Raw genomic sequence first — 111,605 nt, forward strand, 5'->3', positions numbered from 1 at the left:
GCAACGATATGCTGCACGACCCAACTCGGATCGATCTCCTCTTTACGATGTCAGAAAACACGCAAACTGCTGTCTATCCAGACTAGCAGGATGCGAAGTGATGTTTCGCGGACGACGGTCAAGATCTCGGTGATCAAACCATCTGGTGGAGCCAGACGGGATCGAACCGACGACCTCATGCTTGCAAAGCACGCGCTCTCCCAGCTGAGCTATGGCCCCGTAACCAGAAGACGAATGCTCACTCGATGAAAGTGGTGGGCCTGGGAAGACTTGAACTTCCGACCTCACGCTTATCAAGCGCGCGCTCTAACCAACTGAGCTACAAGCCCCTAACGCACATCCCGTTAAGGACCCTGGATCCTGCCGTTGCAGGCCCAGCGCGTGTTCGTCCGCGAAGAAAGAGAAACGAAGACGGCGAAATCCCGCCAATGCAGCTCAACGATCTGGCGATCTGTTGGCCACTGATGTTTCTAAAACGATCCGATAGTGAGCGTGAGCTCGCTGAAGGATCATCCTTAGAAAGGAGGTGATCCAGCCGCAGGTTCCCCTACGGCTACCTTGTTACGACTTCACCCCAGTCGCTGACCCTACCGTGGCCGGCTGCCTCCCTTGCGGGTTAGCGCACCGTCTTCAGGTAAAACCAACTCCCATGGTGTGACGGGCGGTGTGTACAAGGCCCGGGAACGTATTCACCGTGGCGTGCTGATCCACGATTACTAGCGATTCCAACTTCATGGGCTCGAGTTGCAGAGCCCAATCCGAACTGAGACGGCTTTTTGAGATTTGCGAAGGGTCGCCCCTTAGCATCCCATTGTCACCGCCATTGTAGCACGTGTGTAGCCCAGCCCGTAAGGGCCATGAGGACTTGACGTCATCCCCACCTTCCTCGCGGCTTATCACCGGCAGTCTCCTTAGAGTGCTCAACTAAATGGTAGCAACTAAGGACGGGGGTTGCGCTCGTTGCGGGACTTAACCCAACATCTCACGACACGAGCTGACGACAGCCATGCAGCACCTGTGCTCCAGGCTCCGAAGAGAGGGTCACATCTCTGCGACCGGTCCTGGACATGTCAAGGGCTGGTAAGGTTCTGCGCGTTGCGTCGAATTAAACCACATGCTCCACCGCTTGTGCGGGCCCCCGTCAATTCCTTTGAGTTTTAATCTTGCGACCGTACTCCCCAGGCGGAATGCTTAAAGCGTTAGCTGCGCCACTAGTGAGTAAACCCACTAACGGCTGGCATTCATCGTTTACGGCGTGGACTACCAGGGTATCTAATCCTGTTTGCTCCCCACGCTTTCGTGCCTCAGCGTCAGTACCGGGCCAGTGAGCCGCCTTCGCCACTGGTGTTCTTGCGAATATCTACGAATTTCACCTCTACACTCGCAGTTCCACTCACCTCTCCCGGACTCAAGATCTTCAGTATCAAAGGCAGTTCTGGAGTTGAGCTCCAGGATTTCACCCCTGACTTAAAGACCCGCCTACGCACCCTTTACGCCCAGTGATTCCGAGCAACGCTAGCCCCCTTCGTATTACCGCGGCTGCTGGCACGAAGTTAGCCGGGGCTTATTCTTGCGGTACCGTCATTATCTTCCCGCACAAAAGAGCTTTACAACCCTAGGGCCTTCATCACTCACGCGGCATGGCTGGATCAGGCTTGCGCCCATTGTCCAATATTCCCCACTGCTGCCTCCCGTAGGAGTTTGGGCCGTGTCTCAGTCCCAATGTGGCTGATCATCCTCTCAGACCAGCTACTGATCGTCGCCTTGGTAGGCCATTACCCTACCAACTAGCTAATCAGACGCGGGCCGATCTTTCGGCGATAAATCTTTCCCCGTAAGGGCTTATCCGGTATTAGCCCAAGTTTCCCTGGGTTGTTCCGAACCAAAAGGTACGTTCCCACGCGTTACTCACCCGTCTGCCGCTGACGTATTGCTACGCCCGCTCGACTTGCATGTGTTAAGCCTGCCGCCAGCGTTCGCTCTGAGCCAGGATCAAACTCTCAAGTTGGACTTGAACTTTGAACCGGCTGATCACAACGTTTGACGAGGTCCCACCATTTTTCATCGGCCGAAGCCGAAGAGCTGCCTGCGATTCACATCGCTGGCAACGATGGTGTTTCCTTTAAACGTGTACCGCCGAAGTCTTTCGTCCGGTCTCGATCAGAAAAGCCGAGGCTTTTCAGAAGCGAGACCCGCAAGGACTCCGCCGTCCACGTTTCTCTTTCTTCATCTTCACTTGTCAAACAGCCCGGAACCGGAGAGGTCCCAACCTTCCGAGGAGGAAGGGTTCCGACACCCTTACCGACGATGAATGACTCCAACCGACTTGACGTCGATTGTTGTGTCACTCAACAAGGTGAGGAGCATCAGCGGCGCGTTCGCTCGCCTCGGTCAGTGACCCGGCGGCGCCGCGCTCAGTGGTTGGGGTTATAGGCCCCACCTTCCGGGCTGTCAACGCCAATCGTCAACAAATCGTCGCACAGTGGATCATCGAAAAAATTCCAGCGATTCCAGTCGATTAGAGCGTCAACGGGCGCACGGACGGTGACCGCGCCGCAAAAAATCTCAAAAAAAATTTGCGCCCTAGGGAGCTCCGGAGGGGCTCCAGGGGGTCTCCGGAAGCGGCTCTGGGCGCCCCCCCCGGGCAGCCTCCGGCGCCCCCCGTTTCAGGAAACTTTTTCCATATTTGGCGCCGTACTTGAGCCACAATCCCGCGGCGTTCTGGTAAGAGACAAGCTTGAATCGCTGGGATGCCTGTGGGGGCTGCCGGCGATTTTCATGGGGTCAGAGGAAGGCGATCTTGCAGATGACGCAACCTTCTTCGGACATTCGAGAGACATCGAGAGACCTTTTTCCGTTTAGCTGTTCGTAATTTCGGCCGGCCCGTCATCGGGGCCTTCTGACCGCGAACGCCTATGCGGCTTGCCGTTTTCCCGCGATACGCCTCGAAGAGGGCGACCGGGAAGAGGCTCGAGACAGGGGGCTTTTGGGTCGTTGAATCGGGGGACTTGGGTTGAACCACAGGACGTCACGCGGCGCTTACGGGCGTGAGACCGGGATCATCGATCTCGGCCACGAGCCGCCGCTGTCCGTCGATGGTTCTGAAGCCGCCGTGATCGACCGCCGCCGCGTCTCGGTGCAATGGTTCAGCGGGACAATCTTGACCGGACTCTGCGGCGCGGCCCTGATCGGCGGCGCCGTTTTCGCGTCGCTCGACGGCGAAATGACCTTCGCCAAGGTGCCGGAGCGGGTCGAAGGCGCGCTGCGGGGTGCATTCGGCGCCGCCGATCGCGCCGCCACGCTGCACAAGAGCGACCGCCTGCCGCCGCCGAGCGAATCCACGGCTTCGCGCAACGTCATGCGGGTTTCGACGGTCGCCCGCGTCGGCAACCGTGACGTGATGCGCGTGCGTCCCTTCGTCCGGATCGCAGGCAACCTGTCGATGACGACGAGCGACCTGTCGGCGAAGATCCCGCCGTTCAACGCCCAGCGCCTGCTCACCGATGTCGGTTCCGATCCGAAGACGGCCTCCGACGATCCCAACAATCCGGAAGCCGTCGAGCCCGACGCGGAAGTGTCCTTCGTGACCAAGGACCTGTCGCCGGTGCTGCCGAAGGCCAAGATTTCCGCGGTGGTGGCGCTCGACGACATCCTGATGCGGGTGCGCGATGCCGCCAACTGGCGCGGCAATGGCGGGGTGCGCTACGCCTCGCTCGCCAATGCCACAGCCGACGTCTCCGGTGCGACCGGTCCCTCCGACATCAAGATGGCCTACGCCACCGAGGTGTCGCCGTCCGACCCCTATGCGGGCTTCGAGACGCGCGTGGTGCCGGAAAACGTCACGCTGCTGCCGAAGACCAAGGAGCAGATCACCGGCGGCAATCCCAACGGCGAACGCGTCCACATCGTCAAGAAGGGCGACAGCGTCGCCTCCGTGCTGCGCGATCTCGGCGCCAATGCCGACGAGATCAAGGCGATCACCGCAACGCTCGGACCGCGCGGCCGCGACGGCGGCCTCAAGGAAGGCGAGAAGCTCCGCATTCTGATGGCGCCCGCAAGCCCGGGCGCCCGCTTGCAGCCCTATCGCGTCGTGGTTGCAAACGACACCATGGTGGAAGCGATCGCGGCACTGTCCGATCTCGGCAAATACGTCGCGGTCGACGTCTCCAGCATGAACACCGTCGCCGATACTGCGGCGAGCGCCAGCAGCGACGACGAGGACGATGACGACGGCTCCGGCGTGCGGCTCTACCAGAGCATCTACGAGACCGCGATGCGCAACAAGGTCCCGATGCCCGTCATCGAGGACATGATCAAGATCTATTCCTACGACGTCGATTTCCAGCGCAAGGTGCAGCCGGGCGATTCCTTCGACGTTTTCTACGCCGGTGAAGACGAGGGCGTGACCGCGACCGAAAAGAACGACGTGCTGTTCGCTTCCCTCACGGTCGGCGGTGAGACCAAGAAATACTACCGCTATCAGAGCCCCGACGACGGCGTCGTCGACTACTATGACGAGACCGGCAAGAGCGCGAAGAAGTTCCTGGTCAGGAAGCCCGTCAACAACGCCATCATGCGCTCCGGCTTTGGCGGCCGCCGCCATCCGATTCTGGGTTATGTGAAGATGCACACCGGCGTCGACTGGGCCACCGCCTACGGCACGCCGATCTTCGCCTCCGGCAACGGCGTGATCGAGAAGGCCGGCACCGAGGGCGGCTACGGCAAATATATCCGCATCAAGCACAACAACGGCTACGAGACCGCCTACGGCCATATGTCGGCCTTCGCCAAGGGCATGGAAGCCGGCAAGAAGGTCCGGCAGGGCCAGGTGATCGGCTTCGTCGGCTCGTCCGGCCTGTCGACCGGTCCACACGTCCATTACGAGATCCTGGTCAACGGCCGCTTCGTCGACCCGATGCGCGTGAAGCTGCCGCGCGGCCGTTCGCTGGAAGGCCCGATGCTGGCAAGCTTCGAGAAGGAGCGCGACCGGCTCGACGGCATGATGAGCGGCCGGAGCGGCGCCATCGCCCGGATGTCGGACGCGACCGGCGGGCCGTTGCAGGTCACCAACCGGTAAATCGGTCGAGGCCGGCCTCGTGGCCGGGCTGGCCGCGCTTCCCATCATTCAATTTGGCTGGAACCGCAGGGAACACGCTGGGGAATGGCCCAGTTGTTGTGTTGCATGAGGGGGCCGAGCTCACGGAGGAATGTCATGGAGAACTGGACGAACGCAAAATGGTGCGACGTCGCGAACCTGATCCTCGGCGCATTCCTGTTCGTCTCGCCCTGGATTTTCGGTTTCGATGCCGGACCGGCCTCTCAGAACGCGTATGTCGCGGGCATCGTGATTGCGATCCTGGCCGTCGCAGCGCTCGCAGCCTTCGCGGTGTGGGAGGAGTGGCTCAACCTGATCGTCGGCCTTTGGACGCTCATTGCGCCCTGGGTGCTCGGGTTCCAGGGTGCCAAGACGGCAATGACCGTTCACGTCGTGGTCGGCATTCTGGTCGCCGTTCTTGCTGCGGTCGAGATCTGGATGATGTCCCAGAACCCGCCGCGGCTGACGACGAGCCGATAACAGTCAACGCCCATCCGCCCCACTCCGTGGGCGGGTGGGGCATCAGCTCGACCGCGATCTGCGCGCTGGCGTCAGGAAAGCACCGACGCCCGCACGATCACGAAGACGATTCCAATCGCTGTCGGCCCAAATGAGACGGCGGCCAGCGGCAACAGGACGTCGATCGCGGCGTGCGAACCGTGAAGCTTCGCGCCCCAGACCCTGAATTCGCCGGCTTCCCAATCATGCAGCGACGTCGGCCCCAAATGCCGTTCGTACGGCATTTGATATCGCCTCCAGACACGCGAAATGATCCATGGCAGCAGGATCGCGACCACGAACAGCAGCGTGACCAAGGCGAGGGAAAGGCTGACATCACTGCGACGGTCAAACAGTGCCCACGCCATGAGCGCGAACCATGCGACGAGGCCGACTGCCGCCCCGTAGATCTTGGGATGAAGTTCGTCGAAGATGGGATGATTGGTGGCGACGAGATCTCGTTTCATGACGATATCCTGCGCTGGCTGCGAAGCAGGCTTCGGCGGCGAGCGGCACCGACGGCTCTCGTTAAAGCCCGGACGGAGCTGCTGTGAGCATCAGGTAAAGCCGGCAATCAGCGAACATTTTCAGAGGTGCGATGGCATGAGACGCCGTAGGGCCGCACCGCCTTGCCGCACTACAACGTGAAGTTTCGTTTGCCAAAGCCGCGTGACGGGCGAATACTTTCCCGAAAATGGGAGGTCACGCCATGAAAACCAGGCTCGCCTGCGCAGCCGTCGCCGCTGCGCTTTTCGCCGCCACGAGTGCATCGGCCGACAGCTGGGAGGTCACCCGGCTCGTTGCCGGCTCGGCGTTCCACGGCGTGCACGGGCTCGGAATCGACAAAGCCGGCCATCTGTTCGCCGGCAGCGTCGCGGGCGCAGCGCTCTACGAGGTCGACATTGCGGGCGGCACCGCCAAGGTTGCAATCCCAGCTCCAGTCGGAATGGCCGACGACATCGCGTTCGCGCCTGATGGCACCATGGCCTGGACCGGCTTCCTCGCGGGAGATCTCTATGCGCGCAAGGGCGACGGACCGATCAAGAAGCTTGCGAGCGGCCTTCCCGGCATCAACTCGCTCGCCTTCCGCAAGGACGGCAGGCTCTACGCCACCACCGTCTTCCTCGGCGATGCGCTCTACGAGATCGACGTCGAGGGCGTCAAACCGCCCCGCCAGATCATGGAGAAGATGGGCGGCCTCAACGGCTTCGAGTTCGGTGCCGACGACAAGCTCTACGGTCCGCTCTGGTTCAAGGGACAGGTCGCCAAGGTCGACGTCGACAAGGCCGAGCTGACCGTCGTCGCCGACGGCTTCAAGGTCCCGGCGGCGGTGAACTTCGATTCCAAGGGCAACCTCTTCGTGGTCGACACCGCGCTCGGCCAGCTGGTCCGGGTCGACCCCAAATCGGGTGCCAAGACCATGGTCGCGCAGCTGAAGCCGTCCCTGGACAATCTGGCCATCGACGACAAGGACCGCATCTACGTCTCCAACATGGCCGACAACGGAATCCAGGAGGTCGACCCGGCGACCGGCCAGGCCAAGCAGATCATCATCGGCAAGCTCGCCCTGCCCGGCGGCATCGGCGTCACATCAGATAACGGCAAGGATACCATCCATGTCGCCGACGTGTTCGCCTATCGCACCGTGGACGGGGCGACCGGCGAGGTCACCGAGAAGGCGCGCATGCACGCTGCCGGCGTCGCGCTCGAGTATCCGATGAGCGCGACGGCGAACGGCAACGACGTCGTCCTGTCGAGCTGGTTCACCGGCACGGTGCAGGTGATCGACGGCAAGACCGGCGCCACGCGCGAGATGCTGCACGACTTCAAGGCGCCGCATGACGCGGTCGTGCTCGCGGACGGCAGCATTCTGGTGGCCGAGCTCGGCACCAAGTCACTGGTCAAGGTGAGCGGCGAGCACGGCAAGGATCGCAGCACGCTGATCGGCGCGCTCGAAGGTCCGGTCGGCCTCGTTCGCGGGGCGACTGACGAGGTCTACGTTACCGAAGCCTTTGCCGGCCTCGTCTCCAGGATCGACAGCAATGGCGAAAAGACCGTGGTCGCCAAGGAGCTGAAAATGCCTGAAGGCATCGCGCGCACCGGCGACGGCAAGCTGATCGTGGCGGAGGTCGGCGCCAAGCGGCTGATCGAGATCGCACCGGACAGCGGCAAGATCACCGAGATCGCCGCCAATCTTCCGATCGGCCTGACCGGTGCCCCCGGCGGCTTGCCGACGCATATCCCCACCGGTGTCGCTGTCGGCGCGACGGGCGCGATCTACTTCAGCTCGGATATCGAGAACGCGATCTACAAGGTGGTGAAAAAATAGCATCCGCCGGACCAGACCCTGACCGCGGAACCCGCGCTCGGGTTCCCCGTTAGATGCTGACGGAAGCCGACCAGCAGGAGGATCGCCCCATGACGCGCCTCTCACGCGACGATGTCGTCAAGGCCGTGGATCGGGCCGACGACGTCACCATTGCCCAGATCATCGGGACCGGCGCGACCGTCGAGGAACTCGCCGAAGCCCAGGCTTGGCTCGCCAACGACGAGCCGATGATCAACGATTTGCGCCCACTGGCGCAGGGCCGGGTCCGCGAGCTGGTGGATATTTTGTCGGAGCTTGAGGAGGAGGAGGAGGACGGCATCGAGCCGGGGCCGGCCGCTACAGGCGGGTGATAGCAGGCAAGCTGGAGAAGTTCTCCAGGATCAGGTGCCTCTCGGGGCCGAGCAACGAAGTCATTATCGACGAAGCCTTTCCCGGCGCCGCGTCCAGGATCGACCTAATTCTGCGCACCACTTACAGCGCCATGATGCACTGCCAGATCGAGGGGATCACCGCTGCACAATCGCCGCCTAAACTAGACGATCAATTTCACGAACTCGCCTTCCAGCTGTTGGCAACTGAGCAATCGCGGATAAAGTTGCGCGGGCCGTGCCGCTGAGGAAAAGTCCGAAAGACTTAAACCAAAGCACCGTCCCGGATCACCAGCGACACATGCGGCAACCTTGTGTTGTTGCTGTTAGGAAATCTATCTCCGAGATGTTCTTTAATACTGTCAATCAACGCAGTTACGCGCGCCCAGCTGTCGGAAAATAGCAGATTGGTACCCGCACTGATCACATTCGAAGTCAAGTTTATACAACCAGTGCTCATTAGATAACCGGCTGCGCAGTGAATGAGAATTCCAGACCGGGAACCGGTCTCCTCAACTCCAATGCAAGGCCACGGTCTCATCCTAATATTCGCAGGCCTTGCGTAACCAATCGTCTTGTACTTGTTCGTAGCCCCGCTTGCGTGCGTGAAGAGCGGATAAATTCCGGCTGCTATGCGGCGATGTCTAGCGACTCCCGTCGATCCATTATCATCTGGTCCTTGCCGTTCCACCGCCATCCCAAAAACGTCCGCGATCGGGGCACGATTGAAATAAGCCTGATAGCGCGAAACCGTTCGGTCGAAGCCCATGCCCGGTCTTCGCTCGGTCCTGATGCGATCGAGACAAAGCACGTAGCCATCGAGATCGGGAGCGTTTGGAACGACGGTCGGCGGAGGCTCAACGAGCGCCGGAGCTTTGGGTGGCGAAATCCTGATTGTGAAAAGATTGCCGGCTTCCGGGATTACCGTAAAGGTCGAGCCGCTTCCCTTGAAAACGGCCACCTCCTCATCAACTGCGGCTTGGCTCAATCCAGTAAGCTCGAATGGAGCGCTGTTATCGGCAACGGCCGACGTCGCGCCCGGAATGATCATTCCTTCTGGATATGTAGCTCGTACAGTGAACAAACCACCCGACTCTCTAATGATTTCAATCGTTGGGCTGTCGATGCCAAGATCAATTGCGCGTTGGTCAGCTTCGGCCTTGGTGAGCCCAGGAATTTCGACCACCGGCAACATCGTCAATCTCCTTCGTTCAATGATGATGCTTCGATCAAACGCCAAATCAGTCGGGAATGCCGTCGTAATTCTTGTCCGGTATGCTCTGGAATAACAATGCCTCGCATGCACGGCGACGCGTCAGTCCGGGCAGCTCCTTGCCCTTCGCTTTATTCCAACGCTTGAATTCTTGCGCTGCGCCCGCGTAATCCTTGGCATTCAACTTCTTCAATAGGGTTGAGCCTTTCAGGCTCGGTGCTCCCACATTGAATGCGAATGAAACCAGGGCATCAAACTGATCCTGATTGATCGGTACCGTAACCATACTGTTTACGGCTCGAACGAATACCTGCATGTCGTTCTGGAATTCTGCGTCGCACTCCTGCTGGGTCCAAATGTCACCTACTTTAAAAGTGCGGCCGTTATCGTTCGTGTGCCCCCAGCCGATGGTCAAGACCTGAACCGGATCGAAGTAAGCCTGGAAGCCTGTAGGTACGGCACGCATGCAACTCTCGAACGCCTTGATGAGTGCTATCCCCTTTTCTCCGAGTTGTTTTGTCTTCCTATTCTTGGGAGCTGGCGGCGGCGGAGCGACATGCTCCCCCGGTGGCCTAGGTTCTTCGTCGGGCATTGCGCTCGGAATGTGTACATCATCTGGATAGGTGGCGCGGACGGTAAATGTCCCGTCACCCGGCTCGATGATTTCAACCGGAACGCTGTCGATCATAAAATCTTCTGCGCGTTGCTCGGCTTCAACCCGCGTTGTCAATCCCGGAACTTCAACGACCTGCGACATTGCCACCCCCGCTATTGAATGAACTTCGCCAGCGACCCGTCGGCACAGGGACTCCCTGAGGAACGAGAGACGATGCACGCAGAAATTCTTCGACGTAGTCCCGAGAATTCGGGCCGAGTCACAATCACGCCGATTGCGATTTTGTCGCTGCCAAGCAGTCTTCCGATATACGCCTTCAGCTCTGGATCAATCGTCTTCGCCCCGTTGGGGAATAGCAACGAGCGCAAATCAATGTAGCTCGCATCGCTTGCCGGTTTGGTGATCCGCACGGTCGCCGCCGTACTGACTGTACGGGCATCAACCATTGGATGAGCAGCAGCCTGCTCGAGCGCAACCGTCCCACCTCTTTCAAACAGCTTGACGGTCGTATTAATTTGCGTCTCGATCGTCATAGGCATGCAGAGGCGCAGATATTGCCGCAGCGCGTAAATCGCGGCAGGTCTATTGTCGATCACTACTGGAAGCGTTTCGCGATACTTTTGTTGCCGCGTGAGAACGACCGATTGCACAGTTGATTTTTCGACTTCGAAGATGAAGCGGCTGTTGAAATTTGTGAACGCATGGGAAGCCAGGCCGAAGGCTGCGCCCACGACGGCAATGGCCTTGGTCGGATCAGCGGCCGTAGCTCCGAGGATTAGGAGAGTTGCCGCTTCCGTGTCCAAGATCTGCTGATGAATTGGTCCAACCCAACGGCGTTTATTGTCTAGCCAGGTGAGATACGCGTCGCAGCGGCGATCGATGTCATTCATGCCAGCCTGAACGAAGATCTGCCAATTCCTGCTGACGGGCGGCTCACGACAGAAAAGAATTTCCCCCCTCTCCTCGTATGAAAGTCCTGCCTGTTGGCAGATATATCCGACATATATTTCCTGAAGACGCGCCTGATTCACAGTTTCCGGTGCATAGAGCTCAGTTCCGACCCCCTCGTTCGTATAGCGCCAATCAAGGGTATCGCAGCCGCCCAAAAACAGCGCCAGCGCAACGCAACTCGCAACGATACCCGTACGCATCGCACGCCCCCAAAAAATTCCTTTCGGGTTATGGCGAGCCGCCCTGTGTCCAAGAAGCACGCTCTCACGCGAACAATGTCCCGCGCAGGCCGTGCTTCGCCACAACCCCTCAAATATTGGATAGGGAGTGTGCCGAGCCTCGATCAAATTGTTCAAGCAGATTCATGCACGCTCAGAGAGAAAGCGCAATGCGTGTTCTATTTATAACACACTGCTCCAGCATGCGCTGTAGTGACGCACCCGGTGGTTGTGCTATTTGTCGTGCATAGAGTGCAGCACCGGACCGCCTCGTCGCCTGAAGCACAACGCTCGCCTCATGATATGAAAAAACCTCCCCGCATAGCGGGGAGGTTTGGACAGGTTCGCTGCCACGTTAGGCGTGCTCAGTTCAACTTCCGCTTCGGCACCGGCGCCTCGAACTGCGTGATCTCCGCGGTCTGCGGTGCCTTGCCGTTGAAGGTCAGCACGTTGCCTTCGGAGGAGATCGCGACCGTGTCGCCATCCCTGACGTCGCCGGCGAGGATCATCTCGGCGAGCGGGTCCTGGAGGTAGCGCTGGATCACCCGCTTCAAGGGCCGTGCGCCGTAAGCGGGGTCCCAGCCCTTGGCGGCGAGCCAGTCGCGGCCAGGGGCATCGAGCGTCAGCACGATCTTGCGATCGGTCAAGAGCTTCTGCAGCCGCGCGAACTGGATCTCGACGATCCGGCCCATCTCGCTCTTCTGCAAGCGGTGGAACAGGATGATCTCGTCGACGCGGTTGAGGAATTCGGGGCGGAAATGCGCCCGCACCATTCCCATCACCTGCTCGCGCACCGCCGAGGTATCCTCGCCCTCCGGCTGGTTCACCAGGAATTCCGAACCGAGATTCGAGGTCATGATGATCAGCGTGTTGCGGAAGTCGACGGTGCGGCCCTGGCCGTCGGTCAGACGGCCATCGTCGAGCACCTGCAGCAGGACGTTGAAGACGTCAGGGTGCGCCTTCTCGATCTCATCGAACAGCACCACCTGGTAAGGCCGGCGCCGCACCGCCTCGGTGAGCGCACCGCCCTCGTCATAGCCGACATAACCCGGAGGCGCGCCGATCAGCCGCGAGACCGAGTGCTTCTCCATGTATTCGGACATGTCGAGCCGGACCATCGCGGTCTCGTCGTTGAACAGATACTCCGCGAGAGCCTTGGTCAGCTCGGTCTTGCCGACGCCGGTCGGCCCCAAGAACATGAACGAGCCGGTGGGGCGGTTCGGGTCCTGCAGGCCTGCGCGCGAGCGGCGCACGGCGGTTGCGACCGCACGCACGGCCTCGGCCTGGCCGACGACCCGCTTGCCGAGCTGCTCCTCCATCTTCAGGAGCTTCTCCTTCTCGCCTTCCAGCATCTTGTCGACGGGCACGCCGGTCCAGCGCGAGACCACCTGCGCGATGTGGTTGGCGGTGACCGCCTCCTCCATCATCTCGCCGGCGTTCTCCTTGGCCTCGATTTCCGACAGCTTCTTCTCGAGCTCCGGGATCCGCCCATAAGCCAGCTCGCCGGCCTTCTGGAATTCGCCGCGCCGCTGAGCGTTGGCAAGCTCGACACGCAGGCCGTCGAGCTCGGCCTTCAGCTTCTGGGCGTTGGAGAGCTTGTCCTTTTCCGCGCTCCAGCGCGCCGTCAGCGCCGCCGACTTTTCTTCCAGCTCGGCCAGCTCCTTCTCGAGTGCTTCGAGCCGGGTCTTGGAACCGGGATCGCTTTCCTTCTTCAGCGCCTCTTGCTCGATCTTGAGCCGGATGATCTCACGATCCAGCGAATCCAGCTCTTCCGGCTTGGAATCGACCTGCATCTTCAGCCGCGCCGCGGCCTCGTCCATCAGGTCGATCGCCTTGTCGGGGAGGAAGCGGTCGGTGATGTAGCGGTTGGACAGCGTCGCGGACGCCACCAGCGCGGAATCTGCGATCCGCACGCCATGGTGCTGCTCATACTTGTCCTTGAGGCCGCGCAGGATCGAGATGGTGTCCTCGACCGAGGGCTCGCTGACGAAGATCGGCTGGAAACGCCGCGCCAGCGCCGCGTCCTTCTCGACGTGCTTCTGGTATTCGTCGAGCGTGGTCGCGCCGATGCAGTGCAGCTCGCCGCGGGCAAGCGCCGGCTTGAGCAGGTTGGAGGCGTCCATCGCGCCATCGCCCTTGCCGGCACCGATCAGCGTGTGCATCTCGTCAATGAAGAGAATGAAGGTGCCCTCGCTCCCGGTCACCTCCTGGAGCACCGCCTTCAGCCGCTCCTCGAACTCGCCGCGGTATTTTGCACCGGCGATCAGCGCACCGAGGTCGAGCGCCAGCAGCTTCTTGTCCTTCAGGCTCTCCGGCACGTCGCCATTGACGATGCGCAGCGCGAGGCCTTCTGCGATGGCAGTCTTGCCGACGCCGGGCTCGCCGATCAGGACGGGATTGTTCTTGGTCCTTCGCGACAGCACCTGGATGGTGCGGCGGATCTCCTCGTCGCGGCCGATGACCGGATCGAGCTTGCCGTCGCGCGCGGCCTGGGTCAGGTCGCGGGCATATTTCTTCAGGGCATCATAGGCGTTCTCGGCGGTCGCGGAATCCGCAGTCCGGCCCTTGCGCAGCGCCTCGATCGCGGCATTGAGGTTTTGCGGGGTGACGCCGCCCTTGGCGAGGATGGTGCCGGCCTCGCTGGTCTTCTCCAGCGTCAGCCCGAGCAGCAGCCGCTCGACGGTGACGAAGCTGTCGCCGGCCTTCTCGCCGGCCTTTTCGGCGGCATCGAAGGTGCGGGCGAGCTCGGGCGCCAGATAGATCTGCCCGGCGCCGGCGCCGGAAACCTTCGGCACCTTCTTAAGGGCGTCCTCGGTCGCCTTCAGAATGGCACGGGAATTACCCCCAGCGCGGTCGATCAGACCGGCCGCGAGGCCCTCATTGTCGTCCAGGAGGACTTTCAGGACGTGCAGGGTGGAAAACTGCTGATGCCCCTCGCGCATCGCCAGCGACTGCGCCGACTGGATGAAGCCCCTGGAGCGTTCGGTATACTTCTCGATATTCATCTTTTCTGTCCCTCGGCCTGCCCTTGGGGCCCTCTCAGGCACCCCAATACGGCATCTTCATTGGGTTTCCGCTTACCGCATTGAGGTTTCTCAAGCAGCAAACGGCCGTCTCTTGCCGGCGTTGCCGCCGGCCTGACGCAGATGTGGGAAGCGGCTTGCGGATGCGAAAGAGGCGGCTTCACAATTTCGTGCGCACGTGGGCGGGCTTGGCGGTGGCGGGCCGAATCCCTTAAGTAGCAGCATGACAGCCAGCCATACTGCCGAGATCACCGGCCTCTATCGCTACCCGATCAAGGGCCTGACCCCGGAACGCCTGTCGCGCGCCCCGCTGCGGGTCGGCCAGACCCTGCCGGCCGACCGCCGCTACGCCATCGAAAACGGCCCGAGCGGGTTCGACCCTGACGCTCCCGAATGGAAGCCGAAAATCCAGTTCCTGATGCTGGCGCGCAATGAGCGGCTGGCCGAGCTCGACAGCCGGTTCGACGACGCCACCAATGTGTTGACCATCCGCAAGGACGGCCAAATCGTCGCCAGCGGCGATCTCGAGACCACCACCGGACGCGCCGCCATCGAGGCTTATTTTACTGAGAACTTCCAGCCCGAGTTGAAGGGCCCGCCCAAGGTTCTGTCCGGCCGCGACCACAGCTTCTCTGACGTCGCCCGCAAGGTCGTCTCCATCATCAATCTCGGCAGCGTTCGCGCGATCGAGACCATGCTCGGCGGCGCCGCCGTGCATCCCCTGCGCTTCCGCGCCAATCTCTACGTCAAGGGCTGGCCGGCCTGGTCAGAGCTCGATCTCGTCGGCCAGACGCTTGCGATCGGGCAGGCCCGGCTGAAGGTGATCAAGCGCATCGTCCGCTGCCCGGCCACCAATGTCGATCCTGAGACCGCCAAGCGCGATCTCGAAATTCCGCCCACGCTCTCGCGCCATCTCGGCCACATGGACTGCGGCATCTACGCCGAGGTGATCGCAGACGGTGACGTCGGCGTCGGTGACGCCGTCCAGGTGGAAGAGCCGAAGCTGCTGTGAGCCAACGCTGTCTTCACGCACTCCGTCATTGCGAGGAGCGAAGCACGAAGCAAATCCAGAGTATTTCCGCGGAGGGATTCTGGATTGCTTCGCTTCGCTCGCAATGAGGGTGACGAGCCTCAATTCGGCATCACATACGCGTAAATCCGGCCGCGCGAGACCGGCGCTTCGCGGACGCGGTTGCCGTTGTTGCCGGAGATCATGATCGGATTGCCCTGCGCGTCGATGCCGGTGATGATGCCGACATGGCCGCCGCGGCGGCCGCGCGACATCACCGCGATGGCGCCGACCTGCGGGCCTGAGACGCGCGTGCCGTAACGAGCGAACGAGCTCGCCATATCGGAGCCGGTGCCCTTATGTCCGGTATGCTCCAGCACCATGTTCATGAAGCGCGCGCACCAGAGACTGCCGCGCCCGGTCGGATTGCCGCCGAGATAGCGGCGCGCCTCGGACACGAGGCCCGATCCGCCGGCCAAGCCGCCGCTCGCAGCCATGCTGTCATTGCCCGTGCCGCCGCCGTTGGCATTCGGATTGTAGCTGGCCTGCGTGTCGGCGAAGCCGCCCGCCTGCAACTGCGCGGCGCTGCGCTCGAAGCGCGAGCCGCGTGCATGATGGCGGTGGTGATGATGCCTGGCGTGGTGCACGTAAGCGTGCCGCTCTGCGCTATGACGATGATGTGGCCGGGCCGAGGCCGGAGAAACGAACGCGGCAACCGCCGCGAAGAAAAACGCCAGCGCGACAACACACCGCGACAGGCGGAACGCAAACAACTCGACCATACGTCATCCTTCGTTACACCCCACTTCCCGTCGGCCCGTGCGGTGGCCGACATCCGGCGGGCCGTAAAGCTTCCGGATGTGGCGAGAAAAAGACGCCACGCCCGGGCGAATGGCTGCGATGATTGTGTATCGGGACTGGCCTGATGCTGCCGCATTGCGGACAACTGCGTTAACTGCGATCCTGCAAACGCGGCTTGAAGAGAGGGAAACAGTTAATGCCCCACGCCACGACCAGGGACGACGTTCGCATCTATTTCGAAGAGGCGGGTCAGGGAACGCCGATACTTTTTCTGCACGAGTTCGCGGCCGACTACACCAATTGGGAGCCGCAGATGCGCTACTTCTCGCGCGGCCACCGCTGCATCACCTATTCGGCGCGCGGCTACACGCCGTCGGACGTGCCCGACGGCGAGGTCTACACCTACACGCATTTCTACACCGATGCGCTTGCGGTGCTCGATCACCTCGGCATCGAACGCGCACATCTGGTCGGGCTGTCGATGGGTGCCTACTCATCGCTGCAGATCGGATTGAACACGCCGCAACGCGCGCTGTCGATGACGCTGGCCGGGGTCGGCTCCGGCTCGGAGCTCGAGAACCTGGAAGCCTGGCGCAAGCAGTGCCGCGCCAATGCCGAGCAGTTCGAGACGCTGGGCTCCGCCGAGGTCGCGAAAGTCACGCGCGAGGCGCCGAGCCGGATTCCGTTCCTGGTGAAGGACCCGCGCGGCCACGCGGATTTCTATGCCGCCCTGGCGCGGCACGATGCCAAGGGATCGGCGCGCACCATGCGGGGCTTCCAGGGCGGCCGCCCCTCGATCTACACGATGACGGATGCGATCGCGAAGGTGTCGACGCCCGCGCTGATCATCTGCGGCGACGAGGACGATCCCTGCATCGGGCCGAGCCTGTTCCTGAAGAAGCACCTGCCCGCAGCGGGCCTCGCGATGTTTCCGAAATCCGGCCACGTGCTCAATCTCGAGGAGCCGGCGTTGTTCAACAAGAGCGTCGAGCGGTTCGTCACGCTGGTTGAGGCGGGCCGCTGGCCGGTGCGGGACCCGAGGTCGCTGGCCGCGCATTGAGGCAGTGGCTCACCACACGCGTCGCAATGACGGAGGATAGATCTCGACTCCTCAACTCATGGAGCGCGGATGGACAGCTACTTCCCTCCACCCCGGCTCAGCAGAAACACGCCTTGCTCGCCGAACATGTTCCACACCCACCAGGGCAGGTTCAGCGGCACGGGGCGGCCGTGGAGATCGAGCGCGATCGAGCGCTCCATCTTGACGTTGATCTCGTCGCAGAGCTGCACGAAATCCTTGATTGTGCAGAAATGGATGTTGGCGGTGTCGTACCAGGTCGCCGGCAGATTCTCCGTGCGCGGCATGTGGCCGCCGATCAGGAGCTGGAGCCGCATCTTCCAGAAGCCGAAATTCGGGAACGACACGATGGCGCGGCGGCCGATGCGCAACAGGTTCTCCAGCACGACCTTCGGCTGCCGCGTCGCTTGCAGCGTCTGCGACAGAATCACATAGTCGAAAGCGTCGTCGGGATAGTTGACGAGGTCGGTGTCGGCATCGCCCTGCACCACCGCAAGCCCCTTGGCGACGCAGCGATTGACGCCCTCACGCGACAGCTCGATGCCGCGGCCGTCGATGCCGCGGGTTTCCAGCAGCTGGAGCAGATCACCGTCGCCGCAGCCGACGTCGAGCACTTTGGAGCCCGGCTTGACCATCTCGGCGACCAGCAGGTGGTCGGCACGAAACTGGCCGGACGGCGCGGTCGCAACGCGGTTCAGAGGCAGCACTTGCTGGACGGACATTGCTAGCGGTCCTTGAGGCTGACCCCGCGGGCCTTGCCTGCCGATTGCAGGAAGGCGCGGGAGATGTCGAAAAATTCGGGCACGTCGAGCAGGAAGGCATCATGGCCGCGATCGGTCTCGATCTCGGCGAACGACACCCGCGCGCTCGAAGCGTTCAACGCATGCACCAGCGCGCGCGATTCCGAGGTCGGGAACAGCCAGTCGCTGGTGAAGGAGACCACGCAGAAGCGGGTCTTGATGTCGGCGAAGGCCTTGGCCAGCACGCCGCCGTGATCGGCGGCGATGTCGAAATAGTCCATCGCGCGCGTCAAATAGAGATAGGAGTTGGCATCGAAGCGCTCGACGAAGGACGAGCCCTGGTAGCGCAGATAGCTTTCGACCTGGAAGTCGGCGTCGAACGAGAAGGTCGGCAGCTCGCGGTCCTGCATGCGCCGGCCGAACTTGCGGTGCAGCGCCGCATCCGAAAGATAGGTGATGTGCGCCGCCATCCGCGCCACCGCGAGCCCGCGATGCGGATGGATGCCGCGGTCGGCATAGCCGCCACCGTGCCAGTCGGGGTCGGCCATCACGGCCTGGCGGCCGAGTTCGTGGAAGGCGATGTTCTGCGCAGAGTGCCGCGTCGCGCAGGCAATCGCCAACGCGGAGAACACGCGAGCAGGATATGCCGCGGTCCATTGCAGCACCTGCATGCCGCCCATCGAGCCGCCGACGACGGCAAACAGCGTGTCGATGCCGAGCCGGTCGATCAGCATCGCCTGCGCCCGCACCATGTCGGGGATGGTGATGACAGGGAAATCCAGGCCCCAGACCTTGCCGGTCGCGGGATTGATCGACGCCGGCCCGGTCGAGCCCATGCAGCCGCCGATCACGTTGGAGCAGATGATGAAGTAGTGCTTGGGATCGATGGGTCGGCCGGGGCCGACCAGCGTCTCCCACCAGCCGGGCTTGCCGGTGACGGGATGCACATTGGCGACATGCTGGTCGCCGGTCAGCGCATGGCAGATCAGCACGGCGTTGGAGCGATCGGCGTTGAGCTCGCCATAGGTCTGGTAGGCGATCTGGAACGGGGAGAGGTCGACGCCGCAATCGAGCCGCAGCGGCTGCTCGGTGCCGAAATGCGCGACTTGCGAGCTTGGATGATCCACCTCGTGCGACCGTTCGTCGGCGCTGATCGCAGGACTCGGTATCGACTTGACGCTACCCATCTCGGACATCGACCTCGTTTGCGACTGGCTACTAGACCGCGCCGCTGACATCAGGCCATGAAAAACCCGGCCTGAACGATAGGTTCGGCCGGGATCGGAAGCGTCCCCGGCCTGTTTAGCGAATTTTTTAACGTGGCTGCAAGCCGGCCGGCTCAAATGACCACGGAACAGGCAAAAGCTACCGTCTCGGGCCGTTTTCGTCAAGTCGCGGCCCGGATCGAGCCAATTCGCCTCTTGCGCCGTGAACGGAAAGGGCCGTCATTTCTCTTTGCTTTCGTCGGCCCGACTGCCTAATCAGGACATTGATCGCAGCGGTGACGGCCTTACCAATTGTCTTGCCGATCCGCACCGGAACGTCCTTCAACAGCCCAAGCTCTTCAACAATCAAGTCAGACATGACCCAACGTCCGCCCGCGCCACCATCGCTCCAGGAACTGCGCAAGGAGATCGACGCGATCGACGAGGGCATGCATCGCCTGCTGATGCAGCGCGGCGACATCATCGACCGCCTGATCCAGGTGAAGCAGACCCAGGAGGTCGGCTCGGCGTTTCGGCCTGCGCGCGAGGCCGACATGATGCGCCACCTCGTGCAGCGCCATCGCGGCATCCTGCCGCTCGACACCGTCGAGAGCATCTGGCGCGTCATCATCTCGACGTTCACCTATGTGCAGGCGCCATTCTCCGTGCATGCCGACGTCTCGGTGAGCGAGCCGGCGATGCGCGATTCCGCGCGCTTCCATTTTGGCTTCACGGTGCCTTACGTCGCGCATTTCAGCGCGCAAGCCGCGGTCGAGGTGGTCGCGAGATCCAAGGGCGACCTGGCGCTGGTCTCGGCCACCTCCAGCCGCACACCATGGTGGCTGGAGCTCGAAGCGGAAGGCGCACCGAAGATCATCGCGCGGCTGCCTTTCGTCGAGCGTGCCGATCATCCGGCGGCAATGCCGGTGTTCGCAGTCTCGCGCGTCGCCGACAGCGCCCTGGTGACGGAGGTCGAGACCTTCAGCGTACGTGTCTCCGGGTGGAACGCCGAGGTCGCGCGCGCCCTGTCGCCGCTCGCCGAGATCGTGGCGGTGCCCGATACCGCCTTTGACGGCGCGGCGCTGCTGGTCTCGGTCACCAGCGCGACCAGCATCGACAAAATCAGGGCTGCCCTGATCGAGGCGGGGGCCTCGGTGCGCTCCACGGCCCTCGTCGGCAGCCACGCAACGCGCTATACGGTGCCCCCGACCGGGGCGAAATCGTAAATCGCGAGCAGCCCAGCCTATCCGGAGTCCAAGATGTCCCGCCCCGTGCCGAATCCCGGCATTCTCGATATTGCGCCCTACACGCCCGGCAAGAGCCCGGTGCCTGAGCCGGGCCGCAAGGTGTTCAAGCTCTCGGCCAACGAGACGCCGTTCGGGCCCTCGCCGAAGGCAATCGCGGCCTTCAAGCACGTGGCGGATCATCTCGAAGACTATCCGGAAGGCACCTCGCGCGTGCTGCGCGAGGCGATCGGCCGCTCGTTTGGGCTCGATCCCAACCGCATCATCTGCGGGGCCGGCTCCGACGAGATCCTCAATCTGCTCGCGCACACCTATCTCAGCCAGGGCGACGAGGCGATCTCCACCACGCACGGCTTCCTGGTCTACCCGATCGCGACCATGGCGAACGGGGCCAAGAATATCGTTGCGCCCGAAACGAACTTCACTGCCGACGTCGATGCCATTCTCAAGGCGGTCACGCCGCGCACAAAGCTGGTCTGGCTCGCCAACCCCAACAACCCGACCGGCACCTATCTGCCGTTCGACGAGGTCAAGCGGCTGCGCGCCGGCCTGCCCTCGCACGTGCTCTTGGTGCTCGACGCCGCCTATTGCGACTATGTCTCGCGCAACGATTACGAGATGGGCATCGAGCTGGTCGCCACCACCGAGAACACCGTGGTGACGCACACCTTCTCCAAGATCCACGGCTTGGCCGCGCTGCGCATCGGCTGGATGTTCGGGCCCGAGCACATCATCGATGCGGTCAACCGCATCCGGGGTCCCTTCAACGTGTCGACGCCGGCGATGTACGCCGCGGTCGCCGCGATCGAGGACACCGCGCACCAGGCGATGTCGAAGCAGTTCACCGAGACCTGGCGCAACTGGCTGACCGAGGAGATCGGCAAGCTCGGGCTGAAGGTGACGCCGAGCGTCGCCAATTTCGTGCTGATCCATTTCCCGACCGACAAGGGCAAGACCGCTGATGACGCCGACGCCTTCCTGACCAAGCGGGGCCTCGTGCTGCGCGGGCTAAAGAACTACGGCCTGCCGCATGCGCTGCGCATGACCATCGGCACCGAGGAGGCCAACCGCCTCGTGGTCGAGGGCTTGCGCGACTTCATGGGCGGCAAATGAGCACGACGGCGCACTTCCAGCGCGTCGCGCTGATCGGCTTCGGCCTGATCGGCGGCTCGATCGCGCGCGCCGCGAAGCTTCAGGGCCTGGCCGGCGAGATCGTCACCACCGCGCGCTCGGAAAAGACGCGCGCGCGGGTTGCCGAGCTCGGCATCGTCGATCAGGTCGTTGCGACCAATGCGGAGGCGGTGAAGGATGCCGATCTCGTCATCCTCTGCATTCCCGTCGGCGCCTGCGGACCTGTCGCTCAGGAGATCGCCGCGCATCTGAAGTCGGGAGCGATCATCTCCGACGTCGGCTCGGTCAAGGGAGCGGTGGTCAGGGACATGGCACCGCACCTGCCGCAGGGCGTTCATTTCGTGCCGGCGCATCCGGTGGCGGGCACCGAGCATTCGGGCCCGGATTCCGGCTTCGCCGAGCTCTTCATCAACCGCTGGTGCATCCTGACGCCACCTGATGGCACCGACGCGGCGGCGACCGATCGCCTGCGCGCCTTCTGGGCCGCGATGGGCGCCAAGGTCGAGGTGATGACGCCGGATCATCATGATCTCGTGCTCGCGATCACCAGCCATCTGCCGCATCTGATCGCCTACACCATCGTCGGCACCGCCGACGAGCTGGCGCAGGTGACGGAATCCGAGGTGATCAAATTCTCTGCCGGCGGTTTTCGCGATTTCACCCGCATCGCGGCGTCCGACCCGACGATGTGGCGCGACGTGTTCCTCGCCAACAAGGAAGCAGTGCTGGAGATGCTCGGCACCTTCACCGAGGATCTCGCAAAGCTGACCCGCGCGATCCGGCGCGGCGACGGCGAGGCGCTGTTCGATCACTTCACCCGTACCCGCGCCATCCGCCGCGGCATCGTCGAGATCGGCCAGGATTCGGCGGCGCCGGACTTCGGCCGGCCGCATGCGGCGCTGAAGAAGCCGTGAGCGCTTAGCCCGGATGGATGGAGCGCAGCGCAATCCGGGGGTTCTTCGATACGGCCGGCGCTGTCCCGGATTACGCTACCGCGCAGTCAATACAGCGGCGGGATCTGGCCGACCTTGACCGGGCCGAGCAGCACGGCGCCGTCGACGAATTTCAGCGGGAAGCTCCGCGCCTTCTTGCCTTCAAGCGTGCTCTCGGTGCCGATCGAATTGATGCCGGCAGCAACGCCGGCATTGGCGTTCTGCTTGATGACCTTGCCGAGGCCGGGAACGGCGCGGTCGAGCGCGCCGAACAGATTGTTGAGGTCCTGCGACTTCACGCCGGGCGCGACACGGTCGAGCGTCGCCTGCGGCACGCCTTCCTCCAGCATCTTCTCGATGCCGAGCGCCGGGATCACGCGCTCGAGGCCGGCCACCGTCATCCGCAATTCGCCGTCGAGTCGACCATTGGCCGAGAGGCCGAGCGTGCCGGCCGCAACCGCGATCATCTCGCCCTGCTGGATCCGCGACTGGACGATCTCGATGTGACCGCCGGCAGCCTGGATCTCGCGGAAGCGCTGCGGCCAGGGCTTTGGCGTGAGGTCGGAGAGGCCGGTGATCTTGGCGCGGGTGTCCGCCTCGAACGGCTCGGCAAGCAGCGGATGCACGCCCTGGATGCTGCCTTGCGCGACATGGAGCACGGTCTCGATCACAGGATGATCCGACGGCGATCCGTCGGCGAGGCGGCCGTGCAGCTCGACCTGCTTGGCGCGCGCAAGCGGCACCTGCACGCTGCCATCGAGACGGTTGAGGCTGGGATCGTCGAACACGATGGAAGCACGGTCCGGCACGGCCGGCAGGCCGGCCACGCTGGCGCGGCCCTTGCTCCAATTCACCACGAAGGTGTTTTGCGTCACCCCGTCGATGAGCGTCGCAGGCGCGGAGAATTCGGCTATGACGCGCTTGGGGTCGTAGACCTGGGCGACGACCAGGATGTTGTCGAGCTTCGCCGTGAACGGCGTCTTGCTCGCATTTTGCGAGACCAGGGCGACGCTCGCGCCGGAGCACTGGACCTCGAAGCGGAATGGGAAACCCGCGATCGAGCGCTTGGCGCAATCATAGATGCGGCCGGATTTGGCTTCCTGCGCCCGCCAGGCGTCTGCGGCGATTTCGGCTTGCGACGCGGCGTAGAACCAGAAGCAACTCCAGGCGACGGCGAGGATCAGCAGGAGAACGGGTGCGATGAAAAGGCCCCAACGGGAGCGGCGGCCTGTGGCAACGGTCATATCGGACATGCGGCGACCCTTTGGCCCCAGATTCAGGCAAATGTAAGCGGGGCCGGCCCCCGACGAAAGACGGAGAATTCGCTTCGCTTCGGAACATGGTTCTGGTAGCCGTTCCCGAAATGTCCGAAATCTCCCTCCCCTCCGTCACCACCGCCAAGGGCGACCTCTGGGTGTTCGGCTACGGCTCGCTGATGTGGCGGCCGGGCTTCGACTTCGAGGAACGCGTCCCGGCGCGGCTGGTCGGCGAGCATCGGGCGCTCTGCGTCTATTCCTTCGTGCACCGCGGCACGCCGGAGAAGCCGGGCCTGGTGCTCGGGCTCGACCGCGGCGGCGCCTGCCGCGGCATCGCCTTTCGCGTCGCCGAGAAGAACCGCGCCGATGTCGTCGCTTATTTGCGCGCGCGCGAGCAGGTCACGTCGGTCTATCGCGAGGTGATGCGCTCGGTATGGTTGGAGAACGATGCGCGGCAGCGCGTCTCCGCGCTCGCCTACGTCGTCGACCGCGGTCATGTGCAATATGCCGGCCGTCTGTCGCTCGCCGAGCAGCACCGCCATGTCATCCAGGGCCACGGCCAGTCCGGCGCCAACCGCGACTACGTCACCGCGACGGTGAAGGCGATCGAGGCCGAAGGCTTTCGCGACGCGCAGCTGCATCAGCTTGCATTGATGCTGCATGGTGATGCGCATTCGCCGCACGCGCCGGCTCCGAACGAAGACAGCGAAAGTCGCTAGCCGCTGGTCGGCGCGTAGCTTGGCGCGCTACCGATCAACTGCTCCTGCTCTTTCCGCCCCGCTTCGACGAGACGCCCGGTCGCGTCCTCGATGACCGTTTGCACGCGGGAGAGAAATTCGTCCTTCGGCAGACCCGGCGGCAACGGTTCGAGAAACTCCACCACGAGCGTGCCCGGATAGCGCATGAAGGTGCGACGCGGCCAGAACAGGCCGGAATTGAGCGCGATCGGCAGGCACGGCACGCCGCAGGACGAATAGATCTGTGCAAAGCCGGTCTTGTAGTCGGGCGGCGCGCCGGGAGCACGGCGCGTGCCCTCCGGAAAGATCACGAGCTGGCGGCCGCTGCGTACCGCCTCGCGCGCCCGCCGCGTCATGTCCAGAAGCGCCTTCACGCCGGCATTGCGGTCGATTGCGATCATCCCGGTCTTGACCAGGAATTGACCGAACACCGGGATCTGCATGAGCTGGCGCTTGAGGATGAAGATCGGCCGGTTGAAGAAACCCGGCAGCACGAACGTCTCCCAGAAGGACTGATGCTTCGCCACGATCAAGAGCGGACCTTCCGGGATGTTCTCGACACCGCGGAATTCCACCTTGATGTTGCAAACCACCCGCATCAAGACCAGCGTTGCCTTGGCCCACCATTCCGCCACCGTCAGCATCGCGCGCGGCGGCAATGCGAAGGTCGGCAGTGCCACGATCGCAAGGCAAACAAGCACGGCGTAGAACAGCACGTTGAACACGAGCGAGCGCAGGAAAATCAGAAACATCGACGGTCCGATCAATTTGCCAGTCAATTGGCCTGGGCGGTGGCGGGCCGCCTCGGTTGCTGACCCGCAGGCTGCTCCGACATCTCGGGCGAAAGGTCAATCCCGAAATCCTCCAGCCGGACCCTGAGCTCGGCCGCGATGTACTTGACATATTCGGACAGGAGCAGGCGCAGCGTCGAACCCGAGGTCCACCACGGCTCCTCGCGCCATTTGTCGCCGACCACCGCAAAGGGGATCAGCGTCGTCTGTGGCATCGCGTGCGAGAATTCCACCAGCGCGCGCGGCATGTGATAGTTGGAGGTGACCACGATCAAAGATGTAAATCGGCGCTCATGCGCCCATCGCCGCGCCTCGGCCGCGTTGCCGCGGGTCGAGAGCGCGGTGCGGTCGAGATCGACGCAGCAGGTCATGAAGGATTGGTTCTCCGGCAAGGTCCGGGAGATGTCGCTCGCCGTCGAGGTCGGATGCACGCCGGAGATCAGGAGCCGCCTGCCGTAGCCGGCAGCCAGCAGCTCCATGGCGTCCGATACCCGTGAGGAGCCGCCGGTCAGCACCACGATGCCGTCTGCCTTGCGGTCCGGCACCATCTCGGCGCCGCGCAATTGCGACAGGAACGCAATGAAGCCCGCCGCCGCGCCGACGAAGGCGAGCGCGATCGTCGACACGATTGTCGCGCGCAGCCAGCCGCGCGGCAGTTTCGGCGATCGATCGTCGGTCGGCGAGGTCATGCGATGTCGGTGATCCCTTCCCTGAGTAATTTTATGACGTTTTGAGGCGAAGTGGAGTCCGGTTTGAAAGGCTTATCAATGCTACGAAACTGTCAGGCCGAAAAGTCGATTCACCCTCTCCCCTTGTAGGGCCTTGTGGGAGAGGGTGGCTCGTCGCGACAGCGGCGAGACGGGTGAGGGTTCTCTCCGCGCATTCACCTCAGCATTTGTACGCTTGGACAGAACCCCTCATCCAGCGCCATAGCCGAAGCTTCGCTGCGGCGTTCTCGAGAACGGAGGCCGAAGGCCTCCTATGCCACCTTCTCCCGCGAGGGGAGAAGGAAAGAAAAGAACTCAATCAACATCATTCAAGGTCGCGAACAGGGTCTGGCGCGAGGCCACCGCGGTGATGCCGCCGATCAGCACGGCCTGGACCGCAAGCACGATGTAGCCGGATGGCCGCAGCGAGAAGGTGCCGAGCAGCGCGGCGAACTGGTCGCCGACGGGGGTACCGGAAAACCAGCCTGCGATGGACTCTGAGAAGCCGAACACCAGCATGGCGGCGCCGCCGCCGATCACGCCACCTTCCAGACCCAGCCTGAGGAAATGACGCAGGAAGTGATTGGCGATGTAGCGGTCGCCGGCGCCAACGAAATGCAGGACCTCGACGATCGGACGGTTCGCCGCCATGGCGCCGCGGGTCGCGAACGAAACCGAGATGATCGTGGCGATGATGACGAGCGCGAGGATGCCGAGGCCGGCCAGCACGGTGGCGTTTGTCATCACGCGCATGCGCTCGATCCAGGCGCGATGATCGTCGACGCTGGCCCCCGGCGCGACCTGCGTCACGCGCGCGCGCAAGGCGCCGAGATCGAGCGGCGTGCCCGGTTGCACGCGCGCGATGATCATGCGCGGCACCGGCAGATCGTCCATCGACAGGCCGGTGCCGAGCCAGGGCTCGAGCAGCTTACCGCTCTCCTCCTTGGTGAACGACTTGACCTCGACGATGCCGGCTTGCGCGCGCATCGCCTCCGCCACGGCGGCGGTGTCGCGCTCGATATCACGGCCGGCCTGCGGACGAACCTGGATGGTGATTTCGCTTGCCACGTCCGACTGCCATTCCGCGGCGGAGGCACTCACCAGTAGCACCGTCCCCGTGGTCATCGAGGCGAGGAAGGTCATGATGGCGACGACGGCGACCAGCGCTCTGCCATGGATCGAGGCGCGCGGCACGATCGGCGACATGTTGCGCGCCTTGGCCGGAAGCTGCGGACGCTCCTGTCCGAGATCGACCAGCACGCCGCGCTCGTCTAGCCTACTCATAGACGTGCAGCCGTCCCTGGTGCAGCACCAGCCGCCGTGCCTCGTACTGATCCATCAGGCCGATGTCGTGAGTGGCGATGATGACGGCGGTGCCTGATTTGTTGAGCTCGATGAAGAGCCGCAGCAGGCGCCGGCCGAGCGTCGGATCGACGCTGCCGGTCGGCTCGTCCGCGAGCAGCAGCTGCGGCCGCGAGATCACGGCGCGCGCGATCGCCGCGCGCTGCTTCTCGCCGCCCGACAGGATCGGCGGCAGCGCGTCCATGCGATCGCCGAGGCCGACCCAGCGCAACAGGTCGATCACCTCCTTGCGGTAGCTCGACTCGCTGCGGCCCATGACGCGGAACGGCAGCGCGACGTTCTCATAGGTCGTCATGTGGTCGAGCAGCCGGAAATCCTGGAGGACAATGCCGATGCGCTTGCGCAGGTCCGCGATCTCGTCCTTGCCGAGCTGCGAGATGTCGTGGCCGAACAGATTGACGAGGCCCCGCGTCGGTCGATGCGAGAGGAACAACAGACGCAGCAGGGAGGTCTTGCCGGCACCGGAAGGTCCGGTGAGAAACTGGAAGGAATGCGCCGGGATCTGGAAATTGAGATCGCGCAGGATCTCCGGCCCCAGACCGTAACGCAATCCGACATTTTCGAACCGAACCAAGTTCAGCTCCGTTCGAGAGGGGGCGCGGGTCGCGCTGCGGCACTCCGCCATGCGCGATCATCGGGTTTTGCCGCCGTTATGGTTTCCGGTTCGTTAACGGTCGCCCTGTAGCATAAGGGCGCCCGGTTCTCCGCGGCCGCGGCATCGTCAAGACCAGTCCAAGACCTTCGTTCATACATCAAGGCTCGTCCATGCATATCGTCTGCCCCCATTGTATGACATCCTACGCCATCAAGCTCGCGAGCCTTGGGGCGAACGGACGAGCGGTCCGCTGCTCCCGCTGCAAGGAGACCTGGATCGCGCATGCCGAGGATGCCATCGAGGAGGCGTCCGTTCCCGCGATCGCCGCGGCCAGCCGGGCCGACGACCAGTCCGACCTCGCCGAGCAATGGAACTCCTATGCCAAGGACGACGGCACCATTGATGCGCCTGTCGTCGACAGTCCCTCAATCGCCAGCGACTGGCCGGACCAGGAGGCCCGCGAAACCGAGGACGAATGGTCAGCGGCGGCCCGGCAGGCCGAGGAGGAGGCCGCCGGTGCACAGCACCAGTCCTGGTTCCGCGGCCTGTTCCGCCGCCGCGGGGCGCGGGTGAGCCGCGCGGTCGCCACCACGGCTCCGCGCAAATCCTATTTTGGCCTCCCGACCGCCTGCGCCGCGATGGGCGCGCTGGTCCTGGCACTGGTGATCTGGCGCGGCGACGTGGTGCGGCTGCTGCCCCAGACGGCGGCGTTCTACAAGATGGTCGGGCTCGAGGTGAACCTGCGGGGCCTCGCCTTCAAGGACGTCAAGCTCTCCAGCGAGACCGTGGACGGTAAGCAGGTGCTGGTGATCGAGGGCGTGATCGTGGGCGAGGGCAAGAAGCCGCTCGACATCCCGCGGCTGCGCTTTGCCGTGCGCGACGCGCAAGGCGCGGAGATCTACGCCTGGAACACGGTGCTGGAACAGACCGTGCTGCGGCCCGGCGAGCGCGCCTTCTTCCGCTCGCGCCTTGCCTCGCCGCCGCCTGAGGGCCGCAATATCGACGTTCGTTTCTTCAACCGGCGCGACATCGCCGGCGGCAGCGTATAATCGACCCCACAGGGGAGATTGATCCCAAGGTTGGTCTCATGCCGAAAATCTTGATCGCCGACGACGAGGATTCGATGCGCACGCTCGTGGCGCGCGCCATCGCCATGGACGGCCATGAGACCGTCACCGCCCAGGACGGCGCCGAGGCGCTGGAGATCCTGACCCGCGAGGACGGCGCCTTCGACCTGTTGCTCACCGACATCCAGATGCCGGTCATGGATGGCATCGCGCTGGCTCTCTCGGCCGCGCGCGATTTCCCTGATCTGACCATTCTGCTGATGACCGGCTTTGCCGACCAGCGCGAGCGCGCCTCGAACCTGAATGCGCTGGTGCATGACGTCGTGACCAAGCCTTTCTCGGTCGCCGACATCCGCACGGCCGTGGCGGATGCGCTGGCAGCGAGGAAGGGTTAGCGCAGCGGCTACACACTCCCCTGTCATGCCCCGGCTTGCCGCCTTCGCTAAAGCTTCGGCGGCCGAGCACCCTTGTGGCCCCGGCGTAGCCTTGGCGAAGCCGGGACCGGGGCATCCAGTACGCCGCGGCGGATGTGCCAAGAGCGAGCTCTTCAACGCCGGTCTCTGGAATACTGGATCGCCCGGTCAGGGCCCGGCGATGACAGCGAGTGTGACGTTAAAACTCTTTCAGCAGCCGCTCGATGTAGTCGAGCTCGATCTGCGGGCGCGAGGGGTCGCCGAGACGACGGCGGAGCTCTTCGAGAATGCGGCGGACACGCTGGGTGTCGATCTCGCCGGGAATCTTGACCGTGTAATCGTCACCATATTCGCGCCCGTGCAGCGGACGGCCCAGCGGGTCGGTCTGGTTGCCACCGCTCTGCTGACGGCCGGCGCGTTGGCCGGGTCCGTCGCCCTGGCCGTCACCGTCACCCTGCTGCATCGCCTCGGCCATTTTCTGCGCACCCTTGCGCATCGCATCGAGCGCCTTGCCCTGCGAGTCCACGGCGCCGTCGGCATTGCCCTCGCCGAGCTTTGATCCCGCATCGCCCATGGCACCGTCGGCAGCATCCAGACTGCCGTCGTCATCGCCCTGGTCGCCGTCCTGATCGCCGTTCTGGCCGGGCTGGCCCTGATCCCCTTGCTGGCCCTTCTGTCCCTGTTGGCCCTTCTGCCCCTTTTCTCCCTTCTGCATGAGGCCGCGCTTGGCAAGCTCGTCCTGCAGCTTCTTCAGGCGGTCGCGCAGCCCCTGCTGGTCCTGCTGCAGCTCCGACATGGACTGATCGCCCTGCTTGCCGCGCGAGCGGTCGCGCCGGGAATCCTGGCCCTGCTTGAAGGTCCTGTCGCGCAATTGCTGCTGCTTGCGGATCATGTCGCCGAGCTCGTTCAGCGCCTGCTCCATGTCGCTCTCGCCGGACTGCCCCGGCTGCGCCATCTGGAGACCTTCCAACATCTGCTGGAGCTGGTCGAGCAACTGCTTGGCCGCATCCTTGTCGCCGGAGCGCGACAGGCGCTCCATGCGGTCGATCATGTTCTGCAGATCCTGCTGGCGCAGGACCTTGGTGTTCGGGTCGAGCGGCCGCGCCAGCTGCTGCGGGTCATTGTTGTTGCGGAACTGCTCGGCGAGCTGGCGCATGAAATCGTTCAGCGCCTGACGCAGATCCTGCGTGAGCTTCTTGATTTCTTCGTCGCTCGCGCCACGCTCCAGCGCCTGCTTCAGCGCGTCCTGAGCCGCGCGCAACGCCTTCTCGACGTCGGAGATCTTGCCGTCCTCGATCGTCACCGCAAGCGCCCACAGGCTTGCCACGACCTCGCGCAGGGCATCATCGGTGCGCGCGGCCTCGAGCTGTCGGGCCACGTTGTGCAGGCCGAGATATTGTCCGGGCTCCGGCGTGAACATTTCGGGCGCGATCATCAGCGCGTCGAGCGCGGCATACACGTCGGAATTCTTGTTCGCATCGAGCGCGAGAATGCGGCGCTGCTCGATCAGTGCACGTGCCAGCGGCTTGGTGAAGAGCCGTTCGGGCAGGCGCATGTTGAACGGTTCGCTTGCGGCCTCGTTGCCGGCCTCGTCCTTGGCCGTGAGGGTCAGCGTGACCTCGGCGCCGGCATAGGGATCCTCGCTGAGATCCTTCACCGACTGTCCGATGCCGTTGCGGGTCCGCGCATTCGGCAGCGCGAGCGGGAATTGCGGTGGCTGGAACAGAGGCCGCGGAGCCGCCCTGGTGTCACCATCGCCGGCAGCAGCCTTCGTCCCGTCCTTCGTGCCGTCCTTTGTACCGTCCTTTGTACCGTCCTTTGTACCGTCCTTTGTACCGTCCTTTGTACCGTCCTTTGTACCGTCCTTGGCATCGGTCGACCGCGGGGCAAATTTCGCCTCGGCGCCGGTGACGCCGTAATCGTCCTCAAGCTTGTAGGAGAGCTGGAGCGCGCCGCGCGCCTGGCGCTCCGGGTCCTTGGCGAGCGCGATCGTCGGCGGACGGTCCGGCGTGGCCGCAAACGCCCATTGCGGCTGGCCGGAAGGCGCGCGGACACGCGCGGTGCCGTCGCCGGAAATGGCAAAGTGCTTTTCGTTGGTCCCCTTGGGGCTGGCTTCAGTTGGGGCGACTTCCTTGAGTCCGCCGGAGACGACGACATCCAGACTGCCACCGGAAGAGCGCACGATCAGGGTCGAGCCGGCGGGAACGGAAAGCGGGCCGCCGGCGGGCAAGGCCGCAGCCTCCTTGTTGGCGGCCGACAGGATGACCGGCGGCTTACCGGTGTAGAGCGGCGGCGTGACCCAGGCGTCGACGCGAACATTGGTCGGCGCCAGCACCCCGTTCCAGTCGAAGGCAGCGCCGAGCCGCATCGCACGCTCGTCACCTGCGGCGAAGAAGGTCGCAACCAGCATCACCATGACAAGGGCACGCAGCGCCCAGGGGTCGTGAAGCGCGAGCCGCGGGTGCGGCAGACCGGCGCGGATGCGCTTGATGGAGGCGAGCGTACGCTCGCGCTGCGCCTGCCACAGCGCCTGCGCGACCGGGTCCTGCGAGGTCAACGTGTCCGTGAGCGTGGTGGCCGGGCGGTGACGGATGCCGGAGCCACGGTCGAGCCGGGCGAGCGCTTCCTCGCGGCTCGGCCAGCGGAAGCGAATCAGCGGGAACAGGGCGACGACTGCAATCGCAGCGAAGAGGGCAAGGCCGATGGCCCGGGCAACGAACGGCACGGCGAGCCAGAGACCAGCCCAGGACACCACCAGGAAGAAGCCGGCGACGGTCAGAAGGCGCGCCACATTGGGCCAGGCACGCTCCCACGCGATGGCATAAGTAGCCCGATCAAGGGCCTGCGCCAGCTTCAGCCGCGACAGCGCGTCACTGTTGCGGATCGGGCCTGACGGGCCGGGGGTGACGCCGTTCAATCAACTCTCCAGGTTGCCCGGTAGAGAAGAGCCTATCACAACGGCAGCACTGAGGCATCCGTTCCGGTACGGAGGAGCCTCCTTTTCCCGCATAACACGAGGACGTGACTGGCCCGGTGCAACCCCGTAATTTCCGCGCGCCATCCCTGTTGGAACAAAGGAAACGCCATGGACAAGAAGATGCACGACAAGGGCCTGGAAGTCCGCAAAGCGGTGCTGGGCGAGGCCTATGTCAACAACGCCCTGAAGAACGTCGACGATTTCAACCGTCCGTTCCAGGAGATGCTCAACGAATATTGCTGGGGCGCGGTGTGGGGCCGCGAGGAGCTGCCGCGCAAGACCCGAAGCATGCTCAACATTGCCATGATCGCGATCCTCAACCGCCAGCACGAGTTTCGCGCGCATCTCAAGGGTGCACTCACCAACGGCGTCAGCCGCGAAGAGATCCGCGAGATCCTGATGCAGGTCGCGATCTATGGCGGCATGCCCGCCGCGGTCGACAGTTTCCGCATCGCGCGCGAGGTGTTCGCCGAGATCGATGGGAAGGCGTGAGGCGGCGTGTGAGTGAGGGGCGCAACGTTCCTCCTCATCGTCGTCCCGGATCAGCGCGCGCTTGAGGCGCGCTTGTCCGGGACGACACGGGGGATGGAGCGCGGATTTTCACGACAGCAACGAATAACAACCACAAGGAAACACCATGGACATCGGATTCATCGGCCTCGGAAACATGGGTTTTCCGATGGCGCGGCGGCTGATCGAGGCGGGACACGGGCTCGTGGTATTCGACACGCGCAAGGAGGTCATGGACAAGCTGGTGGCGCGCGGCGCAATTGCGGCGGCGTCACCGAAGGACGTCGCCGATCAAGTCGAGACCGTCATGGCGAGCCTGCCTTCGCTGCAGGCTTCGCTCGAGGTCGCAACGGGAGCGAACGGCGTGATCGAGGGCAAGCGCGCCAAACGTTTCATCGATCTCTCCACGGTCGGCTCGGCGATGGCCGTGAAGATTCACGGCCTCCTCGCCAAACGCGACATCGTGCAGATCGACTGTCCCGTCTCCGGCGGAGTCGGCGGCGCCGAGAAGGGCACGCTGGCAGTGATGGTGTCGGGCCCGAAAGCCGAGTTCGAGCTGCTCAAGCCGGCGCTCGACGTGATCGGAAAGGTGTTCTTCATCGGCGAGAAGCCCGGCGCGGCCCAGACCATGAAGCTCGCCAACAATTTCCTGTCGGCCACCGCGATCGTGGCAACGTCGGAAGCCGTGGTGATGGGCGTCAAGGCCGGGCTCGATCCCGCCGTGATGATCGACGTCATCAATGCCGGCTCGGGCATGAACACGGCGAGCCGCGACAAGTTCCCGCGCTCGGTGCTGCCGCGCACCTTCGATTTCGGCTTCGCCACCGGACTGATGGTGAAGGACGTGCGGCTGGCGCTGGCGGAGATGAAGCAGCTTGGCCTGTCGATGGAGGTGGCGGATGCGGTCGGACGGTTATGGGAGACCGTGATCAGCGCGGAAGGCGCCGAGTCCGATTTCACCGCGGCAATCAAGCCGATCGAGGAGAAGGCGGGCGTGGTGGTCGGGCGGAAGACATAGCGCCGCGCCTAAACACTCACAGCCACGGCGCCGGCTTATCCATCGCGATGAGTTGCTCGACCTCGACGCGCGGGCGCACCACGGCGTATTGGTCGCCCTTCACCAGCACCTCCGGCACCAGCGGCCGGGTGTTGTAGGTGCCGGCCTGCACCGCGCCATAGGCGCCTGCGGTCATGATGGCGAGCAGATCGCCGGGCTTTGGCGTCGGCAGCGTGCGGTCGAGGGCGAGATAGTCGCCGGTCTCGCAGACCGGGCCGACGACGTCGGCCATGATGGTGGCGGCGCCCGAGGCGGGCTGCGTCACCGGCAGGATGTCGTGATGGGCCTCGTACAGCGTCGGGCGGATCAGATCGTTCATGGCGGCGTCGATGATGACGAAGTTCTTGCCGTCGCCGTGCTTCACATAGATCACCTTGGCGACCAGGATGCCGGCATTGCCGACGATCATGCGGCCCGGCTCGAACATCAGCGTGCAGCCGAGATTGTGGCTGACGCGCTTGACCATGGCGGCATAGGCGGCCGGCGCCGGCGGCGCCTCGCGGTCCATGTAATAGGGAATGCCGAGGCCGCCGCCGAAATCGACGTGGGAGATGTCATGGCCGTCGCTGCGCAGCGTCTGCACGAATTCGGAGAGGATGCGAAACGCGGTCTCCATGCCGGAGAGGTCGGTGATCTGGCTGCCGATATGTACGTCGGTGCCGGTCACTTCGATACCGGGCAGCTTCGCAGCGCGCGCATAGACCTCGCGGGCATGCACGATCGGGATGCCGAACTTGTTCTCGGACTTGCCGGTGGAGATTTTTGCATGCGTGCCGGCATCGACGTCGGGATTGACGCGCAAGGAGATCCGCGCGGTCTTGCCCATCTCGGTCGCAAGGCGCGACAGCAGCTCGAGCTCCGGCTCGGATTCGACGTTGAGACAGAGGATGTCGGCGGCGAGCGCAGCACGCAGCTCGGCCTCGGTCTTGCCGACGCCGGAGAACACGATCTTGCTTGCGGGAATGCCTGCGGCCAGCGCGCGCTTCAACTCGCCGCCCGAGACCACGTCGGCGCCGGCCCCTAGCTTGGCCAGCGTGCGCAGCACCGACTGGTTGGAGTTCGCCTTCATGGCGTAGCAGACCAGCACCTTCTCGCCGGCGAAGGCGTCGGTGAAGACGCGGTAGTGCCGCTCGAGCGTCGCGGTCGAATAGCAATAGAACGGCGTGCCGACGGTCGCGGCCAGCTCGGACAGGTTCACCGCCTCGGCGTGCAGCACGCCGTTGCGATATTCGAAATGGTTCATGGCGCAGGCTCGGTTGTCCCGGCTTATTTCTTGGCGGGAGGTTCGTCCAGGAGCGGGTCGAGAATAAACGGTTTCTTCTTGCCCTTCGCCGCCGCGGGCGCGGCATCCGCACCGTAGGTCGGGTTGAACACGCTCGGCGTCCGCTGAGTTTCGGCCTCGGTATCTACAGGTGCGGCACCGCTGGTCGTGGACGCGTTGGAGGCGGTCGGCGGCAGATCCAGCGGACCCTTGCGGCCGCAGCCGGCCAGCGCAAGCGCCGTCAGGCTCAAGACAATGATGGTCCACCCCGAACTGGCCGGGCGAAACTTTGACGTCACGACGAAATCCCCACTACGCGCGGCGCACCATACAGAGATTGGCGCGTTCTGGCGAGAGCCGGATGATCATGAAACATAAGCGAAATTTTGCCCTCAGCCCAATTTTCGCTCTTTTTCCAGCCGCTTCGCCCAGGCTTTGGCCTGGGACGCCACGTTCTTCGGCGCGGTGCCGCCAAAACTGGTGCGGCTCTTCACGGACGATTCGACCGAGAGCACGCCGAGCACCTCCTTGGTGATTTTTGGCTCGATGGCCTGCATCTCCTTGAGCGGCAGCTCGTGCAGCGCCACGCCGCCCTCCGCGGCTTTCGCCACGATCCGGCCAGTCACGTGATGGGCCTCGCGGAACGGCATCTTCAGGGTCCGCACCAGCCAATCGGCAAGATCAGTCGCCGTTGCGTAACCCTCGCCAGCGGCCGCCTTCATTTTGGCTTGGTCAGGGACGAGGTCGCGGACCATGCCGGTCATGGCCCGGATCGCGAGCGACAGCGCGGCAAAACCCTCCATGGCGCCCTGCTTGTCCTCCTGCATGTCCTTTTGATAGGCGAGCGGCAGGCCCTTCATGACGATCAGCAGCCCGTTGAGCGCGCCGATGACGCGGCCGGTCTTGGCGCGCACCAGCTCGGCGGCATCCGGATTGCGCTTCTGCGGCATGATCGAGGATCCCGTGGTGAACTTGTCGCTGAGCCTGACAAGGCCGACCAGCGGCGAAGTCCAGATCACGATCTCCTCGGCAAAGCGCGACATGTGCACGGCGCAGATCGAGGCCGCCGACAGCGTCTCCAGCACGAAGTCGCGATCGGAGACCGCATCGAGCGAGTTCGCCATCGGCCGGTCGAAGCCGAGCGCCTTCGCGGTGGCGTGGCGGTCGATCGGGAACGAGGTGCCGGCGAGCGCGGCCGCGCCGAGCGGGGATTCATTCAGCCGCTGGCGCGCGTCCCTGAAGCGGCCGCGGTCGCGCGCGGCCATCTCGACATAGGCGAGCAGATGGTGGCCAAAGGTGACAGGCTGCGCCGTCTGCAGATGCGTGAAGCCGGGCATCACCGTGCCGGCGTGCTCCAGCGCGCGCTGCACCAGCGCCTGCTGGAACGCGGCAAGCGCGGCATCGGTCTCGTCGATCACATCGCGGACGAACAGACGGAAGTCGGTCGCGACCTGGTCGTTGCGCGAGCGCGCGGTGTGCAAGCGACCGGCGGCGGGGCCGATCAGCTCCGACAGGCGGCTCTCGACATTCATATGGATGTCCTCGAGCGCGCGCTTGAATTCGAAGCCGCCCTTGCCGATCTCTGACAAAATCGTGTCTAGACCCTTGCCGATATTTTTCGCATCAGAAGCCGTGATGATGCCTTGGTTGGCCAGCATCGCGGCGTGGGCCTTGGACGCGGCAATGTCCTGGGCGAAGAGGTGACGATCGACGTCGATGGAGACGTTGATCTCTTCCATGATCTCGTCGGGACGTTCCGAGAACCGGCCGCCCCACATCTTGTTGCTCATGATCCCCTGCTCACGCCTTGATTTGCCGCACGTTTGCTGGCCGCAGCCAGCCGTATTAAGAGGCCCCTGATAGCCATATCTGCGACCGGATGACAAACGATATGCTCGACCAGAAGCCCTCCGCCACGCGCCGCATCCCCCTCGTCATCGCCACCGTGGCGATTGGCGGACTGGCTGGCTTCGCCGCGCTGTACGGGCTCCGCCTCAACCGCGCACCATCTGGCGATCCCGCTTGCCGAACGGCGGTGGCCACAGCGCAGAAGATTGCCCCGCTCGCCCATGGCGAGGTGGCGGCGCTGACCATGGCGAGCGCCCCGTTGAAGCTGCCCGACCTTGTCTTCGAGGACGCGGACGGCAAGCCGAAAAAACTGTCCGACTTCCGCGGCAAGACGCTGCTGGTGAACCTCTGGGCGACCTGGTGCGTGCCGTGCCGGAAGGAAATGCCGGCGCTGGACGAGCTCCAGGGCAAGCTGTCGGGCCCGAATTTCGAGGTCGTGGCGATCAACATCGACACCCGCGACCCCGAGAAGCCCAGGGCGTTCCTGAAAGAAGCCAATCTGACCCGGCTCGGCTATTTCAACGACCAGAAAGCAAAGGTTTTTCAGGATCTTAAGGCCATAGGCCGGGCGCTGGGCATGCCGACCTCGGTGCTGGTCGACCCCCAGGGGTGCGAGATCGCGACGATCGCGGGACCGGCGGAATGGGCAAGCGAGGACGCGCTCAAGCTAATCCGGGCGGCGACCGGCAAGGCCGCCGCGTCGCTTTAAGCCGTCACGTTGAGATTGCCGCCGACGCCAGGGCCGACATTGGCGAGCGATGGCTGACCGGCACCGAGCAGCGTCAGAACGGTGGATTTCTCCATATCCATGTTCTGCTTGGTCAGCGTCGCCGCAATATTCGACTGCAGCGCGCCTTGCTGAGCGGCCAGCATGGTGCTGACCATTGCCATCATATCCATGACGCGAGCCCTCGTACCGGCCGTAACCTAGGCGCGAGGCGTTAACGAGAGGTGAGTGGGAAAGGTTTGGTGTCCCGGACGAGGTGCGGCACGAAGTGACGCGCCTCAGAGCCGGGGCCCCGTGCACGTGGCTTCTGTGCGCCGTCTCGGCAGCGCTCTGCGCTGCGTCCGGGGCACAGGACTGTCTTACCGCGTCGGAATCGGCTTGGCGCCGCGATAGTCGTAGAAGCCGCGCTGGGTCTTGCGGCCGAGCCAACCGGCCTCGACGTATTTCACCAGTAGCGGGCACGGGCGGTACTTGGAATCGGCCAGCCCCTCGTGCAGCACCTGCATGATGGAGAGGCAGGTATCGAGGCCGATGAAATCGGCAAGCTCGAGCGGGCCCATCGGATGATGCGCGCCGAGCTTCATTGCCGCATCGATCGCCTCGACATTGCCGACGCCTTCATACAGCGTGTAGATCGCCTCGTTGATCATCGGCAGCAGGATGCGGTTGACGATGAAGGCCGGGAAATCCTCCGACACGGCGACCTGCTTGCCGAGCCGGGCCACGAATTCCTTGGCCGTGTCGAAGGTCGCATCATCAGTGGCGATGCCGCGGATCAGCTCGACCAGCTCCATCAGCGGCACCGGATTCATGAAGTGAATGCCGATGAAGCGCTCCGGGCGATCGGTGGCGGCGGCGAGCCGTGTGATCGAGATCGAGGACGTATCGGAGGCGACGATCGCCTCCGGCTTCAAGACGGCGCAGAGTTCGTGGAAGATCTTGCGCTTGACCTCTTCCTTCTCGACAGCGGTCTCGATCACGAGGTCGCAATCGGCGAGATCGTCCAGCTTCTCGGCCGGCGTGATGCGCGCCATCGCCTTCGCCTTGTCGTCCTCGGTGACGGCTTTCTTGGAGACCTGGCGCGCCAGATTGCCGTTGATGGTGGCCATGCCCGACTTGAGGCGGTCGGCCGAAACGTCGTTGAGCACCACGTCGAAGCCGGCGAGCGCCGCGACATGCGCGATGCCATTGCCCATCTGACCCGCGCCGATCACGCCGACCTTCTTGATCACTGCCGCCATAATGTCATCCACCGGAACGGCGCGCATGTCGCGCCCTGCCTATCCCCTGAGCCGGGAGGTCTGATTTGACCAGAAGCCTGATTTAATCAGAACCTTGGCTCGAAACCTAGATTGGATCGCTTCGAAGGCGTGCCCCACGCCAAAGAAAACGCGTCAAAAATGAAACACCGGCCGGAGTTTATACCTCCCGGCCGGTGTTTTGTACGGCTTTACTTGCCGAGCTTGGCGAGTTCGGCCGTGAGCTCCGGAACCGCCTGGTAGAGGTCGGCGACCAGGCCGTAATCGGCGACCTGGAAGATCGGCGCATCCTCGTCCTTGTTGATCGCAACGATCACCTTGGAGTCCTTCATGCCGGCCAGATGCTGGATAGCGCCGGAAATGCCGACCGCGACGTAGAGCTCGGGCGCCACGACCTTGCCGGTCTGGCCGACCTGCCAATCGTTCGGCGCATAGCCCGCATCGACCGCGGCGCGCGAGGCACCGACGCCGGCGCCCAGCTTGTCGGCGAGCGGCTCGATGTATTTGGCGAAGTTCTCGCGGCTCTGCATGGCGCGGCCGCCGGAGACGATGATCTTCGCGGAGGTCAGCTCGGGACGGTCGCTCTTGGCGACCTCCTCGCCGACAAAAGTCGACAGACCCGGATCAGCGGCCGCCGCCACGTTCTCGACCGGCGCGCTGCCACCTTCGCCAGCTGCGGCGAAGGTCGAGGTCCGCACCGTGATGACTTTCTTGGCGTCCTTCGACTTCACCGTCTGGATGGCGTTGCCGGCGTAGATCGGGCGCTCGAATGTATCGGGCGCGACCACCTTGATGATCTCCGAGACCTGCATGACGTCGAGCAGGGCGGCGACGCGGGGCATCACGTTCTTGAAGCGCGAGGTCGCCGGCGCGACGATCGCGTCATAGCCGGACGCCAGCGACACGACCAGTGCGGCCAGCGGCTCGGCGAGGTCGTGCGCGTAGAGGTCGCCATCGGCGAGCAGAACCTTCTTCACGCCGGCGAGCTTGGCAGCGGCATCCGCCGCGGCCTTGGCGTTCTTTCCGGCGACCAGCACCTCGACATCCGCACCGAGCGCGGCAGCCGCGGTCAGGGCCTTGTTGGTCGCATCCTTCAGCGACGCATTGTCGTGTTCGGCAATCAGAAGCGTCGTCATCAGAGCACCCCGGCTTCGTTCTTGAGTTTCGACACCAGCTCGGCGACGTCCTTGACCTTGACGCCTGCCTTGCGGCCGGCCGGCTCAGCCGTCTTGAGAACCTCGAGACGCGCGGCGACGTCGACGCCGTAATCGGTGACGGTCTTCTCCGCGATCGGCTTCTTCTTCGCCTTCATGATGTTGGGCAGCGAAGCGTAGCGCGGCTCGTTGAGGCGGAGATCGGTGGTGACGATCGCCGGTCCCTTCAGCTTCACAGTCTGCAGGCCGCCATCGACTTCGCGCGTGACCTTGAAATCAGAGCCTTCGACCTCGAGCTTGGAAGCGAAGGTCGCCTGCGACCAGCCGAGCAGCGCGGCCAGCATCTGGCCGGTCTGGTTGCTGTCATCGTCGATCGCCTGCTTGCCGAGGATGATGAGGCCAGGCTGCTCCTCTTCGGCAACCTTCTTCAGGATCTTGGCGACGGCGAGCGGCTCGACGGTGCCCTCGGCCTTGACCAGGATGCCGCGATCGGCGCCCATGGCGAGACCAGTGCGGATCGTCTCAGACGCTTGCGCCGGTCCAATGGAGACCACCACGACCTCGGTGGCCTTGCCGGCTTCCTTCAGGCGCAACGCTTCCTCGACCGCGATTTCATCGAACGGGTTCATGGACATCTTGACGTTGGCGAGTTCAACGCCCGACCCATCGCCCTTGACGCGGACCTTGACGTTGTAATCGACCACCCGCTTTACCGGCACTAAGACCTTCATCGATCCTCTTTCACTCAATTTAGGAGGGGGGTTATCAACTGGCGCGGAACCTAAAGGCCTGATCTGCCCCGGTCAACGCGCGAACGGCTCTAATTTTGGCCTTCTGAATTGCGGACCGCGATGGGTCAGCGGTTCTGGCCCGGAACCCAGAGCACATCGCCGGCGCCATTGCCATTAACGGCCCGGCTGGCCACGAACAGGAAGTCGGACAGGCGGTTCATATATTGGATGCCAGCCGCGCTGACCGGCTCGCCAGGCCGAGCCGCCAGTTCCACGATCACGCGTTCCGCCCTGCGGCATATCGTGCGCGCCACATGCAGATAGGCAGCGGCCGGCGTGCCGCCGGGAAGCACGAAGGAGGTCAGCGGCGCGAGCTTGTCGTTGAGCGCGTCAATGTCGCGCTCGAGCCGCTCGACCTGACCCACCACTACCCGCAGCCGCTCGGCTTTGCCCTCCCGTTCGGGCACGGCGAGATCCGCGCCGAGATCGAACAGATCATTCTGGATGCGGCCAAGCATCGCATCGAACTGGGGCATGTCCCGCGTGTGAAGCCTGACCACGCCGATGGCCGCATTGGTCTCGTCGACGGTGCCATAGGCCTCGATGCGCAGATCGTATTTCGGACGCCGCTCGCCGGTTCCGAGCGCCGTCGTGCCGTCGTCACCGGTCTTCGTGTAGATGCGGTTCAGCACCACCATGCTGGTCTCCTTGGTTTAGGGCATGACCTTGTCGGAAAACCGCTTCGCACTTTTCGCAAACGCGGCCCTTCGGGTTTCGGATCATGCCCTATCGCCCCATCGCCCAGACCGCGAGCATCGCGATGATGATCGCCACGAACTGAAGCAGCACGCGCCAGCGCATCAGCTTCTGCGAGGTGTTGGGCGAACCACCGCGCATCATGTTGACGAGTCCGAGCAGCAGCACCAGCGCCACGGCGCCCGCTGCCGCCGGCAGGATGAAAGTACTGAGGAGAGATGCCATTGGGGGTAGATAACACCGTGTGCGCCGGTCCGCCATGGCGTTCGCGATCTGGCTTTTGAGCCAATAATATCAGAAGCTGGTTCGATGATTTCCGATTTGCGCGAGCGCCCCGTTCTCTTCGCCTCTCCCCGCGTGCGGGAAGAGGCCGGAATGCGCGCGCAGCGCGGATTCCGGGTGAGGGGGATTCTCCGCGCGTCCCTCTCTCTTCGTCCCCGCGGAGAGTCCCCCTCACCCGCCGCCGAACGATGCTGCGCATCGCTCGGCTTGCGTCGGCCCCTCCTCGCGCGCGGGGAGAGGCGAAGCTGGAGCAAGCGGTGAAAGCGATCCGCTACATCTACGTCGTGGTGATGGACGCGTTCTACACGTTCCTCGCCGATGATGGTTGGGCGATCGCTAGCCACATCGCGCTGTCGACGCTGATGGCGCTATTCCCGTTCCTGATCGTGCTGACCTCGCTCGCCGGCTTCTTCGGCTCCAAGGAACTCGCCGACCAAGCCGCCGGCTTGATGCTTCAGGTCTGGCCCAAGCAGGTCGCCGATTCGATCTCCGGAGAGGTGCATGACGTGCTGACCACCACGCGCACCGGCATCCTGACCATCGGCGCGGCGCTGTCGGTCTATTTCGCCTCCAACGGCGTCGAGGCGCTCCGGGTCGCGCTCAACCGCGCCTATGCAGTGGTGGAGATGCGGCGCTGGTATTGGCTGCGGCTGGAATCGATCGCCTATACGCTGATTGCGGCCTTCACGGCCCTCGCCATGGCATTCCTGATCGTGCTCGGTCCGCTGATCATCGAGGCCGCGCGGCGCCACATTCCCCTGTTCGTCGAATCGAACGAAAGCATTCTCACCTGGCTACGCTACGGCATCACCATCAGCGCGCTGGTGGTGGCGCTGTTCATCCTGCACGCCTGGCTGCCGGCGGGACGGCGCAGCTTCCTCCAGATCGTGCCGGGCATCATCTTCACAGTGGTGGCGTCGCTGGTTTCCGGCGTCGTCTTCGGACAGTATCTGGCGCGCTTCGCCAACAACTACGTCACGATGTATGCGGGCCTCGCCTCGGTGATCATCGCGCTGGTGTTCCTGTATTTCATCGCCGCGATCTTCGTTTACGGCGGCGAACTCAACGCTGCGATCATCAAGTCGCGGCTTCCTCACGGCGTGTCGCTTCAAGCAGCGCAGTCGCTAAAGCCCGCGGAGACACAGGCTTGACTAGGAAGGCATCGGCACCGGCCTGGCGCGAGGCTGCCTCGTCCTCGCCGCGGCCGGACACGCCGATGATCGGAATCTGAGCCAGCGGCGTCGGCAGCGCGCGAATCCGCTTGATGGCCTCGATGCCGTCGATGCCCGGCAGGACCATGTCCATCAGCACCGCGTCGAACGCGCCCTGCTCCAGCCGGCCGACCGCATCCTCGCCGCGCCCGATGAACTCGGCATGATGGCCAAGCTCGGTCAGGATGGTGTTGAGCACGACGCGGCCGAATGGATTGTCCTCGACGCTGAGCACGCGAAGGGCGGCGACCGCTTCGGGCTCGCTGCCGTCCTTCGCCTTGCGAGTCTTGCCTGACCCCGCAGCATCCAGCGACACCGTCAACGTGAAGGTGGCGCCGCCGCCGCGGCGCGGTGCCACGGTGATATCGCCGCCCATCGCGCGGGCCAATTGCTTGACCGAGGAGAGCCCCAGGCCGGCACCGCCGAAGCGTGAGGCGATGGTGACATTGGCCTGGGTGAACGGACGGAACAGCCGCTTGATCTCGGCCATGGTGAGGCCGATGCCGCTGTCGGAGACCGCAAAGGCGACGCCGACCCTGCCCTTGCCCTTCGCTTGACCTTTGGCCGGACGCCACGGCTCGACTGCGAGCGCCACGCCGCCCTGGTCGGTGAATTTCACGGCATTGTCGATCAGGTTCTCGAGCGCGGCGCGCAGGCGGACGGGATCACCGACCACAAGTCCAGGGAGCTTTTCGGAGATCCCGACCTCGGCCCGGAGACCTTTGGCCGCGGCGCGGCCGGCCAGCGAATCGCCGGCGCTGCGGGCAAGCGTCCTGAGGTCGAACAGGTCCTGCCGCAGCGCGCCGCCGCCCTTTCCCGCCCCCTTGCCCGTTTTGGCGGCATCCACGAACAGCGTGGCGAGGCTCGCCAGATGCTCGGCACCGGCCTTGATCGTATCGGCCCAGCGCCGCTCCCGTTCGCCGAGATCGGAGGTCGCGAGCAGGTCGCTGATCGCCAGAATACCAGTCAGGGGGGTGCGGACCTCATGAGCAAAGGCGGCCAGCGCCGCCTGGACCACGTCCGGCCCGACCGCCTTGGTGCTGCGCTTGCGCAACCGGGCGGCCGCCCCGGGCTTCCGAGGCAGCCGCCTGGACGTCCGCGTTGTGCGCGCTGGACGCATTTTCGCCGCCATGAATCCCCTTCGAAGTACCCTCTTCGAACCCCGCACTGGCCAAGCATGGCATGGAGGAACCCCCGGAGTCACGGCGACGTTTAGCTAACCCCCAGAGAAACTTAATCTAATCCCACCAGCTGGCGGACACGGGCAGGCGCGATGCCGGCCGCACGCAAGGCGCGCAGACCGGTCGAGCGGCTCGACTTCGACAACTTCCGGCCTGCCTCGTCGCGAATCAACCGGTGATGGCGATAGGTGGGTTCGGGCAGGCCGAGCAGGACCTGTAACAAACGGTGCACCGATGTGGCATGAAACAGGTCCTGGCCCCGCACGATCTCACTGACGCCCTGGAGTGCGTCGTCGACGATCACCGACAGATGATAGCTGGTCGGCGTCTCCTTGCGGGCCAGGATCACGTCGCCCCACACCTCGGGCCGCGCCGGGACGCTGCCGCGCTCGCCATCGGGCCCCTCGCCGAGCTCGTTCCAACTCAGGCCGGCGGCGCCGCGGCAGGCGGCCGCCATGTCGAGACGCAGCGCGTAAGGCGCGCCCGAGGCGATCAGCTGCGAGCGCTCGTCAGCCGACAGTGATTTGGCGTCGCCCGGATAAAGCGGTGCGCCGTCCGGATCGCGCGGCCATGGCCCATCGGCCTCGCGCGCGGCCACAAGCTTTGCGATCTCGGCCCGGCTTTCGAAGGCGGGATAGACGAGACCGAGCGCAGAGAGCTTTTCCAGGGCGGCGCGATAATCGGCGGGATGTTCGGACTGCCGGCGCACCGGCCTCTCCCAGGCAATTCCGAGCCAGGCGAGATCCTCGTAGATCGCCGTCTCGTATTCCGGCCGGCAGCGCGTCGCGTCGATGTCCTCGATCCGCAACAGCAGCCGCCCGCCGGTCTCTCGCGCGCGATCGAAATTGAGCAGCGCAGAATAGGCGTGGCCGAGATGCAGGAAGCCGTTCGGGCTCGGGGCAAATCGGAAAACGGGTGGCATGAGTTCTCGGTGTATCCGTCATTGCCGGGCTTGACCCGGCACTCCATCCTCCATGACTCTGTTACGATAGGAGATGGATGGCCGGGTCAAGCCCGGCCATGACGAGTCCCATAACAATGATCCCATAAGAATGACCATTCACCTCGAAACCCAGTCCGATCTCGAAGACGCCGTTCACGCGCTGATCAAGCGCGATCCGCGCCTTAAACCCGTGCTCGAGATCGCGGGCATGCCGGCGCTGCGGCGGCGCGAGCCGGGTTTTACGGGGCTGGCGCACATCGTCTGCGGGCAGCAGCTCTCGACCGCGAGTGCCGCGGCGATCTGGGGACGGCTGTCGGCGGCGTTCGATCCGTTCGACCATGACGCCGTGCGCCGCGCGCGCACCGACCGGCTGGGACGGCTCGGCCTCTCCGCCGCCAAGATCAAGACCCTCAAGCATCTCGCCCGCGAGATCACCGCGCAGCGGTTGAACCTGGACGTGCTTGCAGAAGAAGATGCCGATGCCGCGCATCACACGCTGATCGCGCTGCCCGGCATCGGGCCGTGGACCGCGGACGTCTACCTGCTGTTCTGCCTCGGCCACGGCGATGCCTGGCCGGCCGGCGACCTCGCGGTGCAGGAGGGCATCAAGATCGGGCTCGGCCTCAAGGCGCGGCCGACGGAGAAGCAAATGGCGCCGCTCGCCGAACCCTGGCGTCCACTGCGCGGCGCGGCGGCGCATCTGTGGTGGAGCTATTACCGCGCGGTGAAGAAACGCGAGGGCGTGCTCGCGGGGGCGGGCTAGCCCCGCAGCCGCGCGCGGTCGGCCCGGGCGCATTCGGCGACGAAATCGACCACGGCGCGCACCGCCGGGAGCTCGACGAGGTCGGGATGGGCCAGCAGCCACAGATCCGCGACGCTGGCGAGCTTCTGCGGGGCGACGCGCACGAGATCGGAATAGGCTTCGGCGACGAAGCACGACAGTGCCGAGATTCCGATCCCGGCGCGGACCGCCGCCAGCATGTCCCCCTGGGAGGAGCAGCGCATCACCACCCTCGCCTGCCGCGTGACGACGTCGCTCCAGCGCGCGAGCTGCGCATTGGACGCCTGGTCGGCGAAACCGATGACGCTGTGCCCTTTCCACTCGCCGCGCCGTTCAGGCAGTGACCGCCCGGCGGCATAATCGCGGGAGGCATAGAATCCCGTGCCGAGACGGCCGATCTTGCGGCCAACCAGGTTTTCCTCGCCGCTGTCGACGGGCCGCAATACCACGTCCGCCTCACGCCGGCGCACGCTTGCCGGAAACGGATGGGTGATGATCTCGAGCTGGATATGATCGTGCGCACGCAGGAAGGCAGGCAAGCGCGGCATCAGCCAATGAGAGGCCAGCGTCGCGCCGATCGACAGCTTGACGATACCGCGCGCCTTGTGTCCTTTCGCCGCGACCGCGGTCTCGGCCCGTATCGCCGCCGCAGCCATTGCCTCGGCGTGCTCGCGCAACGTCCTTCCATCCGCGGTCAGCGCCAGGCCGTCGGCGGCGCGCGCCACCAATCGGGTGCCGAGCTGGGCTTCCAGCGCCGCGATGTTGCGGCTGACGGTGGGATGGCTGGTGTGCAGCCGGCGGGCGGCGGCGGTGAAGCTGCCGGTATCGGCGACCGCAACGAAGGTCTTGCAAAGGTCCCAGTCCATCGGCAGCCTTGTTCATATCTAAATGATGGTCCGTTCATTATTGAACGGCCGGGCCGCGCCGTCCAACCTTATAATGGACTCAAATCCGCAACACGGGCGCCAATCCGCCCGCGCGACAATCAACATGGAAACGCCTCGTCATCCGCCCGCCGGCGGTGCCGCGTTTCAGGAGGACATGATGGCGCTGCCCACTCTCTTGAAGGATTCGCTCGAGCTGCCCGTCGTCGGCTCGCCCCTCTTCATCGTCTCCGGGCCGGAGCTGGTGATCGCCCAGTGCAAGGCGGGCGTGGTCGGGTCCTTTCCCGCGCTCAATGCCCGTCCGGCCGAGAAGCTCGACGAATGGCTGAGCCGCATCGAGGACGAGCTCGGCGAATACAGATCGCGCAATCCCGGCAAGAAGGTCGCGCCCTACGCCGTCAACCAGATCTGTCATACCTCCAACGACCGGCTGATGAAGGACATGGAGACCTGCGTCAAGCATAAGGCGCCCATCATCATCACCTCGCTACGGCCGCCGGCGGAGATCGTCGAGGCCGCGCACTCCTATGGCGGGCTGGTGTTCCACGACGTCATCAACGTCAAGCATGCGCGCAAAGCCGCCGAGCAGGGCGTCGACGGCCTGATCCTGGTCTGCGCCGGTGCCGGCGGACATGCCGGCACGCTGTCGCCCTTCGCGCTGGTCCGCGAGGTCAAGCAATGGTTCGACGGCGCGATCCTGCTGTCGGGCGCGATCAGCGACGGCTTTGGCATCGCCTCCGCGCTGACGCTGGGCGCCGACCTCGCCTATATGGGCACGCGCTTCATCGCCACGAGGGAAGCCAATGCCGACGAAGCCTACAAGTCGGCGCTGACGCAGCATGCCGCGCACGACATCGTCTACACCAACCTGTTCACCGGCGTGCACGGCAACTATCTCGGCCCTTCGATCGCCGCCGCCGGCCTCGACCCGGGCAATCTCCCGGTCGCCGACAAATCGAAGATGAACTTTGGCTCCGGCGGCAACATGAAATCGAAAGCGTGGCGCGACATCTGGGGATCGGGCCAGGGCATCGGACAGATCACCGATGTCCCTCCCGTCGCGGAGCTCGTCGACCGCATGAAGAGTGAATTCGATCAGGCCGGTCAGGATTTCCTGATGCGCGTGAGCGCCTGACGTCTCGGACCGGGCAAGAAAAAAAGGGAGGACATCATGAAGCTGGCAGCCGCATTGATCGGCCTGTCCCTGCTGGCGCTCGCCAGCGGCGGCGCCCATGCCGAAGGCAGCGGCGAGATCCGCATCGGACAAACCCTGCCCTATAGCGGCCCGGCCTCCGGCTTCGGCGCGATCGGGCGGACGCAGGAGGCCTTCTTCGAGAAGGTCAATGCCGAGGGCGGCATCAACGGCCGCAAGGTCAAGTTCATCACGCTGGACGATGCCTACTCGCCGCCAAAAACAGTCGAGCAGACCCGCAAGCTGGTGGAACAGGACGAAGTGCTGATGATGTTCGGCTCGCTCGGCACCGCCACCAACAGCGCCGTGCAGCGCTATCTCAACGGCAAGAAAGTCCCGCAGCTGTTCGTGCTCTCGGGCGCGACGAAATGGGCCGATCCGCAGAAATATCCGTGGACCATGCCCGGCATGGCCGCCTACGAGTCCGAGGGCGTGGTCTATGGCAAGCACGTGCTGCGGACCAAGCCCGACGCCAAGATCGCCATCCTGTCCCAGAACGATGATTTCGGCCGCGACTATGTCGCGGGCTTCAAACGCGCGCTCGGCGCCAAGGCCGCCAGCATGATCGTTGCGGAGCAGACCTATGAGACCAGCGCGCCGACGATCAGCTCGCAGCTCTCGACCCTGAAGGCGTCGGGCGCCGACGTGCTGTTCGGCGTCGTGCTCGGCAAGTTCACCTCGCAGATGATCAAGGGCGTGGCCGAGATTGGCTGGAAGCCCGAGCTGTTCTTCGTGCCGACCTCGGCCTCGTCGATCTCGTTCCTGGAGCCCGCCGGGCTCGACAACGCCGTCGGCCTGATCTCGTCGAGCAACCAGAAGGACACGATGGACCCGCAATGGGCCAACGATCCCGGTGTGAAGGAATATTTCGCCTTCATGAAGCACTACATGCCGAACGCGGATCTCTCCAATTCCAACTACGCAGCCGGCTACCACTATGCGACACTGCTGATGACCGTGCTGAAGGCGTGCAAGGATGATTTCAGCCGCGACAACATCATGCGCCAGGCGGCCTCGCTGAAGGAGGTGAAGCTGCCGCTGCTGCTGCCGGGCATGGCAGTTTCGACCGGCTCCGACGACTATCTGCCGTTCCAGCAGCTTCAGCTCCGGCGCTTCAACGGCAAGAGCTGGGTGGGGTTCGGTGACGTGCTGGACGATCGCTAGACTCGAGGACACACAATGATCATCAGCGGTGAGCGCCAGATCGGCTACGACGAGATCCAGGCGCGCATCAGACGCGCGGCAAGCGGGCTGCGCACCCTCGGCCTTGCCGAAGGCGCGCCAGTCGCCATGATGCTGCGCAACGATTTCGCCCTGTTCGAGGTGGTCGCGGCCTCGGCCGCGCTCGGCAGCCCCGTGGTGCCGATCAACTGGCACCTGAAAGCCGGGGAGGTCCGCTATATCCTGACGGATAGCGCTGCGAAGATCCTGGTCTGCCACGCCGACCTGCTGCCGCAAATTCGTGGCGGCATTCCGGAAGATGTCCGCCTGCTCGTCGTCGCGACGCCGCCCGAGCTGGCGACGACCTTCGCCATTCCCCATGAGCTGACCGAGGTCCCGGCCGGACTGACCGATTGGGACCGCTGGCGCAACAGTCATCCGGAAATGCAGGAGCCGCCGCGCCGTGCCGCGGCGATGATCTACACGTCGGGGACCACGGGCATGCCGAAGGGCGTGCGGCGCATGCCGATGCAGCCGGAACAGGCGGCCGCCTCCGAGCGCGTCGGCGCGATCGCCTACGGCATCAAGCCGCGCGAGGACCAGGTCGTGCTGATCAACGGGCCAATGTATCACTCCGCGCCGCATTCCTACGGCATGATGGCCTTCCGCAACGGCTGCACCATCGTGCTGCAGGCGCGGTTCGACGCCGAGGAGTTGCTGGCGCTGATCGAGCGCCACCGGGTGACGCATATCCACATGGTGCCGACCATGTTCGTCCGCCTGTTGCGCCTGTCCGAGGCCGTCAGGCAGCACTACGACCTGTCGTCGCTGCGCTTCGTCGTGCATGGCGCCGCGCCCTGCCCGCCCGAGGTCAAGCGCGCCATGATCGATTGGTGGGGACCGGTCATCAACGAATATTTCGGCTCGACCGAGACCGGCATCCCGGTGTGGCACTCGGCCGAGGAGGCGCTGAGGAAGCCCGGCACGGTGGGCCGCGCCATCGAAGGCGGCATCGTCAAGATTTTTCGCGATGACGGCAGCCTTTGCGACGTCAATGAGGTCGGCGAGATCTACATGCGCCAAACGGCGGTGCCGGACTTCGACTATCACGGCAAGGCGCAGGCCCGCGCCGAAGCCGGACGCGACGGCCTGGTCAGCGTCGGCGACGTCGGCTATCTCGACGAAGACGGCTATCTGTTCCTGTGCGACCGCAAGCGCGACATGGTGATCTCGGGCGGCGTCAACATCTATCCCGCCGAGATCGAGAACGTGCTGATCGCAATGCAAGGGGTGCGCGACTGCGCCGTGTTCGGCATTCCCGACGCCGAATTTGGCGAGCGGCTGTGCGCCTGCATCGAGCCGGAGCCCGGTGCGCAGCTCACGGCCGCGGGCGTGCAGGCTTTTCTGCGCGAGCGATTGGCCAATTTCAAGGTGCCGAAGGAGGTCCAATTCCTGGACGCGCTGCCCCGTGAGGCGACCGGAAAGATCTTCAAGCGCAAGCTGCGTGATCCTTATTGGGCAAACCGGAGTTGAGGGCACGCGAACGAACAGCGTTGAGGTTGCAAACGGGGCGGCCATAGTTGCCAGGCGCTGTGACTATGAGCACAGCTTGAGCAACATCGTCATTGCGAGCGCAGCGAAGCAAATCCAGGTTGTCTTCGCGGAGGGATTCTGGATTGCTTCGCTGCGCTCGCAATGACAACGTGGAGACTGCATCGCAGCCCCGAGAGGGAATGAGGGAAGATACACATGCCAGCCATTCTCGGCAGCGGCGAGCACCGCTACCGCGTCGTCGAAAACTTCGCAAAGCTACCGGACGGCTGGCAACTCACCGATGTCGCCTCGGTCGCGGTTGACAGCAAGGACCAGATCTACGTCTTCAATCGCGGCGCCCATCCGATGGTCGTGCTGGACCGCGAGGGCAATTTCCTCCGCAGTTTTGGCGAAGGCCTGTTCTCCCGCGCGCACGGGCTGCATATCGACGCCGATGACAACCTCTATTGCACCGACGACGGCGACCACACTGTGCGCAAATGCACCACCGACGGCAAGGTGCTGCTGACGCTCGGCATCCCCGCAAAGCCGGCGCCGTTCATGAGCGGCGAGCCGTTCCACCGCTGCACTCACACCGCGCTGTCGCCGCAGGGCGAGATCTACGTCTCCGACGGCTATGGCAATGCGCGCGTGCACAAGTTCACGCCCGACGGCAAGCTGATCAAGAGCTGGGGTGAGCCGGGCACCGACCCGGGCCAGTTCAACATCGTGCACGATATCGCCACAGATGCCGACGGCTGGGTCTATGTCGCCGATCGCGAGAACCACCGCGTCCAGGTCTTCAATGGCGAGGGCAAATACGAGACGCAATGGAACAACCTGCATCGCCCCTGCGCGCTGTGCTGCTGTGGCGGGGCCGAGAGCCCGACCTTCGTGATTGGCGAACTCGGCCCGGGCCTTGCCATCAACCGCAATGTGCCCAATCTCGGCCCGCGGCTGTCGATCGTGGACGCCAAGGGAAATCGCATCGCGCGGCTTGGCGGCGAGGAGGGCCCGGGTGTTGCCAGCGGCAAGTTCCTCGCGCCGCATGGGATCGCACTGGACTCGAGGGGCGACATCTATGTCGGCGAGGTCGGCGTCACCAACTGGGAAACCAGCTTTCCGGACGAGGAGATGCCGGCCACGGTGCGAACGACGCGGTGCCTGCAGAAGCTGGAGCGGGTACGGGAGTAGCCGCCGCGGCAAGGCGAGCCCCTGCTGGGGCGGGCGGTTCCGCACGCCTCCGGAATCGCGGCTTTTTGAGCACTTTTGCCACCCCGCGGCCGCATTGCTTGCGCTTGAATAAGTCGCTCAACGGGCTTCACAATCCCGTCACGCTGCATGTAGTATGTCAATACATGCTGCTTCGCAGCGTACATTGGAGGCCGGGAGCGTTACTTGAACGCACATGTCTCGCAAGGCAGTTGGCCGGTGTTGGTGCTGAATGCGGACTTCCGGCCGCTCAGTTACTACCCACTGTCGTTGTGGTCGTGGCAGGACGCGATCAAGGCGGTGTTCCTCGACCGCGTCAACATCGTGGCCCATTACGATCAGGCGGTTCGAAGTCCGACGTTAGAAATGCAATTGCCGAGCGTGGTTTCGCTCAAATCCTTCGTCAAGCCGACCACCCATCCCGCCTTCACCCGATTCAACGTCTTCCTGCGCGATCGTTTCGCCTGCCAATATTGCGGCTCGCCCGAAGACCTCACCTTCGATCACATCATCCCGCGCAGCAAAGGCGGCCAGACCACCTGGGAGAACGTGGTCGCGGCGTGCTCGCCGTGTAATTTGCGCAAGGGCAACCTCACGCCGGCGCAGGCAAAAATGTTTCCGCGCCAGACCGCGTTCGCGCCCACCGTGCACCAGCTCCATCGCAACGGCCGTCTCTTCCCGCCGAATTATCTGCACGACAGCTGGCTGGACTATCTGTACTGGGATACGGAGCTGGATCCGTAGGGTTGCGAGCTGGAGGCGATGCAGTTCGGTCGTCCTCGCGGCTTGCGATCAGCCATCTTCGTGGCTGCTCTTTCAATTGGCTGGCCCGCCACGGTCTATGGGCTGGATTGCGGACTTCCGATCCCCGCTTCTTTCGAGCGATCGACCCGAAAGTCGATCCAATCAAGAGAGCCGCTGATCTCGAGGGGCGTGTCGGTCTCGATACTCTGAGCCCAATTGTCTTCGGTGGCCGTCTCGTCAGCATCCGCCACCTCTCCGAACCCAACTCTGGGATTGAGCGTCTTGGATTCACGGACGTCATGGTCCTGAGGGGCGTACTTCCTCGCAGCAAGATCGATGGGATAGCGATGGTCGCGTTCGAAAGATGGTGTGACGGTGGCTGCGCTCACCGCCCGTTCGAGTGGGCTCCCGGCGCTTTGCTCACGATCGGAGTTTCACCTAGTCGCAACAAGGTCACCAGCGGCGACGTTGGCCGCTCCACCTCGGCTGCGCATGCGGGCCATCGCGCAGGACGGAACCGGACCGCCCCCGCGCTCGTTCAAATGGGAGCACACGCATCGACGCGTGGCGCAGCGCAACCGAGGGAGGCCATGATGCCCGCAGCCGAGCATGATCACGTCTACAAGATCCTGGACCTGGTCGGATCGTCCGAAACCTCGATCGACGACGCGATCAAGAACGCCATCAGCCGCGCGTCGAAGACCGTTCGCGAGATGAGGTGGTTCGAGGTGGTGCAGACTCGTGGCCACATCGAGAACGGCACTGTCGGCCACTATCAAGTAACCCTGCGCGTAGGCTTCACGCTCGAAGAGTGACTGCGGCCCCACGTTGGACGCCATCCGCAAACCTCGCGAACGGCGCCTTCGGAGCCCACCATTGACCCGCTGTCAGGCAGCATCGTACGCTTCCAGTCTATGCTCGTAGCGGCCATATCCGGCCGGGCCAAGAGTGTTGCTGTGGTTGATGCTGTCAAGCTCGTCCTGTTCGACATGGATAACGTCCTCTGTCGCTACGATAGGAGCAAGCGAGTGGCGTATCTCGCGGAGCTCGCAGGGGTCACGAGCGAGTTCGTCCACAAGGCGATATGGGAATCCGGGTTCGAGTCGCTCGGCGATTGCGGCGCTCTCGATGCTGCGGACTATCTGCGCGGCTTCGGCGAACGCATCGGCTGCCCCTTATCCCTGGAGGACTGGGTCGAGGCACGGCGCCGTTCCATGCAGCCCAATTCCGCGATGCTGGAGATTGCCGACAGCTTACGCAAAAGCGTCGACATTGCCGTGCTGACCAACAATACCACTCTGGTCGCGGACCACATCGACAGACTGCTGCCGGACTTGCGTCCGCTGTTCGGCTCCCGAATCTACACCTCGGCCCAGTTCAAGGCTGCAAAGCCGGACCCGCGCTGCTATCGCCTCTGCCTGGCGGAGCTCAATGTGAGGCCGGAGACCGTCCTGTTCGTCGACGATCTCGCGGCCAACGTCGCGGGCGCGCGAGAGGCGGGCCTGTTCGCGCATCACCACACGTCGTTGGAGGCCTTCAGGCTGGCTCTCTCGGAGCGCGGCCTGCCTCACGGCTGAATGCTTCGTACACGTCAGGCGAGATGGCACGCCACGAAGTGCCCTCCCGCCCCCTCCTTCAGCGCCGGCGCGCTCTCGGCGCAGCGCGGCTGGGCGATCGGACAGCGGGTGTGGAAGTGACAGCCCGACGGCGGCTTCATCGGGCTCGGCACGTCGCCCTTGAGGCGGATGCGCTCGCGCTTGAGCTTGGGATCGGGCACCGGCACCGCCGACAGCAGTGCCCTGGTGTAGGGATGCTGCGGATTGCGGTAGAGATCGCTGGCCTTGGCGAGCTCGACGATGCGGCCGAGATACATCACCGCGACGCGGTCGGAGATGTGCTCGACGACAGAGAGGTCGTGCGCGACGAAGAGATAGGTGAGGTTCAGCTCGGCCTGGAGATCCTCCAGGAGGTTGATCACCTGCGCCTGGATCGACACGTCGAGCGCGGAGACCGGCTCGTCGCAGACGATCAGCTTCGGCTCGACCGCAAGGGCCCGCGCGATCACGATGCGCTGGCGCTGGCCACCAGAGAACTCGTGCGGATAGCGCCGCATGTGCTCGGCCTTGAGTCCGACCTTGACCAGGAGGGCCGCGACGCGCTCCTCGCGCTCTTTCGGGGAGGCGGCGAGATTATGGATGGTGAAGGCCTCGCCGAGGATGGCGCCGACCGTCATGCGCGGATTGAGCGAGGCGAACGGATCCTGGAACACCAGCTGCATGTTCCGCCGCATCGCGCGCAGATCGTTGCCGCCGAGCTTGCGCACGTTCTGGCCGTCGAAGATGACCTCGCCGTCGGTCGGCTCGATCAGGCGCAGCACGCAGCGTCCGGTTGTCGACTTGCCGCAACCGGATTCGCCGACGAGACCAAGCGTCTCGCCGCGGTTGACCGAGAACGACACGCCGTCGACCGCATAGACCGTGCCGACCTGGCGCGACAGCAGGCCGCCGAGCACGGGAAAATGTTTCTTCAGGCCGCTGACGCGGAGCAACGGTTCGCTCATGACGCGGCTCCCACGCTTGTATCTCCCAAGTGGCAGGCCATGCGATGGCCGGGCGAGACCTCGCGCAGCAGCGGCTCCCTTTCGGTGCAGACGTTCATGGCGAACTTGCAGCGCGGCGCGAAGCGGCAGCCGACCGGCGGATTGATCAGGATCGGCACCGAGCCGCCGATCGCCTCCAGCCGCGTCTTGTGTTCGCTGTCGAGGTCGATGCGCGGGATCGAGCGGATCAGGCCTTGCGTATAGGGATGGCGGGGATCGCCGAAGAGATCATCGACGGGCGCTTCCTCCACGACCTTGCCGGCATACATCACGACGACGCGCTGCGCGGTCTCGGCGACGACGCCCATGGCATGGGTAATCAGCATCACCGCCATGCCGAAGCGCTCCTTCATGTCCTGCAAGAGGTCGAGGATCTGCGCCTGGATGGTGACGTCGAGCGCGGTGGTCGGCTCGTCGGCGATGATCAGCTTCGGCTTGCAGGCGAGCGCCATAGCGATCATGACGCGCTGGCGCATGCCGCCGGAGAACTGGTGCGGATAATTGTGCACGCGGCCTTCGGCATTGGGGATCTGCACCAGCTTCAGCATCTCGATGGTGCGTTCGAGCGCCTGCTTCTTGGTCACCGCTTCATGCCGGCGCAGGCTCTCGGCGATCTGCTCGCCGATCGTGAGCACCGGATTGAGCGAGGTCATCGGCTCCTGGAAGATGAAGCCGATCTCCTTGGCCCTGATCTCGTCGAGCTGATTGCTCGTCAGCGGCACGAGATCGCGGCCCTCGAAGATGATCTGGCCGGCCGCGATGCGGCCCGGAGGCATCGCGATCAGCTTCAGGATCGACATCGCGGTGACGGTCTTGCCGCAGCCGGACTCGCCGACGACGCAGAGCGTCTCGCCCTTGTTGATGGAGATGTCGACGCCGTCGACGGCCTGGAGGATGCCGTCGTCGGTGGAGAAGTGGGTTTTCAGGCCCTTGATCTCGAGCAGCGGCGCCATCAGATCACCCGTCGCGCATCGAGCGCGTCACGCAGGCCGTCGCCGATGAAGTTGATGGCGACCACCGCAATGAAGATCGCGCCGCCCGGAAACAGCGCCCAGTGCGGGCCAATGTCGAGAAAGTCCTTGGCGTCATACAGCAGCCGTCCCCAGGTCGGGGTGTCCGGCGGGAAGCCGAGGCCGAGGAAGGACAGCGTCGATTCCGCGATGATGGCGGCGGCGACGTCGATGGTGCCGGCAATGATCACGGGGCCGACCGCATTGGGCAGGATGTGCCGCACCACCTGCCGCACCGGACTGGCGCCGAGCGCGCGGGCCGCCTCGACGAACTCCTTCTCGCGGATCGACAGGAACTGGGCGCGCACGAGCCGCGCCACCGGCATCCAGCGCAGGCCCCCGATCACGAGCACGATCAGGATGAAGATGCCGCCCTCCGGGCCGAACACCTGCTTCAGCCCGTCACGGAAGAGATAGATCAGCAGCAGGAGCAGCGGCAGCTGCGGCAGCGAGAGGAACAGGTCCGTGAGCCACATCAATCCGTGCCCGAGGGCGCCGCGCGACATGCCGGCAAGCGCGCCGATCAGCGTGCCGATGAAAACCGAGACCAGCATCGCGGCGAGCCCGACCGCGAGCGAGATCCGGCCGCCATAGATCATGCGCGCCAGAATGTCCTGGCCGAGATCGTCGGTGCCGAAGGGATGCGCGAGCGATGGCCCCTGCAGGCCGGCGACGATGTCGATCTCGTTGATCTTGATGCGCCAGATGAACGGGCCGACCACCACCGCCAGCACCAGGATCAGGAGCAGGAAGGCGCTGATCACGGCGAGCCGGTGGCGGCTGTAACGCCGCCACGTCTCGCGCCAGGGCGAGTAGACGCCCCGCTCAGCGGAGGGAGATGCGAGGGTCAAGCCAGCCATAAAGGACGTCCGCGATGAGGTTGAACAGCACCACGAGGCACGCGAAGACGAAGGTGACGGCCATCACCACCGGCGTGTCGTTGGAAAGGATGGAGGAGATCAGCAGCGAGCCGATGCCGGGAATGCGGAAGATCTGCTCGGTGACGATGGCGCCGCCGAACACCGCGGGCATCTGCAACGCAATGAGCGTCACGACCGGGATCATGGCGTTGCGCATCACGTGCTTGACGATGACCTTGGCCTGGCCGAGGCCCTTGGCCCGGGCTGTGGTGACGTAGTCGAGCCTGATGACGTCGAGCATCGCCGAGCGCACGAAGCGCGTCATCGACGCCGCCTGGAACAGGCCGAGCACCGCCACCGGCATGATCGCCTGACGAATCATCTCAAGCACCCAGCGGATGCCGGTCGCCTTGATGTCGGTGGTATAGACGAACGGCAGCCAATCCAGCGTAACCGAGAAGATCAGGATGAACAGGATGCCGGTGAAGAAGGTCGGCAGCGAAAAACCGACGAAGGCGAGCGTGTTGGCAATCTGGTCGAACAGCGAATACGGCTTGGTCGCAGCATAGACGCCCACCGGGATCGCAATCAGGAGCGCCAGGATCTGCGCCGAGCCGATCACGTAGAGCGTGGCCGGCAGGCGCTGCAGGATCAGCGTGTCGACGTCCATCCGGCTGACGAAGGAGAAACCCCAGTCGCCGTGCAGCATGGCGTTGAGCCAGTGCAGGTAACGAAGGTAGATCGGATCGTCGAGGCCGAACTTGGCCCGAAGCGCGGCCTGCACTTCGGGCGGTACGTTCGGATTGGTCGCCAGTTCGGAGAACGGATCGCCGGGGGCGAGCGCAAGCACGACGAACAGCACGACCGAAATTCCGAGCAGGCTCGGAATCGCAATCAGCAGGCGACGCAGGACGTATTGACTCATGAGGGAAGGCCCCGTCTAGAGCTGGGGATCATTCCTCGCGGTACCAATCGTGCAGATTGTCGGTTTCGTTAGCCCAGCCGCTGATGATGGGGCGCAAATTGTTGGCCGCCGCTTCCACCTTGAGCCGATGCTGCACCGGGATGAACACGGTGTCCTGATACATGAGGTCGTTGGCCTTGATGTAGTGCGCTGCCCGCTTGAGCGGATCCATCTCGCTTTCAGCGGCTTCGATCGCCGCATCGTAGTCCTTGTTGACCCAGCGCGGGAAGTTCGTGCCTTGCCACTTGTTCTCCTTGGTGGCGACGTTGGTCGACAGGAAGCGGCGCATGTGCTGCGACGGATCGGGTTGGCTCAGCGGGATCTGGAACATCTCGATGTCCGCATAGAATTTCGCGTAGGTGTCGGGATTGGCGACGTCCGACGAGAAGAACACCGAGGCCACGACCGACTTCAATTCGACGTCGATGCCGGCCTTCTGACAGGCCTGCTTGACGATCGCCTGCGTCTTCTGGCGCGGGCCGTTGATCGAGGTCTGGTAGAGCAGCTTCAGCTTCTTGCCGTCCTTCTCGCGAATTCCGTCCGCGCCCGGCTTCCAGCCGGCATCGTCCAGGATCTTCGAAGCCTTCTCGATGCTGAATTCCCACGAGGTGTTCTTGGAGACGAACTTTTCCGGGCCGTTGAGGAAATTGGCCGTGGTGCGGCCGGCACGGCCGTAGATCGCCTTCTTCACCGACTCGCGATCGACCAGCAGCGACAGCGCCTTGCGCACGGCAGGGTCCGAGAACAGCGGATGCTTGGTCTTCATCGACGACTTCTCGCCGTCGACCTCGGTGTTGGGGTCGGTGAAGTTGAGCGCGATGAACTCGGTATCGCCGCCGACGGCATAGATGGTCTTGCCCTTGCCGCCCTTCTCCAGGCGCAGGAGGACGTCGTCCTCGACCTGGATGTTCCAGCCGAAATCGTACTCGCCGGTCTGGATCACGGCGCGCGCGGCCGAGACGGCGTCACCACCGCCCTTCATCTCGACCGTGTCGAAATAGGGCCGGTTCGGCATGTGGTAATCGGGATTGAGCTGGCCACGGACGAGATCACCGGGCTTGAATTCGACGAACTTGTAGGGGCCGGTTCCGACCGGCGATAGGTTGGCCGGTGCCTCCCGCGATTTGGATCCCTTGTAGTCGGCGAACAGATGCTTGGGGATGATGGTGTTGGGAGCGCCAACGAAGGCGTCCGCCCAGAACGGCGTCGGCTTCTTGAAAGTGATGCGAACCGTCAGGTCGTCTACTTTCTCAACGGTGATGTCACGATAGGTCGCCACGGTAATGGCGGCGGTCGCGGGATCGATGATGTATTCCCAGGTGAAGACGACGTCATCGGCGGTGAACGGCTTGCCGTCGTGCCATTTCACGCCGGGCTTCAGCTTCCACGTCACCGACTTGCCGTCAGCTGCGAGCAGGCCGTTCTGGATCGACGGGATCTCCGCCGCCAGCACCAGCTTCATGTTGCCGTCCGGATCCCAGCAGGCGAGCGGTTCATAGAACAGGCGCGAGCCGTCCTGATCCTTGGTGCCGGTAGCGAAATGCGGGTTGAGCAAGGTCGGGCCCTGCCACCACAACAGCTTCAGCGCACCACCACCGCCGCGCTTGGTCGGCTTGTACGTCGAGGCGCCCTCGGCCATGGCGACGCCGCCGAGCGCGAGGATCTGGTTGGCCAGGGGAGCGGTGAGACCAACGGCGGCCATGTGCTTGATGAAGCCGCGGCGATCCATCCGCCCGTCCTTCACCTGGCCGATCATCGAACGCAGTTCTTTATCCAGCATGGTTGTCCCCCGTCTGGTTCCGGTATGGATGCAGGCGGCCGCAAGAGGCGACCGCCGGTTTTGGCTGGCGGTAGATGGCACACCGAATGGGGTGCACGTCAACAGGGACCGTGTGTATGCAAACGGTCTTCTGGCTTTCCATTGAGCAAAATTGCGTTCCGCAGCCCATCCGTTCGGCAATCCAGCATGAAAATCTGCTGGATTTGCGCGCTGCACTGCGGAAAATTTGTTCGCCGGATCAGACGAAGTATCGAGGCGGAATTCTACGCCACGGACATGTCGAGCGGCGGCGCGACGTGATCCGGCAGCGGACAGACGTAAGGCGTCTTGGCCGTCCGCTTCTGAAGGTCCGCCTTGGCGGCCTTGATCAGCGTCGGTTCCGTCAACGCCTTGATGCCGAGGCCGGCCATCGCCTTGGCCGCCTGCACCATGGCCTTGTGGGCATGCGGGCTCTTTCCCTGCGCCACCACCTGCCAAGTGTGGAAGGGCGTGCCGATCGCAACCGTGGGTGCGTGCACCTGCACCGTCGGCACCACCCAGCTCACGTCGCCGACATCGGTCGAACCTACGAGCGGGTTGCGCTTGGCATCGAGCGGCACCAGGAAGTCGGCCAGCGGCCGATCGGTCGGCTCCATGCCGATCGCGTAATAGACCGACGCGATGTCCTTGTCGCTCAGGGTTGCACGGATCTGGCTGGCAAAGCTCTTGTCCGCATCGTCGAAATGCGGCGGTCCGAGTTCTTCCATCACTTGGTGCAGCGCCTGTTCCAGCGGCGCGTTCGGCAGGATGTTGGAGACAGCGGAGATGATCTTCATCTCGACTTTGGTCTCGGTCATCAACGCGGCGCCCTGCGCAATCTTGGAGACGCGCTCGACCAGTTCGTTCATGCCGGGAAGATCGCGGGCGCGGATCGAGTAGCGCACCCGCGCATGGGCCTGCACCACGTTGGGCGCGATGCCGCCGGTGTCGAGCAAGGCGTAGTGCACGCGCGCGTCGCTCGGCATGTGCTCGCGCATGTAGTTCACGCCGACATTCATCAACTCCACCGCGTCGAGCGCCGAGCGGCCGAGATGCGGCGAGGCCGCCGCGTGTGAGGTGCGGCCGGTGAAGATGAAATCCGCGCGCGTGTTGGCGAGCGACGGCGTCACCGCGACTTCCCAGAAACTGTGCGGATGCCAGGTGATGGCGATGTCGGCGTCCGCGAACGCGCCGGAGCGCACCATGAAGGCCTTTGCCGCGCCGCCCTCCTCAGCCGGGCAGCCATAATAGCGCACGCGGCCGGGCACCTTGTTCTCTGCCAGCCAGTCCTTCACCGCGGTCGCGGCGAGCAGTGCGGCGGAACCGAGCAGATTGTGACCGCAGCCATGGCCATGGCCGCCGGTCTCGACCGGGCGATGCTCGGCGACACCCGCCTCCTGGCTGAGACCCGGGAGCGCATCGTACTCACCCATGAAGGCGATGACCGGACCGCCCTCGCCCCACTCGCCCATCAACGCGGTCGGGATGCCGGCGACGTTCTCGGTGACGCGGAAGCCCTGATGGCGCAGCTCGGCGAGATGCTCGGCGGCCGATCGTGACTCGGTGTAGCAGACCTCCGGCATGCCCCAGACCCTGTCGCTGAGGTCGATGAAACGTGCCTTGATCGTGTCGATGCCACGCCAGATGTCGCTGCGGTTGTCCATGTTGTCGTCCGTGATCCCAAGGTCAAACGAAGCGGCAATGGTTAGCAGCTTCGCTGTGCGGCGCCTAGCATCCCGCCGGACAGCAGCCATGCGGCCGATGCCGGATCGCACGGCGCCCAGTGAAAGGGGTGTTTCCGTGCCTTTCAAAGATTTCACCCGGCGTTCTCACGAATATTGGGAACGAGGCTTTCAAGACGGCCTGCTCCAGCTTAAATTACGCGTGCTTCGCGCGTCGTTCCGCTAACCCGCCGGAGTGACGCTCTCAGCCAGGAGAACTCCATGAGCACTCTGACCGAATGGAGAGTGCCGCCGGCGAACCAGCCGCGGGCGAGCGACTACGGTTTCGATCTCGACCGCGCGCTCGGCTCCGTCGTCGGCCTGCACGCCCTGATCCCGCCGGATGCCTTCAGCGCCGAGACGCTGGGCACCGAACGGGCCGGCAACGGCGTCGTGATCGACGATGGGCTTGTGCTGACGATAGGCTATCTCATCACCGAGGCAGAAACGCTCTGGCTGCACCGCGCCGACGGGCGCGTGGTGGAGGGCCATGCGCTCGGCTTCGATTCCGAGACCGGGTTCGGGCTGGTGCAGGCGCTCGGCCGGCTCGACGTCGCGCCGCTGCCGCTGGGCTCGTCGGCGGCAACCCGGATCGGCGACCGCGTCGTGGTGGGCGGCGCCGGCGGCCGCACGCGCTCCGTCGCGAGTCAGATCGTGGCCAAGCAGGAATTCGCCGGCTACTGGGAGTATCTGCTGGATGAGGCCATTTTCACCTGTCCCGCACATCCGAACTGGGGCGGCACGGCGCTGCTCAACGAACGCGGCGAGTTGATCGGCATCGGCTCGCTCCAGCTCGAGCGCGAACGGGAAGGCAAGGCCGAGCACGTCAATATGAACGTGCCGATCGACCTCTTGAAGCCGATCCTGGAGGACTTGCGCAAATTCGGCCGCGTCAACAAGCCGGCGCGGCCCTGGCTCGGGCTCTTCTCGACCGAGATCGACAACCGCGTGGTGGTGATCGGGATCTCCGGCAACGGCCCGGCCGCCCGCGCCGAGCTCAAGACCGGCGATGTCATCCTCGCCGTGGACGGCGACAAGGTCACGAGCCAGATCGATTTTTACAAGAAGATGTGGGCGCTCGGCCCCGCCGGCATCGACGTGCCGCTGACCGTGCACCATGAAGGCGTCACCTTCGACGTCACAGTGACCTCGACCGATCGCTTCAAGCTCCTGAAGGCGCCGAAGCTGCACTGATCCCAAGGCTCGAGGAAGCGGGCGATGACCGAGGCCGTGGTGGACGACATCGTGGCCGTGCTGCCGCCGCTGCTCAATGCGCTGGAAGCGCTCGGCTTCTTCCAGCGGCATTTGCACCCGCCGGCCTTCGCCTCCGTGATGAACGCAATCGGCACACCGGACGAGGCGCTGCAGGCCGCACACACCGCGATCGGAGCGTGGCCGGAGCAGTTCGCTGGCCTCCGCGAGCGGCTCGATCGCGCCTGCAACGAGACGCTTGCCGCCTTTGCCGGCATCCGTGAGGTCGAGTGTGACAATGGCGATCTCGTCGCCGTCTTCCGGGCCCTGCGCCATGTCCCTCGCGCGCAGGAGGCGCTCTATCCACTGGCGGCGCAGTTTCCGCCGGTGAGCAGCTTCTTTCTCAACCTCGCCAATCGCGAGAACCAGGATCTGCTGTCGCGACTGAATGTTGGCGCGAGCGAGCGCACCGGCATCTTCCATGATCACAATGAGCCCGGCAGCCGCGGCGGCTTCTCGGTCTATGTGCCCGAATATTACATGCCCGAGCGTGCCGTGCCGCTGGTGATGGCATTGCATGGCGGCAGCGGCAACGGACGCGGCTTTCTCTGGAGCTGGCTCCGCGATGCGCGCAGTCTTGGCGCAATCCTGGTGGCGCCGACCGCGACTGGCCCGACCTGGGCGCTGATGGGCGATGACACCGACACGCCGAACCTCGCGCGCATCCTCGATACGGTGCGCGGCCGCTGGAGCATCGATGCCTCGCGCATGCTTCTGACCGGCATGAGCGACGGTGGCACCTTCTGCTACGTCACCGGTCTCGACGGCGCTTCACCCTTCACGCACCTCGCGCCTGTTGCGGCGACCTTCCATCCGCTGATGGCGGAAATGGCGGACGCAGCACGCCTGCAAGGCCTGCCGGTCTTCATTACTCACGGCAAACTCGACTGGATGTTTCCGGTGCAGACCGCGCGGCAAACGCAGGCGTCGCTCTCCGCCGCCGGAGCCGACGTCACCTATCGCGAAATCGACGACCTCAGCCACACCTATCCGCGCGAGATCAACGCGGAGCTGCTGCAATGGCTGAATGGCAAATGAACAACCTCTCCTTAGATGCGCCGCATGCCCGCGGAACCATCACTCCGGGCCGACGTTGTTGCCGGTCACCGGAGGTTCGCCATGCAGACTTTTTTCGGAATGATCCTGGGCGCGCTGCTGCTCGCGGGCGGCGTCTATGTCTATGACTCAATGCAGACGTCGTCAGTCGCAAATGGCGAGGTCGCGATCACTAATCGCACCATCGTGAACTGGGACGTCGCCAAGGCCGATTGGGACGCGCTGCGCGATCGCGCGCACAAGGACTGGGTCCGGATCTCGTCGAAGTAACGACGCCGTATCATGAACGAGGCGCCGTCGCGAACTCCGCGGCGGCGCCTTTGTGCTGATCACGATCAACGCTACGCGAGTCAGTTCATCTTGGCCTTGCGGGCGTCGGCGATGACCTGCTCGAACTCGGTCATGCTGAGCACGCCGGGCACGCGGTACTTGCCGACGATGAAGGATGGCGTGCCGCGGAAACCGAAGGCTTCAGCCTGCTCGTTGTTGCGCTTGAGTATGGCGTCGATATCCTTGGCGTGACCCGTGAGATCGCGCTTCAACCGGTCCATGTCGACCCCGGCGGCCGCGAGCAGCTCATTGATGCGCGGTTCGGTCAGGCGCGAGCTGACGCCCATCATGGCATCATGAGCCTGGTGGTACTTGTCCTGGAATTTCGCCGCCAGCGCGGTCCGCGCCGCCGTAACCGAAACCGGCCCAAGGATCGGCCAGTCTTTCATCACCAGCCGCACCTTGCCGTCATCCTGGACGACCTGGCGCAGCTCGGGCTCGAGCTTGCGGCAATAGGGGCAGTTGTAGTCGGACCATTCGACGATGGTGATGTTGCCGCCGGGATTGCCTGCGACGGGCGTGTCGGGATCGCGCAGCACCTTGGCTTCGGTCAGCACCTCGTCATCGCCAATCGCCGCACGCGCCGAGGCGATCCCACCCATCGCGAGAGCACCCGCCCCGATCAGCGTCAGCGCCGCGCGTCGCGTCGGCACAAGGCCCTTATTCCCAAATCCAGCCATATCTCGTCCCGTTTCGGTCCCATCTCCATCGATACGGATCGAGACCAGACATTGTTACAGCTCATATAGAGTGTCACGGCAGCGATGTCATCGCACCAGCAGCGTGATTGCCAGAGGGACCAGGAACGAGGTCACCAACGCGTTCAGGCTCATGGCGATGCCGGAAAAGACGCCGGCAATCTCGTCAACCTGGAACGCGCGGGCGGTGCCGATGCCATGCGCGGCAAGGCCGGCGGCAAAGCCCCGGGCCCGGTAATCGGTGATGCCGCTGCGGTTCATCAGCGGCGTCACGATGATGGCGCCCATGATGCCGGTGAGGATGACCGCGACGGCCGCCAGCGAAGGGTCCGCATGCAGGGACTCGGCGATGCCCATGGCGACGCCGGCGGTGACGGATTTCGGCGCCAGCGACAGCACAACATCGCGCGGCAGGCCGGCCAGCTCGGCGAGCAACACCACCGACACCACGGCCGTAACCGATCCCGCGCACAGCGCCACCAGCATCGGCACGATCGAGGCGACCACGCGCTTGCGATTTTCATAGAGCGGCACGGCGAGCGCGACGGTGGCGGGCCCCAGCAGGAAGTGCACGAACTGCGCGCCGGCGAAATACGTCGTATAGGAGGTGCCGGTCAGGAGTAGAAACGCGCCGATGATCCACATCGCATGCAGCACGGGGTTGGCGAGCGGATGGCGCAGCGTCGCCAGCGAGACCGCGTCCGTGGTCGCATAGACCAGCAGCGTCACGGTCAACCACAGCAGCGGCGATTGCGAAAGATAGACCCACAGCGAAAATGGATTGTCCTTCATCGCGCGTCCTGTTGCTTCAACAGGCGGCTGACGAGGCGAAAGGTCAGCACGGTCGCGAGCAGCGTGACGACCACGGACAGCGCGAGCACCAGGATGATGGCAATGCCGTGAGACGCGAGCAGATCGAGCTTCTGCACGACGCCGACGCCGGCCGGCACGAATAGTAGCGAGAGATGGGCCAGCAGGCCCTTGCTCGCCGTCTCGACATCGTCATTGCGCAGCGGCCCGCGCGCGAGCAGCGCAAAGCGGTCTCGCCCCATCAGCAGGACCAGGAGCAGCAGGAGGCCCAGCACGGGTCCCGGCAATGGCAGGCGGAGGCCGCGCACGACGGCTTCGCCGATCAGTTGGCAGAGCAGGATGAGGCCGAGACTTGCAAGCATGACCATCGCATCAAGGGATGCACGCGCATGATTGTCAATCGCCGCTATGCGCGGGATGCCCGCGGTTCATGCGCAATCGCAAGGCGAGGCAACATCGCCATCAAGGTCGCGGTCATCGTGGCGATCAGCGAGACCTTGCCGTCATGCTCGGCGTAGGCCTTTGCCTCGCAGAAGGTGAGTGTGCGGCCGGGCTTGACCACCTCGGCCTTGAAGACGAAACGCTCGCCGCGGGCGGGCGCGAGCAGCGTCGTCTTGAATTCAACGGTGAGGATATCGGCCTCCGCCGGCATCAAGCTGAAGGCCGCAACGCCGCAGGCGTTGTCGAGCCCGGCCGTGATGATGCCGGCATGGATGAAACCGTTCTGCTGCGTGAGGGCTGGCGCATGCAGCATCGCCAGTTCGACCTCGCCCGGCGCGAGACGGACGATGACGATGCCGAGCGTGCGCATAGCCGGCTGGCCGTCGAACATGGCGATAGAAGCCGCGCGATAGCCGGGGTTTTTCGGCTCGAAAGCGGCCATGGTTCAGGCCTCGGCTGGTTCGGCGAGATGCCTCGAGGCAGCTTCGCGGATGGCGTCGGCGAACGGTGCGGACTTGCGCAATTGGCGGTCCATGTGCACGCCGGTGATCTCGCACGTCGCTGCGAGTTCGCCGGTCTCGGCGTTCGTCATGTCGTGCCGGAAGCGGATCGACTTGTCGCCGATCTCGAGCAGGTGGCTGCGGATCTCGACGATGTCGCCGGCCAGCAGCTCGCGCCTGTAAGCGATGTTCTGCTGCACGGCGGCCATGCCGCGGCCGGAGCTGCGCAAGTAACTCGGCGTCAGGCCGAGGCGGGCGAACAGATTCCAGTTGGCTTCGTCGAACTTGCCGACATACCACATGATGTTCATGTGGCCGACATGGTCGCATTGCCACGGATAGACCGTGCCGCGATAGGTCGCCTCCTGCTCCATCGCATTTCCTCCCGCATTTTCGTCTTTGAGCATTGATACGGTAGCGTATCAAACCCGTGTCGCGTTAGCAATACGGCACCGTATCAAGATCGGGTGAGGTTCCTTCATGAGCGACGGCAAGGGCGATGTCTGGGTCGAGGCGGGCTTCAGCGAGCTCGCCCGCGCAGGGGTGGAGGGCGTGCGGGTCGAGGTGCTCGCCAAGAACCTCGGCGTCACCAAGGGCGGCTTCTACCGACGCTTCGCCGATCGCGCCGCGCTGCTCGATGCCATGCTGAACGGCTGGCGCGAGGGACGCATCGCCGCGATCGCGCAGCAGACAAGTCTCGACGGACAAGACCCCCGCGAGCGGCTGAGGGCGGTGATCCGGCTCTATTCGGAGCGGCTCAATCCGGAAGGGATGGCGATCGAGCTCGCGATCCGGCAATGGGCGCGCTCGGACGAGAATGCCGCGGCGGCGGTGGCGAGCGTCGATGCGGCGCGGCTCAAGCACGTCAGCGAGCTCTATCGCGCGACCGGCCTTATAGCCGAGGAGGCCGACGCGCAGGCCTTCCTGTTCTACTGCTTCATCTTCGGCCAGAGCCTGTTGTTCGTCGAGAGTGGCCCGCGCAAGCGATCGCAGCTCGTGGCGAAATCGGCCGAGAAGCTGCTCGACTGAGCATGGTCCGGAAGAGTGTGCGGCGGTTTTCCGGAAGATCATGCTCGAAAAAGAATCCAGGCGAAATGGCCGGAGCGTTGCTCCGGCCATCGAACCAATTCGAAGCTCAGGCGGCGCCCTTCAGCTTCTTGGTGCATTCGCTGTAATAGCCGCCGCCCTTCTGGATCCACTTCAAGCCGCCATTGCCGTTGGTGGCTTTGTTGGCATTGTACTGGTCGACGCAGGTGTGCAGCCGCGCTTTTCCAGGCGTCTCCTTGGCATATTTCGGATCGACAGCGTTCGGATAGACCGCAGGGCCGGCGGGCAGGGCCGGCGCGGCCGGCGCCGCCTCCTTGGCCTGCTTCGGCTCGGCAGGAGCGGCGGGCGCAGCCGCAGCCGCAGGCGTCGCATCGGCACCGCACTGCGCCTTGCGGAAGTCATTCCACTTCATGGTCCCGAGCGAGCCGTCCTTCTTGGCGGCCTGGTATTTCGCGCTGCACTCCTGCGCGGTCAGTGCCTGCGCCGGCGCGCTCGCCAGCAATGCCGCGACACCGGATGCGGCGATCGCACACAACAATTTTGTCTGAATGGTCATCCCTGGGTCTCCTGCTTGATCTTCCCCGACGGGGTGAAACGAGGATTGCTATCCTAGCGTGCCGGCCGCTTGCGACCAAGGATGCGACGGGTTGCGCCGGCAAAATATAATGATCCGGCCGCTCAACTCATTCATGTCGCGTTCAGCAACGCGGGCCGACGTTCCCAGACCTTCACAATTCTCGCAAGCAGAGTGCACCACATGACCTTCACGTCCCGCCTCGCCGCCGCCGCCCTCGCCTCCCTGCTCGTCACCGGCACCGCCTTCGCGCAGACCGCCGCGCCGGCAGCCAAGACCGAGACGAAGACCGATGCCGCTGCCACCACCGACAAAAAGGCGCCGAAGGAGCGCTCGGCCGAGTCGCTCGAATGCTCCAAGCAGGCGGACGCCAAGGGATTGAAAGGCAAGGAGCGCAAGAAATTTCGCCGCGATTGCATGAAGGAAGCGAAGGCCGGCACCGCCGCTCCCGCCGCAGACAAGAAATAGGTCCGTCACGATCGCCTGCGAGCATCCGCGGCAGGCGTCGCGCATTGCGGCATGACGAGCCTGCAATTGTGCGTCACCTGCCGATTTGCAATAAGGTGGCGTGAAGCAAATCACCGCCTCCCTGCCGTTCGAATGGCCGAGCCGTGCCAAGATCTTGAGCACGGTGGAGACGCTCGTCATCGGCACCGCCGGCGGCCTGGTGTTTCTGCTCGCCGGCCTTCCCGGCGGGCTCATTTCGGGCTCGATGATCGCGGTCGGAATCGCCGCGATCGCCGGCCGCCAGCTGGCACTGCCGCCGATCCTGACCCAGACCGTGCTGGTGCTGCTCGGCATCTCCCTGGGTTCGGTGGTCTCGCGCCATTTGCTCCAACAGGTCAGCGCCTATCCCCTCACCATCGGCCTGCTTGCGCTCGCCACGTTCTGCTCCACGTTCGGCTCGAGCTATTACCTCCAGCGCATCCATGGCTGGGACCGCACCTCGGCTTTCCTGGCGGGCAGCCCCGGCGCGCTGTCGCAGATCACCATCCTGGCGGTCGAGCGCGGCGCCGACCTGCCGGGCATTGCGGTGGTGCAGACCATGCGCGTCATCATCCTGACCGCCGCGCTGCCGATGGTGCTGGCGCTGGCGGGCGTCGCGCCCTCGGCGGCGCCGTCGCCGACCACGACGATCGCCTCGCCGCTCGACCTGCTCGAGCTGGCCGCAGCCTCGCTGGCCGCAGCGCTCGCGTTGCGGCTGATCAAGTTTCCGGCGAGCTGGATGTTCGGCGCGATGATCGCATCCAGCGTGCTGCATGGTGCCGGATGGGTCGAGGGCGGCCTGCCGAACTGGGTGCGCGGCGTGGCGCTGGTCGGCATCGGCGCACTGATCGGCAGCCGCTTCGCGCGGATGCGAATCAAGACGCTCGCCGGTCACCTCAGCGCGGCACTGGGCTCGTTTGCCGTGGCCATCGCCGTCTCCGCCATCTTCGTCGGCATCGTGGCGCTGACCACACAGGTGAAGTTTTCCGACGTCGTCGTCGCCTTCGCGCCGGGCGCGATGGACGCGATGCTGGCCCTGGCGCTGACGTTGCGCATCGACCCGATCTTCGTCGGCGCCCATCACCTCTCGCGTTTCGTCTTCGTGACGATCGCAACGCCGGGCATCGTGCATCTGTTCGGACGCACGCAGGACGATGTGGATGATTAGGCCTTAGCGCTTGGCCGTCCGCACAAATCCCCATGCCGCGATCGCGGCCATCAGCAGCGAGATCAGCACGTTGTAGCCGGCCAGCGACAGGCCGAGGAAGCGCCACTGCACCTCGTCGCAGCGCACCACCTTCACGGTGTCGAGCTTCGACAAGAGATCAGCGGCACTGCCGAGATTGACGACGGGACCGGAGCAATCGGTCGGCCCCTTCCAGAATCCCCATTCGACGCCGGAATGATAGGCGCCGAGGCCGGCATTGGCGAGCGTCGCCAGCGCGAGGATCGCGAGCCCTGCGAGCAGCAGCGGCCGCGGTGCACCGCTTCGCGCCGCAATCGCCGTGAGCGCACCGAGCGGAATCGCGAGATAATAGGCGTAGCGCTGCTCCAGGCACAACGGACAGGGCAGGATCTCCAGCACGAGCTGGAAGAACCAGGCGCCCGCGATCGTCGCTGCAGCGATCAGCGTGACGAGAGCCGAGGCGGCCAGCGCGGGCCTCATGGCGGTCGGCTCGAACGCATGCATGGCGGCACTCTCGGTGGTCACGGCAGCCTCTTTCGCATTTCTGGCGCTCCAAGCCTCTAGCCGCGGCCCATGCGGCTGTCGAGAACGGCCGGGATCACTTTGGCGCGGGTTGACCCCGCCTCGTCCATGGCTATAGTCCGCCGGCTTCGCGACGCCGCCTTTGGGGCCGACCGAGGGCCCCTGTGGCGGAACTGGTAGACGCGCTCGACTCAAAATCGAGTTCCGCAAGGAGTGCTGGTTCGATTCCGGCCAGGGGCACCACGCTTCGCGTGGCGCGGTCGCCAAGCCGAAGGGCGAAGCGTGTCCGGCGAAGCCTCTTGGCGAAGACGGACTGTCCCGGCAGGCCCCGCTCTCCCTCCCCTAGCCATCCCCACATCCTCCCTGTATAAACCAGTAGCTTCTTCCATAACTCGAAGGAGCTCACATGAACGACCTGCACGCGTGGCTTTCGCAGCAACACCACGGCTTGCGGACCTTCCAGATCTTTCAGCAAAAGCTCGAGACGCTCGGCCGGGACGATCCCGCGCAGCGCGGTCTTTGCCGCCTGCTCAGCGGCATCATCGGCAGCTATGTCGAAGCCTTTGAGGAGGCTCCGCTGCCGGTCGAAATTGCCGAGCGCGCCTATCGGCGCCTGCTGACCCTGCTCGCCAGCCTCGATCTGCACGGAAACGCCGAACGCCGCCTCGCCGATATCAACCGCGTGGCGACCTGCGACTTGTGCGCTAATTGACGAGCGGGCCATCCTTCAATTTCAAACGATCGCAAGACGCGCCTGTACCGGCTCGCGACGCATGACGCCCGAGTCTTGTGCTTCTCTTGACGCCCTTTCCTAAAGAAAGGGCGCAGGGAAGGCCGGGCGCCGGCTGGCACCCGCGGCCCGCTGTGCGCAAATTGCGCGAAGACAGATGCACAGCGGCATACAGGGCAGCCCGGACATCCCGACCTTTCCCTGCGCAGTGGTTCGACGGCTTATGGCGCGCTCTCCCCGGGGAGCGATGCACTTTTGCCCCCGTCGTCTTGCCGATGACTGATGCGCGCACCCGGTCGGGCCGCTTCACCACCGCAAGCCTTGACGCACAGACCCCGGGCGTCAGGACCACACGCTTTTGCCGTACGCGGAATCGCACCGGTCGTGTGCGCGCCGCTCTACCGCTCACGGGCCAAGCCCGCCCTGCGATCGCATGCGCGCCGATGCGCTCCACGTCCACCGCCACCCGGCCCGCATATCGCGACGATCGCGAAACGCCCCTTGTCCATGGGCCGGGGTGAGCGGGATATACGATATTTCCGAATTTCGGTCAATCGGAATCTTTGGCTCAGCCTCTTGACCTTGGCTGCCCGCAAGCTGAGCGCGCGCCTCGTCCTTCGAGACGACCGCTTCGCGGTCTCCTCGGCGGCCGGCCCAATCGCCGTCGCCGCGGCATCTTCCGGGCGATCGACGCCAACTCGGCATCGGTCAGATCACTTGTGTAACGCAGTCCACTGCACTGATACTAAAGCATGATCCGGAAAAGTGCGAAGCGGTTTTCCGGAAAGATCATGCGTAAACAACAAGCTAAAGCGCGATGACGATTCATCCAAATCTCATCGCGCTTTAGAGACGAGCGGCTTTGGTCCACGGCATGGTGTCCTCCCTCGAATCTTTGCAAATCCGAAGGAATCACAGGCCCGCCGAAACCGCTCACCCTTTTTCGGTCAGGCTCTCAGGATGAGGCTAAGCGGCATCAGTGCCGTTGAAACTGCCGCCGCGCACTCGGCCCTCGTCCTGAGGGCCCGCTAAAAGGCGGGCGTCTCGAAGGATGGCCACGGGGATGCGATTGCCCTGCGCGGGGCGCGGGGCGAAGGCGGCACCTACCGCTCAACCGTAAGCATCGCGCACAGGCCGCCGTCGGGCGTTCGACTTCCCCGCGCCGGCACCTATATCCCGTGGCAACCGATGTGATGCAGTGGACAGTCTGATGGCCAGGAGACGCACGACGGACGCGGACGACCTTCCCCGCTATTTCGTCTGGGTTCGAGGGCTGGAAGGGCCCGAGCCGCAGAAGTGGACGGCGATGGATTTCGGCGTCGGAGACTGGAAGCGGGCGCTTGTACTGGCCTATCTGGAGCTGCCGGAAGACGAACGGCATCTATCCTTGTCGGTGCTGGCCCGGCGCTATCCGCCGCCGCGGCTCGATCTTTCGTGAGCGGAGCTAGGACGTGTTGTCATAAACGTCGGCTCCGCAAGGCAAAGCGGAAGTCACCCGCTTGAGCGTGATCGGCTGCTTGTGTGATGGGTTTCGGATGTCGGCCGCATGAAGGACGGGACCGCATATTCGGCGGCCGGCGTCCGAAAGCCTCCAAGGGAGGAAACCGCGCTTGGGGAGCAAACGGCCGTGCGGCAGGCGCTATGGCGATTTGAGCGCCGCGAACATCGCCGCCCGGCTCGAGGGGTTGTGCGAACCCGGCGGCGTCTGCATCTCGCGCGCGGCGAACGAGCAAATCAGGGACAAGCTGTCGCTCGCTTTCGCCGATCTCGGCGAGCAGACGGTGAAGAACATCGCCCGCGCTGTCGGTGTATATGGACTTGCAGCCAAGGACATCATGTCGCTTCCGGACATTGCGGTTTTGAGCGCGTCGGAGCCGGCACGGCCGATTGCCGCCGATGCACAGAATATCCACTTCTGTCAGACGAAAGACGGCGTGCAACTGGCCTATGCCAAGACCGGCCAGGGTCCGCCGATCGTCAAGACCGGCAACTGGATGACCCATCTTGAATTCGACCTGGAAAGCCCGATCTGGCGGCATCTTTACCGCGAGCTGTCCAGTGAGCACACCCGCATCCGCTACGATGCGCGGGGCAACGGTCTTTCCGATCGCGAGGTGCCCGACGTCACCTTCGATCACTTCGTTGACGACCTCGAAAGCGTCGTCGATGCCGCGGGTATCGATCGTTTCGCGCTGCTCGGCGTCTCCCAGGGCTGCGCCGTATCGATCGCCTACGCGGTTCGGCACCCCGAGCGCGTCTCCCATCTCGTACTTTTTGGCGGCTACGCCGTGGGCTGGCGGAAACGGGCAAGGACGCAGGCCGACAAGGAGACCGGCGAAGCGATGCTCACGCTGGTGCGCGTCGGATGGGGCCAGGAAAATCCGGCGTTCCGCCAGCTCTTCAAAGAGGTGCTTTATGAAGATTTCGGTTGTTGCCGCGCTGCTGCTCACTGCTGCCGCCCTGCCCGCTGCTGCACAGTCCGGTCCATCGCCCCAGGAGCAAATGGCCTGCCGTGGCGACGCCGGCAAATTCTGCGCCGAGCCTATCGGCAAGCCGCCGCAGATGAATGCCTGTCTGCGCGAGAACAAGTCGAAGCTCTCGGAGTCCTGCCGCAAGGTCGTTGAATCCCGCGGAGGCTAGTGTTTCATTCTTAGCCCTTGAGAGAAGGCAGAGAGGGCAACGCTCTGCCGCCCCCTCAAGAAAGGCCGAAGCCGAGCTTCGGCCTTTTGGCCTTCAAATGACGGCCGCTACTCCTGCATCATCTCGCCGCTGCCGCCGAACTCGGCGGGGAAATCCTTCAGCTTGGGCAGGCCATCGCGCATCGGCAGCACGGTCTCGGCATAGTTGACGTGGACGCCGGGCGTGAACGCGAGTGTTGGGATGGTGGCGCTGAAAACGTCGATCAGACCGAGCGGGGGATGGTTGGTCATGAGATGGCCGCCGCACTTCCTGCAATATTTGCGCTGGCTCTGCGGCGTCTTGGCGAAGGTCTCGACATGCTGCGCGCCCTCGGTGATGCGCACGGCTTCCGGCTTCCACAGGGTGAAGGCGTTGACCGGACCGCCCGACCAGGAGCGGCAGGAGCGGCAATGGCAATAGCCCATCGCCTCCGGCGCGCCCGTGACCTCGACCGTGACCGCGCCACAGAAGCAGTTTCCGACATGTTTCATTGGACGTCTCCGTTTTATGTTATCGCGCGTCGGCGCCTCGCGCGCGCGCCTTTCGGGGAACGCGCGAGGCGAGGCCGAGACTACACCGACCGGCGCCAGGGAATAAGCATCGACACCCGTTGTTTGTACCGCCGGTACTCGTCGCCGAAGAGATCGACGAGATCGCGTTCCTCCAGCGCGATGCCGACGAAGATGTAGAGCGTGGTCACGGCTGCGAACATCAGATGACCCGCAGTCATGGTCGGCGCCGCCCAGAACGCGACGATGAACCCGAGATAGATCGGATGCCGGACGAACTTGTAGAGCAGCGGCGTCTTGAAACGCGGCGGCGCCGCTTCCCTGCCGACGAGATGATCGGTCACCTGAGACAGGCCGAACAATTCGAAATGGTTGATGATGAAGGTCGAGGTGAACACCAGCACCCAGCCGGCGAAGGACAGCGTGACCACCGTTACGGCAAGATCCGGGTTCTCGACGTTCCATATGACCGCCGGCAGCGGACGCCACTGCCAGAACAGGAGGAGCAATGACAGGCTCGCGAACAGCACGTAGGTGCTGCGCTCGACCGGCTTGGGGACGAACTGCGTCCACCACGCCTTGAATTGCTGGCGCGCCATCACGCTGTGTTGAACGGCGAACAGCGACATCAGCAGCAGATTGATGATGACCGCGCGAACGACGGGCGCTTCGGCTCCGGTGTCGATGGTCTTGGGCACCATCACGCCCATGACGAAGCCGATCGCGTAGAGAATGGTGACGAAAAACACGAGATATGCCGCAATTCCGTACAGAAAGGCGATGAACCTGAAAATGCGCGAGCCCGTAACCTCCGGGCCGATGGAATGAACCTGGTCATCGAGTTGGGTCATGAAACGCTCCGTTGTGCCGAGGCATCGGCACGGTTTGGTCTTCGCACCATGCCGGATCGGACGTCTCCCGACTTTCGCGGACGATTGATTTTCGCCTGAGACGACTTTGATTTTTGCTTGAGACGACGAAAACGTGCGATTTTGCTTTGAAAACAAGGTGCTCGACAGCGATCTTCGGGAGCTCACCTGCGACGGGGCAGCCGTTCCGTTGCAGCCGCAAGTGTTCGATCTCTTGCTTTATCTGGTCACGCAACGAGCGCGTGTGGTCAGTAAGGATGACCTGATCAGCCAGATCTGGAGCGACCGCATCGTCTCGGATTCCGCCCTGAACAGCCGGATCAACGCCGCGCGCAAGGCGGTGGGCGACGACGGCGCTATCCAGCGGCTGATCAAGACCATTCCGCGCAAGGGCTTTCGCTTCGTCGGCGAGGTCCGCGAAGAAATGGCAGCGTCCGCCGCGCGGGCGGAAGCCAAGCCCGCTCCCCTGCGCATGACGGACCGTCCGGCGATCGCGGTGCTCGCCTTCGGAAACATGAGCGGCGATCCCGCGCAGGACTATTTCGGCGACGGGATCAGCGAGGACATCCTCACCGCGCTGTCGAAACAGCGCTGGTTCTTGGTGATCGCGCGCAACTCCTCCTTCACCTACAGGGGGCGCGCGGTCGACATCAGGCAGATCGCCGAGGAGCTCGGCGTCCGCTACATCGTCGAAGGCAGCGTGCGCAAGGCGGACAACCGGGTGCGCATCACCGCGCAGCTCAACGACGCCGTGTCAGCAAGACATATCTGGGCGGAGCGCTACGACCGGGAGCTCGTCGACGTCTTCTCCGTGCAGGACGAGATCACCAACGCGATCGCTGCGGCGATCGAGCCGCAGATCCACGCGGCGGAAAATTTTCGCAGCCATCGCAAGCCGCCTGCGAGCCTGGACGCCTGGGACCTCTTGATGCGCGCGCTGTCGCATTTTTGGCGCGTGACCCGGCAGGATCACGGGGCCGCGCGGGCACTGCTCGAGCGCGCGGTTGCCATCGATCCGAATTACGGCCAGGCGCTGTCGGTGCTGGCCGTGAACGACATGTTCGGCGTGCATCTCGGCTGGGCCGAGCTGGCCGCGGTTGCGCCGGCCGCGGAAGCCGCCGCGCTCGCCGCGGTGCGCTGCGACCACGAGGATGCCTGGGCGCATGCCGCGCTCGGCAGCGTCTGCTTCTCGACCCGCAGGCTTGCGGATGCGCTGTCCGAGTTCGAGCAGGCGCTCGCGCTCAATCCGAACTTCTCGCTGGCGCAGAGCTATTACGCGCTGGCGCTGTCCTATGCCGGACGAGCGAAGGATTCCTTCGAGGCCGCGCAAAGGACGATCCTGCTGTCGCCGCGCGATCCGTCACTGGCAATCTATCACGGCATCGCTGCCTATGCGCGTTTCACCGAGCGGCAGTATGACGAAGCCATCGCGCTGGCGCGCGAGGCGATCCGCCACCGCGGCGACCTCACCGGCGCCTACCGCGTGCTCGCCGTCTCCGCCGGCATGACAGGCGACGGAACGCTTGCGGAGATGGCGCTCACCGAGCTCCGCCGCACCCAGCCGGGCATCTCGCTGCACTGGATCGCGACGCAACTGCCGTGGGCCAATGACGGGGATCGCGAACACTATCTGGAGGGATTCCGCCGGGCCGGGCTGCGGTGATACCTCTGACCATCCCTTGGAGGGTCCTGGAGGGGGAGGGTAAGCGCTACGCTCGCTTCCGGCGCAAATGGACGATGACGTCCAGCCGCGCGATCTCGTGGCCGGGAAGCGCCTCGGGCACCTTGGTGAAGGCCAGGCGCTCGGCAACGTCGACCAGCACGTCCTCGCCTTCGAGATAGAAATGCGGATGCACGGATGTGTCGGTGTCGAAGAACGACTTGATGCCGTCGGCGGCGATCCGGCGCAGCAGGCCAGCCTCGGTGAACTGGTTCAGGGTGTTGTAGACCGTCGCAAGCGACAGATGCGCGCTGGCCGCAATTGCCTCGGCATAGAGGCTCTCTACGGTGACGTGGCGATGGCCGCCCTGGAACAGCAATTGGCCGAGCGCCAGGCGCTGGCGGGTCGGGCGCAGGCCGGCATTGCTCAGCATTGCAAGCAGTGCTGCACGCCAGGCTCGGACGCTGGATCGAGGCCGGCGACGTCGGGGCCACGATCGTCACCCGCAGGGATGATCGTGCCCTGGATGTCCATCGATCGTCTCACGGCTCAAGGGAACGGGACGCGCAGTGCCGCGTCCGCAGTAGCCATTCGATCGCAAAAGCAGCGGTTCGACTTTGATGCGGATCAAATTGGGCGGCGCAACCGCTTCTGACTGATCGCCGGCCGGCGCGGCCTATTCCCAGCTGGCACGAGAGCGCTCTCATCGGCGGCCCACCGCGACGCTGTGTCGCGACACCGTCATGTCGGCCAGCGACCGACATGACGGATGCCCCGCGACAAGAGGTCAATCCATCAAAACACGACGCGCTGTACATTTTTTGTGCGAACACTGTCGAGACTTTCATCTTGCCGCGCCGAACGAGGCTGTGTGAGCCTCGATGTCGGATGGGGACTGGGATGGACCGGCCGTCGCTTTGCGCGCGAGGACGTGCGGAGTGTTTACGGCCGGTCTCGCTTGAGAAAGATACGACATGCCAAAACGAGTGTTGCTTGGTCTCCTCCTGGCTTGCGGCCTTGCGGCCTCGGCGCTGGCGCAAGAGCCGAAGACGGGGGGCGTGATCAATGCCGTGATCCAGCCCGAGCCGCCCGGCCTGATGCTGGCGATGGTCCAGAACGGCCCGGTGCAGATGGTGTCAGGCAACATCTTCGAGGGACTGCTGCGCTACAGCCCCAAGCTCGACCCGCAGCCGGAACTTGCCGAGAGCTGGAGCGTCAGCGAGGACGCCAAGACCTATACCTTCAAGCTGAGGAAGGGCGTGACCTGGCATGACGGCAAGCCCTTCACCGCCGCCGACGTGCTGTTCTCGATCGAGATGCTGAAGCAGACCCATGCGCGTGCCCGCACCAACTTGGCCCAGCTCGAGAAGGTCGAGACGCCGGACGATTACACGGTGGTGTTCACGCTGAAGCAGCCGTTCGGCCCGTTCCTCGGCATCTTCGAGGTCGGCTCGATGCCGATGGTGCCGAAGCATCTCTATGAAGGCACCGACTGGAAAACCAATCCCTACAACAACGCGCCGGTCGGCACCGGCCCCTTCATGTTCAAGGAATGGCAGAAGGGCTCGTTCATCCGCCTGGTCAAGAACCCGAACTACTACGAGAAGGGCAAGCCCTATCTCGACGAGATTTACTGGCAGATCATCCCCGACGCCGCCGCGCGCTCGGTGGCGTATGAGACCGGCAAGGTCGACGTGTTGCCGGGCGGCTCGGTCGAGAATTTCGACGTGCCGCGGCTGTCCAAGCTGAAGGATACCTGCGTCACCGGTGCTGGCTGGGAGTTCTTCTCGCCGCTGGCCTGGCTGTGGCTGAACAACCGCCAGGGGCCGCTCGCGGACAAGCGGGTGCGGCAGGCGATCATGTATGCGATCGACCGTGACTTCGCCAAGGACGTGATCTGGAACGGGCTCGGCAAGGTCGCCACCGGCCCGTCGGCCTCGACCATCAAGTACTACACCGACGATGTGAAGAAATATCCCTACGATCCGGCCAAGGCCAAGGCGCTGCTGAAGGAGGCCGGCTACAAGGGCGAGAAGATCCGCCTGCTGCCGCTCGCCTATGGCGAGACCTGGCAGCGTTGGGGTGAAGCGGTGAAGCAGAACCTCCAGGACGTCGGCATGACCATCGAGACGATCGCCACCGACGTTGCCGGCGGCAACCAGAAGATCGGCGATTGGGATTACGACATCGCCTTCACCTATCTCTACCAGTACGGCGATCCCGCGCTCGGGGTTGGCCGCAACTATATCTCCGGCAACATCGCGAAGGGGCAGGTCTTCAACAACGTCGAGGGCTATTCCAACCCGGAGATCGACAAGCTGTTCGCCGAGGGCGCGGTCGCGACGCCCGATTCCAAGCGCAAGGAGATCTACGAGAAGGCGCAGAAGATCCTGGTCGAGGACGTGCCGGTGGCCTGGATGCTCGAGCTGCAATTCCCGACCATCATGCGCTGCAAGGTCAAGAACCTGATCACCACGGGGATCGGGGTCAATGACGGCTTCAAGGACGCATGGCTCGACAAGTGAGGGATTCCATGCGACGCCGCGGCAGATCTCTGCTGCGGTGTCGTTCCAAGATACCGGCTGCTTCACGATGAAACCGTATCGAGACGCTGAGGCATCGGCGGTGCCCACCTCTCCCATAGGGAGAGGTCGGATCGCATCGCCAGATGCGATCCGGGTGAGGGTTACGCTCTCTCGTGGAACCTGATCCCCCTCACCTGCGCCTTCGGCGCGACCTCTCCTCGTTGGGGCCCCCGTTGGGGAGAGGTGTCCTTCGCGGCAAGACCGCCTCAACCAACTAGCGTACGAGTCTAGATGCTCTCCTTCGTCGCTCAGCGTGTGCTGAAGGGCGTGATCGTCCTGTTCGGGATCGTCGTTCTCAACTCCTCACCGGCCTTGCCCACGCGGTCGACGTCGCAAAACACCTGATCATGCCGGCGATGACGCTCCGCCTGTTCTTCATGGCGACCTACACCCGTATGACGCGCGCCTCGATGCTGGAGGTGAAGCGGCTCGACTTCGTCAAGACGGCGCGTGCGAAAGGTCTTTCCGACGCCGTGATCCAGCGCCGCGACGTGTTCGCCGGCATGATTTTTGGCGCGCGCGTGTCGCTACTCGTTGGCCTTGTATCGACCCTGGTCGCGCTGCTTGCCGCGCGCGCGGTCAACTTCAACATCTCAAAGGCGAGACGCTTGGCCTGGTCGGCGAATCCGGCTCCGGCAAATCGTCGGTGGCGCGCCGCCGCGCCCGAGCACGCCTATACGCGCGAGCTGCTCGCGGCAGTGCCGGGACGGAAGGAGCAGGTGGCCTGAGGCGGCTTGTCGTCGTTCATCGATCTTCGTGATGGTTCCAAAACTTGCTCGCTGCGCGCAACGAAACATATTCGATCGAGCAGCATTTGCTTTCGTAAGACTATCCTTGCTGATTTTTGCAAGGGATAAGTTGAGGCCAGCAATCGTTCGATTGCCGCCTGGAGCCGTACAGGGAACGTGACGTGGTGGACAGCCTTGCAACCCAGCGCATGAGCCACACCGGGACATTCGGTTCCGGGAGCTCGGTCACGTGCTTTTTATCCGGTCGTGACCGGCCCCGACGCTTCAAAGCCGAAGGCGACACCATAGATGACGATTGAATGATTGACGTCATCTGATGACGGACCACCCACTGATAGTCGGAGCCAACATGGGCGAAGTTATTCGGTTTGTCTCGAAATCCGAGCGCGAGCGAGCCCGCCTCATCAAGGAGGCACGCGCGATCTACGACAGCATCTTCCCGCCGGCCGATGCGGCCAACGAGGGGCAGGACGAGCCGACGATCGGCCGCGCATTCATCGGCCGCGACGGGGGTAACCTGTCGTGATCAAAATCATCGCCGTGCTCTGCAGCCTCGCCTCTCCCTCCAATTGCCACGAGCAGCTCGTCACCAGCTCGGATTTTGCGCAGGTCTCGGTGCAGTCCTGCTTGATGGGCGCGCCGCAGCTCGCCGAATGGATGAACCAGCACCCGGCCGAGCGCCTGGCGGCATGGCGCTGCGTGATCGGTCAACAGACCGGCCGCGGAATTTAGCAGCGGACGCCCAGTTTCGATGGGATGCTTCGCGCCGATCGCGACGATGCTGTCGGTCACCACATTGCTGATTGCGCTTTATCTGCTCTCCGGATCGGTGAGCGGCACGCGTCGATCCGGAGAGCGGCGTCCACGTCGCCGAAGCGCCCTCTATCTCGTGGTGTTGCTCCAGGTGGGGACCGCGTTAGTCACGCCGACCGAAGGCCAATTGTACGAGCCGATCGACGGCGCGGTAACGGTGCCGACCGTCTGTCCGGATGACCCGTAGGGCCCCGTTGGCTGCGTGGCCGGCACGCCGACACCGCCATAGGTCGGCGCCACCACACCGGTGCTGTAATGCCGGCTCGACCGGACCTTCTTTGCTTCAGCCGCGAAAGGCGTAGCAAGCAGTCCGGTCGTGACGAGCGCGGCGATCGCGAGTCTGATGGTTCTCATGGCTGATCCTTTCGCCCGGTGCGCCCCGTCATGCCAAGTGTTCACTCATAGGGAAATTTCCACAGGTCTCCATTCATAACTCCGTGCGCGGGCGAAGGTGCCGGAGCGCGGGCACGCAACTGCCGCCTTCGGACGGACCCGAATCAGCGCTACTGCGTTGCGTTCCGTGATTTCCCTGGACGCAAACAGCATGACCGGCGCCGAACTGAAGCAGCTTCGCAACGATCTCTCCGATGCCCTCGAGCGCGAGCTCACTGCAGCCGACATGGCCAGGCTGTGCGGATTGCCGGAGAGAGGCGGCGCCGACACCATCCGGCGCTGGGAGGTCAGCGGTCCCTCGCCGGAGGCGACCAAGATACTGCGCGTGCTCGCGATGGCGAGCGAGCGCTATCCGATCCTGGAGAAGTTCGACATCTTCGATCGTCATGACGTCCGCGAGGAAGACCGGCCCGCGAAGCGCGCGGCCTTTCGCGCGCAGATGCGCGATGAGGCGCGGCGGCGTCTCGGTTAACAAGAGGTGCGCACAAGTTACCTGTCACGCGCGAAGTTAAGCCTTCCTTCAGCACTTCTTAAGCCGGCATTAAGCACGAAAATCGTTTGCGCCCCAATAAGTTGGGTTGGCTCTCGCTGCGCCACGGATGTGACAGCATTTTCGTCAAAAGCGAGCTATCTGCAAAACCAACGACGGCGCGAAACAGCGCGCCTGCCGGGGACATAAAGTGTTGGAGTTCAAGACCATGAAGAAGTTTCTGTTTGCGACCGTTGCGCTGCTCGCGCTGGGTGCGGCTGCGCCGGCCGTCGGCGCCGATCTCGGCGCGCGCAATTATTACAAGTCTCCGGCCCCGGCCTATGCGGCACCGATCTACAACTGGACCGGCTTCTATCTCGGCGCCCATGTCGGCGGCGCGTTCTCCAGCGACAACAATTTCAACGGCCTCTCCACCGGCAACAATGGCAACGGCCGCTTCCTCGGTGGCGTGCAGGTCGGTGCTGACTGGCAGCTCAACCCGAACTTCGTGGTCGGCGTCGAAGGCCAGTATTCCTGGCTCTCCGGCAGCGTCGGCGCGGTGTTCCCGGGCGGCGTCGCCTACACCAACGATCAGCGCGGCCTCGGCTCGATCACCGGCCGCGTCGGCTATACCTGGGGTCCCGGCCTGCTCTATGTGAAGGGTGGCTACGCCTATTCGGACAACAACGAGAAGGTGACCGTCGGCGGCGTTCCGACCGGCTTCATCATCGATGGCGATCACCGCAACGGCTACACCCTCGGCGCCGGCCTGGAATACATGTTCGCCCCGAACTGGTCGGCCAAGGCCGAGTACCAGTACTACAATTTCGGCGACGCGCACTTCACCGCGGGCCCGCTGGCCGGCACCGGCAACTTCACCACCGACGACCATACCTTCAAGGCGGGCGTCAACTACCGCTTCAACTGGGCAAGCCCGGCTGTGGCGCGCTACTGATCGGTTATCAAAACCTTATCGCGCTGAAGGGCCGGCCTCGTTGCCGGCCCTTCTTTTTTCGCCCTGCGGAACATGCGCAACCAATTGCGCCAATTGCGATTTTTTAACCGGTGCTGCCGATACTGCCGCCCACAAACAAAAGAACATTGGGGGAATTTCGATGGCGATCCGTCTGGGCCTTGGCGGCTTCCTTGGCCGTTTCCGTCCTCGTTTCAAAATGCCGAAATGGGGCGTGCGCGGCAGCCTGTTCGCGGCCTTCGCGGTGATCGCAGGCATGGGCCTCGTGATCGCGGCCGGCGCTGGCCTCGCGCTGCAGAATCTCGGCGGACGCATGACCGAACTCAGCGGGCGGGACATTCCACGCCTTTCCGCCAGCCTGCAATTGTCGGCACTGAGCGCGAGCCTTGCGGCGCAGGGGCCAGCCCTGCTTGCGGCGCAAAGCGAGGACGCCCTGAATGAACGCACCAAGAAGCTCAGGGAATTGCAGGAGCAGACGCAGCAGAAGCTCAACGAGATCATCGAGCTCGGCGCCGACAAGAGCGTCGTCTCCGGCCTCAGCGACACCATGAAGAGCATCAACGAGGCGGCTCAGAGCCTGGCGAAGGCCGCCCGCGAACGGCTCGATATCGCGGCGCTCCATGATAAGCAATATGACGCGCTTCGCAGTGCGCAGGGCGCGTTCGTCGGCGCCGCGAGTCCGGCGATGCTGGACGCGCAGACCCGCGTCAACGCCATTCTCGGTTCGGCCGACATGTCAGCCGCGGATGCAACCGACGCCGCGCAGACCGTCGGTCAGCTCGGCAACGTCGTCGCCAGCGGCAATCTCGCTGCCGCCGACATGAGCGCGGCGCTGTCGGCCAGCACGAGCGACAAGCTCGACGACATCCAGAAGGAATTCAAGACGGCACAGGGACGCCTGCGCTCGAACCTCGATCTGCTGCCGGACAACCAGGGCAACAAGATGCTGCGCGAGACGGCGGAGAAGCTGCTCGCACTCGGCACCGGCAAGACCGGCGTGTTCAATCTGCGCGAGAAGGAGCTCGACTCCATCGACTACGGTCAGACCATCCTGGACGAGACCCGCAAGCTCAATGTCGGCCTCGGCATCAGCGTGCAGCAGCTCGTCGAAGGCGTGCAGAAGGAGACCAACGCCTCGACCTTCGCGGCGCGGCAGGAGATTTCGCTCGCGACGTCAGTCATGCTGGCGCTGGGCGCGTTGATGCTGGTCGGCTCGGCGCTGTTCGTCTGGCTCTATGTCGGCCGCAACATCCTGCGCCGGATCGGCGCCTTGCATCAATCGATGCAGCTGCTGGCGAACGGCGATCTCGAAACCGAGATCTACCGCTCGAAGAACCACAACGACGAAATCTCGGTGATGGCGAACACGCTGCAAGTGTTCCGGGAAAGCATGATCGAGACCCGCGCACTGACGAACGCGCAGGACAAGGACCGGATCGCCAAGGCCGAGCGTGCCGCGCGCATGGAGGCGAAGATCGCCGAATTCGAAAGCACGGTGCGCTCCGCGCTCGACAATCTGGCGCAATCGGCCAATTCGATGCAATCGACCGCGCAGAGCATGTCGAACACTGCCGACCAGTCCAGCGCGCTGGTGAACGCGGTCGCCTCCGCGGCGGAGGAAACCTCGGTCAACGTGCAGACCGTGTCGGCCGGCACCGAGCAGCTGTCCTCCTCGATCCAGGAGATCAGCCGCCAGGTGGTCACCTCGGCCGAGATCGCCAAGAAAGCCGTCGATGAAGCGGGATCGACAGATGCCACCGTACAGAGCCTTGCCGACAGCGCGAGCCGCATCAGCGTCGTGGTCGACCTGATCCAGACCATTGCCTCGCAGACCAATCTGCTCGCGCTCAACGCCACCATCGAGGCGGCGCGCGCGGGCGAAGCCGGCCGCGGCTTCGCGGTGGTCGCCTCCGAGGTGAAGAGCCTGGCGAGCCAGACCGCCAAGGCGACGGAAGAGATCCGCACCCAGATTTCCAGCATGCAGGAGATCACGAGCTCCGCGGTCGGCGCCATCCAGGGGATCGGCCGGATCATCGGCGAGATCAACGACGTCACCACGACGATCGCCGCCGCAGTCGAGGAGCAGGGCGCCGCCACGCGCGAAATCGCCCGCAACATCCAGCATGCCGCCGGCGGCACCAGCGAAGTCTCCAGCAACATCATCGGCGTCTCCACCGCGTCCGCCGAAGCCGGCGCTGCGGCCAGCGAGGTGCTGAACGCCTCTGACGCGCTCAGGCGCGAGGCCGATATGCTGCGCGGGGAGATCGATGCATTCCTCAACGACATGCGGGCGGCGTAGGGACGCCGGCCCGTAGCCTGGATGAAGCTGCGCGCAATCCGGGCTACGGAAAACGGCCGGTATGCCGGCCATGCGGAGTAGCATGGCCCGTCCTTTTTCGGCTGGCGCCCCGCGCGCGCTGGGTTTAAGCGGGTAGCATGAGCTCAAAAACCGACACCGCACAGTCCTCGGCCGAGGCCCTGCGCTACCCCTGGGAACAGCACCCCGGCCCCGAACAGATCGTCGAGGTCAGGCCCGGCGTGTTATGGGCCCGGTTGAAGCTGCCGTTCCGCCTCAACCACGTGAACATCTACCTGCTCGCCGATGGCGACGGCTACGCGATGATCGATGCCGGATTCGGCAACGAGGAGACGATCGAAGCCTGGACCAAGCTGTTCGATGGACCGCTGAAGGGCGTCAACATCACGCGCCTGATCGTCACTCACTCGCACCCTGATCATGTCGGTCTCGCGGGGTGGATCGTCGAGCGTTTCAATTGCCCGCTGGTGATGTCGCAGGTCGAATATCTGCAATCGGTCTATCACCAGAACCGCGGCACCGAGGAGCGGCGCGAGGCGCAGCGGCTGTTCTTCCGCCGCCACGGCATGGACGAGTCGCTCACCGAAAAGCTGCTCGGCCGCGGCCAGGACTATCTCAAGCGCGTCTCGGTGCTGCCGCCGTCCTACCGCCGCATCTCGCATGGCGACGACGTCGTGATCGGCACGCGCCGCTTCAAGGTGATCACCGGCGGCGGCCACGCACTCGATCAGGTGATGCTGTATTGCGCCGACGACAAGCTGTTCCTCTCCGCCGACCAGGTGCTGAGCAAGATCTCGCCGAATGTCAGCGTCTGGGCGGTCGAGCCCGACCAGAACTCGCTCGGCGAATATCTGGCCTCGCTCGCCAGCCTCACCACGACACTTCCCTATGACGTGCTGGTGCTGCCCGGTCATGGCGTGCCGTTCTACGGGTTGAAGACCCGCATCAAGCAGCTCGCCGACCACCACGAGGAGCGCTGCCGCCTGATCGCGGAAGCCTGCCGCGAGGTGCCGCAAACCTCGCGAGCACTGGTGCCTGTCGTGTTCAACAAGCACGTGCTGGACGAGCACCAGATGGGTTTTGCCGCCGGCGAGCTGGTCGCCCATGTCAACTACATGATCGTCGAGGGCCGGCTGACGGCCGAGATGCAGGACGGCGTGTTGCAGTTTCGGACGACGTGAGTCTTGTCTTCGCCTCGCCTGCGGGAAGAGGCCGACACGCGAAGCGTGGCGGCGCGAGTCCAATTCTCACCGTCTCCGCGGAGAGCCCCTCACCCCAACCTCCCGCAAGCGGGGCGAGGGAGCGCACCGCCGCCGCGGCAGCATCTCACTTCATATTCGCGATCGCGTGCAGTGCCGCGATGTAGCCGAACGGTCCCAGCCCGCAGATCACACCGGTTGCCACGAACGAGATCTTCGAGTGGCGGTGATATTCGTCGCGGGCGTGGATGTTGGAGATGTGAACCTCCAGCACCGGGCCCTCGAATGTCTTGATCGCGTCCATGATCGCGACCGAGGTGAAGGAGAAGCCGGCCGGGTTGATGACGATGGCATCGGCGTCCTGCCGCGCCGACTGGATCAGATCGACGAGCACGCCCTCATGGTTGGACTGGTGGAAGGCAAGCTTGAGGCCGAGCTTGGCGGCGGCCTCCCCGCAGCTCGCGTTGACCTCCGCGAGCGTCGTCGTGCCGTAGATGTGCGGCTCGCGGATGCCGAGCATGTTGAGGTTGGGACCGTTGAGGATCATCACACGTTTCATCGGGGCTTCCTTTCGAATGGGTCCGCGTCGGCGCGACCGGCTCGGCAATCATGGACGGCAGCCGCGCCATGGACAAAATGTCCACGGCAGCCCCTGCCTGGCCCTGGCAACTCCGGTCCGGACGGCAGGCCCGTGTTAGGCGCTTGATCCACATCAACAATCGCCGCCGGACCGGCGTTATCAATTGGCCCGCTCGCCTTGCTTCGAATGTGCGCAGGCGCATGGACATTGGAGCTGGAAAAGCTCTAAAAATGAACGGCCGCCTTGGACCAGGTTCCGCAGCAGGTTTTGCCGATGGATTACAACCAGTTCTTCGATACCGCCCTCGACCGTCTCCACACCGAGCGGCGCTACCGCGTGTTCGCCGACCTCGAACGCACGGCCGGCCGGTTCCCGCACGCGGTCTGGCACTCCCCCAAGGGCAAGCGCGACGTCGTGATCTGGTGCTCCAACGACTATCTCGGCATGGGCCAGCACCCGAAGGTGGTCGGCGCCATGGTCGAGACCGCAACGCGCGTCGGCACCGGCGCCGGCGGTACCCGCAACATCGCCGGCACGCATCATCCGCTGGTCCAGCTCGAAGCCGAGCTCGCCGATCTCCACGGCAAGGAGGCCGCGCTGCTGTTCACCTCGGGCTATGTCTCGAACCAGACCGGCATCCCGACCATCGCAAAGCTCATTCCGAACTGCCTGATTCTGTCGGACGAGCTCAACCACAATTCGATGATCGAGGGCATCCGCCAGTCCGGCTGCGAGCGCGTCGTGTTCCGCCACAACGACGTTGCGCATCTCGAGGAGCTGTTGAAAGCGGCCGGCCCCAATCGGCCGAAGCTGATCGTCTGCGAGAGCCTCTATTCCATGGACGGCGACGTCGCGCCGCTCGCCAAGATCTGCGATCTCGCCGAGACCTATGGGGCGATGACCTATGTCGACGAAGTCCACGCCGTCGGCATGTACGGCCCGCGCGGCGGCGGCATCGCCGAGCGCGACGGTGTGATGCATCGCATCGACATTCTCGAGGGCACGCTCGCCAAGGCGTTCGGCTGTCTCGGCGGCTACATCGCGGCCAACGGCCAGATCATCGACGCCGTGCGCTCCTATGCACCGGGCTTCATCTTCACCACCGCGCTGCCGCCGGCGGTCTGCTCGGCCGCAACCGCCGCGATCAAGCACCTGAAGACGTCGAGCTGGGAACGCGAGCGCCACCAGGACCGCGCCGCCCGTGTCAAGGCGATCCTCAATGCCGCCGGCCTGCCGGTGATGTCGAGCGACACCCACATCGTGCCGCTGTTCGTCGGCGATCCCGAGAAGTGCAAGCAGGCCTCCGACCTCCTGCTCGAAGAGCACGGGATCTACATCCAGCCGATCAATTATCCGACCGTCGCCAAGGGCACCGAGCGCCTGCGCATCACGCCCTCGCCCTATCACGACGACGGCCTGATCGATCAACTCGCCGAAGCTCTCCTGCAGGTGTGGGACCGCCTCGGCCTGCCGCTGCGCGAGAAGTCGCTGGCCGCGGAGTAGGCCCTTTCCACCCTCCCCTGGAGGGTCCGAGACGAGCGTAGCTCGCTCGTGGGTCGGCTCACATTGAGCACAGCGAAATGTGAGACGGGGTGGGGTGACAGTCTCTCCACGTCCAACGGTGCCCGAGTGGAGAGATCACCCCACCCCGCTCGCGCTGCGCGCGATCGACCCTTCCCCTCCAGGGGAGGGTAAGTGCCAGCGCGCGTCCCGCCTTGCCTTAACGACACCCGCAGTTCCCGCTTGCGCCGGGCATTTCGCTGTCGCTTGCGTCGGCTCAACGCGCTAGATTTGCTGGGAAAATGAGCTCGGGCGCCGCCGGCGCCCAGGGAGAGAGCCCCCGACCCATGCTGCACGACTGGGGCGTGATCGCCGCCGCTTTCGGCTATATCGGCTTCCTGTTCCTGGTGGCGAGCCATGGCGACCGCCGCTCGCCGGCGGGGCGCGGCCGCGCCTCCGGGCTGATCTATCCGCTGTCGCTGGCGATCTACTGCACCTCGTGGACCTTCTTCGGCTCGGTCGGTTTCGCCACCCGCGCCTCGACCGACTTCCTGGCGATCTATGTCGGCCCGATCCTGATGATCGGGCTTGGCGCCGGCGTGCTCCGGCGCGTGATCCAGCTTGCCAAAGCCCACAACATCACCTCGATCGCCGACTTCATCGGGGCCCGCTACGGCAAGAGCCAGGCGGTGGCGGCGACGGTCGCGCTGATCGCGATCATCGGCTCGGTGCCCTATATCGCGCTCCAGCTCAAGGCGGTGGCCTCCTCGCTCGGCACGATCCTGAGCGAAGACCAGGCCTTCTCCCACATCCCGATCCTCGGCGACATGGCGCTGATGGTGACGCTGACGATGGCGGCCTTCGCGGTGCTGTTCGGCACGCGGCAGACCGATGCCACCGAGCACCAGCACGGGCTGATGCTGGCGGTCGCGACCGAATCCATCGTCAAGCTCGTTGCCTTCCTCACCGCCGGCATCTTCGTCACCTTCTGGATGTTCTCGCCGCACGAGTTGATCGAGCGCGCGATGAAGACACCGGAAGCGGTGCGCGCCATCGAATACTCGCCGTCGATCGGCAACTTCCTGACCATGACGCTGCTGTCGCTGTGCGCCATCGTGCTGCTGCCGCGCCAATTCCACGTCAGCGTGGTGGAAAATTCGTGCGACGCCGAGGTCAGCCGGGCGCGCTGGCTGTTCCCGCTCTATCTCGTCGCCATCAATGTGTTCGTGATCCCGATTGCGCTCGCCGGGCTCGTGACCTTCCCGTTCGGCGCGGTCGATCCTGATATGTACGTGCTGGCGCTGCCGATGGACGGCGGCGCGGGACTTCTCAGCGTCGCCGTTTTCGTCGGCGGCCTGTCGGCGGCGACTGCGATGGTGATCGTCGAATGCGTCGCGCTCTCCATCATGGTCTCGAACGACCTCGTCGTGCCCCTGGTCCTGCAACGGCGGCCCGAAGGCCGCACCGGGGCCACCGGTTTCGGCGACTTCCTGCTGCGCTCGCGGCGGCTTGCCATCTTCGCCATCATGGTGATGGCCTATTTCTACTATCGCGCGCTCGGCAACGCCCAGCTCGCGGCGATCGGCCTGCTCTCCTTTGCCGCCATCGCACAGCTCGCCCCCAGTTTCTTCGGCGGCCTGTTGTGGCGGCGCGCGACCGCGCGCGGCGCCATCGGCGGCATGCTGGTCGGTTTTGCGGTCTGGCTCTACACGCTCTTCATCCCGAGCTTCATGGATTCGTCGACATCGGGGATCCTGCTGCTCCAGCATGGTCCGTTCGGGATCGAGGCGCTGCGGCCGCAGGCGCTGTTCGGCGCTGACCTGCCGCCGCTGATGCACGGCGTGGTCTGGTCGCTCTCGCTCAACATTCTCACCTATGTGCTGCTGTCGCTGGCGCGACGGCCGTCCTCGATCGAACTGGTGCAGGCCGACCTGTTCGTGCCCAACACGCTGGCGCCGATCACGCCCAGCTTTCGTCGCTGGCGCACCACCGTCACGGTGCAGGACATCCAGACCACCGTGGCGCAATATCTCGGCCCCGATCGCGCGCGGCAATCGTTCGAGGCCTTCTCGGCCCACCGCAATATGCGTCTGGAAGCCGGAGCACCCGCCGATTTCGAGCTGCTCCAGCACGCGGAACACCTGATCGCCTCCTCGATCGGCGCGGCGTCCTCGCGCCTCGTGATGTCGCTGCTCTTGCGCAAGCGGACGGTCTCCGCCAAGGCCGCGCTGAAACTGCTCGACGATTCCCACGCGGCGCTGCATTTCAACCGCGAGATCCTCCAGACTGCGCTCAACCATGTGCGCCAGGGCATCGCGGTATTCGACGCCGACCTGCAACTGATCTGCTCCAACCGGCAATTCGGCGATCTCCTCAACGTGCCCCCGCATTTCATCCAGTTCGGCACCCCGCTGCGCGAGATCCTGGAATTCATGGGCGTGAGCGATCCGGCCGATGAGAGTGGTCGCGAGGCGATGATCGAGCAGCGGCTCGTGGCCTACACCACCGACGGCGAGCCTTATCTCGAACGCCTGCCGGAACGCCACATGGTGATCGAGGTGCTCACCAACCGCATGCCCGGCGGCGGCTTCGTCATCACCTTCACCGACGTCACGCCCACCTTCGAGGCCGCGGAAGCGCTGGAGCGCGCCAATGCGACGCTGGAGAAGCGCGTGCGCGACCGCACCGAGGAGCTGACGCGGCTGAACTCGGAGTTGGCCCTGGCCAAGAGCGCGGCGGAAGACGCCAGCATCTCCAAGACCCGCTTCCTCGCCGCTGCCAGCCACGACATCCTCCAGCCGCTGAATGCGGCGCGGCTCTATGTCACCAGCCTGGTCGAGCGCCAGCACAATGGCGAAGAGACGCGGCTGGTCGAGAACATCGACGAATCCCTGCAGGCCATCGAGGAGATCCTCGGCGCGCTGCTCGACATCTCCAGGCTCGATGCCGGCGCGATGACGACCTCGATCTCGAGCTTCAAGATGGCCGATCTGATGCGCTCGCTGGAGATCGAGTTCGCGCCGATCGCGCGCGCCAAGGGCCTGGAACTCGCCTTCGTGCCCTGCTCGCTCCCGGTCAAGTCGGACCGACTGCTGCTCCGGCGGCTGCTCCAGAACCTGATCTCGAACGCGATCAAATACACCCCGCGCGGGCGCGTGCTGGTCGGCTGCCGCCGCCGCGGCGCCTCGCTCAAGATCTCCGTCTACGACACCGGCGTCGGCATTCCCGCGGTCAAGCGCGGCGAGATCTTCAAGGAATTCCATCGCCTCGAGCAGGGCGCGCGGATCGCTCGCGGGCTGGGACTCGGCCTCTCGATCGTCGAACGGCTGGCGCGCGTGCTCAACCACGGCATCGCCATCGACGCCAATAGAAGCGGCGGCTCGGTGTTCTCCGTGACGGTGCCGACGGCGAAGGCGGTCACCCACACTGCCGCCGTGACCAGTGCGACCCCGCTGGCGCGCACGCCGATCGCGGGCGCGCTGATCGTCTGCATCGAGAACGATGCGGCGATCCTCGACGGCATGCGCACGCTCTTGAAGGCGTGGGACGCCGAGGTGATCGCCGTCGCCGATCCCGAAGGCGCGATCGCCGCAATCGAAGCAGCCGGAAGGCGCGTCACCGGACTCTTGGTCGACTATCACCTCGATCGCGGCAACGGCATCGCCGCCATCCGCGAGATCCGGCGCCGCTTCGGCGACGCAATCCCCGCGATCCTGATCACCGCCGACCGCAGCCCCGCCGTGCAGGTCGCCGCGCGTGACGAGAAGATCGCGGTGCTCAACAAGCCGGTGAAGCCGGCCTCGCTCCGCGCCCTGCTCGGACAATGGCGCACGCAGCAGATGGTGGCGGCGGAGTAATCGGCCCCGGCCGCACCGAACGGAGGTCTTGAAACATCGTCAGGCGCCTTCGCCGATATCGATGACGGCCTTGGCAAAGGCCTGCGGTGCTTCCTGCGGCAGGTTATGACCGATGCCGCCGGTGATCAGGCGAAACTCGTACCGGCCCGAGAACTTCTTGGCATAGGCGCTCGGCTCGGGATGCGGCGCTCCGTTGGCGTCGCCTTCCATCGTGATCGTCGGCACCGCGATCTGCGGAGCTGCGGCCAGCTTCTTTTCGAGCTCCTCATACTTCGCCTCGCCCTGGGCGAGCCCGAGCCGCCAGCGGTAATTGTGGATCGTGATCGCGACGTGATCCCCGTTGTCGAGCGCCGCCGCGCTGCGGTTGAAGGTGGCGTCGTCGAACTTCCACTGCGGCGAGGCGAGCTTCCAGATCAGCTTGGCGAAATCGTGCGTGTACTTCTCGTAACCGGCGCGGCCGCGGTCGGTCGCGAAATAGAACTGGTACCACCATTGCAGTTCGGCCGATGGCGGCAACGGGGCGCCGCCGGCGGCCTGGCTGGAAATCAGATAGCCGCTGACCGACACCAGCGCGCGGCAGCGATCCGGCCACAGCGCGGCAATGATGTCGGCGGTGCGCGCGCCCCAGTCGAAGCCGGCGACGACGGCCTTCTTGATGTCGAGCTTGTCCATCAGCGCGATGATGTCGGCGGCCATCGCCGCAGGCTCTCCGTTGCGCGGCGTTTCGCTGGAGAGAAAACGCGTCGTGCCGTAGCCGCGCAGGTAAGGAATGATCACGCGATAGCCGGCCTTGGCGAGGATCGGCGCGACATCGACGAAGGCGTGAATGTCGTAGGGCCAGCCGTGCAGCAGGATCGCCACCGGACCGTTCGACGGGCCGGCTTCCGCATAGCCGACATTGAGGACACCGGCGTCGATCTGCTTGATCGGGCCGAAGGAGGCATTCGATGGGGACGGCCGCTGTGCCACCGTCTCGGCGCGCGCGAGGTCGATCGCGCCGAGGCCGACGGCGGCGGTTCCGGCTGCGATGCCGAGGAATCGGCGGCGATGCTGGTCGATCATCTGTTTCATGGTCGTGGTCCTTTGATCGTGTCGTTACGCAACTGACTATCAGCGTGTTACGCAGGGCGCCCGTTTGGACTTGTGAGAAGTTGTGAGGCGGGCATGAAGCCGCTTGCCAGCATCTGCAAGCGTGGCCTGCTCAGGGCTATGGGAACGCGGGTCAACGCACGCCCGCGAGGCAATCCAGAATCCCTCCGCGGGAAGATTCTGGATTGCTTCCATGCGTCCATCGCAGCCCCGATCCGCGGCTCGTGACGACGTACGACCGCCCCCTTCGCCGGATCAGGATGGGCGACACATACGATAAATCCGAATTTCGATAAAGCAGAATATTTTGCTGCAGGCTGATTGACCCAACGGCGGCGCAAGAGCGGCCACCGTCGGACTTCCGGGTTGGGCCGATACTGTCGAAAAAGGGCTTGAGGAGCCGAGCGAACAATGATTCCTGCTCAGGAGGCGGCAGGAGAGTCGGCGATGATGGGGCGGCAGGACCGAGATCAGGGGCAACTCTTTTATGAGTTTAGCCTCGACGAGATGATCCCGACTGACCACCTGTTGCGACGGATGAACCTGTTTGCGACGGCGGTTCTGGCCGATTTGCACCACCAGCTAAAGCCCTTTTACAGCGACATCGGCCGGCCCTCGGTTGATCCCGAGCTGATGATCCGGATGCTCCTGGTCGGTTACTGTTATGGCATTCGTCATGAGCGCCGGCTCTGTCAGGAAGTGGCGCTGCACCTTGCGTATCGCTGGTTCTGCAAGCTCGATCTCGACGACAGGGTTCCGCACCATTCGACGTTCTCGGTAAACAGGCTGGGCCGCTTCCGCGAGAGCGAGATCCTGCGCCACATTTTCGAGCGCGTGGTTGTGGCATGCATGGCCGCGGGCCTTGTCAAGGGCGAAGGGTTCGCGGTGGATGCGAGCGTGATGGAGGCCAATGCCAGCCGCTATCACGGCAAAGCGCCGGGCGAGCTGGACTGGACCGATGCGCAACGTCAGAAGCGTGCCGTGGCCGAATATCTTGCCGGACTTGAGGCCGAAGCGCAGGTCCAGGAAGGCGGGGACAGGGGCGCTGGCGGTTCTGATGGGACGCCGACCGCATCGTCCGATCGCAAGCCACCGAAGGTGATCTCGCCTTCTGATCCGTCGTCGGCATGGACGGCGAAAGCCAACAAGCGGGTGCAGTTCGGATACGGGCTCAACTATCTGATCGATGTTGAGCACGCGATCATTGTCGATGTCGAGGCGACGCCGGCACGCACCTATGATGAAGTCGCGTCTACCAGGACGATGATCGATCGCACCGAACAACGGCTTGATCTAAAGCCTGATTGGCTCACGGCTGATACCGCCTACGGCACCGGCAAACTGCTTGCATGGTTACTGGGCAAAAGCATCACGCCGCACATTCCCGTGTGGGAAAGATATCCGTCGTCTGACGGCATGTTCTCCCGTGGCGAATTCACCTACGACGCTGAGCGAGACGTCTATGTCTGTCCGAATGGCAAGCTCTTGCGAACCTCGGGAACGGTCCATGATGGCCGCGCCAGGAACTACCTGTCACAACCTCAAGAGTGCCGTGCTTGCACGCTCAAGCAACGATGCACGCGCGCACCGTTCAAGAAGATCGCTCGCGACATTAATGAGGATGCGCGCAACCATGCCCGGTCACTGAAGGGCACGCCGGAGTTCGAACGATCGAGCAACGCGCGCAAAAAGGTGGAGATGCGTTTTGCACACCTGAAGGTCCAGCATGGCTTTGAGCGTATGCGCCTTCGCGGTCTCACCGGCGCCCGTGACGAGTTTCATCTCGCTGCCATTGTGCAGAACCTCAAGACAATGGCGATGTGTTTGGTCGGCCCGCCAACAAAGGGAGCCTGTGCGGCGATCACCTAAGAGGCTCGCCAGCTGGTCGCGGGGCCTGCCGATCCGGCTCTGACGTCCAGCCAGGAACACGCCGAAAACGCCCCCGAGAGCAAAACCAACTATGCCACGGCGTTTTTCGACAGCATCGGCCATAAACGGAAGTGCTCCAAGCGTTGGTTAGAATTGTCGGCTACAACGCCGTGATCTGACCAACCAGGGAGCAGCAATGACCCGGTCCATGAAAATTCCAACCGAGCTTTTTGACAGTCGGAAATTCGGTTTTGCTCAGGTGGCCGTCACTTCCTCGCCCTTCGGGCAGATGATACACATTTCCGGTCAAGTCGCGTGGGATTCGAATGGAAACATCGTCGGTACTGGCGACATTGGACGCCAATTAGAAAAGAGTTTGGAAAACCTCAGCGTGGCCCTAGCTTCCGTTGGTGCCAGACTTGATGATGTGGGATCGTTACGAATTTATATTAGGCAAACCCACCTGCACCAAGGTGACGCCATATCTCGCGCGCTCAAGGCTGCATTTGGTGATAATCCACCGTGCACAACTTGGATCGGAGTGACGAGCCTCGCCAGGGACGAGTTCCTTATCGAGATCGAGCCGTCGATTGTATTCCTGCCCCGAACAGTGTGACTACAGACACAATCGGCCCACCTGGCGTCTCTTTTGGATCGAAACTCGGCGAAGATGAGCGCGCCGAATGATTTCGCGTCGCCTCAAGACCGGACATCCGCGATTTAGCGAGCAAACGCCTCACCCCGTCGGCGTGCCCTGCTTCCACTGACCGCCGGCGATCTTGGCGGCGGCGATCACGGCTTGCGTCCGGCTCTCGACGCCGAGCTTCTGCAGGATGGCCGAGACATGGGCCTTGATGGTGGCCTCGGAGACGCCGAGCTCGTAGGCGATCTGCTTGTTGAGGAGGCCCTCGGACAGCATCATCAGGACCCGAACCTGCTGCGGCGTCAGCGTCACCAGGCGGTCGCGCAGGCGCGTCATGTCGGGGTCGGCCGCAGCCGACAGATCGGTGTCGGCGGGAACCCAGACGTCGCCTTCCATCACCTTGAGAATGGCGTCGCGCAGCGTCTCGACGCCGAACCGCTTGGGGATGAAGCCGGAGGCGCCGAAATCGAGCGAGCGGCGGATCGTGGCGCTGTCGTCGGAAGCCGAGACGATCACCACCGGGACCGCCGGATATTGCGCGCGCAGATAGATCAGGCCGGAGAAGCCGGAAATCCCGGGCATCGAGAGGTCGAGCAGGATCAGGTCGACCTCGGAGGTCTGTTCCAGGAGCTTGGTCAGGTCCTCGAATGATCCGGCCTCGTCGATCCTGGCCGAGGGGAGAACGCCCGCCACCGCCTGTCGCAGCGCATCGCGGAACAAGGGATGGTCATCGGCAATGACGAGATGGGTCGAGGGAGCGTTCATCGTTCTCTTGCTGTCGTTCGCGCCGGGCCGGCGAACAATACGTCAATTCTTCCCCGAGCGGCTGTGGCATGCAAGTGCACATTATCCCTTTGCAGCAAAGGGGTTAATCCGGAAAGCTCTGGAGCAGCGCGGCGGCCCCCGATACCACACGGTCAGCCGCGCGTCAGTTGCGCAAGGCCGAAAGTCGTATTGGGGAGGGTTTCACGGCGATGTTACCTTGTGATCAAGACCTGGGTTGGATCCGGCACGTCCGGACCTCTAGGGCGCGAGGAAACGCATTTCGGGGAGCGACTCAACATGTCGACAATGGCTGTGTCTCAAGCCGGCGCGGGAGGGATGACGAAGGACGAACGGTTCGTCATTCTCGCCTCCTCGCTCGGTACCGTCTTCGAATGGTACGACTTCTACCTCTACGGTTCGCTCGCCTCGATCATCGGCGTGCAGTTCTTCTCGGATTATCCGCCGGCCACACGCGACATCTTCGCGCTGCTGGCCTTCGCGGCGGGCTTCCTGGTCCGCCCATTCGGCGCCATCGTATTCGGCCGCATCGGCGACATCGTCGGCCGCAAATACACCTTCCTCGTCACCATCCTGATCATGGGTCTTTCGACCTTCATCGTCGGCCTGCTGCCCAGCGCGGCGACGATCGGCATCGCAGCCCCGATCATCCTGATCGCGTTGCGCCTCGCCCAGGGCCTTGCGCTCGGCGGCGAGTATGGCGGTGCGGCGACCTATGTCGCGGAGCACGCGCCGCACGGCAAGCGCGGCTACTACACCTCTTTCATCCAGACCACGGCGACGCTCGGCCTGTTCCTGTCGCTGCTGGTGATCCTGTTCACCCGCACCGCGACCGGCGAAGCCGATTTCGCGAAGTGGGGCTGGCGCATCCCGTTCCTGGTTTCGGTGCTGCTGCTCGGCATCTCGGTCTGGATCCGGCTTCGCCTCAATGAATCGCCGATCTTCCAGAAGATGAAAGATGAGGGAAAGGGCTCGAAGGCGCCGCTGACGGAGGCCTTCGGCAACTGGCAGAACGGCAAGCTCGTGCTGCTCGCCCTGCTCGGCGGCGTGATGGGCCAGGGCGTGGTCTGGTACACTGGCCAGTTCTACGCGCTGTTCTTCCTGCAATCGATCCTGAAGGTCGATGGCTACACCGCCAACCTGCTGATCGCCTGGTCGCTGCTGCTGGGCACCGGCTTCTTCGTCGTGTTCGGCATGCTCTCGGACAGAATCGGCCGCAAGCCGATCATCCTCGGCGGCTGCCTGATCGCGGCGCTGACCTTCTTCCCGATCTTCAAGATGATCACCACCAACGCCAACCCGGCGCTGGAAAAGGCCATCGAGCAGGTCAAGGTCGAGGTGGTGGCCGATCCGGCCGGTTGCGGCGACCTGTTCAACCCGGTCGGTACCCGCGTCTTCAGCGCGCCTTGCGACACCGCGCGCGCCTACCTGTCGCAGTCCTCGGTCAGGTACTCGACCACGCCGGGCCCGGCCGGCTCGGGCGTGAAGGTCGTGGTCAACGGCAAGGACGTGCCCTACACGAACGCAAAGGACAGCAATCCGGCGGTTCTCGCTGCGGTGCAGGCGGCCGGCTACCCGAAGGCGGGCGACGCCGCCATCGTGAAGATGTCGCATCCGTTCGACATCTTCCGCCCGCAGGTGGCGGCGATCATCGGCCTGCTCTTCGTCCTCGTGGTCTACGTCACCATGGTGTACGGCCCGATCGCGGCGATGCTGGTCGAACTGTTCCCGACCCGCATCCGCTACACCTCGATGTCGCTGCCCTATCACATCGGCAATGGCTGGTTCGGCGGCCTCCTGCCCGCCACCGCCTTCGCCATCGTGGCCTCGACCGGCGACATCTATGCCGGCCTGTGGTACCCGATCACCTTCGCGGCGATCACCGTCGTGATCGGGTTCCTGTTCCTGCCGGAGACCAAGGACGTCGACATCAAGGCGACCTGATCGAAAGCAGCAATCGACGACACGAACCGGCCGCGGTCTCCGCGGCCGGTTTGCTTTGAGCGCTTACTGATTGCTGCCGACGAATTGCAGCACGACCTCGCGGCGGTGCGGCCGGCTGCGATGCTCGATGAGATAGATCGCCTGCCAGGTGCCGAGCGCAAGCTTGCCGTTCAGGACCGGGACCTGAAGCGAGGCCCCCGTCAGCATCGTTTTGACATGCGCGGGCATATCGTCCGGCCCTTCGGTGTCGTGCGTCCATCCGGCATTCTCTGGCGCAAGCCGGGACAGCGCGGTGCCGAGATCGACGAGCACGGACGGATCGGCGTTCTCCTGAATCGTCAGCGAGGCCGAGGTGTGGCGGATGAACAGCGTCAGCGCGCCGTCGCGCGCGTTTGCCTCAGCGATGAACTTCGCGGCTTCGCTGGTGAGATCGGTGAAGCCGCGGCCCGATGTCTGCACGGTCAGCAGCGACGACGCGATGGTGGTGGCTTGCACCGTCGATGGCGCCGAGCGGGTTACGGATTTGGCTGATGTCATCAAACTCTCTCAACTCCGAAAGCCGCCGTAAGGCGGGCAAAGCGAAGCGTGCCCACCAATCCCCGCGACGATATCGAGGTGGTGGGCACGGCGCTTCGCGCCTTTGCCACCCCTACGGCACCTCAACGCATGGATAGCGAAGGCGCCCTCAAATCTTCCCCGACACGTCCTTCTGCACGCGGTTGGCCATGTCGATCAGCCGCCGCCAGGCCTTCTCCAGGAACGACATCACGCGATCGATGTCCTGGTCGCTCGGCAGCGGGATCTCGATCTTGCGCTCGCCCTCGGCGACCTTGGGCTCGGCTTTCTTCAGCGAGTCGGACTTCGGCAGCGCCTCGTCGATCTTGCCCGACACCGTCGGCCCCGCTGCGAGCTGTCCCTTCAGCCTCTCGACCTCCGCCTGGAGCCTGCCGATCTCGGTATCGAGTGCGGTCCGCTCGTCAGGCACCGCGTAGCAGGCCCAGCCGGCGCCGTTCTTGGTGCAGGTCGATACCGTGCCGGTGCGCGTGTCGAGCCGCAGCACGCCCTCTGGGATGGGCGTCATGCTGTACCGGCCATTTTCGCCGTCGGGCACCGATTGCGCAGCGACGAAGCCGCCGCCGACGACCATCACCGCGGCAGCCGCCACTAGCCATGATGTTGTGGATGACATCGCTGGTCTCATCACTGCCTCCGCCACGGCACTGCTGCGGCTTCTGTGCAATTCTACACCCCCATCGGGCAGTCCGCCGCCAAAAACGCGTCCCCTGAAATCAACGAACGCGATGGCTTCTTTGATCCCGGTCATGCGGCGAAAGGACAGCGGCATCCGCCGATCGCGAGCAGACCTGCTGCGGTGCGGCGTCACGCTGTGTGCAGCGCTGCCGCGCGCGCCAATATCACAAGACAAATCAAATACATAACTGAAAGCGACGCAATCGTGACTTGGCTTGACTTGATTATGGCCCATCAGTATGGTCCGCGCGGCTTTTGAGGGTGGCGGGCGTAATTTCCATTCAGCCGCGGCGTTTCGGGTCTTCGTTGCATGACACAGGGCACGGAGCACGGCGGGAATGGAGATCGCGATAGATCGCCCGAGGAAGCTGCGCTTTCCGAACGGCTCGGAAGTCTTGATCAGCGGTTGTCCGAAATTCGCGACCGCCGGACCAGGACCGAGCAACCCGCAGGTGACGAGGGAGACAGAGCGGCCAGAGCCTCGGCGATGGCGCTTGGTTTCCGGTTATCCTCCGAGTTGATCGCCGGCGTCATTGTCGGAGCGGGGATTGGCTGGGGGTTCGACCGCTTGCTGTCGACGTCGCCTTTCGGGTTCATCGTGTTCACGCTGCTGGGCTTCGTCGCCGGCGTGGTGAATGTGGTGAGGTCGGCGGGTGCGGGTCAAAACAGGCGCGGTGGTTCTTAAAGCTGGTCCCACCAGGAGAGGAATGATCGTGCCGGCCTCGCCGGTACGGGCCGGCCCGGCCGGCAGACCGAGACCCGCCGGCATAGCCCGGCAGACCAAGAGATGCCGCGCTGATGAAAATCGACCCGATCCACCAGTTCAACATCGAGCCTCTCTTCACCCTGGGCCATATCGGCAATCACACGATCGCCTTCACCAATTCGTCGCTCTACATGCTGGTGGCGGTGGCGATCATCTCGATCCTGATGCTCGCCAGCGGCACGCAGCTGGTTCCCGGGCGCCTGCAGTCCGTCGCCGAGATCTCCTACGAGTTCGTCGCCTCGACCATCCGTTCGACGGCCGGCGCGGAGGGCATGAAGTTCTTCCCGCTGATCTTCTCGCTGTTCATGTTCATCTGCGTCTCGAACCTGGTCGGCATCATCCCCTACACTTTCACGGTCTCCAGCCACCTGATCGTCACCGCCGGGCTGGCGCTCTTGGTCTTCTTCACCGTGCTGATCTACGGCATCGCCAAGAACGGCCTGAAATTCTTCAAGATCTTCGTTCCTCACGGCGTCCCCGGCTACGTCCTGCCGCTGGTCATGTTCATCGAGGTGCTGTCGTTCTTCCTGCGGCCGGTCTCGCACAGCATTCGTCTGTTCGCCAACATGCTGGCCGGCCACATCGCGTTGAAGGTGTTCGCGGGCTTCGTCGCCATGCTGGGCTTCTCGCTCGGCGCCATCGGCTGGGTCGGCGGCGTGCTGCCGCTGGCGCTCACGATCGCGCTGTACGCGCTCGAGATCCTGGTCGCGTTCCTGCAGGCTTACGTGTTCGCGATCCTGACCTGCATCTACCTCAACGACGCCATTCATCCGGGACACTGAGCGGTCCGGGGAATTTCCACCCACAACGCAATCTTTCTTCCAAGGAGTCTAAAATGGATCCGGCAGCAGCAAAACTTATCGGCGCGGGCATCGCGTGCATCGGCATGGGCGGTGCGGGCGTCGGCGTGGGCGTGATCTTCGGCAACTACCTCGCCGCAGCCGTTCGCAACCCGTCGGCCGCTCAGGGCCAGTTCGGCAACCTGATCTTCGGCTTCGCCGTGACCGAAGCGCTCGGCATCTTCTCGCTGCTGATCGCGCTGCTTCTGCTGTTCGTTTTCTAAAGAACGACTTCTTTCGCGCCGCTTCATCCGAAGCGGCGCGTGACAGCAACGGGAGTACTCCATGGCTGAGAGTCATGGCGGGGCAAAAGGACCGGCGGCGGGTGCCCACACCGAAGCCGATGGCGGTCATCACAGCGGCGGCTTTCCGCCGTTCGAGAGCAGCACCTATGCTTCGCAGCTGGTGTCGCTCGCGATCTTCTTCGTCCTGCTTTACGTGATCGTGTCCAAGCTCGCTCTGCCGAAGGTCGGCGGTGCGATCGAAGCACGCCAGAACAAGATCGAGGGCGACCTCACTGAAGCGCAGAGGCTGAAGGACCAGTCCGAGGCTGCGCTGAAGGCCTATGAAAGCGAGCTCGCTTCGGCGCGTTCGCGGGCGCAGGCGATCGGCAACGAATCCCGCGACAAGGCGAATGCGCAGGCGGACGCCGAACGCAAGGCGCTGGAAGAGCAGCTGGCGGCCAAGCTCGCCGAGGCGGAGAAGACCATCGCCTCGACCCGCACCACCGCCATGAGCAACGTCCGCGGCATCGCGGCGGATGCGGCAGGTCAGATCGTGCAGCAGCTCACCGGAATCATTCCGGATGCCACCTCGGTCAATGCCGCTGTCGATGCGTCCTTGAAGGGTTAGCCACAGATGTTCTTCGATCCTGAAACCTGGGTCGCCGTCGCCTTCGTGATCCTGATGATCGTGTTCGGCTATCTCGGCGTCTTCAAGTCGGCGATGACTGCGCTCGATCATCGCGCCGCCCGCATCAAGGCCGAGCTCGACGACGCCGCGCGCCTCAAGCAGGAGGCGGCCAAGGTGCTCGCCGACTACAAGGCGCGCAGTGCCACGGCCGAGCGCGAGGCTGCCGACATCATCGCCAACGCCAAGGCCGAAGCCGAGCGCATCGCTGCCGACGCCAAGGCGAAGATGGAAGACTTCGTCGCCCGCCGCACCAAGACCGCGGAGAGCAAGATCGCGCTGGCCGAGGCCCAGGCGCTGGCCGACGTCCGCGCCGCGGCCGCAGAAGCCGCCGTCCAGGCCGCCTCGACCATCCTGTCGCAGTCGGTCAGGGGCCAGGTCGCCGACGACCTGCTCGCCAAGGGCATCAACGAGGTTCGGCAAAAGCTGAACTGAGGGCGAACACCTCACCAATCAAAAAAAGCCGGCGCGATGAGCGCCGGCTTTTTTTCTGCTTGCGGGTGTCCCGGACGCGGCGCGGCATGAAATGACGCGACGCAGAGCCGGGACCCAGCATCGGCAGCTCCGGGCCCCGGCTCTGCCGCGCAGCGCTAAAGAAGCGCCGCGCCGCGTCCGGGGCACGAGACATCGCCTACTTCTTCTTCCGCCCCTTCGGCTCGGGCGAAAGCGCCTGCGGATCGAAGCCGACGTAGAAGATGTAGGAATCCGCGACCGCGGCTGAAGGCACGGGATAGGACAGATCCTCGACAATGAAGCTGAAGGGCACACTGCCGCCCTCCGACATTGCGACTGTCGTCCGGTAGGCCTTCGAGGCGATTACCTTTTCGCCGACGCCACCCTGCACCACCGCAACACGCAAGGGGACCTCGACGGTCGCGGGCGCACCGGCGGGACCTGCGATGACGCGGCCCTGGATGCCGATCCGGGCGGTGATATCACCGCCGCTCCGGGCGCATTCGCGCGCCATCTTGGTGATCGTTGCCTGGAAGCGGATGTCGTTACCGACGGCCTGCTTGCCGCTCGCACCGACCGCATAGGTGGAGGCGCCGGAGCGCACGGTGACCTGCGGGCAGTCGATGTCGTCTTCGGCCGGCTGGCCGGGCGCCGGCGCTGGATTGGGCTGGGCCGACTCGTCCGGCTTGCCGCCGAACAGGCTCTTGAAGCGGTCGCTCAAGGACTGGGCCGCCGCCGGCGAGACGGTCGTGAGCGAAACTGACAACGCCAACGCGACCGCCGTCCCCCGCAGCAACGTCGTCCGCGATGACCGAAGCTCCTTCACCATCGACACCCATACTCCCATCACAACATTCGGGCCGATCTACCGGCTGGCCCGCGCCGTTATATCGCCAAAATCGGCGAACCCAAGGCGGACAGCAAGGCAAGCGAATAGAACAGCCAACAGGGCGGGACCATCGAGACTTTGGCCGCAGGAGCTCCCCGGTCAGCCGCGGAAATCCTCGTGCAGCAGCCCGAACAGCAGGTGATCCTGCCAAATTCCATTGATGCAGAGATAGCGGCGCGCCAGGCCCTCGCGGGAGAAGCCGCACTTCTCCAGCACCCGGATCGACGGCGCATTGGTGGGAATGCAGGCGGCATCGACCCGGTGCAGATTGAGCTCGCCGAACAGCGTCGGCAGCAGCACCCGCAGTGCGGCCGTCATGTAGCCGCGATGCGCGTAGGGCTGCCCGACCCAGTAGCCGATGGTGCCGGCCTGCACGATGCCACGCCGGACATTGGCCAGCGTGATGCCGCCGATTAGGGCGCCGTCGAGCTCCCGGAAGATCAGAAAGGGATAGGAGCGGTCGGCGGCAATGTCCTCGGAATAGCGGCGCAGGCGGCGGCGGAAGCCGGACCGGGTGAGATCGTCAGACGGCCAGATCGGTTCCCAGGGCGTGAGATAGTCGCGGCTGGTTTCGCGTAAATGAGCCCATTGCAGGAAGTCGGACATTTGCGGCGCGCGCAGCAACAGCCCGTTGCCGCGCGGCGCGAGGGCGGCGGGTCCACTGGACGGCAGGCGAAAGAGGGCCATGGTGATGCTTTCCGGGGCGGTCCCGCCGTAGCGCGGCTCCTAATGCAACCGCGCCTTGGCGCGCGCCCGGGTCAATCCTTCCGCAAAAGATACCGCCGTGTCCAGACCCCTGCCACTGCCCAATGCGACAACGGCGGGCCGGCTCCGCGACAGCAGCGCACGCGCCGCATCCCTCGTCGATTCGATGCTGACGGCATCGATCCGGGCCACCAATTCCTGAACCGTCTGCGGCCGCCCATAGGCGAGCACATGCCGGGCGAGCTGCTCGGCACGGGAGGAGCAGCTCTCCATGGCCATCAGGAGACCCGCCTTCATCTGCGCCTTGGCCCGGGCGATCTCGGCATCGGTCAGCGTCTCCACAGAGTCGTTCATGATGTCGACCACCACCTCCATCATCTCCGGCGCGTCGGCCGGATCGGTGCCGGTATAGAGGCCGAAGAAGCCGGTATCGCTGTAGGGCGCGTGGAAGGTGTAGATGGAGTAGCAGAGGCCGCGCTTCTCACGCACCTCCTGGAACAGCCGCGACGACATTCCGCCGCCGAGAATGTTGGTGAAGACCTGGAGCGAGAACAGCGACGAATCCGTCTGGGGCACGCCTTCCAGCGCCAGCGTCAGATGCGCCTGCTCGAGCTCGCGATGCACGACCTTGGTGCCGCCCTGGCCGAACTGAGCGGTCTGCGGCTTCGGCCCCGGCGTCCCCTCGAAACTCGCAAAGCGTCTCTCGACCTCGGCGACGACTTGGCTGTGATCAACTGCGCCGGCCGCCGCCACCACCATGTCGGGTCCGCGATAATGCGTCGAGAGATAGCCACGCAGCATGTCGCGGTTGAAGGCGCGCAGCGTCTTGGCCGTGCCGAGCAGGGAACGGCCCATCGGCTGGTCGGGATAGCAGAGCTCGTTGAGATGCTCGAACACGACATCGTCGGGCGTGTCCTGCGCCGCGCCGATCTCCTGCACGATGACGTTCTTCTCGCGCTCCAGCTCGTCGGGCTCGAAGGCGGGATTGGCGAGGATGTCGGCGAGCACGTCGAGCGCGAGCGGCACGTCGGCCTTCAGCACCCGCGCATAGTAGGACGTGGTCTCGGTCGAGGTGCCGGCATTGAGGTCGCCGCCGACCGCCTCGATCTCCTCGACGATCTCGCGCGAAGAGCGCTTCGTCGTGCCCTTGAACGCCATGTGCTCGAGCAGATGCGAGATGCCGTGCTCGTTGGGCTTTTCGTCGCGTCCGCCGACGCCGGCCCAGACCCCGAGCGCCGCGGTTTCGAGGTGAGGCATCTCGTCGGTGACGACGGTCAGGCCGGAGGCAAGCTTGCAGATCTCGACGCTCATCCGGCAACTCCCTGCTTGGCGGCGCGGCTGACCGACAGCACGAACCGCTCGACCTTGGCCTGATCGTTCTTCATCACCCTCATGTGTTCGGATTTAGTCATCAAGCCGTCGAGCCAGGCCGGCAGTTGCGGCCGCTGGCCGCAGGCCGCCTCGACAGCGTCGGGGAATTTGGCCGGATGGGCGGTGGAGAGCACGATGCTCGGTACCCTGGTGTCGGTGGTGTCGCGGTCCGCGACGGCAAGCGCCACGGCCGTATGAGGATCGACCAGCTCACCGGCTTCACGCCAGGCGGCGCGGATCGCAGCCGACGTCTCGGTCTCGTCGGCGCGCCCGGCATCGAACTCCTCGCGGATCGCGGCGAGCGTCGCATCCGGCAGCACGAAACGTCCGGACTGCTTCAGCGATTCCATCAGGCGGCGCACGCCGGCGGCATCGCGCCGGCCGGCCTCGAACAGCAGTCGCTCGAAATTCGACGAGATCTGGATGTCCATCGACGGCGACGCCGTCGCGTGCACCTCGCGCACCTCGTAGATTCCAGTCTTCAGCGTCCGCGCCAGGATGTCGTTGACGTTGGCGGCGATGCGCAGGGTGCGCACCGGCAGCCCCATGCGCTTGGCGACATAGCCGGCGAAGATGTCGCCGAAATTGCCCGTCGGCACGACGAAATCGACCGCGCGCGCCGGCGCACCGGCGGCAACGGCGGAGGTGAAATAATAGACCACCTGGGCGACGATGCGCGCCCAGTTGATGGAATTGACACCGGAGAGCGAGGTCGCATCGCGGAAGCGATGATTGTTGAACATCCCCTTCACGAGCGCCTGGCAATCGTCGAACGTGCCTTCGATGGCGAGCGCATGCACATTGGCCGCGCCCGTCGTCGTCATCATCCGCTGCTGCACCTCGGAGATGCGGCCGTGCGGAAACAGCACGATGAGATCGACATTCTCGAGTCCTGCAAAGGCTTCGACCGCGGCGCCGCCGGTATCGCCCGACGTCGCGACCACGATGGTGGTGCGCTGGCCGCGCTTGGCGAGCACATGATCCATCAGCCGCGAGATCAGCTGCATCGCCACGTCCTTGAAGGCGAGCGTCGGACCGTGGAATAGCTCCAGCACGAACTGATGCGGCGACATTTGGCGTAGTGGCACCACCGCGGGATGGCGGAAGGTGGCATAGGCCTCGTTCGCCATGCGACCGAGCTCGGCGTCCGAGATCTCGCCGCCGGCGAAGGGCCGAATCACGTCGACCGCGACCTCCCAATAGGGACGGCCGAAGAATCCGGCGATCGTCTCAGTCGGGAGCTGTGGCCACGTCGCTGGCACATATAGACCACCGTCGCGGGCGAGCCCGGTCAGCATCACGTCACAGAAGCCGAGTTCGGGGGCCTCGCCCCGGGTTGAGATATAACGAGTCAAACTGCCCTCCAAAGGCCCATCGAGCCGAAGCTCGATCCTTAAGCCTTTGATTTCACGAAACTACTTGCTAAACAGCCAGCTGCTTTGAGCCACCATAAAGTGTTTTGCGGCATCGGGAAACCGCTTCCGGCCCACCCTCGCCCAATGAAAAAGGGCTGCGGTATGACCGCAGCCCTTCTCTTGGAAGGTCTGTCGTTGTGTGCAGACCGGTTTGCCTCGTCGGGGTCGCTGACCCGTCAAAACTCTTCCGGCAAGCTTTCGTCGCCTGTCACGAAATCGTCAAGGGACAAAACCGCGCGCGCCGAAAAATGTTCCTGTTCTTCCCGATCCGCTCCGGGCCCCGCTTCTGCCGGCACGGCAAGGTCGTGTCGCCAAATGCCGCTTTTTCCCGAAATGTTGGCCGCGGCAGGAACGAATGCAGTCTCGGCCCATTGTGTCCGCGGATCGGTGTCGCCCGTTGGCCATGCATTGCCCGGCCAACGACGGCGCCGATCCGTCGACCGAACCGCTGCATCCTGGAGCAGCCGGTTCGGTCGCTGGCGGAAGGTCAGTTCATCCCGATCTCCACTGCGATCCGGATCAGATCGGAGTGATTCTTGGCACCCAGCTTCTGCTTCAGCAGAGATGTAGTGTTGGCGACCGTCTTGTAGGAGATGCCGAGCGCCTCGGCGACCTCGACGATCTTGTCGCCGCGTCCAAGCAGGCGGAGAATTTCGAGCTCCCGCGGCGTCATCTGCGAAGCCGGATTGGCCTTGATCGCCGCGCCCGAAAACGTCACGGCTTCCGCAAGCTGCGGCGAGATGAAATTGTCGCCCGCGACCACCTTGCGCACCGCTTTCAGCAGGATACGGGGATCGTCGCCCTTGGAGACATAACCCTGCGCCCCAAGCTCGACTGCCCGCACCACGAAGGCCGGATCGTCGTTCATGCTGAACATGATGATCTTGGCGTCGGGATCGTCCTTGCGGATGCGTCGCATCAGCTCGAAGCCGGAGACATCGGGCAGGCTGATGTCGATCACGGTGACGTCGGGCCGCTTGCTGACATAGGCGCGATGTCCGGATTTGGCATCGGTCGCTTCGTCAATGCGGATTGAATGGTCGGACGCGAACAGGGTGCGGCAACCCGACAGCACCACGGGATGGTCGTCGACGATCAGGACCCTGGTCGCCAGCTTGGCGGTATCTTGCATCGCGGACCCTCTTTCTTCGACTCATAAACCGGCGGGAATAAATGGAAAGAGCAAAACCCGCCGCTGCGCGTTAGAATTGGCCTAATGTGGCAACGACTTTCGTTCAGGACGCAACTGTTTCTTCCGCTCGGCGCTAGCTTTCTCGCGGCGCTGATCCTGGGGGGCGTGCTGCTCCAGATATTCGCGACGGGCCAATTGGCCGAGGAGAACGAGCCGAGGCGGCGTTCGACAGAGGCCATCGCCGCTGCGCTCAACAATACCCTTCGCGCATCGGACAATCCACGGCAGACGCTCGACGCCTTTGTCCATTCTTTGGACACCTCCTCCGACATCCAGTTCCGGGCCCTGGAAGCAGGTGCCGCGCCGGTGCCGAAGGACGAGCCGCGCAAGTCGCATGGCGTGCCGCAATGGTTCATCGACCTTCTCGCCATCCCAAACTTGGGCGTGGCATCCCCAGTGATGATCGACGGCAGACGTATCGGCGACATCGTCTTCGTGCCGGACATATCGGCCGATCTGTTCGAGAAATGGATCGGCTTTCTTGCGCTGACCAGCCTGGTCGCCGGACTGATGGTTCTTACCGGCACGATCGCCTACGTCCTGGCGGGATCTGTCCTGCGCCCTCTGCAAGATCTCGGCGAAGGTCTCACGCGAATACGACAGGGCGACTACACCAGGCCGATTCCGGTCGGGGGTCCGCCGGAAATTCGGCAAGGTTGCGAGGAGGCGAATGCACTGGCCGCAACGCTTGCGCAACTGAGCCGGGACAATCGTGATCTGATGCACCGTCTGGTGTCGCTCCAGGACGATGAGCGGCGCGATCTCGCCCGCGAACTGCACGACGAGCTCGGACCGCTGCTGTTCAGCATCCGCGCCGGCTCGATCGCGCTGGTCGACGCTGCGCCGCAGACAGGACATCTCGGCAACTCGGCACGGGAGGTACTACAATCAGTCGAGGCGCTCCAGCAGACCAACCGCCGCATTCTCGACCGGCTGCGGCCGCTCTACATCGAGGAACTGGGCCTTGCGACCAGCGTGCAGACGCTGCTCCGGAATTTTGGCAAGCAGGCACCGCATATCGCCGTCACGGACACGATCGATCCGGATCTGAACGTGATCCACGGGCCGTTGGCTCAGACCGTGTATCGGGTGATCCAGGAAGCACTGACCAACGCGCTCCGCCATGCCGAGGCCAGCAACGTAGATGTGCAGGCGACCGTCGCCGGCGAGACGCTCGTCGTCGAGATCTCCGATGATGGCGGCGGTTTTCCTGCGGGCAACATCTTCGGCCGGGGGCTGACCGGCATGCATGAACGCGTGCGTGCGCTCAGCGGATCGCTGTCCCTGTTGCGCATGGATGAGCGAACTTACGTGCGCTGCCGCCTTCCGGTACAGGCAACGCGGGACGCGCCATCATCAGGCTAACAGCCGCAGCCATCATGCGCGTTCTGTAGCGCCGGTTCGCACAGCGTGCTGCGGATCTTGCCATCCAGGCTGAAGCGGAACGAGGCCTGAATGCGCAGCGCGCCGGCGACGGAATATTCGAGATCGATGCCGTGGGGCGCGGGATGGATCTCTTCCAGACCGAAACCCGCCGACGAGAAGGCGCTGAGCTGCGGCTGCCAATAGGCCTCGATCTCGCTCCGGCCGTGGTAGCGCCGCGTGCCGTTACACGTGCATTCGAGCTGCGCATCGTCCGCATAGAGGTCGAGCAGTGTCGCGAGATCGCCCTTCCGGCAGGCGTCCACCCAATCGACGACAATTCCCATCTGGTCGAAATCGCTCACGCTACAATCCTGTCTGCCGCGGAAAATCCCGGTGGCTTAGGACCACAGTCGTGAATATGCGCTGAAAAATAAACCCCGGGCGATACCGGTTCCCTCGAAATATCTTCCGATGAGCTCAGCTCTGGCGCCGGCCTCTTGCCCACACGGCGAAGACGATCAGCACGGCGCCCGCAAGCGTGAACCAGGTAACAGCATATTGCAGGTGGTCGTCCTTCAGATTCACCTCCAGTGGGCCCGGACGCGGAATGCCGTTCGCGGGCGCGGGCTGCTCGAGATCGATATAGAACGGCGCAACCGCGCCCCAGCCGAGCGCGCTTGCGATTCCCAGATGATCGCGCACGAACCAAAGCCGCTTGTCGCGATTCTCCGCCGGCGTCAGCCAGCCGGGCGCCTCGGGAAAGCGCAGATAGCCGGTGAGCTCAATCGGTTGGCCCGTGACGAGCTTCTTCACCGCGCGGTCCTGGACACCGCGGTCCTGCATCGTGTTCTCGACGAAGCCCGCATCGATCACGACCGTCTCGCCGCTGGGAAGCCGCGCCGGCAGGAAGGCCCAGGTGCCCGGGCCGGAGGCGTCCTTGCGCACCGCAGAGCCGGAGGAATAAACCATCGCATCGGGCAGGGCTGCATAGGTCGCGGTGAAGCTGACGCGGCGGAATTCATCGCGGGCAGGATTCAGCGCGGTCCATTGCGCGGACGGCGGCAGCGCCGTCGGCGACGCCGCGAGCCGTTCGGTGAGTGCCGCAATGAGCGCGTGCTTGGCTGTCCGGCGCTGCAACTGCCAGACACCGAGCGCGACGAACACAGCCGTCAGGAGCAGCGTGAACAGCGCGAAGCCGGCCACGCGGGCCTTGCGCGCAGGCTCGTTCATTTCGCGCGATCGACCAACCGGCCCGGCGCCGCCTTGTGGTGAAACTGCAGCGCGATCAGCAACGATTTCATCGCACGCAGCGGCAACAGCGTGGTGGCGAGGATCAGCGGCAGCCAGAGCACCGCATGCAGCCAGAACGGCGGTTGGTACTTGACCTCGACGACGAGCGCGCAACCGACCACGATGGCACCGGCGAGCATGATGATGAAGATCGCCGGACCATCGCCGGTATCGATGAAGGCGTAATCGAGGCCGCAACGGTCGCAAGCCGGCGCGAGCGTCAGGAACCCCGCATAGAGCTTGCCCTGGCCGCAGCGCGGGCATTTGCAGGCGAGCCCGCGCAGCGCGCTTTGCAGGACCGTGGTTTCGGATTG

Annotated in this window: 110 protein-coding genes, 3 tRNA genes, 1 rRNA gene, 4 pseudogenes and 1 riboswitch (1 of these 119 only partly in view); of the genes and pseudogenes, 56 read left to right on the top strand and 62 right to left on the bottom strand. The window is 64.2% G+C overall.

Translation table 11 applies throughout. The features are described from left to right. Window positions 1-143: 143 nt before the first annotated feature. From P6U28_RS28640 to P6U28_RS28650, 3 genes are all read right to left on the bottom strand, one after another. Window positions 144-219: transfer RNA gene (locus tag P6U28_RS28640), tRNA-Ala, on the bottom strand. 33 nt (window positions 220-252) lie between these two features. Further along, window positions 253-329 (bottom strand) — tRNA-Ile (locus P6U28_RS28645). Between the two features lie 190 nt (window positions 330-519). Beyond that, window positions 520-2,008, bottom strand: a 16S ribosomal RNA gene (locus tag P6U28_RS28650). A gap of 1,005 nt (window positions 2,009-3,013) precedes the next feature. Between P6U28_RS28650 and P6U28_RS28655 the strand changes: the two genes are divergently transcribed. Both P6U28_RS28655 and P6U28_RS28660 read left to right on the top strand, forming a co-directional pair. Further along, a complete protein-coding gene (locus tag P6U28_RS28655; RefSeq protein ID WP_122400803.1) occupies window positions 3,014-5,077 on the top strand; it encodes a M23 family metallopeptidase in 2,064 nt (687 codons plus the stop codon). A gap of 135 nt (window positions 5,078-5,212) precedes the next feature. Continuing rightward, the gene (locus P6U28_RS28660; protein ID WP_122400802.1) at window positions 5,213-5,575 is read left to right on the top strand and encodes an SPW repeat protein; all 363 of its coding nucleotides are present in this window, start codon (window positions 5,213-5,215) and stop codon (window positions 5,573-5,575) included. Between the two features lie 71 nt (window positions 5,576-5,646). Here the strand turns inward: P6U28_RS28660 and P6U28_RS28665 are convergent, their stop codons facing one another. Further along, complete coding sequence (locus P6U28_RS28665; protein ID WP_122400801.1) at window positions 5,647-6,060, bottom strand: hypothetical protein; 414 nt, start codon at window positions 6,058-6,060, stop codon at window positions 5,647-5,649. Between the two features lie 242 nt (window positions 6,061-6,302). On the opposite strand from P6U28_RS28665, the gene P6U28_RS28670 reads away from it, so the two are divergent. After that, a complete protein-coding gene (locus P6U28_RS28670) occupies window positions 6,303-7,922 on the top strand; it encodes a hypothetical protein (RefSeq protein WP_407120300.1) in 1,620 nt (539 codons plus the stop codon). 53 nt (window positions 7,923-7,975) lie between these two features. Next, window positions 7,976-8,272: a hypothetical protein gene (locus tag P6U28_RS28675; RefSeq protein WP_244607856.1), complete on the top strand. Its 297-nt coding sequence runs from the start codon at window positions 7,976-7,978 to the stop codon at window positions 8,270-8,272. 283 nt (window positions 8,273-8,555) lie between these two features. Here the strand turns inward: P6U28_RS28675 and P6U28_RS28680 are convergent, their stop codons facing one another. The 4 genes from P6U28_RS28680 to clpB form a co-directional block, all read right to left on the bottom strand. Beyond that, window positions 8,556-9,485, bottom strand: coding sequence for a hypothetical protein (locus P6U28_RS28680; RefSeq protein WP_129145574.1), 930 nt, complete (start codon window positions 9,483-9,485; stop codon window positions 8,556-8,558). 46 nt (window positions 9,486-9,531) lie between these two features. Then, a complete protein-coding gene (locus P6U28_RS28685) occupies window positions 9,532-10,260 on the bottom strand; it encodes a lysozyme (RefSeq protein ID WP_197711526.1) in 729 nt (242 codons plus the stop codon). Between the two features lie 11 nt (window positions 10,261-10,271). Continuing rightward, window positions 10,272-11,270, bottom strand: a complete 999-nt coding sequence (locus P6U28_RS28690; protein ID WP_122400797.1) for a hypothetical protein — start codon at window positions 11,268-11,270, stop codon at window positions 10,272-10,274. Window positions 11,271-11,653: 383 nt separating this feature from the next. Continuing rightward, a complete protein-coding gene (clpB, locus tag P6U28_RS28695) occupies window positions 11,654-14,293 on the bottom strand; it encodes an ATP-dependent chaperone ClpB (protein ID WP_122400796.1) in 2,640 nt (879 codons plus the stop codon). Between the two features lie 241 nt (window positions 14,294-14,534). Here clpB and P6U28_RS28700 point away from each other — a divergent pair, with 241 nt between their 5' ends. Continuing rightward, window positions 14,535-15,323 (top strand): MOSC domain-containing protein, encoded by a 789-nt coding sequence (locus P6U28_RS28700; RefSeq protein ID WP_122400795.1) that lies wholly within the window; start codon window positions 14,535-14,537, stop codon window positions 15,321-15,323. A 119-nt stretch (window positions 15,324-15,442) separates the two neighbouring features. On the opposite strand, the gene P6U28_RS28705 is transcribed toward P6U28_RS28700, so the two are convergent. Next, window positions 15,443-16,102 carry a TIGR02594 family protein gene (locus P6U28_RS28705; protein ID WP_122400794.1) on the bottom strand — a complete coding sequence of 220 codons (660 nt, stop codon included), beginning with the start codon at window positions 16,100-16,102 and terminating at the stop codon, window positions 15,443-15,445. Between the two features lie 215 nt (window positions 16,103-16,317). Here P6U28_RS28705 and P6U28_RS28710 point away from each other — a divergent pair, with 215 nt between their 5' ends. Then, window positions 16,318-17,181, top strand: a complete 864-nt coding sequence (locus tag P6U28_RS28710) for an alpha/beta fold hydrolase (RefSeq protein ID WP_122400793.1) — start codon at window positions 16,318-16,320, stop codon at window positions 17,179-17,181. A gap of 77 nt (window positions 17,182-17,258) precedes the next feature. Here the strand turns inward: P6U28_RS28710 and metW are convergent, their stop codons facing one another. From metW to P6U28_RS28725, 3 genes are all read right to left on the bottom strand, one after another. Then, the gene (gene metW / locus P6U28_RS28715) at window positions 17,259-17,921 is read right to left on the bottom strand and encodes a methionine biosynthesis protein MetW (protein ID WP_122400792.1); all 663 of its coding nucleotides are present in this window, start codon (window positions 17,919-17,921) and stop codon (window positions 17,259-17,261) included. A 2-nt stretch (window positions 17,922-17,923) separates the two neighbouring features. Continuing rightward, the gene (locus P6U28_RS28720; RefSeq protein ID WP_122406366.1) at window positions 17,924-19,126 is read right to left on the bottom strand and encodes a homoserine O-acetyltransferase; all 1,203 of its coding nucleotides are present in this window, start codon (window positions 19,124-19,126) and stop codon (window positions 17,924-17,926) included. Window positions 19,127-19,220: 94 nt separating this feature from the next. Beyond that, window positions 19,221-19,300, bottom strand: a riboswitch (SAM riboswitch). Between the two features lie 4 nt (window positions 19,301-19,304). Beyond that, on the bottom strand, window positions 19,305-19,523 hold the full coding sequence (locus tag P6U28_RS28725) for a hypothetical protein (RefSeq protein ID WP_122400791.1): 219 nt from the start codon (window positions 19,521-19,523) through the stop codon (window positions 19,305-19,307). On the opposite strand from P6U28_RS28725, the gene P6U28_RS28730 reads away from it, so the two are divergent. The 3 genes from P6U28_RS28730 to P6U28_RS28740 are packed head-to-tail and all read left to right on the top strand — an operon-like array spanning window position 19,522 to window position 22,433. Further along, the gene (locus P6U28_RS28730; protein WP_407120301.1) at window positions 19,522-20,370 is read left to right on the top strand and encodes a chorismate mutase; all 849 of its coding nucleotides are present in this window, start codon (window positions 19,522-19,524) and stop codon (window positions 20,368-20,370) included. The genes P6U28_RS28725 and P6U28_RS28730 overlap by 2 nt on opposite strands. A gap of 33 nt (window positions 20,371-20,403) precedes the next feature. Continuing rightward, complete coding sequence (gene hisC, locus P6U28_RS28735; RefSeq protein ID WP_122400789.1) at window positions 20,404-21,501, top strand: histidinol-phosphate transaminase; 1,098 nt, start codon at window positions 20,404-20,406, stop codon at window positions 21,499-21,501. Next, window positions 21,498-22,433 (top strand): prephenate/arogenate dehydrogenase family protein, encoded by a 936-nt coding sequence (locus P6U28_RS28740; RefSeq protein ID WP_122400788.1) that lies wholly within the window; start codon window positions 21,498-21,500, stop codon window positions 22,431-22,433. The genes hisC and P6U28_RS28740 overlap by 4 nt, the downstream gene beginning before the upstream one ends. Window positions 22,434-22,519: 86 nt before the next feature. Here the strand turns inward: P6U28_RS28740 and P6U28_RS28745 are convergent, their stop codons facing one another. Next, window positions 22,520-23,704, bottom strand: a complete 1,185-nt coding sequence (locus P6U28_RS28745; RefSeq protein ID WP_122400787.1) for a DUF2125 domain-containing protein — start codon at window positions 23,702-23,704, stop codon at window positions 22,520-22,522. A gap of 110 nt (window positions 23,705-23,814) precedes the next feature. Between P6U28_RS28745 and P6U28_RS28750 the strand changes: the two genes are divergently transcribed. Beyond that, entirely contained in the window at window positions 23,815-24,426 is a 612-nt protein-coding gene (locus P6U28_RS28750; protein WP_122406365.1) for a gamma-glutamylcyclotransferase, read from the top strand. Here P6U28_RS28750 and P6U28_RS28755 read toward each other — a convergent pair. The 4 genes from P6U28_RS28755 to ftsE form a co-directional block, all read right to left on the bottom strand. Further along, window positions 24,423-25,196 carry a 1-acyl-sn-glycerol-3-phosphate acyltransferase gene (locus tag P6U28_RS28755; protein ID WP_122406364.1) on the bottom strand — a complete coding sequence of 258 codons (774 nt, stop codon included), beginning with the start codon at window positions 25,194-25,196 and terminating at the stop codon, window positions 24,423-24,425. The genes P6U28_RS28750 and P6U28_RS28755 overlap by 4 nt on opposite strands. Before the next feature lie 23 nt (window positions 25,197-25,219). Further along, on the bottom strand, window positions 25,220-25,924 hold the full coding sequence (locus P6U28_RS28760; protein ID WP_122400786.1) for a YdcF family protein: 705 nt from the start codon (window positions 25,922-25,924) through the stop codon (window positions 25,220-25,222). A gap of 333 nt (window positions 25,925-26,257) precedes the next feature. Then, window positions 26,258-27,226 (bottom strand): ABC transporter permease, encoded by a 969-nt coding sequence (locus tag P6U28_RS28765; RefSeq protein ID WP_122400785.1) that lies wholly within the window; start codon window positions 27,224-27,226, stop codon window positions 26,258-26,260. Continuing rightward, window positions 27,219-27,878, bottom strand: a complete 660-nt coding sequence (gene ftsE / locus P6U28_RS28770; RefSeq protein WP_122406363.1) for a cell division ATP-binding protein FtsE — start codon at window positions 27,876-27,878, stop codon at window positions 27,219-27,221. Before ftsE ends, P6U28_RS28765 begins: the two co-directional genes overlap by 8 nt. Before the next feature lie 191 nt (window positions 27,879-28,069). Here ftsE and P6U28_RS28775 point away from each other — a divergent pair, with 191 nt between their 5' ends. Continuing rightward, the gene (locus P6U28_RS28775; protein ID WP_162500099.1) at window positions 28,070-28,948 is read left to right on the top strand and encodes an MJ0042-type zinc finger domain-containing protein; all 879 of its coding nucleotides are present in this window, start codon (window positions 28,070-28,072) and stop codon (window positions 28,946-28,948) included. Window positions 28,949-28,986: 38 nt separating this feature from the next. Further along, on the top strand, window positions 28,987-29,361 hold the full coding sequence (locus tag P6U28_RS28780) for a response regulator (RefSeq protein ID WP_100232458.1): 375 nt from the start codon (window positions 28,987-28,989) through the stop codon (window positions 29,359-29,361). A 217-nt stretch (window positions 29,362-29,578) separates the two neighbouring features. On the opposite strand, the gene P6U28_RS28785 is transcribed toward P6U28_RS28780, so the two are convergent. Continuing rightward, window positions 29,579-32,296, bottom strand: a complete 2,718-nt coding sequence (locus tag P6U28_RS28785; protein WP_407120302.1) for a TIGR02302 family protein — start codon at window positions 32,294-32,296, stop codon at window positions 29,579-29,581. A 168-nt stretch (window positions 32,297-32,464) separates the two neighbouring features. Between P6U28_RS28785 and P6U28_RS28790 the strand changes: the two genes are divergently transcribed. Together P6U28_RS28790 and P6U28_RS28795 are read left to right on the top strand one after the other, a co-directional pair. Next, window positions 32,465-32,848, top strand: a complete 384-nt coding sequence (locus P6U28_RS28790; protein ID WP_122400782.1) for a carboxymuconolactone decarboxylase family protein — start codon at window positions 32,465-32,467, stop codon at window positions 32,846-32,848. 145 nt (window positions 32,849-32,993) lie between these two features. Beyond that, entirely contained in the window at window positions 32,994-33,884 is an 891-nt protein-coding gene (locus tag P6U28_RS28795; RefSeq protein WP_122400781.1) for an NAD(P)-dependent oxidoreductase, read from the top strand. A 16-nt stretch (window positions 33,885-33,900) separates the two neighbouring features. Here P6U28_RS28795 and lysA read toward each other — a convergent pair whose 3' ends face one another. The 3 genes from lysA to argH all read right to left on the bottom strand — a co-directional run bounded on the left by lysA (window position 33,901) and on the right by argH (window position 36,974). Then, the gene (gene lysA, locus P6U28_RS28800; RefSeq protein WP_122400780.1) at window positions 33,901-35,166 is read right to left on the bottom strand and encodes a diaminopimelate decarboxylase; all 1,266 of its coding nucleotides are present in this window, start codon (window positions 35,164-35,166) and stop codon (window positions 33,901-33,903) included. 23 nt (window positions 35,167-35,189) lie between these two features. After that, on the bottom strand, window positions 35,190-35,483 hold the full coding sequence (gene lptM / locus P6U28_RS28805) for an LPS translocon maturation chaperone LptM (protein WP_122400779.1): 294 nt from the start codon (window positions 35,481-35,483) through the stop codon (window positions 35,190-35,192). Between the two features lie 93 nt (window positions 35,484-35,576). Then, window positions 35,577-36,974, bottom strand: a complete 1,398-nt coding sequence (gene argH / locus P6U28_RS28810) for an argininosuccinate lyase (RefSeq protein WP_122400778.1) — start codon at window positions 36,972-36,974, stop codon at window positions 35,577-35,579. A 101-nt stretch (window positions 36,975-37,075) separates the two neighbouring features. Between argH and tlpA the strand changes: the two genes are divergently transcribed. Beyond that, the gene (gene tlpA / locus P6U28_RS28815) at window positions 37,076-37,741 is read left to right on the top strand and encodes a thiol:disulfide interchange protein TlpA (protein ID WP_122400777.1); all 666 of its coding nucleotides are present in this window, start codon (window positions 37,076-37,078) and stop codon (window positions 37,739-37,741) included. Here tlpA and P6U28_RS28820 read toward each other — a convergent pair. From P6U28_RS28820 to P6U28_RS28845, 6 genes are all read right to left on the bottom strand, one after another. Continuing rightward, the gene (locus tag P6U28_RS28820) at window positions 37,738-37,932 is read right to left on the bottom strand and encodes a putative motility protein (RefSeq protein ID WP_027562813.1); all 195 of its coding nucleotides are present in this window, start codon (window positions 37,930-37,932) and stop codon (window positions 37,738-37,740) included. The two genes, tlpA and P6U28_RS28820, sit on opposite strands and share 4 nt — an antisense overlap. A gap of 186 nt (window positions 37,933-38,118) precedes the next feature. Next, complete coding sequence (locus P6U28_RS28825; RefSeq protein ID WP_122400776.1) at window positions 38,119-39,000, bottom strand: 3-hydroxybutyryl-CoA dehydrogenase; 882 nt, start codon at window positions 38,998-39,000, stop codon at window positions 38,119-38,121. 209 nt (window positions 39,001-39,209) lie between these two features. Further along, window positions 39,210-40,154, bottom strand: coding sequence for an electron transfer flavoprotein subunit alpha/FixB family protein (locus P6U28_RS28830; RefSeq protein ID WP_027573280.1), 945 nt, complete (start codon window positions 40,152-40,154; stop codon window positions 39,210-39,212). Beyond that, on the bottom strand, window positions 40,154-40,903 hold the full coding sequence (locus P6U28_RS28835; RefSeq protein WP_122400775.1) for an electron transfer flavoprotein subunit beta/FixA family protein: 750 nt from the start codon (window positions 40,901-40,903) through the stop codon (window positions 40,154-40,156). Before P6U28_RS28835 ends, P6U28_RS28830 begins: the two co-directional genes overlap by 1 nt. A 125-nt stretch (window positions 40,904-41,028) precedes the next feature. Further along, the gene (locus P6U28_RS28840) at window positions 41,029-41,601 is read right to left on the bottom strand and encodes a cob(I)yrinic acid a,c-diamide adenosyltransferase (RefSeq protein ID WP_122400774.1); all 573 of its coding nucleotides are present in this window, start codon (window positions 41,599-41,601) and stop codon (window positions 41,029-41,031) included. A gap of 88 nt (window positions 41,602-41,689) precedes the next feature. Next, complete coding sequence (locus tag P6U28_RS28845) at window positions 41,690-41,884, bottom strand: twin transmembrane helix small protein (protein ID WP_035711572.1); 195 nt, start codon at window positions 41,882-41,884, stop codon at window positions 41,690-41,692. 314 nt (window positions 41,885-42,198) lie between these two features. Between P6U28_RS28845 and P6U28_RS28850 the strand changes: the two genes are divergently transcribed. Further along, entirely contained in the window at window positions 42,199-43,092 is an 894-nt protein-coding gene (locus tag P6U28_RS28850) for a YihY/virulence factor BrkB family protein (protein WP_122406362.1), read from the top strand. Here the strand turns inward: P6U28_RS28850 and P6U28_RS28855 are convergent. Further along, window positions 43,019-44,284: an ATP-binding protein gene (locus P6U28_RS28855; RefSeq protein WP_122400773.1), complete on the bottom strand. Its 1,266-nt coding sequence runs from the start codon at window positions 44,282-44,284 to the stop codon at window positions 43,019-43,021. The two genes, P6U28_RS28850 and P6U28_RS28855, sit on opposite strands and share 74 nt — an antisense overlap. Before the next feature lie 101 nt (window positions 44,285-44,385). Beyond that, the gene (gene gluQRS, locus P6U28_RS28860; RefSeq protein ID WP_122400772.1) at window positions 44,386-45,255 is read right to left on the bottom strand and encodes a tRNA glutamyl-Q(34) synthetase GluQRS; all 870 of its coding nucleotides are present in this window, start codon (window positions 45,253-45,255) and stop codon (window positions 44,386-44,388) included. A gap of 130 nt (window positions 45,256-45,385) precedes the next feature. Between gluQRS and P6U28_RS28865 the strand changes: the two genes are divergently transcribed. Beyond that, window positions 45,386-46,039, top strand: coding sequence for a DNA-3-methyladenine glycosylase (locus P6U28_RS28865; RefSeq protein ID WP_122400771.1), 654 nt, complete (start codon window positions 45,386-45,388; stop codon window positions 46,037-46,039). Here P6U28_RS28865 and P6U28_RS28870 read toward each other — a convergent pair. Next, window positions 46,036-46,923 carry a LysR family transcriptional regulator gene (locus P6U28_RS28870; protein WP_407120303.1) on the bottom strand — a complete coding sequence of 296 codons (888 nt, stop codon included), beginning with the start codon at window positions 46,921-46,923 and terminating at the stop codon, window positions 46,036-46,038. The two genes, P6U28_RS28865 and P6U28_RS28870, sit on opposite strands and share 4 nt — an antisense overlap. Window positions 46,924-47,101: 178 nt before the next feature. Between P6U28_RS28870 and P6U28_RS28875 the strand changes: the two genes are divergently transcribed. The 5 genes from P6U28_RS28875 (at window position 47,102) to P6U28_RS28895 (ending at window position 52,783) form a co-directional block, all read left to right on the top strand. Further along, window positions 47,102-48,076: a nitronate monooxygenase family protein gene (locus P6U28_RS28875; protein WP_209294853.1), complete on the top strand. Its 975-nt coding sequence runs from the start codon at window positions 47,102-47,104 to the stop codon at window positions 48,074-48,076. A 36-nt stretch (window positions 48,077-48,112) separates the two neighbouring features. Continuing rightward, window positions 48,113-49,297 (top strand): ABC transporter substrate-binding protein, encoded by a 1,185-nt coding sequence (locus tag P6U28_RS28880; protein ID WP_122400769.1) that lies wholly within the window; start codon window positions 48,113-48,115, stop codon window positions 49,295-49,297. A 15-nt stretch (window positions 49,298-49,312) separates the two neighbouring features. Continuing rightward, entirely contained in the window at window positions 49,313-50,827 is a 1,515-nt protein-coding gene (locus tag P6U28_RS28885) for an acyl-CoA synthetase (protein ID WP_122400768.1), read from the top strand. Between the two features lie 216 nt (window positions 50,828-51,043). Next, on the top strand, window positions 51,044-52,021 hold the full coding sequence (locus tag P6U28_RS28890) for a peptidyl-alpha-hydroxyglycine alpha-amidating lyase family protein (RefSeq protein WP_407120304.1): 978 nt from the start codon (window positions 51,044-51,046) through the stop codon (window positions 52,019-52,021). A gap of 204 nt (window positions 52,022-52,225) precedes the next feature. After that, window positions 52,226-52,783, top strand: coding sequence for an HNH endonuclease (locus P6U28_RS28895; RefSeq protein ID WP_025033554.1), 558 nt, complete (start codon window positions 52,226-52,228; stop codon window positions 52,781-52,783). A 95-nt stretch (window positions 52,784-52,878) separates the two neighbouring features. Here P6U28_RS28895 and P6U28_RS28900 read toward each other — a convergent pair whose 3' ends face one another. After that, window positions 52,879-53,172, bottom strand: coding sequence for a hypothetical protein (locus tag P6U28_RS28900; RefSeq protein WP_160118748.1), 294 nt, complete (start codon window positions 53,170-53,172; stop codon window positions 52,879-52,881). A gap of 204 nt (window positions 53,173-53,376) precedes the next feature. Here P6U28_RS28900 and P6U28_RS28905 point away from each other — a divergent pair, with 204 nt between their 5' ends. Together P6U28_RS28905 and P6U28_RS28910 are read left to right on the top strand one after the other, a co-directional pair. Next, window positions 53,377-53,598, top strand: coding sequence for a dodecin (locus P6U28_RS28905; RefSeq protein WP_129146234.1), 222 nt, complete (start codon window positions 53,377-53,379; stop codon window positions 53,596-53,598). Window positions 53,599-53,712: 114 nt separating this feature from the next. After that, on the top strand, window positions 53,713-54,360 hold the full coding sequence (locus P6U28_RS28910; RefSeq protein ID WP_407123122.1) for an HAD family hydrolase: 648 nt from the start codon (window positions 53,713-53,715) through the stop codon (window positions 54,358-54,360). 14 nt (window positions 54,361-54,374) lie between these two features. Here P6U28_RS28910 and P6U28_RS28915 read toward each other — a convergent pair whose 3' ends face one another. The 6 genes from P6U28_RS28915 to P6U28_RS28940 all read right to left on the bottom strand — a co-directional run bounded on the left by P6U28_RS28915 (window position 54,375) and on the right by P6U28_RS28940 (window position 61,678). After that, window positions 54,375-55,343: an ABC transporter ATP-binding protein gene (locus P6U28_RS28915; RefSeq protein WP_122400765.1), complete on the bottom strand. Its 969-nt coding sequence runs from the start codon at window positions 55,341-55,343 to the stop codon at window positions 54,375-54,377. Then, window positions 55,340-56,335 (bottom strand): ABC transporter ATP-binding protein, encoded by a 996-nt coding sequence (locus tag P6U28_RS28920; RefSeq protein ID WP_122400764.1) that lies wholly within the window; start codon window positions 56,333-56,335, stop codon window positions 55,340-55,342. Before P6U28_RS28920 ends, P6U28_RS28915 begins: the two co-directional genes overlap by 4 nt. Next, entirely contained in the window at window positions 56,335-57,252 is a 918-nt protein-coding gene (locus tag P6U28_RS28925; RefSeq protein ID WP_122400763.1) for an ABC transporter permease, read from the bottom strand. Before P6U28_RS28925 ends, P6U28_RS28920 begins: the two co-directional genes overlap by 1 nt. Then, on the bottom strand, window positions 57,218-58,177 hold the full coding sequence (locus tag P6U28_RS28930) for an ABC transporter permease (protein ID WP_122400762.1): 960 nt from the start codon (window positions 58,175-58,177) through the stop codon (window positions 57,218-57,220). The genes P6U28_RS28925 and P6U28_RS28930 overlap by 35 nt, the downstream gene beginning before the upstream one ends. Window positions 58,178-58,205: 28 nt before the next feature. After that, window positions 58,206-59,996 (bottom strand): peptide ABC transporter substrate-binding protein, encoded by a 1,791-nt coding sequence (locus P6U28_RS28935; protein WP_122400761.1) that lies wholly within the window; start codon window positions 59,994-59,996, stop codon window positions 58,206-58,208. A gap of 263 nt (window positions 59,997-60,259) precedes the next feature. Then, a complete protein-coding gene (locus P6U28_RS28940) occupies window positions 60,260-61,678 on the bottom strand; it encodes a M20 family metallopeptidase (protein WP_162500098.1) in 1,419 nt (472 codons plus the stop codon). A gap of 279 nt (window positions 61,679-61,957) precedes the next feature. On the opposite strand from P6U28_RS28940, the gene P6U28_RS28945 reads away from it, so the two are divergent. From P6U28_RS28945 to P6U28_RS28955, 3 genes are all read left to right on the top strand, one after another. Beyond that, window positions 61,958-62,929, top strand: a complete 972-nt coding sequence (locus P6U28_RS28945) for a S1C family serine protease (RefSeq protein WP_122400759.1) — start codon at window positions 61,958-61,960, stop codon at window positions 62,927-62,929. A 24-nt stretch (window positions 62,930-62,953) separates the two neighbouring features. After that, complete coding sequence (locus P6U28_RS28950; protein WP_407120305.1) at window positions 62,954-64,024, top strand: phospholipase; 1,071 nt, start codon at window positions 62,954-62,956, stop codon at window positions 64,022-64,024. An 81-nt stretch (window positions 64,025-64,105) separates the two neighbouring features. Continuing rightward, window positions 64,106-64,312 (top strand): hypothetical protein, encoded by a 207-nt coding sequence (locus P6U28_RS28955; protein ID WP_027573305.1) that lies wholly within the window; start codon window positions 64,106-64,108, stop codon window positions 64,310-64,312. Window positions 64,313-64,392: 80 nt separating this feature from the next. Here P6U28_RS28955 and P6U28_RS28960 read toward each other — a convergent pair whose 3' ends face one another. The 5 genes from P6U28_RS28960 to P6U28_RS28980 form a co-directional block, all read right to left on the bottom strand. Beyond that, window positions 64,393-65,052, bottom strand: coding sequence for a DsbA family protein (locus P6U28_RS28960; protein WP_407120306.1), 660 nt, complete (start codon window positions 65,050-65,052; stop codon window positions 64,393-64,395). Window positions 65,053-65,139: 87 nt separating this feature from the next. Then, entirely contained in the window at window positions 65,140-65,862 is a 723-nt protein-coding gene (locus P6U28_RS28965) for an LrgB family protein (protein ID WP_122400756.1), read from the bottom strand. Continuing rightward, window positions 65,859-66,242, bottom strand: coding sequence for a CidA/LrgA family protein (locus P6U28_RS28970; RefSeq protein ID WP_122406359.1), 384 nt, complete (start codon window positions 66,240-66,242; stop codon window positions 65,859-65,861). Before P6U28_RS28970 ends, P6U28_RS28965 begins: the two co-directional genes overlap by 4 nt. 44 nt (window positions 66,243-66,286) lie before the next feature. Then, entirely contained in the window at window positions 66,287-66,763 is a 477-nt protein-coding gene (locus P6U28_RS28975; RefSeq protein WP_122400755.1) for a PaaI family thioesterase, read from the bottom strand. 3 nt (window positions 66,764-66,766) lie between these two features. Next, window positions 66,767-67,195 carry a thioesterase family protein gene (locus tag P6U28_RS28980; RefSeq protein WP_122400754.1) on the bottom strand — a complete coding sequence of 143 codons (429 nt, stop codon included), beginning with the start codon at window positions 67,193-67,195 and terminating at the stop codon, window positions 66,767-66,769. A gap of 106 nt (window positions 67,196-67,301) precedes the next feature. Between P6U28_RS28980 and P6U28_RS28985 the strand changes: the two genes are divergently transcribed. Then, complete coding sequence (locus tag P6U28_RS28985; RefSeq protein ID WP_122400753.1) at window positions 67,302-67,850, top strand: TetR/AcrR family transcriptional regulator; 549 nt, start codon at window positions 67,302-67,304, stop codon at window positions 67,848-67,850. A 106-nt stretch (window positions 67,851-67,956) separates the two neighbouring features. Here the strand turns inward: P6U28_RS28985 and P6U28_RS28990 are convergent, their stop codons facing one another. Beyond that, on the bottom strand, window positions 67,957-68,424 hold the full coding sequence (locus P6U28_RS28990) for a hypothetical protein (RefSeq protein ID WP_122400752.1): 468 nt from the start codon (window positions 68,422-68,424) through the stop codon (window positions 67,957-67,959). A gap of 201 nt (window positions 68,425-68,625) precedes the next feature. Here P6U28_RS28990 and P6U28_RS28995 point away from each other — a divergent pair, with 201 nt between their 5' ends. Both P6U28_RS28995 and P6U28_RS29000 read left to right on the top strand, forming a co-directional pair. Further along, the gene (locus P6U28_RS28995; RefSeq protein ID WP_122400751.1) at window positions 68,626-68,910 is read left to right on the top strand and encodes a PsiF family protein; all 285 of its coding nucleotides are present in this window, start codon (window positions 68,626-68,628) and stop codon (window positions 68,908-68,910) included. Between the two features lie 100 nt (window positions 68,911-69,010). After that, the gene (locus P6U28_RS29000) at window positions 69,011-70,096 is read left to right on the top strand and encodes an AbrB family transcriptional regulator (protein ID WP_122400750.1); all 1,086 of its coding nucleotides are present in this window, start codon (window positions 69,011-69,013) and stop codon (window positions 70,094-70,096) included. 3 nt (window positions 70,097-70,099) lie between these two features. Here P6U28_RS29000 and P6U28_RS29005 read toward each other — a convergent pair whose 3' ends face one another. Then, window positions 70,100-70,639 (bottom strand): disulfide bond formation protein B, encoded by a 540-nt coding sequence (locus tag P6U28_RS29005; RefSeq protein WP_122400749.1) that lies wholly within the window; start codon window positions 70,637-70,639, stop codon window positions 70,100-70,102. Window positions 70,640-70,794: 155 nt separating this feature from the next. Between P6U28_RS29005 and P6U28_RS29010 the strand changes: the two genes are divergently transcribed. Next, window positions 70,795-70,879 (top strand) — tRNA-Leu (locus P6U28_RS29010). Between the two features lie 163 nt (window positions 70,880-71,042). Beyond that, window positions 71,043-71,348: a hypothetical protein gene (locus P6U28_RS29015; protein ID WP_122400736.1), complete on the top strand. Its 306-nt coding sequence runs from the start codon at window positions 71,043-71,045 to the stop codon at window positions 71,346-71,348. A gap of 664 nt (window positions 71,349-72,012) precedes the next feature. On the opposite strand, the pseudogene P6U28_RS29020 reads toward P6U28_RS29015, so the two are convergent. Beyond that, window positions 72,013-72,096: pseudogene (locus tag P6U28_RS29020) on the bottom strand (IS5/IS1182 family transposase); the annotation flags it as partial. A gap of 480 nt (window positions 72,097-72,576) precedes the next feature. On the opposite strand from P6U28_RS29020, the gene P6U28_RS29025 reads away from it, so the two are divergent. Beyond that, window positions 72,577-72,804 carry a hypothetical protein gene (locus tag P6U28_RS29025; protein ID WP_122400734.1) on the top strand — a complete coding sequence of 76 codons (228 nt, stop codon included), beginning with the start codon at window positions 72,577-72,579 and terminating at the stop codon, window positions 72,802-72,804. A 172-nt stretch (window positions 72,805-72,976) separates the two neighbouring features. Further along, on the top strand, window positions 72,977-73,990 hold the full coding sequence (locus P6U28_RS29030) for an alpha/beta fold hydrolase (protein ID WP_407120307.1): 1,014 nt from the start codon (window positions 72,977-72,979) through the stop codon (window positions 73,988-73,990). 123 nt (window positions 73,991-74,113) lie between these two features. Here P6U28_RS29030 and P6U28_RS29035 read toward each other — a convergent pair whose 3' ends face one another. Then, window positions 74,114-74,536 (bottom strand): GFA family protein, encoded by a 423-nt coding sequence (locus P6U28_RS29035; protein WP_122400731.1) that lies wholly within the window; start codon window positions 74,534-74,536, stop codon window positions 74,114-74,116. A gap of 80 nt (window positions 74,537-74,616) precedes the next feature. Further along, complete coding sequence (gene mddA / locus P6U28_RS29040) at window positions 74,617-75,405, bottom strand: methanethiol S-methyltransferase (protein WP_162500096.1); 789 nt, start codon at window positions 75,403-75,405, stop codon at window positions 74,617-74,619. Between the two features lie 133 nt (window positions 75,406-75,538). Here mddA and P6U28_RS29045 point away from each other — a divergent pair, with 133 nt between their 5' ends. Next, entirely contained in the window at window positions 75,539-77,086 is a 1,548-nt protein-coding gene (locus P6U28_RS29045; RefSeq protein ID WP_122400730.1) for a winged helix-turn-helix domain-containing tetratricopeptide repeat protein, read from the top strand. 46 nt (window positions 77,087-77,132) lie between these two features. On the opposite strand, the pseudogene irr reads toward P6U28_RS29045, so the two are convergent. Beyond that, window positions 77,133-77,617: pseudogene (gene irr / locus P6U28_RS29050) on the bottom strand (Fur family transcriptional regulator Irr). A gap of 440 nt (window positions 77,618-78,057) precedes the next feature. On the opposite strand from irr, the gene P6U28_RS29055 reads away from it, so the two are divergent. The 5 genes and pseudogenes from P6U28_RS29055 (at window position 78,058) to P6U28_RS29075 (ending at window position 81,149) form a co-directional block, all read left to right on the top strand. Continuing rightward, window positions 78,058-79,608: an ABC transporter substrate-binding protein gene (locus P6U28_RS29055; RefSeq protein WP_122400729.1), complete on the top strand. Its 1,551-nt coding sequence runs from the start codon at window positions 78,058-78,060 to the stop codon at window positions 79,606-79,608. A gap of 362 nt (window positions 79,609-79,970) precedes the next feature. Further along, window positions 79,971-80,162, top strand: a pseudogene (locus P6U28_RS29060) (ABC transporter permease subunit); the annotation flags it as partial. A 72-nt stretch (window positions 80,163-80,234) separates the two neighbouring features. Further along, a pseudogene (locus tag P6U28_RS29065) lies at window positions 80,235-80,323 on the top strand (ATP-binding cassette domain-containing protein); the annotation flags it as partial. 443 nt (window positions 80,324-80,766) lie between these two features. Then, window positions 80,767-80,943 (top strand): hypothetical protein, encoded by a 177-nt coding sequence (locus tag P6U28_RS29070; protein ID WP_164936878.1) that lies wholly within the window; start codon window positions 80,767-80,769, stop codon window positions 80,941-80,943. Beyond that, the gene (locus P6U28_RS29075) at window positions 80,940-81,149 is read left to right on the top strand and encodes a hypothetical protein (protein ID WP_027573332.1); all 210 of its coding nucleotides are present in this window, start codon (window positions 80,940-80,942) and stop codon (window positions 81,147-81,149) included. The genes P6U28_RS29070 and P6U28_RS29075 overlap by 4 nt, the downstream gene beginning before the upstream one ends. A 150-nt stretch (window positions 81,150-81,299) precedes the next feature. Here the strand turns inward: P6U28_RS29075 and P6U28_RS29080 are convergent, their stop codons facing one another. Continuing rightward, a complete protein-coding gene (locus P6U28_RS29080; RefSeq protein ID WP_122400728.1) occupies window positions 81,300-81,584 on the bottom strand; it encodes a hypothetical protein in 285 nt (94 codons plus the stop codon). A 190-nt stretch (window positions 81,585-81,774) separates the two neighbouring features. Between P6U28_RS29080 and P6U28_RS29085 the strand changes: the two genes are divergently transcribed. From P6U28_RS29085 to P6U28_RS29100, 4 genes are all read left to right on the top strand, one after another. Then, window positions 81,775-82,095, top strand: a complete 321-nt coding sequence (locus tag P6U28_RS29085; RefSeq protein ID WP_122400727.1) for a hypothetical protein — start codon at window positions 81,775-81,777, stop codon at window positions 82,093-82,095. 226 nt (window positions 82,096-82,321) lie between these two features. Further along, complete coding sequence (locus P6U28_RS29090) at window positions 82,322-83,047, top strand: outer membrane protein (RefSeq protein WP_122406356.1); 726 nt, start codon at window positions 82,322-82,324, stop codon at window positions 83,045-83,047. Between the two features lie 160 nt (window positions 83,048-83,207). Beyond that, window positions 83,208-85,364 carry a methyl-accepting chemotaxis protein gene (locus P6U28_RS29095; protein ID WP_122400726.1) on the top strand — a complete coding sequence of 719 codons (2,157 nt, stop codon included), beginning with the start codon at window positions 83,208-83,210 and terminating at the stop codon, window positions 85,362-85,364. 137 nt (window positions 85,365-85,501) lie between these two features. Continuing rightward, complete coding sequence (locus tag P6U28_RS29100) at window positions 85,502-86,563, top strand: MBL fold metallo-hydrolase (RefSeq protein ID WP_122400725.1); 1,062 nt, start codon at window positions 85,502-85,504, stop codon at window positions 86,561-86,563. Window positions 86,564-86,708: 145 nt separating this feature from the next. On the opposite strand, the gene aroQ is transcribed toward P6U28_RS29100, so the two are convergent. Continuing rightward, window positions 86,709-87,140, bottom strand: a complete 432-nt coding sequence (aroQ, locus tag P6U28_RS29105) for a type II 3-dehydroquinate dehydratase (protein ID WP_122400724.1) — start codon at window positions 87,138-87,140, stop codon at window positions 86,709-86,711. 294 nt (window positions 87,141-87,434) lie between these two features. Between aroQ and hemA the strand changes: the two genes are divergently transcribed. Further along, the gene (hemA, locus tag P6U28_RS29110; protein WP_129143457.1) at window positions 87,435-88,664 is read left to right on the top strand and encodes a 5-aminolevulinate synthase; all 1,230 of its coding nucleotides are present in this window, start codon (window positions 87,435-87,437) and stop codon (window positions 88,662-88,664) included. A 344-nt stretch (window positions 88,665-89,008) separates the two neighbouring features. After that, the gene (locus P6U28_RS29115; RefSeq protein ID WP_407120308.1) at window positions 89,009-92,518 is read left to right on the top strand and encodes a NahK/ErcS family hybrid sensor histidine kinase/response regulator; all 3,510 of its coding nucleotides are present in this window, start codon (window positions 89,009-89,011) and stop codon (window positions 92,516-92,518) included. A 39-nt stretch (window positions 92,519-92,557) separates the two neighbouring features. Here P6U28_RS29115 and P6U28_RS29120 read toward each other — a convergent pair whose 3' ends face one another. Further along, window positions 92,558-93,589 carry an alpha/beta fold hydrolase gene (locus P6U28_RS29120; RefSeq protein WP_122400722.1) on the bottom strand — a complete coding sequence of 344 codons (1,032 nt, stop codon included), beginning with the start codon at window positions 93,587-93,589 and terminating at the stop codon, window positions 92,558-92,560. Between the two features lie 465 nt (window positions 93,590-94,054). Between P6U28_RS29120 and P6U28_RS29125 the strand changes: the two genes are divergently transcribed. Together P6U28_RS29125 and P6U28_RS29130 are read left to right on the top strand one after the other, a co-directional pair. After that, window positions 94,055-95,476, top strand: a complete 1,422-nt coding sequence (locus P6U28_RS29125; RefSeq protein ID WP_122400721.1) for an IS1182 family transposase — start codon at window positions 94,055-94,057, stop codon at window positions 95,474-95,476. A gap of 208 nt (window positions 95,477-95,684) precedes the next feature. Beyond that, a complete protein-coding gene (locus tag P6U28_RS29130; protein ID WP_244607854.1) occupies window positions 95,685-96,092 on the top strand; it encodes a RidA family protein in 408 nt (135 codons plus the stop codon). A gap of 120 nt (window positions 96,093-96,212) precedes the next feature. On the opposite strand, the gene P6U28_RS29135 is transcribed toward P6U28_RS29130, so the two are convergent. Continuing rightward, entirely contained in the window at window positions 96,213-96,884 is a 672-nt protein-coding gene (locus P6U28_RS29135; protein WP_122400719.1) for a response regulator transcription factor, read from the bottom strand. A gap of 336 nt (window positions 96,885-97,220) precedes the next feature. Between P6U28_RS29135 and P6U28_RS29140 the strand changes: the two genes are divergently transcribed. After that, on the top strand, window positions 97,221-98,846 hold the full coding sequence (locus P6U28_RS29140) for an MFS transporter (protein WP_174221545.1): 1,626 nt from the start codon (window positions 97,221-97,223) through the stop codon (window positions 98,844-98,846). Window positions 98,847-98,909: 63 nt separating this feature from the next. Here P6U28_RS29140 and P6U28_RS29145 read toward each other — a convergent pair whose 3' ends face one another. After that, the gene (locus P6U28_RS29145) at window positions 98,910-99,383 is read right to left on the bottom strand and encodes a secondary thiamine-phosphate synthase enzyme YjbQ (RefSeq protein WP_407120309.1); all 474 of its coding nucleotides are present in this window, start codon (window positions 99,381-99,383) and stop codon (window positions 98,910-98,912) included. A gap of 148 nt (window positions 99,384-99,531) precedes the next feature. Further along, a complete protein-coding gene (locus P6U28_RS29150; protein ID WP_122406353.1) occupies window positions 99,532-100,047 on the bottom strand; it encodes a hypothetical protein in 516 nt (171 codons plus the stop codon). Window positions 100,048-100,080: 33 nt separating this feature from the next. Here P6U28_RS29150 and P6U28_RS29155 point away from each other — a divergent pair, with 33 nt between their 5' ends. The 6 genes from P6U28_RS29155 (at window position 100,081) to gspM (ending at window position 103,046) form a co-directional block, all read left to right on the top strand. Further along, window positions 100,081-100,356 carry a hypothetical protein gene (locus tag P6U28_RS29155; RefSeq protein WP_162500095.1) on the top strand — a complete coding sequence of 92 codons (276 nt, stop codon included), beginning with the start codon at window positions 100,081-100,083 and terminating at the stop codon, window positions 100,354-100,356. 51 nt (window positions 100,357-100,407) lie between these two features. Continuing rightward, on the top strand, window positions 100,408-100,782 hold the full coding sequence (locus P6U28_RS29160; protein WP_122406352.1) for an AtpZ/AtpI family protein: 375 nt from the start codon (window positions 100,408-100,410) through the stop codon (window positions 100,780-100,782). 113 nt (window positions 100,783-100,895) lie between these two features. After that, on the top strand, window positions 100,896-101,645 hold the full coding sequence (locus P6U28_RS29165; protein ID WP_122400715.1) for a F0F1 ATP synthase subunit A: 750 nt from the start codon (window positions 100,896-100,898) through the stop codon (window positions 101,643-101,645). 53 nt (window positions 101,646-101,698) lie between these two features. Then, window positions 101,699-101,926 carry a F0F1 ATP synthase subunit C gene (locus tag P6U28_RS29170; RefSeq protein ID WP_018643436.1) on the top strand — a complete coding sequence of 76 codons (228 nt, stop codon included), beginning with the start codon at window positions 101,699-101,701 and terminating at the stop codon, window positions 101,924-101,926. 61 nt (window positions 101,927-101,987) lie between these two features. After that, window positions 101,988-102,554 (top strand): F0F1 ATP synthase subunit B, encoded by a 567-nt coding sequence (locus P6U28_RS29175; RefSeq protein ID WP_122400714.1) that lies wholly within the window; start codon window positions 101,988-101,990, stop codon window positions 102,552-102,554. 6 nt (window positions 102,555-102,560) lie between these two features. Continuing rightward, window positions 102,561-103,046, top strand: coding sequence for a type II secretion system protein GspM (gene gspM / locus P6U28_RS29180; protein WP_122400713.1), 486 nt, complete (start codon window positions 102,561-102,563; stop codon window positions 103,044-103,046). Between the two features lie 196 nt (window positions 103,047-103,242). On the opposite strand, the gene P6U28_RS29185 is transcribed toward gspM, so the two are convergent. From P6U28_RS29185 to P6U28_RS29205, 5 genes are all read right to left on the bottom strand, one after another. Beyond that, entirely contained in the window at window positions 103,243-103,893 is a 651-nt protein-coding gene (locus P6U28_RS29185; protein WP_122400711.1) for a hypothetical protein, read from the bottom strand. 159 nt (window positions 103,894-104,052) lie between these two features. Next, on the bottom strand, window positions 104,053-104,640 hold the full coding sequence (locus P6U28_RS29190; RefSeq protein ID WP_122400710.1) for a GNAT family N-acetyltransferase: 588 nt from the start codon (window positions 104,638-104,640) through the stop codon (window positions 104,053-104,055). 39 nt (window positions 104,641-104,679) lie between these two features. Continuing rightward, window positions 104,680-105,969: a pitrilysin family protein gene (locus P6U28_RS29195; protein ID WP_122400709.1), complete on the bottom strand. Its 1,290-nt coding sequence runs from the start codon at window positions 105,967-105,969 to the stop codon at window positions 104,680-104,682. Next, window positions 105,966-107,384 carry a threonine synthase gene (thrC, locus tag P6U28_RS29200; RefSeq protein ID WP_407120310.1) on the bottom strand — a complete coding sequence of 473 codons (1,419 nt, stop codon included), beginning with the start codon at window positions 107,382-107,384 and terminating at the stop codon, window positions 105,966-105,968. Before thrC ends, P6U28_RS29195 begins: the two co-directional genes overlap by 4 nt. A gap of 547 nt (window positions 107,385-107,931) precedes the next feature. Further along, window positions 107,932-108,576, bottom strand: a complete 645-nt coding sequence (locus P6U28_RS29205) for a response regulator transcription factor (RefSeq protein ID WP_122400707.1) — start codon at window positions 108,574-108,576, stop codon at window positions 107,932-107,934. Window positions 108,577-108,660: 84 nt separating this feature from the next. On the opposite strand from P6U28_RS29205, the gene P6U28_RS29210 reads away from it, so the two are divergent. Beyond that, entirely contained in the window at window positions 108,661-110,001 is a 1,341-nt protein-coding gene (locus P6U28_RS29210; RefSeq protein WP_122400706.1) for an ATP-binding protein, read from the top strand. Here the strand turns inward: P6U28_RS29210 and P6U28_RS29215 are convergent. From P6U28_RS29215 to P6U28_RS29225, 3 genes are all read right to left on the bottom strand, one after another. Continuing rightward, window positions 109,998-110,363 carry a nuclear transport factor 2 family protein gene (locus P6U28_RS29215; RefSeq protein ID WP_122400705.1) on the bottom strand — a complete coding sequence of 122 codons (366 nt, stop codon included), beginning with the start codon at window positions 110,361-110,363 and terminating at the stop codon, window positions 109,998-110,000. The two genes, P6U28_RS29210 and P6U28_RS29215, sit on opposite strands and share 4 nt — an antisense overlap. A gap of 115 nt (window positions 110,364-110,478) precedes the next feature. Continuing rightward, entirely contained in the window at window positions 110,479-111,231 is a 753-nt protein-coding gene (locus P6U28_RS29220) for an SURF1 family protein (protein ID WP_407120312.1), read from the bottom strand. Next, window positions 111,228-111,605, bottom strand: partial view of a DUF983 domain-containing protein gene (locus P6U28_RS29225; RefSeq protein WP_122400703.1) — the 3' portion only. Its footprint extends 24 nt past the window's final position; the window shows 378 of its 402 coding nt (coding positions 25-402); its start codon lies off the right edge, out of view — the gene reads right to left on this strand; its stop codon occupies window positions 111,228-111,230. The genes P6U28_RS29220 and P6U28_RS29225 overlap by 4 nt, the downstream gene beginning before the upstream one ends.

This window comes from Bradyrhizobium sp. STM 3561 (assembly GCF_045571455.1).
GTDB lineage: Bacteria > Pseudomonadota > Alphaproteobacteria > Rhizobiales > Xanthobacteraceae > Bradyrhizobium > Bradyrhizobium vignae.

Bases quoted from the DNA above. Each gene is read 5' to 3' on its own strand.
- P6U28_RS29190 (WP_122400710.1), bottom strand. From the start codon at position 104,640: ATGGCCCTCTTTCGCCTGCCGTCCAGTGGACCCGCCGCCCTCGCGCCG.
- P6U28_RS29025 (WP_122400734.1), top strand. From the start codon at position 72,577: ATGGCCAGGAGACGCACGACGGACGCGGACGACCTTCCCCGCTATTTC.
- P6U28_RS28885 (WP_122400768.1), top strand. From the start codon at position 49,313: ATGATCATCAGCGGTGAGCGCCAGATCGGCTACGACGAGATCCAGGCG.
- P6U28_RS28790 (WP_122400782.1), top strand. From the start codon at position 32,465: ATGGACAAGAAGATGCACGACAAGGGCCTGGAAGTCCGCAAAGCGGTG.
- P6U28_RS28985 (WP_122400753.1), top strand. From the start codon at position 67,302: ATGAGCGACGGCAAGGGCGATGTCTGGGTCGAGGCGGGCTTCAGCGAG.
- P6U28_RS28945 (WP_122400759.1), top strand. From the start codon at position 61,958: ATGAGCACTCTGACCGAATGGAGAGTGCCGCCGGCGAACCAGCCGCGG.
- P6U28_RS29195 (WP_122400709.1), bottom strand. From the start codon at position 105,969: ATGAGCGTCGAGATCTGCAAGCTTGCCTCCGGCCTGACCGTCGTCACC.
- P6U28_RS28855 (WP_122400773.1), bottom strand. From the start codon at position 44,284: ATGGCGGCGAAAATGCGTCCAGCGCGCACAACGCGGACGTCCAGGCGG.
- P6U28_RS28905 (WP_129146234.1), top strand. From the start codon at position 53,377: ATGCCCGCAGCCGAGCATGATCACGTCTACAAGATCCTGGACCTGGTC.
- P6U28_RS29220 (WP_407120312.1), bottom strand. From the start codon at position 111,231: ATGAACGAGCCTGCGCGCAAGGCCCGCGTGGCCGGCTTCGCGCTGTTC.
- P6U28_RS28760 (WP_122400786.1), bottom strand. From the start codon at position 25,924: ATGACCTCGCCGACCGACGATCGATCGCCGAAACTGCCGCGCGGCTGG.
- P6U28_RS28740 (WP_122400788.1), top strand. From the start codon at position 21,498: ATGAGCACGACGGCGCACTTCCAGCGCGTCGCGCTGATCGGCTTCGGC.
- P6U28_RS29090 (WP_122406356.1), top strand. From the start codon at position 82,322: ATGAAGAAGTTTCTGTTTGCGACCGTTGCGCTGCTCGCGCTGGGTGCG.
- P6U28_RS28730 (WP_407120301.1), top strand. From the start codon at position 19,522: ATGACCCAACGTCCGCCCGCGCCACCATCGCTCCAGGAACTGCGCAAG.
- P6U28_RS28675 (WP_244607856.1), top strand. From the start codon at position 7,976: ATGCTGACGGAAGCCGACCAGCAGGAGGATCGCCCCATGACGCGCCTC.
- P6U28_RS28955 (WP_027573305.1), top strand. From the start codon at position 64,106: ATGCAGACTTTTTTCGGAATGATCCTGGGCGCGCTGCTGCTCGCGGGC.
- P6U28_RS28835 (WP_122400775.1), bottom strand. From the start codon at position 40,903: ATGAAGGTCTTAGTGCCGGTAAAGCGGGTGGTCGATTACAACGTCAAG.
- P6U28_RS29055 (WP_122400729.1), top strand. From the start codon at position 78,058: ATGCCAAAACGAGTGTTGCTTGGTCTCCTCCTGGCTTGCGGCCTTGCG.
- P6U28_RS28775 (WP_162500099.1), top strand. From the start codon at position 28,070: ATGCATATCGTCTGCCCCCATTGTATGACATCCTACGCCATCAAGCTC.
- P6U28_RS28915 (WP_122400765.1), bottom strand. From the start codon at position 55,343: ATGAGCGAACCGTTGCTCCGCGTCAGCGGCCTGAAGAAACATTTTCCC.
- P6U28_RS29185 (WP_122400711.1), bottom strand. From the start codon at position 103,893: ATGGTGAAGGAGCTTCGGTCATCGCGGACGACGTTGCTGCGGGGGACG.
- hemA (WP_129143457.1), top strand. From the start codon at position 87,435: ATGGATTACAACCAGTTCTTCGATACCGCCCTCGACCGTCTCCACACC.
- P6U28_RS29115 (WP_407120308.1), top strand. From the start codon at position 89,009: ATGCTGCACGACTGGGGCGTGATCGCCGCCGCTTTCGGCTATATCGGC.
- P6U28_RS29130 (WP_244607854.1), top strand. From the start codon at position 95,685: ATGAAAATTCCAACCGAGCTTTTTGACAGTCGGAAATTCGGTTTTGCT.
- P6U28_RS28875 (WP_209294853.1), top strand. From the start codon at position 47,102: ATGGCGCTGCCCACTCTCTTGAAGGATTCGCTCGAGCTGCCCGTCGTC.
- P6U28_RS28765 (WP_122400785.1), bottom strand. From the start codon at position 27,226: ATGAGTAGGCTAGACGAGCGCGGCGTGCTGGTCGATCTCGGACAGGAG.
- P6U28_RS28950 (WP_407120305.1), top strand. From the start codon at position 62,954: ATGACCGAGGCCGTGGTGGACGACATCGTGGCCGTGCTGCCGCCGCTG.
- P6U28_RS29160 (WP_122406352.1), top strand. From the start codon at position 100,408: ATGACACAGGGCACGGAGCACGGCGGGAATGGAGATCGCGATAGATCG.
- argH (WP_122400778.1), bottom strand. From the start codon at position 36,974: ATGAGCAACAAGATGTGGGGCGGCCGGTTCTCGGAACGTCCCGACGAG.
- P6U28_RS28925 (WP_122400763.1), bottom strand. From the start codon at position 57,252: ATGGCTGGCTTGACCCTCGCATCTCCCTCCGCTGAGCGGGGCGTCTAC.
- P6U28_RS28840 (WP_122400774.1), bottom strand. From the start codon at position 41,601: ATGGTGGTGCTGAACCGCATCTACACGAAGACCGGTGACGACGGCACG.
- mddA (WP_162500096.1), bottom strand. From the start codon at position 75,405: ATGACCCAACTCGATGACCAGGTTCATTCCATCGGCCCGGAGGTTACG.
- P6U28_RS28935 (WP_122400761.1), bottom strand. From the start codon at position 59,996: ATGCTGGATAAAGAACTGCGTTCGATGATCGGCCAGGTGAAGGACGGG.
- P6U28_RS28890 (WP_407120304.1), top strand. From the start codon at position 51,044: ATGCCAGCCATTCTCGGCAGCGGCGAGCACCGCTACCGCGTCGTCGAA.
- P6U28_RS28970 (WP_122406359.1), bottom strand. From the start codon at position 66,242: ATGCTTGCAAGTCTCGGCCTCATCCTGCTCTGCCAACTGATCGGCGAA.
- P6U28_RS28920 (WP_122400764.1), bottom strand. From the start codon at position 56,335: ATGGCGCCGCTGCTCGAGATCAAGGGCCTGAAAACCCACTTCTCCACC.
- P6U28_RS29095 (WP_122400726.1), top strand. From the start codon at position 83,208: ATGGCGATCCGTCTGGGCCTTGGCGGCTTCCTTGGCCGTTTCCGTCCT.
- P6U28_RS28660 (WP_122400802.1), top strand. From the start codon at position 5,213: ATGGAGAACTGGACGAACGCAAAATGGTGCGACGTCGCGAACCTGATC.
- P6U28_RS28710 (WP_122400793.1), top strand. From the start codon at position 16,318: ATGCCCCACGCCACGACCAGGGACGACGTTCGCATCTATTTCGAAGAG.
- P6U28_RS29100 (WP_122400725.1), top strand. From the start codon at position 85,502: ATGAGCTCAAAAACCGACACCGCACAGTCCTCGGCCGAGGCCCTGCGC.
- P6U28_RS28745 (WP_122400787.1), bottom strand. From the start codon at position 23,704: ATGTCCGATATGACCGTTGCCACAGGCCGCCGCTCCCGTTGGGGCCTT.
- P6U28_RS29170 (WP_018643436.1), top strand. From the start codon at position 101,699: ATGGATCCGGCAGCAGCAAAACTTATCGGCGCGGGCATCGCGTGCATC.
- P6U28_RS28690 (WP_122400797.1), bottom strand. From the start codon at position 11,270: ATGCGTACGGGTATCGTTGCGAGTTGCGTTGCGCTGGCGCTGTTTTTG.
- P6U28_RS29205 (WP_122400707.1), bottom strand. From the start codon at position 108,576: ATGCAAGATACCGCCAAGCTGGCGACCAGGGTCCTGATCGTCGACGAC.
- P6U28_RS28975 (WP_122400755.1), bottom strand. From the start codon at position 66,763: ATGGCCGCTTTCGAGCCGAAAAACCCCGGCTATCGCGCGGCTTCTATC.
- P6U28_RS29150 (WP_122406353.1), bottom strand. From the start codon at position 100,047: ATGAGACCAGCGATGTCATCCACAACATCATGGCTAGTGGCGGCTGCC.
- P6U28_RS29140 (WP_174221545.1), top strand. From the start codon at position 97,221: ATGACGAAGGACGAACGGTTCGTCATTCTCGCCTCCTCGCTCGGTACC.
- P6U28_RS28880 (WP_122400769.1), top strand. From the start codon at position 48,113: ATGAAGCTGGCAGCCGCATTGATCGGCCTGTCCCTGCTGGCGCTCGCC.
- P6U28_RS28995 (WP_122400751.1), top strand. From the start codon at position 68,626: ATGACCTTCACGTCCCGCCTCGCCGCCGCCGCCCTCGCCTCCCTGCTC.
- gluQRS (WP_122400772.1), bottom strand. From the start codon at position 45,255: ATGCCACCCGTTTTCCGATTTGCCCCGAGCCCGAACGGCTTCCTGCAT.
- P6U28_RS28930 (WP_122400762.1), bottom strand. From the start codon at position 58,177: ATGAGTCAATACGTCCTGCGTCGCCTGCTGATTGCGATTCCGAGCCTG.
- P6U28_RS28820 (WP_027562813.1), bottom strand. From the start codon at position 37,932: ATGGATATGATGGCAATGGTCAGCACCATGCTGGCCGCTCAGCAAGGC.
- P6U28_RS28750 (WP_122406365.1), top strand. From the start codon at position 23,815: ATGTCCGAAATCTCCCTCCCCTCCGTCACCACCGCCAAGGGCGACCTC.
- P6U28_RS28795 (WP_122400781.1), top strand. From the start codon at position 32,994: ATGGACATCGGATTCATCGGCCTCGGAAACATGGGTTTTCCGATGGCG.
- metW (WP_122400792.1), bottom strand. From the start codon at position 17,921: ATGTCCGTCCAGCAAGTGCTGCCTCTGAACCGCGTTGCGACCGCGCCG.
- hisC (WP_122400789.1), top strand. From the start codon at position 20,404: ATGTCCCGCCCCGTGCCGAATCCCGGCATTCTCGATATTGCGCCCTAC.
- P6U28_RS28780 (WP_100232458.1), top strand. From the start codon at position 28,987: ATGCCGAAAATCTTGATCGCCGACGACGAGGATTCGATGCGCACGCTC.
- P6U28_RS28980 (WP_122400754.1), bottom strand. From the start codon at position 67,195: ATGGAGCAGGAGGCGACCTATCGCGGCACGGTCTATCCGTGGCAATGC.
- P6U28_RS29015 (WP_122400736.1), top strand. From the start codon at position 71,043: ATGAACGACCTGCACGCGTGGCTTTCGCAGCAACACCACGGCTTGCGG.
- gspM (WP_122400713.1), top strand. From the start codon at position 102,561: ATGTTCTTCGATCCTGAAACCTGGGTCGCCGTCGCCTTCGTGATCCTG.
- P6U28_RS28720 (WP_122406366.1), bottom strand. From the start codon at position 19,126: ATGGGTAGCGTCAAGTCGATACCGAGTCCTGCGATCAGCGCCGACGAA.
- tlpA (WP_122400777.1), top strand. From the start codon at position 37,076: ATGCTCGACCAGAAGCCCTCCGCCACGCGCCGCATCCCCCTCGTCATC.
- P6U28_RS28680 (WP_129145574.1), bottom strand. From the start codon at position 9,485: ATGTTGCCGGTGGTCGAAATTCCTGGGCTCACCAAGGCCGAAGCTGAC.
- clpB (WP_122400796.1), bottom strand. From the start codon at position 14,293: ATGAATATCGAGAAGTATACCGAACGCTCCAGGGGCTTCATCCAGTCG.
- P6U28_RS28665 (WP_122400801.1), bottom strand. From the start codon at position 6,060: ATGAAACGAGATCTCGTCGCCACCAATCATCCCATCTTCGACGAACTT.
- P6U28_RS29175 (WP_122400714.1), top strand. From the start codon at position 101,988: ATGGCTGAGAGTCATGGCGGGGCAAAAGGACCGGCGGCGGGTGCCCAC.
- P6U28_RS28755 (WP_122406364.1), bottom strand. From the start codon at position 25,196: ATGTTTCTGATTTTCCTGCGCTCGCTCGTGTTCAACGTGCTGTTCTAC.
- P6U28_RS28705 (WP_122400794.1), bottom strand. From the start codon at position 16,102: ATGGTCGAGTTGTTTGCGTTCCGCCTGTCGCGGTGTGTTGTCGCGCTG.
- P6U28_RS28870 (WP_407120303.1), bottom strand. From the start codon at position 46,923: ATGGACTGGGACCTTTGCAAGACCTTCGTTGCGGTCGCCGATACCGGC.
- P6U28_RS28700 (WP_122400795.1), top strand. From the start codon at position 14,535: ATGACAGCCAGCCATACTGCCGAGATCACCGGCCTCTATCGCTACCCG.
- P6U28_RS29135 (WP_122400719.1), bottom strand. From the start codon at position 96,884: ATGAACGCTCCCTCGACCCATCTCGTCATTGCCGATGACCATCCCTTG.
- P6U28_RS29035 (WP_122400731.1), bottom strand. From the start codon at position 74,536: ATGAAACATGTCGGAAACTGCTTCTGTGGCGCGGTCACGGTCGAGGTC.
- P6U28_RS29070 (WP_164936878.1), top strand. From the start codon at position 80,767: ATGGGCGAAGTTATTCGGTTTGTCTCGAAATCCGAGCGCGAGCGAGCC.
- P6U28_RS28825 (WP_122400776.1), bottom strand. From the start codon at position 39,000: ATGGCGGCAGTGATCAAGAAGGTCGGCGTGATCGGCGCGGGTCAGATG.
- P6U28_RS28725 (WP_122400791.1), bottom strand. From the start codon at position 19,523: ATGTCTGACTTGATTGTTGAAGAGCTTGGGCTGTTGAAGGACGTTCCG.
- P6U28_RS28960 (WP_407120306.1), bottom strand. From the start codon at position 65,052: ATGGCTGGATTTGGGAATAAGGGCCTTGTGCCGACGCGACGCGCGGCG.
- P6U28_RS28670 (WP_407120300.1), top strand. From the start codon at position 6,303: ATGAAAACCAGGCTCGCCTGCGCAGCCGTCGCCGCTGCGCTTTTCGCC.
- P6U28_RS29210 (WP_122400706.1), top strand. From the start codon at position 108,661: ATGTGGCAACGACTTTCGTTCAGGACGCAACTGTTTCTTCCGCTCGGC.
- P6U28_RS28685 (WP_197711526.1), bottom strand. From the start codon at position 10,260: ATGTCGCAGGTCGTTGAAGTTCCGGGATTGACAACGCGGGTTGAAGCC.
- P6U28_RS29125 (WP_122400721.1), top strand. From the start codon at position 94,055: ATGATGGGGCGGCAGGACCGAGATCAGGGGCAACTCTTTTATGAGTTT.
- P6U28_RS29120 (WP_122400722.1), bottom strand. From the start codon at position 93,589: ATGAAACAGATGATCGACCAGCATCGCCGCCGATTCCTCGGCATCGCA.
- lysA (WP_122400780.1), bottom strand. From the start codon at position 35,166: ATGAACCATTTCGAATATCGCAACGGCGTGCTGCACGCCGAGGCGGTG.
- P6U28_RS28965 (WP_122400756.1), bottom strand. From the start codon at position 65,862: ATGAAGGACAATCCATTTTCGCTGTGGGTCTATCTTTCGCAATCGCCG.
- P6U28_RS29165 (WP_122400715.1), top strand. From the start codon at position 100,896: ATGAAAATCGACCCGATCCACCAGTTCAACATCGAGCCTCTCTTCACC.
- P6U28_RS28865 (WP_122400771.1), top strand. From the start codon at position 45,386: ATGACCATTCACCTCGAAACCCAGTCCGATCTCGAAGACGCCGTTCAC.
- P6U28_RS29085 (WP_122400727.1), top strand. From the start codon at position 81,775: ATGACCGGCGCCGAACTGAAGCAGCTTCGCAACGATCTCTCCGATGCC.
- P6U28_RS29080 (WP_122400728.1), bottom strand. From the start codon at position 81,584: ATGAGAACCATCAGACTCGCGATCGCCGCGCTCGTCACGACCGGACTG.
- P6U28_RS28830 (WP_027573280.1), bottom strand. From the start codon at position 40,154: ATGACGACGCTTCTGATTGCCGAACACGACAATGCGTCGCTGAAGGAT.
- aroQ (WP_122400724.1), bottom strand. From the start codon at position 87,140: ATGAAACGTGTGATGATCCTCAACGGTCCCAACCTCAACATGCTCGGC.
- P6U28_RS29145 (WP_407120309.1), bottom strand. From the start codon at position 99,383: ATGACATCAGCCAAATCCGTAACCCGCTCGGCGCCATCGACGGTGCAA.
- P6U28_RS28990 (WP_122400752.1), bottom strand. From the start codon at position 68,424: ATGACCATTCAGACAAAATTGTTGTGTGCGATCGCCGCATCCGGTGTC.
- P6U28_RS28845 (WP_035711572.1), bottom strand. From the start codon at position 41,884: ATGGCATCTCTCCTCAGTACTTTCATCCTGCCGGCGGCAGCGGGCGCC.
- P6U28_RS28940 (WP_162500098.1), bottom strand. From the start codon at position 61,678: ATGGACAACCGCAGCGACATCTGGCGTGGCATCGACACGATCAAGGCA.